The organism is Stenotrophomonas sp. C3(2023), assembly GCF_032911385.1.
Lineage (GTDB): Bacteria > Pseudomonadota > Gammaproteobacteria > Xanthomonadales > Xanthomonadaceae > Stenotrophomonas.
Map to the genome: position 1 here is coordinate 598062 of NZ_JAWJLO010000001.1, position 113537 is coordinate 711598.

Annotated in this window: 99 protein-coding genes, 1 other RNA gene and 1 pseudogene (2 of these 101 cut by a window edge); 54 read left to right on the top strand and 47 right to left on the bottom strand. The window is 67.0% G+C overall.

The features are described from left to right. The 3 genes from RZA67_RS02455 to RZA67_RS02465 form a co-directional block, all read right to left on the bottom strand. Positions 1-43, bottom strand: partial view of a TolC family outer membrane protein gene (locus RZA67_RS02455; protein WP_317210943.1) — the beginning only. The gene continues 1316 nt to the left of window position 1, outside the view; the window shows 43 of its 1359 coding nt (coding positions 1-43); the start codon lies at positions 41-43; its stop codon lies off the left edge, out of view. A 16-nt stretch (positions 44-59) separates the two neighbouring features. After that, positions 60-707: a protein-L-isoaspartate O-methyltransferase gene (locus RZA67_RS02460; RefSeq protein ID WP_317210944.1), complete on the bottom strand. Its 648-nt coding sequence runs from the start codon at positions 705-707 to the stop codon at positions 60-62. Between the two features lie 138 nt (positions 708-845). Then, on the bottom strand, positions 846-1535 hold the full coding sequence (locus RZA67_RS02465) for a TetR/AcrR family transcriptional regulator (RefSeq protein WP_317210945.1): 690 nt from the start codon (positions 1533-1535) through the stop codon (positions 846-848). A gap of 114 nt (positions 1536-1649) precedes the next feature. Between RZA67_RS02465 and RZA67_RS02470 the strand changes: the two genes are divergently transcribed. Both RZA67_RS02470 and RZA67_RS02475 read left to right on the top strand, forming a co-directional pair. After that, positions 1650-2777: an efflux RND transporter periplasmic adaptor subunit gene (locus tag RZA67_RS02470; protein WP_317210946.1), complete on the top strand. Its 1128-nt coding sequence runs from the start codon at positions 1650-1652 to the stop codon at positions 2775-2777. 5 nt (positions 2778-2782) lie between these two features. Beyond that, positions 2783-5932: an efflux RND transporter permease subunit gene (locus RZA67_RS02475; protein ID WP_317210947.1), complete on the top strand. Its 3150-nt coding sequence runs from the start codon at positions 2783-2785 to the stop codon at positions 5930-5932. Positions 5933-6060: 128 nt separating this feature from the next. Here RZA67_RS02475 and leuB read toward each other — a convergent pair whose 3' ends face one another. The 9 genes and pseudogenes from leuB to ilvC all read right to left on the bottom strand — a co-directional run. Beyond that, the gene (gene leuB / locus RZA67_RS02480) at positions 6061-7122 is read right to left on the bottom strand and encodes a 3-isopropylmalate dehydrogenase (protein WP_317210948.1); all 1062 of its coding nucleotides are present in this window, start codon (positions 7120-7122) and stop codon (positions 6061-6063) included. After that, positions 7112-7690, bottom strand: a complete 579-nt coding sequence (gene leuD, locus RZA67_RS02485) for a 3-isopropylmalate dehydratase small subunit (protein WP_317210949.1) — start codon at positions 7688-7690, stop codon at positions 7112-7114. Before leuD ends, leuB begins: the two co-directional genes overlap by 11 nt. After that, positions 7690-9108, bottom strand: a complete 1419-nt coding sequence (gene leuC, locus RZA67_RS02490; protein WP_317210950.1) for a 3-isopropylmalate dehydratase large subunit — start codon at positions 9106-9108, stop codon at positions 7690-7692. Before leuC ends, leuD begins: the two co-directional genes overlap by 1 nt. A gap of 61 nt (positions 9109-9169) precedes the next feature. Further along, positions 9170-9943, bottom strand: coding sequence for a methyltransferase domain-containing protein (locus RZA67_RS02495; RefSeq protein ID WP_317210951.1), 774 nt, complete (start codon positions 9941-9943; stop codon positions 9170-9172). Between the two features lie 11 nt (positions 9944-9954). Next, on the bottom strand, positions 9955-11520 hold the full coding sequence (locus RZA67_RS02500; RefSeq protein ID WP_317210952.1) for a 2-isopropylmalate synthase: 1566 nt from the start codon (positions 11518-11520) through the stop codon (positions 9955-9957). Next, a complete protein-coding gene (locus RZA67_RS02505) occupies positions 11517-12608 on the bottom strand; it encodes a threonine dehydratase (RefSeq protein ID WP_317210953.1) in 1092 nt (363 codons plus the stop codon). The genes RZA67_RS02500 and RZA67_RS02505 overlap by 4 nt, the downstream gene beginning before the upstream one ends. Before the next feature lie 90 nt (positions 12609-12698). Further along, complete coding sequence (locus RZA67_RS02510; RefSeq protein ID WP_317210955.1) at positions 12699-12962, bottom strand: ACT domain-containing protein; 264 nt, start codon at positions 12960-12962, stop codon at positions 12699-12701. Next, a complete protein-coding gene (ilvG, locus tag RZA67_RS02515) occupies positions 12946-14682 on the bottom strand; it encodes an acetolactate synthase 2 catalytic subunit (RefSeq protein WP_317210956.1) in 1737 nt (578 codons plus the stop codon). The genes RZA67_RS02510 and ilvG overlap by 17 nt, the downstream gene beginning before the upstream one ends. A gap of 39 nt (positions 14683-14721) precedes the next feature. Then, positions 14722-15699, bottom strand: a pseudogene (gene ilvC, locus RZA67_RS02520) (ketol-acid reductoisomerase); the annotation flags it as partial. A gap of 578 nt (positions 15700-16277) precedes the next feature. Between ilvC and ggt the strand changes: the two are divergent. After that, positions 16278-17936, top strand: a complete 1659-nt coding sequence (ggt, locus tag RZA67_RS02525) for a gamma-glutamyltransferase (RefSeq protein ID WP_317213783.1) — start codon at positions 16278-16280, stop codon at positions 17934-17936. 149 nt (positions 17937-18085) lie between these two features. On the opposite strand, the gene RZA67_RS02530 is transcribed toward ggt, so the two are convergent. Continuing rightward, positions 18086-19663, bottom strand: coding sequence for a BCCT family transporter (locus RZA67_RS02530; RefSeq protein WP_317210958.1), 1578 nt, complete (start codon positions 19661-19663; stop codon positions 18086-18088). Between the two features lie 225 nt (positions 19664-19888). Here RZA67_RS02530 and RZA67_RS02535 point away from each other — a divergent pair, with 225 nt between their 5' ends. The 4 genes from RZA67_RS02535 (at position 19889) to RZA67_RS02550 (ending at position 27054) form a co-directional block, all read left to right on the top strand. Next, complete coding sequence (locus tag RZA67_RS02535; protein WP_317210959.1) at positions 19889-20566, top strand: ion channel; 678 nt, start codon at positions 19889-19891, stop codon at positions 20564-20566. 251 nt (positions 20567-20817) lie between these two features. After that, complete coding sequence (locus RZA67_RS02540; protein WP_317210960.1) at positions 20818-23115, top strand: winged helix-turn-helix domain-containing protein; 2298 nt, start codon at positions 20818-20820, stop codon at positions 23113-23115. A gap of 124 nt (positions 23116-23239) precedes the next feature. Continuing rightward, positions 23240-24139, top strand: coding sequence for a helix-turn-helix transcriptional regulator (locus RZA67_RS02545; protein WP_317210961.1), 900 nt, complete (start codon positions 23240-23242; stop codon positions 24137-24139). Between the two features lie 47 nt (positions 24140-24186). Continuing rightward, positions 24187-27054 (top strand): TonB-dependent receptor, encoded by a 2868-nt coding sequence (locus RZA67_RS02550; RefSeq protein ID WP_317210962.1) that lies wholly within the window; start codon positions 24187-24189, stop codon positions 27052-27054. A 142-nt stretch (positions 27055-27196) separates the two neighbouring features. On the opposite strand, the gene RZA67_RS02555 is transcribed toward RZA67_RS02550, so the two are convergent. Continuing rightward, the gene (locus RZA67_RS02555) at positions 27197-28318 is read right to left on the bottom strand and encodes an HDOD domain-containing protein (RefSeq protein WP_317210963.1); all 1122 of its coding nucleotides are present in this window, start codon (positions 28316-28318) and stop codon (positions 27197-27199) included. 171 nt (positions 28319-28489) lie between these two features. Then, a complete protein-coding gene (ppa, locus tag RZA67_RS02560) occupies positions 28490-29026 on the bottom strand; it encodes an inorganic diphosphatase (RefSeq protein WP_317210964.1) in 537 nt (178 codons plus the stop codon). Between the two features lie 209 nt (positions 29027-29235). Between ppa and RZA67_RS02565 the strand changes: the two genes are divergently transcribed. Together RZA67_RS02565 and RZA67_RS02570 are read left to right on the top strand one after the other, a co-directional pair. Continuing rightward, positions 29236-29760 (top strand): hypothetical protein, encoded by a 525-nt coding sequence (locus RZA67_RS02565; protein WP_317210965.1) that lies wholly within the window; start codon positions 29236-29238, stop codon positions 29758-29760. After that, the gene (locus RZA67_RS02570) at positions 29757-30218 is read left to right on the top strand and encodes a hypothetical protein (RefSeq protein ID WP_317210966.1); all 462 of its coding nucleotides are present in this window, start codon (positions 29757-29759) and stop codon (positions 30216-30218) included. The genes RZA67_RS02565 and RZA67_RS02570 overlap by 4 nt, the downstream gene beginning before the upstream one ends. Positions 30219-30226: 8 nt before the next feature. On the opposite strand, the gene RZA67_RS02575 is transcribed toward RZA67_RS02570, so the two are convergent. Both RZA67_RS02575 and RZA67_RS02580 read right to left on the bottom strand, forming a co-directional pair. Then, positions 30227-30481 (bottom strand): DUF2789 domain-containing protein, encoded by a 255-nt coding sequence (locus tag RZA67_RS02575; RefSeq protein WP_317210968.1) that lies wholly within the window; start codon positions 30479-30481, stop codon positions 30227-30229. Positions 30482-30573: 92 nt separating this feature from the next. Further along, positions 30574-32601 carry a sodium-translocating pyrophosphatase gene (locus RZA67_RS02580; RefSeq protein ID WP_317210969.1) on the bottom strand — a complete coding sequence of 676 codons (2028 nt, stop codon included), beginning with the start codon at positions 32599-32601 and terminating at the stop codon, positions 30574-30576. A gap of 268 nt (positions 32602-32869) precedes the next feature. Between RZA67_RS02580 and RZA67_RS02585 the strand changes: the two genes are divergently transcribed. Further along, a complete protein-coding gene (locus RZA67_RS02585; protein ID WP_317210970.1) occupies positions 32870-33370 on the top strand; it encodes a hypothetical protein in 501 nt (166 codons plus the stop codon). A gap of 43 nt (positions 33371-33413) precedes the next feature. Here RZA67_RS02585 and RZA67_RS02590 read toward each other — a convergent pair whose 3' ends face one another. Then, the gene (locus tag RZA67_RS02590) at positions 33414-34670 is read right to left on the bottom strand and encodes a 6-phosphofructokinase (protein ID WP_317210971.1); all 1257 of its coding nucleotides are present in this window, start codon (positions 34668-34670) and stop codon (positions 33414-33416) included. A 135-nt stretch (positions 34671-34805) separates the two neighbouring features. On the opposite strand from RZA67_RS02590, the gene RZA67_RS02595 reads away from it, so the two are divergent. The 3 genes from RZA67_RS02595 to RZA67_RS02605 all read left to right on the top strand — a co-directional run bounded on the left by RZA67_RS02595 (position 34806) and on the right by RZA67_RS02605 (position 37667). Further along, positions 34806-35369, top strand: coding sequence for an adenylate kinase (locus RZA67_RS02595; RefSeq protein ID WP_317210972.1), 564 nt, complete (start codon positions 34806-34808; stop codon positions 35367-35369). Between the two features lie 334 nt (positions 35370-35703). Further along, entirely contained in the window at positions 35704-37068 is a 1365-nt protein-coding gene (gene mpl / locus RZA67_RS02600) for a UDP-N-acetylmuramate:L-alanyl-gamma-D-glutamyl-meso-diaminopimelate ligase (protein ID WP_317210973.1), read from the top strand. Then, on the top strand, positions 37065-37667 hold the full coding sequence (locus RZA67_RS02605; RefSeq protein ID WP_317210974.1) for an LON peptidase substrate-binding domain-containing protein: 603 nt from the start codon (positions 37065-37067) through the stop codon (positions 37665-37667). Before mpl ends, RZA67_RS02605 begins: the two co-directional genes overlap by 4 nt. Before the next feature lie 77 nt (positions 37668-37744). On the opposite strand, the gene RZA67_RS02610 is transcribed toward RZA67_RS02605, so the two are convergent. Beyond that, positions 37745-39769 carry a VTT domain-containing protein gene (locus RZA67_RS02610; RefSeq protein WP_317210975.1) on the bottom strand — a complete coding sequence of 675 codons (2025 nt, stop codon included), beginning with the start codon at positions 39767-39769 and terminating at the stop codon, positions 37745-37747. 108 nt (positions 39770-39877) lie between these two features. Between RZA67_RS02610 and RZA67_RS02615 the strand changes: the two genes are divergently transcribed. Further along, positions 39878-40525 (top strand): serine/threonine-protein kinase, encoded by a 648-nt coding sequence (locus tag RZA67_RS02615; RefSeq protein ID WP_317213784.1) that lies wholly within the window; start codon positions 39878-39880, stop codon positions 40523-40525. A 14-nt stretch (positions 40526-40539) separates the two neighbouring features. On the opposite strand, the gene RZA67_RS02620 is transcribed toward RZA67_RS02615, so the two are convergent. Continuing rightward, complete coding sequence (locus RZA67_RS02620; protein WP_317210976.1) at positions 40540-41190, bottom strand: hypothetical protein; 651 nt, start codon at positions 41188-41190, stop codon at positions 40540-40542. A 105-nt stretch (positions 41191-41295) separates the two neighbouring features. Here RZA67_RS02620 and RZA67_RS02625 point away from each other — a divergent pair, with 105 nt between their 5' ends. The 3 genes from RZA67_RS02625 (at position 41296) to RZA67_RS02635 (ending at position 47287) form a co-directional block, all read left to right on the top strand. Further along, the gene (locus tag RZA67_RS02625; RefSeq protein ID WP_317210977.1) at positions 41296-42111 is read left to right on the top strand and encodes an NAD(P)-dependent oxidoreductase; all 816 of its coding nucleotides are present in this window, start codon (positions 41296-41298) and stop codon (positions 42109-42111) included. Positions 42112-42200: 89 nt separating this feature from the next. Continuing rightward, complete coding sequence (locus RZA67_RS02630; protein ID WP_317210978.1) at positions 42201-43139, top strand: YiiG family protein; 939 nt, start codon at positions 42201-42203, stop codon at positions 43137-43139. Positions 43140-43354: 215 nt separating this feature from the next. Further along, entirely contained in the window at positions 43355-47287 is a 3933-nt protein-coding gene (locus tag RZA67_RS02635) for a hypothetical protein (RefSeq protein ID WP_317210979.1), read from the top strand. Positions 47288-47303: 16 nt separating this feature from the next. On the opposite strand, the gene RZA67_RS02640 is transcribed toward RZA67_RS02635, so the two are convergent. Further along, entirely contained in the window at positions 47304-48173 is an 870-nt protein-coding gene (locus tag RZA67_RS02640) for an ion transporter (protein ID WP_317210980.1), read from the bottom strand. Positions 48174-48236: 63 nt separating this feature from the next. Between RZA67_RS02640 and RZA67_RS02645 the strand changes: the two genes are divergently transcribed. Further along, complete coding sequence (locus tag RZA67_RS02645) at positions 48237-49460, top strand: acetylornithine transaminase (RefSeq protein ID WP_317210981.1); 1224 nt, start codon at positions 48237-48239, stop codon at positions 49458-49460. Positions 49461-49495: 35 nt separating this feature from the next. Here RZA67_RS02645 and RZA67_RS02650 read toward each other — a convergent pair whose 3' ends face one another. Further along, positions 49496-50107 carry an HAD-IA family hydrolase gene (locus RZA67_RS02650; protein ID WP_317210982.1) on the bottom strand — a complete coding sequence of 204 codons (612 nt, stop codon included), beginning with the start codon at positions 50105-50107 and terminating at the stop codon, positions 49496-49498. Positions 50108-50225: 118 nt separating this feature from the next. Between RZA67_RS02650 and azu the strand changes: the two genes are divergently transcribed. Beyond that, a complete protein-coding gene (gene azu, locus RZA67_RS02655; RefSeq protein ID WP_317213785.1) occupies positions 50226-50663 on the top strand; it encodes an azurin in 438 nt (145 codons plus the stop codon). Positions 50664-50760: 97 nt separating this feature from the next. On the opposite strand, the gene hemL is transcribed toward azu, so the two are convergent. Beyond that, entirely contained in the window at positions 50761-52050 is a 1290-nt protein-coding gene (gene hemL / locus RZA67_RS02660; RefSeq protein WP_317210983.1) for a glutamate-1-semialdehyde 2,1-aminomutase, read from the bottom strand. Then, complete coding sequence (gene thiE, locus RZA67_RS02665; RefSeq protein ID WP_317210984.1) at positions 52047-52691, bottom strand: thiamine phosphate synthase; 645 nt, start codon at positions 52689-52691, stop codon at positions 52047-52049. Before thiE ends, hemL begins: the two co-directional genes overlap by 4 nt. Before the next feature lie 35 nt (positions 52692-52726). Between thiE and RZA67_RS02670 the strand changes: the two genes are divergently transcribed. Next, on the top strand, positions 52727-52957 hold the full coding sequence (locus RZA67_RS02670) for a rubredoxin (protein WP_317210985.1): 231 nt from the start codon (positions 52727-52729) through the stop codon (positions 52955-52957). 63 nt (positions 52958-53020) lie between these two features. On the opposite strand, the gene RZA67_RS02675 is transcribed toward RZA67_RS02670, so the two are convergent. The 8 genes from RZA67_RS02675 to RZA67_RS02710 form a co-directional block, all read right to left on the bottom strand. Further along, a complete protein-coding gene (locus RZA67_RS02675; RefSeq protein ID WP_317210986.1) occupies positions 53021-53866 on the bottom strand; it encodes a SirB1 family protein in 846 nt (281 codons plus the stop codon). Positions 53867-53939: 73 nt separating this feature from the next. Then, the gene (locus tag RZA67_RS02680; RefSeq protein WP_317213786.1) at positions 53940-54386 is read right to left on the bottom strand and encodes a DUF192 domain-containing protein; all 447 of its coding nucleotides are present in this window, start codon (positions 54384-54386) and stop codon (positions 53940-53942) included. Positions 54387-54447: 61 nt separating this feature from the next. Continuing rightward, the gene (gene rpiA, locus RZA67_RS02685; protein WP_317210987.1) at positions 54448-55095 is read right to left on the bottom strand and encodes a ribose-5-phosphate isomerase RpiA; all 648 of its coding nucleotides are present in this window, start codon (positions 55093-55095) and stop codon (positions 54448-54450) included. A gap of 20 nt (positions 55096-55115) precedes the next feature. Further along, complete coding sequence (locus RZA67_RS02690) at positions 55116-55595, bottom strand: EVE domain-containing protein (protein ID WP_317210989.1); 480 nt, start codon at positions 55593-55595, stop codon at positions 55116-55118. Next, positions 55592-56194, bottom strand: coding sequence for a 5-formyltetrahydrofolate cyclo-ligase (locus tag RZA67_RS02695; protein ID WP_317210990.1), 603 nt, complete (start codon positions 56192-56194; stop codon positions 55592-55594). Before RZA67_RS02695 ends, RZA67_RS02690 begins: the two co-directional genes overlap by 4 nt. A gap of 95 nt (positions 56195-56289) precedes the next feature. Further along, positions 56290-56474, bottom strand: a non-coding RNA gene (gene ssrS, locus RZA67_RS02700) — 6S RNA. Positions 56475-56582: 108 nt separating this feature from the next. Beyond that, a complete protein-coding gene (locus RZA67_RS02705) occupies positions 56583-56879 on the bottom strand; it encodes a cell division protein ZapA (RefSeq protein WP_317210991.1) in 297 nt (98 codons plus the stop codon). Continuing rightward, on the bottom strand, positions 56876-57097 hold the full coding sequence (locus RZA67_RS02710; protein ID WP_317210992.1) for a TIGR02449 family protein: 222 nt from the start codon (positions 57095-57097) through the stop codon (positions 56876-56878). The genes RZA67_RS02705 and RZA67_RS02710 overlap by 4 nt, the downstream gene beginning before the upstream one ends. A 141-nt stretch (positions 57098-57238) precedes the next feature. On the opposite strand from RZA67_RS02710, the gene RZA67_RS02715 reads away from it, so the two are divergent. Both RZA67_RS02715 and RZA67_RS02720 read left to right on the top strand, forming a co-directional pair. Further along, a complete protein-coding gene (locus RZA67_RS02715) occupies positions 57239-57787 on the top strand; it encodes a UPF0149 family protein (RefSeq protein ID WP_317210993.1) in 549 nt (182 codons plus the stop codon). A 5-nt stretch (positions 57788-57792) separates the two neighbouring features. Beyond that, the gene (locus RZA67_RS02720; RefSeq protein ID WP_317213787.1) at positions 57793-59115 is read left to right on the top strand and encodes an aminopeptidase P N-terminal domain-containing protein; all 1323 of its coding nucleotides are present in this window, start codon (positions 57793-57795) and stop codon (positions 59113-59115) included. 41 nt (positions 59116-59156) lie between these two features. Here the strand turns inward: RZA67_RS02720 and RZA67_RS02725 are convergent, their stop codons facing one another. Then, complete coding sequence (locus tag RZA67_RS02725; protein WP_317210994.1) at positions 59157-60737, bottom strand: N-acetylmuramoyl-L-alanine amidase; 1581 nt, start codon at positions 60735-60737, stop codon at positions 59157-59159. Positions 60738-61025: 288 nt separating this feature from the next. Here RZA67_RS02725 and RZA67_RS02730 point away from each other — a divergent pair, with 288 nt between their 5' ends. The 3 genes from RZA67_RS02730 (at position 61026) to pepQ (ending at position 65207) form a co-directional block, all read left to right on the top strand. Further along, the gene (locus RZA67_RS02730; RefSeq protein WP_317210995.1) at positions 61026-63434 is read left to right on the top strand and encodes a DUF1631 domain-containing protein; all 2409 of its coding nucleotides are present in this window, start codon (positions 61026-61028) and stop codon (positions 63432-63434) included. Then, positions 63431-63796, top strand: coding sequence for a PilZ domain-containing protein (locus RZA67_RS02735; RefSeq protein WP_317210996.1), 366 nt, complete (start codon positions 63431-63433; stop codon positions 63794-63796). The genes RZA67_RS02730 and RZA67_RS02735 overlap by 4 nt, the downstream gene beginning before the upstream one ends. Before the next feature lie 73 nt (positions 63797-63869). Further along, the gene (gene pepQ, locus RZA67_RS02740; protein ID WP_317210997.1) at positions 63870-65207 is read left to right on the top strand and encodes a Xaa-Pro dipeptidase; all 1338 of its coding nucleotides are present in this window, start codon (positions 63870-63872) and stop codon (positions 65205-65207) included. Positions 65208-65598: 391 nt separating this feature from the next. Here the strand turns inward: pepQ and hemW are convergent, their stop codons facing one another. Genes hemW through rph form a run of 4 tightly spaced genes read right to left on the bottom strand, consistent with a single transcriptional unit; the run spans position 65599 to position 68585 of the window. Beyond that, positions 65599-66825, bottom strand: a complete 1227-nt coding sequence (gene hemW / locus RZA67_RS02745; RefSeq protein WP_317210999.1) for a radical SAM family heme chaperone HemW — start codon at positions 66823-66825, stop codon at positions 65599-65601. A gap of 46 nt (positions 66826-66871) precedes the next feature. After that, positions 66872-67477, bottom strand: a complete 606-nt coding sequence (locus tag RZA67_RS02750) for an XTP/dITP diphosphatase (RefSeq protein ID WP_317211000.1) — start codon at positions 67475-67477, stop codon at positions 66872-66874. Continuing rightward, positions 67477-67863, bottom strand: coding sequence for a VOC family protein (locus RZA67_RS02755; protein WP_317211001.1), 387 nt, complete (start codon positions 67861-67863; stop codon positions 67477-67479). Before RZA67_RS02755 ends, RZA67_RS02750 begins: the two co-directional genes overlap by 1 nt. Then, positions 67860-68585: a ribonuclease PH gene (rph, locus tag RZA67_RS02760; RefSeq protein WP_317211002.1), complete on the bottom strand. Its 726-nt coding sequence runs from the start codon at positions 68583-68585 to the stop codon at positions 67860-67862. The genes RZA67_RS02755 and rph overlap by 4 nt, the downstream gene beginning before the upstream one ends. A 124-nt stretch (positions 68586-68709) precedes the next feature. Here rph and RZA67_RS02765 point away from each other — a divergent pair, with 124 nt between their 5' ends. The 9 genes from RZA67_RS02765 (at position 68710) to RZA67_RS02805 (ending at position 78699) form a co-directional block, all read left to right on the top strand. Further along, positions 68710-69570: a YicC/YloC family endoribonuclease gene (locus tag RZA67_RS02765; RefSeq protein WP_317211003.1), complete on the top strand. Its 861-nt coding sequence runs from the start codon at positions 68710-68712 to the stop codon at positions 69568-69570. Continuing rightward, a complete protein-coding gene (gene gmk, locus RZA67_RS02770; protein WP_317211004.1) occupies positions 69567-70232 on the top strand; it encodes a guanylate kinase in 666 nt (221 codons plus the stop codon). The genes RZA67_RS02765 and gmk overlap by 4 nt, the downstream gene beginning before the upstream one ends. A 140-nt stretch (positions 70233-70372) precedes the next feature. Further along, positions 70373-70672 (top strand): DNA-directed RNA polymerase subunit omega, encoded by a 300-nt coding sequence (gene rpoZ / locus RZA67_RS02775; RefSeq protein ID WP_005410877.1) that lies wholly within the window; start codon positions 70373-70375, stop codon positions 70670-70672. 105 nt (positions 70673-70777) lie between these two features. After that, complete coding sequence (locus RZA67_RS02780) at positions 70778-72937, top strand: bifunctional (p)ppGpp synthetase/guanosine-3',5'-bis(diphosphate) 3'-pyrophosphohydrolase (protein WP_317211057.1); 2160 nt, start codon at positions 70778-70780, stop codon at positions 72935-72937. A 161-nt stretch (positions 72938-73098) separates the two neighbouring features. After that, positions 73099-73485, top strand: a complete 387-nt coding sequence (locus RZA67_RS02785) for a RidA family protein (protein ID WP_317211058.1) — start codon at positions 73099-73101, stop codon at positions 73483-73485. A gap of 15 nt (positions 73486-73500) precedes the next feature. Further along, a complete protein-coding gene (gene recG, locus RZA67_RS02790) occupies positions 73501-75612 on the top strand; it encodes an ATP-dependent DNA helicase RecG (protein WP_317211059.1) in 2112 nt (703 codons plus the stop codon). A gap of 223 nt (positions 75613-75835) precedes the next feature. Beyond that, positions 75836-76771 carry a nucleoside hydrolase gene (locus tag RZA67_RS02795; protein WP_317211060.1) on the top strand — a complete coding sequence of 312 codons (936 nt, stop codon included), beginning with the start codon at positions 75836-75838 and terminating at the stop codon, positions 76769-76771. Between the two features lie 121 nt (positions 76772-76892). Continuing rightward, positions 76893-77135 (top strand): type B 50S ribosomal protein L31, encoded by a 243-nt coding sequence (locus RZA67_RS02800; RefSeq protein ID WP_317211062.1) that lies wholly within the window; start codon positions 76893-76895, stop codon positions 77133-77135. 286 nt (positions 77136-77421) lie between these two features. Next, on the top strand, positions 77422-78699 hold the full coding sequence (locus tag RZA67_RS02805; RefSeq protein ID WP_317211063.1) for a citrate synthase: 1278 nt from the start codon (positions 77422-77424) through the stop codon (positions 78697-78699). Between the two features lie 65 nt (positions 78700-78764). On the opposite strand, the gene RZA67_RS02810 is transcribed toward RZA67_RS02805, so the two are convergent. Both RZA67_RS02810 and RZA67_RS02815 read right to left on the bottom strand, forming a co-directional pair. After that, positions 78765-79955, bottom strand: coding sequence for an ATP-binding protein (locus RZA67_RS02810; protein ID WP_317211064.1), 1191 nt, complete (start codon positions 79953-79955; stop codon positions 78765-78767). 140 nt (positions 79956-80095) lie between these two features. After that, positions 80096-80785 carry a winged helix-turn-helix domain-containing protein gene (locus RZA67_RS02815; protein WP_317211065.1) on the bottom strand — a complete coding sequence of 230 codons (690 nt, stop codon included), beginning with the start codon at positions 80783-80785 and terminating at the stop codon, positions 80096-80098. Between the two features lie 229 nt (positions 80786-81014). Here RZA67_RS02815 and RZA67_RS02820 point away from each other — a divergent pair, with 229 nt between their 5' ends. Continuing rightward, positions 81015-81638 (top strand): porin family protein, encoded by a 624-nt coding sequence (locus tag RZA67_RS02820; protein ID WP_317211066.1) that lies wholly within the window; start codon positions 81015-81017, stop codon positions 81636-81638. A 191-nt stretch (positions 81639-81829) separates the two neighbouring features. After that, positions 81830-83455, top strand: a complete 1626-nt coding sequence (locus RZA67_RS02825; RefSeq protein WP_317211067.1) for an asparagine synthase-related protein — start codon at positions 81830-81832, stop codon at positions 83453-83455. A 58-nt stretch (positions 83456-83513) separates the two neighbouring features. On the opposite strand, the gene RZA67_RS02830 is transcribed toward RZA67_RS02825, so the two are convergent. Together RZA67_RS02830 and RZA67_RS02835 are read right to left on the bottom strand one after the other, a co-directional pair. Further along, positions 83514-84155, bottom strand: a complete 642-nt coding sequence (locus tag RZA67_RS02830) for a hypothetical protein (protein ID WP_317211068.1) — start codon at positions 84153-84155, stop codon at positions 83514-83516. A 118-nt stretch (positions 84156-84273) separates the two neighbouring features. After that, a complete protein-coding gene (locus RZA67_RS02835; protein ID WP_317211069.1) occupies positions 84274-86694 on the bottom strand; it encodes a penicillin-binding protein 1A in 2421 nt (806 codons plus the stop codon). Between the two features lie 213 nt (positions 86695-86907). Here RZA67_RS02835 and RZA67_RS02840 point away from each other — a divergent pair, with 213 nt between their 5' ends. The 13 genes from RZA67_RS02840 to tkt all read left to right on the top strand — a co-directional run bounded on the left by RZA67_RS02840 (position 86908) and on the right by tkt (position 102753). Further along, positions 86908-87966, top strand: coding sequence for a pilus assembly protein PilM (locus RZA67_RS02840; protein ID WP_345784952.1), 1059 nt, complete (start codon positions 86908-86910; stop codon positions 87964-87966). Then, positions 87966-88793, top strand: a complete 828-nt coding sequence (locus RZA67_RS02845; protein ID WP_317211070.1) for a PilN domain-containing protein — start codon at positions 87966-87968, stop codon at positions 88791-88793. The genes RZA67_RS02840 and RZA67_RS02845 overlap by 1 nt, the downstream gene beginning before the upstream one ends. Beyond that, on the top strand, positions 88790-89488 hold the full coding sequence (locus RZA67_RS02850; RefSeq protein ID WP_317211071.1) for a type 4a pilus biogenesis protein PilO: 699 nt from the start codon (positions 88790-88792) through the stop codon (positions 89486-89488). Before RZA67_RS02845 ends, RZA67_RS02850 begins: the two co-directional genes overlap by 4 nt. Next, positions 89485-90018, top strand: a complete 534-nt coding sequence (locus RZA67_RS02855) for a pilus assembly protein PilP (protein ID WP_317211072.1) — start codon at positions 89485-89487, stop codon at positions 90016-90018. Before RZA67_RS02850 ends, RZA67_RS02855 begins: the two co-directional genes overlap by 4 nt. Positions 90019-90040: 22 nt before the next feature. Continuing rightward, positions 90041-92014 carry a type IV pilus secretin PilQ family protein gene (locus RZA67_RS02860; RefSeq protein ID WP_317211073.1) on the top strand — a complete coding sequence of 658 codons (1974 nt, stop codon included), beginning with the start codon at positions 90041-90043 and terminating at the stop codon, positions 92012-92014. 229 nt (positions 92015-92243) lie between these two features. After that, positions 92244-93215, top strand: a complete 972-nt coding sequence (locus tag RZA67_RS02865) for a MoxR family ATPase (protein WP_317211074.1) — start codon at positions 92244-92246, stop codon at positions 93213-93215. A gap of 16 nt (positions 93216-93231) precedes the next feature. After that, positions 93232-94143, top strand: a complete 912-nt coding sequence (locus tag RZA67_RS02870; RefSeq protein WP_317211075.1) for a DUF58 domain-containing protein — start codon at positions 93232-93234, stop codon at positions 94141-94143. Beyond that, positions 94140-94589 (top strand): DUF4381 family protein, encoded by a 450-nt coding sequence (locus tag RZA67_RS02875; protein WP_317211076.1) that lies wholly within the window; start codon positions 94140-94142, stop codon positions 94587-94589. The genes RZA67_RS02870 and RZA67_RS02875 overlap by 4 nt, the downstream gene beginning before the upstream one ends. Beyond that, positions 94586-95584, top strand: coding sequence for a VWA domain-containing protein (locus tag RZA67_RS02880; RefSeq protein ID WP_317211077.1), 999 nt, complete (start codon positions 94586-94588; stop codon positions 95582-95584). Before RZA67_RS02875 ends, RZA67_RS02880 begins: the two co-directional genes overlap by 4 nt. Continuing rightward, a complete protein-coding gene (locus RZA67_RS02885) occupies positions 95581-97428 on the top strand; it encodes a VWA domain-containing protein (protein WP_317211078.1) in 1848 nt (615 codons plus the stop codon). The genes RZA67_RS02880 and RZA67_RS02885 overlap by 4 nt, the downstream gene beginning before the upstream one ends. Positions 97429-97433: 5 nt before the next feature. Next, a complete protein-coding gene (locus RZA67_RS02890) occupies positions 97434-99116 on the top strand; it encodes a BatD family protein (protein ID WP_317211079.1) in 1683 nt (560 codons plus the stop codon). Between the two features lie 56 nt (positions 99117-99172). Next, the gene (locus tag RZA67_RS02895; protein WP_317211080.1) at positions 99173-100492 is read left to right on the top strand and encodes a dicarboxylate/amino acid:cation symporter; all 1320 of its coding nucleotides are present in this window, start codon (positions 99173-99175) and stop codon (positions 100490-100492) included. A gap of 263 nt (positions 100493-100755) precedes the next feature. Continuing rightward, complete coding sequence (gene tkt, locus RZA67_RS02900; protein ID WP_317211081.1) at positions 100756-102753, top strand: transketolase; 1998 nt, start codon at positions 100756-100758, stop codon at positions 102751-102753. A gap of 152 nt (positions 102754-102905) precedes the next feature. On the opposite strand, the gene RZA67_RS02905 is transcribed toward tkt, so the two are convergent. From RZA67_RS02905 to RZA67_RS02915, 3 genes are all read right to left on the bottom strand, one after another. Then, the gene (locus RZA67_RS02905; protein ID WP_317211082.1) at positions 102906-103631 is read right to left on the bottom strand and encodes an ankyrin repeat domain-containing protein; all 726 of its coding nucleotides are present in this window, start codon (positions 103629-103631) and stop codon (positions 102906-102908) included. 121 nt (positions 103632-103752) lie between these two features. Further along, the gene (locus RZA67_RS02910) at positions 103753-105732 is read right to left on the bottom strand and encodes an acetyl-CoA hydrolase/transferase C-terminal domain-containing protein (protein WP_317211083.1); all 1980 of its coding nucleotides are present in this window, start codon (positions 105730-105732) and stop codon (positions 103753-103755) included. Positions 105733-105763: 31 nt separating this feature from the next. Beyond that, positions 105764-106321 (bottom strand): flavin reductase family protein, encoded by a 558-nt coding sequence (locus RZA67_RS02915; RefSeq protein WP_317211084.1) that lies wholly within the window; start codon positions 106319-106321, stop codon positions 105764-105766. A gap of 120 nt (positions 106322-106441) precedes the next feature. Between RZA67_RS02915 and RZA67_RS02920 the strand changes: the two genes are divergently transcribed. Genes RZA67_RS02920 through RZA67_RS02930 form a run of 3 tightly spaced genes read left to right on the top strand, consistent with a single transcriptional unit; the run spans position 106442 to position 108600 of the window. Further along, complete coding sequence (locus RZA67_RS02920; protein WP_317211085.1) at positions 106442-106807, top strand: BlaI/MecI/CopY family transcriptional regulator; 366 nt, start codon at positions 106442-106444, stop codon at positions 106805-106807. Beyond that, entirely contained in the window at positions 106800-108002 is a 1203-nt protein-coding gene (locus tag RZA67_RS02925; RefSeq protein ID WP_317211086.1) for a TonB family protein, read from the top strand. Before RZA67_RS02920 ends, RZA67_RS02925 begins: the two co-directional genes overlap by 8 nt. Positions 108003-108012: 10 nt before the next feature. Then, entirely contained in the window at positions 108013-108600 is a 588-nt protein-coding gene (locus RZA67_RS02930) for a hypothetical protein (RefSeq protein ID WP_317211087.1), read from the top strand. Positions 108601-108615: 15 nt separating this feature from the next. Here RZA67_RS02930 and RZA67_RS02935 read toward each other — a convergent pair whose 3' ends face one another. The 3 genes from RZA67_RS02935 to RZA67_RS02945 form a co-directional block, all read right to left on the bottom strand. Continuing rightward, complete coding sequence (locus tag RZA67_RS02935; protein WP_317211088.1) at positions 108616-109419, bottom strand: MBL fold metallo-hydrolase; 804 nt, start codon at positions 109417-109419, stop codon at positions 108616-108618. Positions 109420-109428: 9 nt separating this feature from the next. Further along, complete coding sequence (locus RZA67_RS02940; RefSeq protein WP_317211089.1) at positions 109429-110247, bottom strand: S1/P1 nuclease; 819 nt, start codon at positions 110245-110247, stop codon at positions 109429-109431. A 125-nt stretch (positions 110248-110372) separates the two neighbouring features. Beyond that, entirely contained in the window at positions 110373-110999 is a 627-nt protein-coding gene (locus RZA67_RS02945) for an OmpW family outer membrane protein (protein ID WP_317211090.1), read from the bottom strand. Positions 111000-111193: 194 nt separating this feature from the next. On the opposite strand from RZA67_RS02945, the gene gap reads away from it, so the two are divergent. Then, positions 111194-112195 carry a type I glyceraldehyde-3-phosphate dehydrogenase gene (gap, locus tag RZA67_RS02950; protein WP_317211091.1) on the top strand — a complete coding sequence of 334 codons (1002 nt, stop codon included), beginning with the start codon at positions 111194-111196 and terminating at the stop codon, positions 112193-112195. A 213-nt stretch (positions 112196-112408) separates the two neighbouring features. After that, positions 112409-113537, top strand: partial view of an N-acetylmuramoyl-L-alanine amidase gene (locus tag RZA67_RS02955; protein WP_317211092.1) — the 5' portion only. It continues 11 nt past the right edge of the window; only the first 1129 of its 1140 coding nucleotides appear in the window; its start codon is at positions 112409-112411; its stop codon lies beyond the right edge, outside the window.

Sequence of the window (113537 nt, forward strand, 5' to 3'; positions counted from 1 at the left end):
GCAGGGCGGTGGCCAGCGCAATAGCGAGGGTTCGGCGGATCATTGCGGCTTCCTTGGACTCAGAGATGGAACTGGGGGGCCGGCGCGGCACCGCGCAGGTAGTCGATATCGGTTTCAAACAGCGATTCGCTGCTGCCGTCGGCCTGGATCAGCAGGCCTTCCATGGCCGGCGAACGGCCGTGGATGACGAACAGGCGACCACCCGGACGCAGCCATGAGGCGAACTGTGACGGCACCTGGTCAACCGCACCAGTGACAACGATCACATCGAAGCGGCGCTCGGTCTGCCAGGCCAGTGCGTCGGCCACTTCAACGCGGGCGTTGTTGCCCAGGCCGGTGCGATCCAGATTGGCGCGCGCGCTGGCGGCCAGTTCCGGGTCGATCTCCAGGCTGAGCACGTCGCGCGCCAGCGCGGCCACGCAGGCGGTGAGGAAGCCGCTGCCGGTGCCGATTTCCAGCACTTCGTCGCCCGGCTGCAGATCCAGCGCCTGCAGGGTGCGGCCTTCGATGACCGGCTTCATCATCTTCTGGCCCTGGCCCAGCGGCAGTTCAACGTCGGCGTAGGCCAGCTTGCGGTGCGCGGCCGGCACGAATTCCTCGCGCGGCAGGCGGGCCAGTACGTCGAGCACCTTGATGTCCAGCACGTCCCAGGGACGGATCTGCTGTTCAACCATCAGTTCGCGGGCGTGGGGGAAATCGAATGTCATGAGGTTCTAATCCAGCGCAGTGAGTCGGCCATTTTACCGGTGCCGGGGGCCGGCGGCGCGCCCAGAGCATGTATTTTGGGCCGCCGTGGTCGCAGTGCCGGAAGTCATCGCAACTTCCGGGCTGTTCAGGTTTGTCGCTCAGCTCCCGGGAAGCCCGGCCGCACCGCCGCGCGGGCTGTAGGCGCGCAGGAAGAAATCCACGCTGGCCGCCACGTGGGCCAGCCCTTGCTGATCATCCGGTGCCGGCGGGCGGCCACACATCAGATGCGAGTGCAGCTCCCCCTTGACCAGGTTGAGAAACTGCAGCGCGGCGGTCTGGCAATCGGCGATGTCCAGCTCGCCGCGCTGCACGCGCAGCTGCAGGAAACTGGCCAGCGCGTCGTTGGCGCGCTGGGGGCCGGCCTGCCAGAACATCGCGCGCAACCGCTCGTCGGTTTCCGGCGCCATCATCACCCGCTGCACCGCCACCGCCTCTTCGGAGGTGATCATCTGGAAGAAGGCCAGGCCGATGCCCAGCAGCTGCTCACGCACCGGCCCCTCGGGGGGAGCGACGAACAGCAGGTCCGGGAGCATCTGCTCGCACTTGCTCTTCACCGCCTCGGTGAACAATGTCTCCTTGTCGCCGAAATGGCTGTACACGGTGAGCTTGGAGACGCCGGCCCGGCTGGCGATGCTGTCCATGCTGACGCCGGTATATCCCTGCTCCACAAACAGCGCCTTGGCTGCTTCAAGAATGGCTGCGCGCTTGCCCAGATCCTTCGGGCGCCCGGGACCGGCGCTCTTGCCGGCGGACGTTGCAGCAGATTTACGGGAGAAGGGACACATCATCCGGGCAATACTAGACCAACAGGTTTGATATTTATACTATACCGCCGGGTTCACTAAATCCCGGCAGGCATACCGTGCCGTCGTCACCGTCACCCGGCAGCAGGAAGTAGACCGATGAAAAGCATGCGTTGGATGGGACATCTGTTGTGCGCGGCCATGTTGGCGGCGTGCACGGGCAAGCCGGCCGAGCCGGCGACCGCCGTGCCGGTGCTGGTGGTGCAGCCGGGCCAGCCGGTGGGGCAGGCCCCGGCCACGTACGCCGGCGAGATCCGCGCACGGCAGGAGAGCCCGCTGTCCTTCCGCGTCGGCGGCAACCTGGTCAAACGGGAGGTCGATGCGGGCCAGCGCGTACGCAAGGGCCAACTGCTGGCCGAGCTGGACGCGGCCGATTTCGCGCTGCAGGCACGCGCCTCGCAGGCGCAGCTGCAGGCCGCCGAGGCCGACCTTGTCCGCGCGCGTGACGACCTGGCCCGCTACCGGACGCTGGCCGACCAGCAGCTGGTGAGCCGCTCCACGCTGGACCAGCAGGTCGCCGCGTTCAAAGCCGCGCAGGGTCAGGCCAATGCCGCCCGCGCCAATCTCGATGTACTGCGCAACCAGGCCGACTACGCGCAGCTGCGCGCCCCCGCCGACGGCGTCATCGCCAGCCGCGAGGCCGAGGCCGGACAGGTGGTGGCCGCTGGGCAGACCATCTTCAATCTTGCCGCCGATGGCGGCCGCGAGGTGCTGATCTACCTGCCCGAGGCCACCATCGCCGATTACGCGGTGGGCCAACCGGTGCAGGTGGAACTGTGGAACCGTCCCGGCCAGCGCCTGCCCGGCACGCTGCGCGAGATCGCCGCTGCAGCTGATGCGCAGGCGCGGACCTATGCGGCGCGGGTCAGCCTGGATCCGGCCGCGCTGGCCGGGGTCGAACTGGGCCAGAGCGCCAAGGTCTACAGCACAGCCGGCCGTGCCGGCACCCTGCAGCTGCCGCTGGCGGCCATCCAGCAGGGCCCGGACGGCAGGACCAGCGTCTGGGTCGTCGACCCGGCCAACGCCACGCTGAAGGCGGTGCCGGTGACCATCGGCGCCTACGGCAGCGAAAGCGTGCCGGTGCTGTCCGGTGTCAGTGCGACCGACTGGGTGGTTGCGGCAGGCGGGCATCTGCTGCGCGATGGCCAGGCCGTGCGTGCGGTGGACCGGCATAACCGGCCCGTGCTCAAGGCGCCCGCTGCACCCGCTGCCAAGGCCGGGGAGTAAGCGCCGTGCGTCGATTCAACCTTTCCGAATGGGCGCTGTCCAACCGCCCGCTTGTGCTGTTTGCGATGCTGGCGCTGGCGCTCATCGGCGCGTGGTCTTACAAGCATCTGGGTCAGTCCGAGGACCCGCCGTTCACCTTCAAGGCGATGGTGGTGCGCACGATGTGGCCAGGCGCCACTGCCGAGCAGGTCTCGCGGCAGGTGACCGAGCCGATCGAAAAGGCGCTGATGAACACCGGCGAGTTCGAGTTCATCCGCTCCTACTCGCGTCCCGGCGAGTCGCAGGTCATCTTCATGGCCCGCGACGACATGCGCTCCAAGGACATCCCCGACCTCTGGTACCAGGTGCGCAAGCGCGTCGGTGACATCCAGGCCACGCTGCCGCGCGAGATCGTCGGTCCGTTCTTCAATGATGAGTTCGGCGACACCTTCGGCAACATCTACGCGCTGACCGGCGACGGCTTCGACTACGCCGTGATGCGCGACTATGCCGACCGCATCCAGCTGGAACTGCAGCGCGTGCCCGACGTGGGCAAGGTGGACCTGCTGGGCCTGCAGGATGAGAAGGTCTGGATCGAGATATCCAATACCCGCCTGGCCACCCTTGGCATTTCCATGCAGCAGGTCCAGCAGGCGCTTGCCGACCAGAACGCCATCACCGGCACCAGCTTCTTCGAAACCGCCACCGATCGCGTGCAGCTGCGCGTGAGCGGCCAGTTCGACAGCATCCAAGCCATTGCCGCCTTCCCGATCCGTGCCGGAGAGCGCACCGTGCGGCTGGGCGACATCGCGCAGATCAAGCGCGGGTTCGCCGATCCGTCTTCGGCAAAGATGCGTTTCCTTGGCCACGATGCGATCGGTCTTGCGGTGGCGATGAAGGACGGGGGCGACATCCTCAAGCTGGGCGCCAATCTGGATGCCGAGTTCGACCGCCTGCAGAAGACGCTGCCGGCCGGCATGCAGCTGCGCAAGGTCTCCGACCAGCCCCGCGCGGTGGACGACTCGGTCGGTGAGTTCGTACGCGTGCTGACCGAAGCGGTGATCATCGTGCTGCTGGTGAGTTTCTTCTCCCTCGGCGTGCGCACCGGCATGGTGGTGGCGGTCTCGATTCCGCTGGTGCTGGCGATGACCTTCTTCGTCATGCATTACTTCGGCATCGGCCTGCACAAGATTTCGCTCGGGGCGCTGGTGCTTGCCCTGGGCCTGCTGGTGGACGATGCGATCATTGCCGTGGAAATGATGGCCACCAAGATGGAGCAGGGGTACGACCGCCTGCGCGCGGCCAGTTTTGCCTGGGAGTCCACCGCCTTCCCGATGCTGACGGGCACCTTGATCACCGCCGCCGGTTTTCTGCCGATCGCCACCGCGGCGTCCAGCACCGGCGAATACACCCGCTCGCTGTTCCAGGTGGTGACCATCGCGCTGGTGGTGTCGTGGATCGCCGCGGTGCTGTTCATTCCCTACCTTGGCGACAAGATGCTGCCGGATCTGTTCAACCGGCAGCCGCCGAAGCCGGGCAGCGTGGCCGGACGCTGGCTGGCGTTCCGGCAGCGCTGGGCCGACCGCCAGCCGGCACTGGCCAACCTGATCGCCCCGGCGCCGCATGGCCAGGACCATGATCCCTACCAGCGGCCGTTCTACCAGCGCTTCCGGCGTTTTCTCGATGCCTGCCTGCGCCGGCGCTGGTGGGTGATTCTGGCGACGGCCGCGCTGTTCGTGTTCTCGCTGCTGATGTTCCGCTTCGTGCCGCAGCAGTTCTTCCCCGACTCCACGCGCCCGGAGCTGATGGTGGATATCGAGCTGGCCGAGGGTGCCTCGCTGACGGCCACGCAGGCCCAGGCGGAGAAGCTGGAGAAGCTGCTGGCCACGCGTACCGACCTGACCAACTATGTGGCCTATGTGGGCACCGGGTCGCCGCGCTTCTACCTGCCACTGGACCAGCAGCTGCCAGCAACCAACTTCGCCCAGTTCGTCGTGCTGGCCCAGGATATCCACGCCCGCGAGTCCACCCGGCAGTGGCTGCTGGATGAAGTGCTGCCGCAGTTCCCGGACGTGCAGATGCGCGTGACCCGTCTGGAGAATGGACCGCCGGTGGGTTACCCGGTGCAGTTCCGGGTGTCGGGTGAGCATATCGCCGAGGTGCAGCAGATTGCCCGTCAGGTGCTGGAGCAGGTGCGTGCCAATCCGCATACCGTGAACGTCAATCTGGACTGGAGCGAACCGAGCAAGGTCGTGCGGCTGGTCATCGACCAGGACCGCGCCCGCGCGCTTGGCGTCAGCAGTGCGCAGGTCAGCCAGTTCCTGGCCAGCGCGTTGGCTGGTCAGAGCGTAAGCGTCTACCGTGAAGGCAACCGCCAGATCGAGATGCTGCTGCGCGGGCAGGCCCAGGACCGCGCGCAGCTGGAACAGCTTTCCAGTCTGGCCATGCCGGTCGGCAACGGCGAGAGCATCACGCTCTCGCAGGTGGCCACGCTGGAATACGGTTTCGAGGACGGCATCATCTGGCATCGAGACCGCTTGCCGACGGTGACCGTGCGCGCTGATATCGGCGATGGCATGCAACCGCTGGACGTGGTCAAGCAGATCCAGCCCACGCTGGACGGCATCCGCAGCGCGTTGCCCAGTGGTTACCTGCTGGAGACCGGCGGCACGGTGGAGGACTCGGCCCGCGGGCAGGATTCGATCAAGGCCGGACTGCCGCTGTTCCTGGCGGTGGTGGCGACCCTGCTGATGCTGCAGCTGCGCAGCTTCTCGCGCGCCGCGATGGTGCTGGTGACCGCGCCGTTGGGCATCATCGGCGCCACGCTGTTCCTGCTGATCTTCCGCGTGCCATTCGGTTTTGTGGCGATGCTGGGCACGATCGCCCTGGCCGGCATGATCATGCGCAACTCGGTGATCCTGATCGACCAGATCCAGCAGGACATCGACGCCGGTCACGACCGTTGGCATGCGATCATCGACGCGACCGTACGCCGGTTCCGCCCGATCGTACTGACCGCGCTGGCCGCGATCCTGGCCATGATCCCGCTGTCGCGCAGTGCGTTCTATGGTTCGATGGCAATCTCGATCATGGGTGGCCTGATCATCGGCACCGTGCTGACGCTGGTGTTTCTGCCAGCCCTGTATGCCGCCTGGTTCCGGGTGAAACCGCAATAGCCCCGCAGGCAGCGACCGACGCCACAGCACAGCGCCTCTGGTAGAGCCGACCCATGGTCGGCTCACCGCGCGCAGCGCGGCAGAACCACCGCGGTCTGTCCGAACAGCAGCCGACCATGGGGTCGGCTCTACGACAGCTGGGCCAGCACCGCTTCGGTAGCCTGCGCGGTACTCACCGCCGCGCCCTGGGCGGCCAGGTCGGCGGTGAATACACCGGCGTCCAGCGTGGCATGCACGGCCGCCTCCACCGCTGCAGCTTCCGCGTCCAGCTGCAGCGAATGACGCAACAGCATCGCCGCACTGAAGATTGTCGCGTAGGGATTGGCGATGCCCTTGCCGGCGATGTCCGGTGCCGACCCGTGGATCGGCTCGTAGATGCCTACCGCGCCCGGTTCGCCCAGCGAGGCCGACGGCAGCAGGCCGAGCGAGCCTGCCAGCATCGAGGCCTCATCGGTGAGGATGTCGCCGAACATGTTCTCGGTGACGATCACATCGTACTCGCGCGGCTTGGCCAGCAGATGCATCGCCATGGAGTCGACCAGCTGGTGCTCCAACACCACGTCGGCAAACTCGTCGCGGCCGATCCGCGTGGCGACGTCGCGCCACAGCCGCGAGGTTTCCAGCACGTTGGCCTTGTCCACCGAGGTCAGCTTGCCGCGTCGCTGGCGCGCCAGGGCGAACGCGCTGCGCAGCACGCGCTCGATCTCCACCACGGTATAGCGGCACAGGTCGCTGGCGCTGTCGGCGTCGCGGGTCTTGTCACCAAAGTAGATGCCACCGGTCAGCTCGCGTACCACCACGAAGTCGACGCCGCGCAGCAGTTCGGCCTTGATCGGTGAGGCACCGAGCGCAGCCTCGTGGGTGCGCACCGGACGCAGGTTGGCGTACAGACCCAGCGCTTTGCGGATCGCCAGCAGCCCTTGTTCCGGCCGCACCCTGGCATTGGGGTCGGACCACTTTGGGCCTCCCACCGCCCCGAGCAGCACGGCGTCGGCAGCCTGGCAGGCAGCCAGGGTCGTGGCCGGCAGCGGCTCGCCGTGGCGGTCGATGGCGATGCCGCCGATGTCATGCTCGCTGAAGGTGAAGCTGTGATGGAAACGCGTGGCGACCGCCTGCAGCACGGCCACAGCGGCGGCGGCCACTTCCGGGCCGATGCCATCACCGGGCAGGACAACGATTTCAGCGTGCATGTTCACTCTCGTAATGTTCGATTTCAGAGACCCGACCCAGCAGATAGCCGAGCTGATCGACACCTTCCAGCAGACAGGTCTGCGAGAAACCATCGAGGGGGAAGGCATAGATGCGGCCGTCAGGGGTACGCAGCTCGCGCGCGGCGATATCAACGGTCAGCACATCGTCCGGGCGCTGCATCAGCACCTGCACGTCGGCTTCGTCCAGCACGATCGGCAGCAGGCCGTTCTTCAGCGCGTTGCCGCGGAAGATGTCAGCGATCTCGCTGCTGACGATGGCGCGCAGGCCCAGGTCGGTCAACGCCCATGGCGCATGTTCGCGCGAGGAACCGCAGCCGAAGTTGCGCCCGGCCAGCAGAATGCTGCGGCCGGCGTTGTGTGGCTGGTTGAAGGCAAAAGCAGGATTGGGCGTGCCGTCGGCCTGCCAGCGCCAGTCGTTGAAGGCATTGCGGCCCAGCCCGGCGCGTTCGGTGGTCGACAGAAAACGCGCCGGAATGATCTGGTCGGTGTCGATGTTGGTCTGGGGCAGCACGATGCTGGCCGAAGACAGGGTACGCAGCGCGCTCATCAGGCCACCTCCTTGGTGAACAAGGTGCGGGTGTCGGCAACGTGGCCGTTTACCGCCGCCCAGGCCGCGCTCATCGGCGAGGCCAGCAGGGTACGTGATCCCGGGCCCTGACGCCCCTCGAAGTTGCGGTTGCTGGTACTCACCGCCAGCTGCCCCGGCGCCACCAGGTCACCGTTCATGGCAATGCACATCGAACACCCCGGCTCCCGCCATTCGGCGCCGGCCGCGCGTACGATCGCATCGATGCCCTCGGCCTCGGCCTGGCGTTTGACGATCTCCGAGCCGGGGACCACCAGCATGCGTACGCGCTCGGCGACGCGGCGGCCACGCAGCACCTGCGCCACCTCGCGCATGTCGCTGAGCCGGCCGTTGGTGCACGAGCCAACAAAGACCACATCCACCGGGGTGCCCACCAGCGCCTGCCCGGCCTGCAGCTGCATGTAGTCCAGCCCCTTCTGTGCGGCTGCATCGCTGGCGGCGGGAATCGGTGCATCCACCGCTATGGCGGTGCCCGGGTGCGTTCCCCAGGTCAGGGTGGGGCGGATGTCGGCCGCATTGATGTGGACCTCGGCGTCAAAGCGCGCACCCTCGTCACTGCGCAGCTGCGTCCAGGTTTCAACCGCTGCCTCGAACGCGGCGCCCTTGGGGCCGCGCGGCGTTGCCGCGACGAAGTCGAAGGTCACCTGGTCGGGCGCAACCATGCCGGCACGCGCGCCAGCCTCGATGGACATGTTGCACAGGGTCATGCGCTGTTCCATGGTCATCGCTTCGATGGTGCTGCCACGGAACTCGATGACATGGCCGGTACCGCCGTTGACCCCGATCACCCCGATGATGTGCAGCACCACATCCTTGGCGCCCACCCCTGGGGCCAGCGGGCCGTCGACGGTGATGGCCATGGTCCTGGCCTTGCGCTGCAGCAGGCACTGGGTGGCCAGCACATGGCCAACCTCGCTGGTGCCGATGCCGAACGCCAGCGCACCAAACGCGCCGTGGGTGGAGGTGTGACTGTCACCACAGACGATGGTCATGCCGGGCTGGGTGAAGCCCTGCTCCGGTGCGATGACATGCACGATGCCACGGTTGTCCGAGGCCATGTCGAACAGCTCAATGCCGTACTCGCTGCAGTTGCGCGCCAGCATCGCCACCTGCGCCTCGGAGGCGGCGCTGGCATACGGCAGCCTGCCATCGGCATCGGCCGGCAGCGTCGGCGTGGAATGATCCATGGTGGCCTTGGTGCGATCGGGCCGGCGTGGCGCCAGACCGCGCTGACGCAGTTCGGTGAATGCCTGCGGCGAGGTGACCTCGTGGATCAGATGCAGGTCGATGTACAGCACGGCAGGAGCGCTGTCGGATTCGGGGACGACGACATGGGCGTCCCACAGTTTGTCGTACAGGGAGCGGGGCGGGGAGGTCATTGAGTGGCCTGGCGATTGAGCGGAATACGAACATCGGGAAACAACGGGGCGCGCGTCAAGCTCAGCGCACTGACGCCTGGAACCGAAGACGGACATAGTCGGCGAGCGGCAGTTCCTGCGCGTCGCGGGGGAGATCGGACAGCAGTCCGGCGGCCGCTTGACGGACCTGTTCGCGGTCCGGCTGCGACAGGTCTTCCAGCAAAGGTGCGGCAAACACCCGCAACCAGCCGGCGACGCCGGTGGGCAGCGGGGTTGGCCGCTGCACGGTCTCGATCAGCTCCACCGTGAAGCCGTGCTGGTGCAGGCGGTCGGCGTACGCCTCGGCGGTGGGAAAATACCAGGCGAAGGGACTGCTGCCATGGCCGTGCGCGGCACGGGCGGCCTGCACCGCAGCGATGATCCGCGCCACATTGCCGTGGCCGCCGAACTCACCGACGAAGCGGCCACCGGGCCTCAGCGCCCGGCGAACACCTTCCAGGACCCGGTCGGGTGCGCGCATCCAGTGCAGCGCCGCATTGCTGAACACTGCATCGAACTGCGCTGTGAAGCGTAGCGCATGGCCGTCCATCAGTTCGGCGTGGATGCCGCGCGCGCGCGCGGCGTTGACCAGTTCCGGCGAGGCATCCACGCCGGTAACATGGGCGCCGCTGAGAGCAAGTTCACTGCTGAGTACGCCATCGCCACAACCCAGATCTAGGATCCGTTCGCCGGCGCGCGGTGCCAGCAGCCGCACGGCTGCGCCGCCGAGTACCGGCACGAAGCCGGCGTCGATGGCGTAGTCCTGTGGGTTCCAGTGTTGACCAGCGTCAGGAGCGGAAACAGAGAAGGCGTGCATTGGCGGTGTCCTCAGGCAGCGGCGGTAACGGTCTGCTCGGCGGCGGCGGCCTGGCGCTGCCGCAGCAGTCGATTGGTCACATCCAGCCAGGCCAACGCGGAGGCTTCGATGATGTCGCGGCTGGTACCAGTGCCTTCGAAGACCTCGTCCTGGTGGCGCACGCTCAGATTGGCTTCACCGCGCGCATCAGCGCCGATGCCCACACTGTGGACCTGGTAGCTGTCCAACTGCAGGCTCACACCAGTGGCGGCTGACAGTGCGCCGAACAGGGCGTCGACCGGACCGTCGCCCTGCGCGGTTTCCGCCACGCGATTGCCGTCCGGGTCGGACAGCTCGACCAGTGCGTTGGCGCGGCTGCCCACATCGCTGATGGTCATCGAGGCCAGACGGTAGCCCTGCGCGGTGTCGCCGCCCTGCATCAGCACCTGCAGATCGGCGTCGGTAACCACGCGCTGCTGCTCACACAGGTTCTTGAACTGGTCGAACACCAGCTTCAGCTCTTCTTCCTCCAGCCAGAAGCCCAGCGCCCGCAGACGTGCTTCGACCGCGGCACGGCCACTGTGACGACCCAGCACCATCTGCGAGTCGGCCCAGCCCACGTCCTCAGGCCGCATGATTTCGTAGGTGCCGCGGTGCCGCAGCATGCCGTGCTGGTGGATGCCGGATTCATGCGCGAAGGCGTTCGCTCCGACGATGGCCTTGTTCCGCTGCACCGGCATGCCGACCAGGCGCTGCAGCAGCTGTGACGCCGAGACGATGCGCGGGCTGTTGATCGAGGTCTGCTGTTCGTAGAACGCCTGACGCACCTTCAGCGCCATCGCGATTTCTTCCAGCGAGCAGTTGCCCGCGCGCTCGCCGATGCCGTTGATGGTGCACTCGACCTGGCGCGCACCGCCCTCGACGGCGGCCAGCGAGTTGGCCACCGCCAGGCCCAGGTCGTTGTGGCAGTGCGCGCTGAAGACCACGTTGGCCGCACCAGGTACCTCCGCCACGCCTGCGATCACCTGCTGGAACATCGTGCGGATTTCTTCGGGGGTGGTGAAGCCCACGGTGTCGGGCAGGTTGATGGTGGTGGCACCGGCGGCGATGGCCACACGCGCCACCTCGATCAGATAGTCCAGCTCGGTACGGGTGGCATCCTCGGCGGAAAACTCGACATCGTCGATGTGCGAGCGCGCCAGCGATACGTGTCTGTGCACCGACTCCAGCACCTGCTCGCGGGTCATCCGCAGCTTGTGCTCGCGGTGCAGCGGGCTGGTGGACAGGAATACGTGCAGGCGCGGATGTGCCGCCGACTCCAGGGCCCGCGCCGAGGTCTCGATGTCGCCGGCCAGGCAGCGCGACAGCACGGCCAGGATGGGACGGCGGATCTCACGGCCGATCATGGCCATCGCTTCGCGGTCGCTCTGCGAGCTGGCCGGGAAGCCGGTTTCGATGACATCCACGCCCAGCTCGTCGAGCGCACGTGCCATCACCAGCTTCTGCTGGGGGCTCATGCTGCAGCCGGGTGACTGCTCGCCATCGCGCAGGGTGGTGTCGAAGATTCTAATTCGGGGAGATACGGGGCTGGTGTTCATGGTGTTGTTTCCTCGACGGCGGCAATGGCGGTCAGCAGAGTTGAAGGGGAAGCGGATACGGCGGCCACGGATGCTGCAGGTGCCGCAGGCCGGGGAGTGTCGGCACGTCGCCGTCGCGGCTTGCGCGGCGGGCGCGGGCGGATGTCGGTGAGCAGCCGGGCGAGTACAGCGGCATCGATGTTGCCGCCGGAAATCACCGCGAATTTGCGCCGGCTGGCAACCCGGCGGCCCGCCGCCAAGGCCAGCGCGCCAGCACCTTCGGCGATCAGGTTTTCTTCCAGCGCCAGACGCACCACGGTTTCGCGCAGCTCGGCTTCACGCACGATCACCACATCGTCCAGCAGTGCGGCGCACAGGCGGCGCGTCAGCAGGCCCGGCACCTTGACCCGTACGCCATCGGCCAGCGATGCAGCCGGCGCCAGCGGCTGGGTATCACCGCGGAGCGCACGGGCCATCGAATCGACGCCCTCGACCTGCGCGCCAATGATGCGCACGCCCTGCGATTTCAAGGCCAGCGCGACGCCCGAAGCGAGCCCGCCGCCGCCGATCGGCACGATCACCGCCTCCGGACTGTGCGCGGCCAGCTCGATGCCGACCGTGCCCTGACCAGCAATCACATCCGGGTCGTCAAACGCGGAGAGGAAACGGTAACCGTGCTGCTGCGCCAGCTCGCGCGCGAACGCGTAGGCCTCGTCGTAGCTCTCGCCGTGCTGGCGGACCGTGGCACCCCAGTGACCCACGCCAGCGATCTTGTTGGCCGGCGCACCATGCGGCATCACGGTGATCGCCGACACATTCAGCCGATAGGCCGACCAGGCCACACCCTGGGCATGGTTGCCAGCCGAAGCGCAGATCACCGGGCGGGTGTCGCCGCGTTCACGACCTGCCAACAGCGCGTTCAGCGCGCCGCGCACCTTGTACGAGCCGGTACGCTGCAGGTTCTCCAGCTTCAGCCAGGTGCCGAATCGCTCGGCATGATGGACCGGTGTTGCTGGGAGGAAACGACGCAGGCGTGCCTGCGCGGCCAGCACGTCGGCAACGGTTACGCCGCCGACGTCGCCATCCACAGCGTTGTCAGGCGAGGGCATTGGACACCTGTGGGCGGTACGGCGCCACCCATGCGCACGCGCAGCCGAGAAGACACCTCCGCGCCGGTACCCTCTGGACGGTACGGGCGCTCATGCGGCCACGCCCTGCAGGGTGTCGGCCAGCGGGGTGATATCCACCGCGATGCAGTCGTAGATTTTCTCCAGTTGCAGGCGCAGCGTTTCGGGCGGGCGCTGCCCGTCGACCACCATGTACAGGTGCCAGCGGCCCTGATCGTCTGCAGCAGGTGCGCCAGCAATCGCGCGCGGGGCAAAGCCGCGACGCTCGACCATGCCGATCACGCGCAGCAGCGCGCCTTCGGCCGGATGCAGCACCAGATCAAGCCGGTATTGCATTGGGCACCTCCTGGGAGACATGTGCAGGGTTGGCTTCCAGCATGGTGCTGTTGGCGGTGTTCGGCGGCACCAGTGGCCAGACGTTGGCGCGTGCATCGATGGCCACGTGCAGCAGCGCCGGGCCGGGTTCGGCCAGCAGCGCGGCCAGGCCGCCTTCCACATCGTCGCGGTTGTCGATACGGGTGGCGGCAATGCCAAAGACCTTGGCCAGCGCGACGAAGTCCGGGTTGTCGGACAGGTCGATCTCGCTGTAGCGCTCGGCGAAGAACAGTTCCTGCCACTGCCGGACCATGCCCAGCGAGCTGTTGTCCAGCAGCACGATCTTCACCGGCAGGCGGCAGCGGGCGATGGTGGCCAGCTCCTGCACGTTCATCATGAAGCTGCCATCGCCGGAGACCAGCACCACAGTGCGGTCCGGGCAGGCGAACTGCGCGCCCATCGCGGCCGGCAGACCGAAGCCCATTGTGCCCAGCGCACCGCTGGTCAGGTGGTTGCGCGGGTGCTGGAAGCGGCAATGCTGCGCCACCCACATCTGATGCTGGCCGACATCGCAGGCGATCACCGCATCGGCCGGTGCCAGCTCGCTCAGCCGTTTGAGCAGCGCCGGTGCGTAGATGTGCGCGCCCGGCGCATCGTACCGGTTGGCAAAGCGCTCGCGGTGCTGGCTGCAGCGCGCCCGCCAGGCCTGCTGCTGCGGCAGCGGGACCGGGAAAGCGGCCTGCAGCGCGGCGATCGCCTGAGCGACATTGCCGGGCACGGCGATGTCAGCGGCCCGCAGTTTGGAGATCTCGTAGGCGTCGGCGTCGATATGCACGACGCGTGCAAATGGCGCGAACTCGGCCAGCTTGCCGGTGGCACGGTCGTCGAAGCGGGCACCCAGCACCAGCAGCAGGTCGCACTCCTGCACGGCCATGTTGGCCGCGCGGGTGCCATGCATGCCCAGCATGCCCAGCGACTGCGGATGCGACGGTGGCAGCGCACCCAAGCCGCGCAGGGTCATCACGGTGGGGATGCCGCTGGCCTGGGCGAAATCACGCAGCGCCTGCACCGCGTTGCCCAGCGCAATGCCGCCGCCGGCATAGATCACCGGCTTTTCAGCGGCCGCCAATGCGGCGAAGGCCTCGGCCAGCGCAGCGTCGGCCGGCGCCGGGGGCGCCTCCACCGTGGCCGGTACATGGGCTGGCAGATGGCTTGCATCGGCCAGCTGCACGTCCTTGGGCATGTCGATCAGCACCGGCCCCGGACGCCCTTCGCGCGCGATCCGGAACGCAGCGGCGACCACCTGCGGCAGATCATCCACGCTGCGCACCAGCCAGCTGTGCTTGACGATCGGCAGGGTCAGACCGAACACATCCAGTTCCTGGAACGCGTCAGTACCCAGCAGCGGCGTGGCGACCTGGCCGGTGATGCAGACCATCGGCACCGAGTCGAGCATGGCGTCGGCAATGCCGGTGACCAGATTCGAGGCGCCTGGACCCGAGGTGGCGACGCAGACGCCGACGCGGCCGCTGGCACGCGCAAAGCCGTTGGCGGCCAGAGCGGCACCCTGCTCGTGGCGCACCAGGATGTGCTTGAGCGACGAGTCCACCAGCGCGTCATAGAACGGCATGATGGTGCCGCCGGGGTAGCCGAACAGCGTCTGCACGCCTTCGGCCTCCAGCGCCTGGGTCAACCAGCGCGCGCCGTTGGGCGGCGCGCTTCGTTGTTCGGGGGTGTTCATGGGCAACCTTGCGAAGCGGGGAAGAGGAGGGCCGCGCGTTTACGCGGCCTGGCCCTGCAGCCAGACCATCTTGGCGCGCAGTTCCTTGCCCACCTTCTCGATCGGATGCTCCAGATCGGCCTGCTTGAAGCGGTTGTAGTTCGGCAGCCCGGCCTCGTACTCGGCCACCCAGTTCTTGGTGAAGGTGCCGTCCTGGATGTCCTTGAGCACTTCCTTCATGCGTGCCTTGGTGCCGGCATCGATCACCCGCGGCCCGCTCACGTAGTCGCCGTATTGCGCGGTCTCGGAGATGAACTCCAGCATGCGCGAGATGCCGCCTTCGTAGAACAGGTCGACGATCAGCTTCAGTTCGTGCAGCACCTCGTAATAGGCGATCTCTGGCTGGTAACCGGCCTCGACCAGGGTTTCGAAACCGGCCTGGACCAACGCCGAGGCGCCACCGCACAGTACGGCCTGCTCGCCGAACAGATCGGTTTCGGTTTCTTCCTTGAAGGTGGTCTGGATCAGGTTCGCGCGGGCACCGCCCAGGCCACCGGCGTAGGCCAACGCATGTGCTGCCGCCTTGCCGCTGGTGTCCTGGTAGACGGCCCAGATGCAGGGCACGCCGCGGCCGATTTCATACTCGCGGCGCACCAGCGCGCCTGGGCCCTTCGGCGCGACCAGCACCACGTCCAGGTCATCGCGCGGGGTGATCATGCCGTAATGCACATTCAGGCCGTGGGCGAACAGCAGGCAGGCGCCCTGTTTCATGTTCGGCGCCAGCACGTCTTCGTAGAGCTTCTTCTGCACCATGTCCGGCGTCAGCACGGCGACCAGATCAGCATCCTTCACCGCCTCGGCCGGCGCCTTGACGGTGAAGCCATCAGCCTGCGCTTTCACTTCCGTGGGGCCGCCGGGCCGCAGGCCGACCACGACCTCGAAGCCGGATTCGCGCAGGTTCAGTGCGTGGGCGCGGCCCTGGCTGCCGTAGCCGATGACAGCGATCTTGGTCTGGGGCAGGTCGTTGGTGCTCATCGTGGTGGTTCCTTGGAAAGAGGGAAGGCGGGTGGAGGTGGTGCGCGGTGTGACGGGTTCCTGAAACGAAAAAACCCGCACCGGGGCCGGTGCGGGTTCTGATCGAGTTCCGTTGTGTGTGTTCTGCTTACACGCTGGCTCGTCCCGCACCTGTAGGCTGGCTAATAAGTACGAGCACGAGAAGCGAACGCAGCGGCGCGGCACCGGTATCGGCGGCGGCGTGGTGGTCTCGCGGTGGCGTGTGGCGTTGCAACATGGGGCCGAGGAAAACACGCCTGTTTCGACCTTGTCAACGGTTTGGGCGACATTGCCGATGGTTACCCATGAATCCACCTGGAACCCTTGCGGGACGGGCTTTGTTGCGATTGAAACGAAGGCGGTGCCGTCGTGCCAGCTGCCCGTTCGGGGCCGTAGTGCGCGCGGCCCCTTGGGGGACGTCAACATCACCCATGACCTCTGCCCGATACCACGTGAGCATCCAGGTGCGCGAAGATCGACCCGACCTCCTGCTGGAATCGACCGTGCCCTTGACCCTTGTCCGAACCCTGCTCGGCGCCGCCCTGCTGGCCAGCCTGCCGACCATGGCCGCCGCTGCCGACCGCATCACCGGCCACACGTTTGCCACCCGCTCGGAGGTCATCGCGCCGCATGCAATGGCCGCCACCTCGCAGCCGCTGGCGACCCAGATCGCGCTGGATGTGATGAAGGCAGGCGGCTCAGCGGTCGACGCGGCCATCGCAGCCAACGCTGCGCTGGGTCTGATGGAGCCGACAGGCAACGGCATCGGGGGCGACCTGTTCGCCATCGTCTGGGACCCCCGCACCGGGAGATTGCACGGCTATAACGGCTCGGGTCGCTCGCCGCGCTCGCTGACCCTGGCCGAGTTCCGCCGTCGCGGGCTCAAGGAGATTCCGGCGACCGGCCCCCTGCCGGTATCCGTGCCCGGGGCGGTGGATGGCTGGTTCGCGCTGCACGAGCGGTTTGGCCGCAAGCCGATGGCCGAGAATCTGGCGCCGGCGATCCGCTATGCGCGCGAGGGACATCCGGTGTCCGAGGTCATCGCGTATTACTGGGACCGCTCGGTGCCGCGGTTGTCGAAGCATCCCGGTTTCAGCGAGCAGTTCACCGTTGACGGCCATGCGCCGCGCAAGGGCCAGATGTGGAAGAACCCCAACCTGGCCGACACCCTGCAGCAGATCGCCGACGGCGGCCGCGACGCGTTCTACAAGGGTGACATCGCCCGCACCATCGACAGGTATTTCAAGGCCAACGGAGGGTACCTGAGCTACCAGGACATGGCCGACCATGAGGGCGAGTGGATCGAACCGGTCAGCAGCAGCTACCGCGGCTACGATGTGTGGGAGCTGCCGCCCAACAGCCAGGGCATCGCCGCGCTGCAGATTCTCAATGTGCTTGAAGGCTACGATTTCTCGAAGATTCCGTTTGGTTCGCCCGAGCACGTGCACCTGTTCGTTGAAGCCAAAAAGCTGGCGTTCGCCGACCGCGCGCGTTTCTATGCGGACATGGCATTCCAGCCGGCGCCGGTGCAGCGGCTGATCTCCAAGGAGTACGCCGCACAACGACGCGCGCTGATCTCGATGGACAGTGCGCTCAAGACGGTACAGCCGGGTACGCCGAAACAGCTGGAGGAGGGCGACACGATCTACATGACCGTGGCCGACGCCGACGGCATGATGGTCTCGCTGATCCAGTCCAATTACCGTGGCATGGGCAGCGGCATGGCGCCGCCGGGGTTGGGGTTCATCCTGCAGGACCGCGGTGAGATGTTCGTGCTGCAGGAGGGCCATCCAAATGGCTATGCACCGGGCAAACGTCCCTTCCAGACCATCATTCCCGGCTTCATCACCAAGGACGGCAAGCCATATGCCAGCTTTGGCGTCATGGGCGGGGCGATGCAGCCGCAGGGTCATGCGCAGATCGTGATGAACCTGGTGGACTTCGGCATGAATCTGCAGGAAGCGGGCGATGCGCCGCGCATCCAGCACGAAGGCTCGACCGAACCGACCGGCCAGGCCACGGCGATGACCGACGGCGGGGAAGTGAATCTGGAAACCGGCTTCGCCTACGAAACGGTGCGCGCGCTGATGCGCAAGGGGCATCGGGTGGTGTTCGCCGATGGTCCGTATGGTGGCTACCAGGCGATCATGCGCGACCCGGAAAGCGGTGTGTACTACGGCGCATCGGAAAGCCGCAAGGATGGCCAGGCGGCGGGCTACTGAGGGCGGCAACGCCCAAGCCGGTTCCGGGTGAGGCCAGGCGGGTTGGTCTCATCAAGATCAACGTCAGGATCAACCGCGTGACGACCAACGGTCGTCACCTACCGGGCCGTTGCGGTTGGGCTGGCGGGGCAATGCCCCGCCACATCCGCTCAATCCTGGTCGTGCACGCGCGCGGCTTCGCGCCGCGTTTCTTCCTGCGCTGCCGTCTCGCGTTCGATCCACGCTTCGATCATCCGCCGCGCGCGCTGTGACCGGCGATGCTGCAGCGCGTGCTCGGTGTCCAGCACCCGGTACAGCGACACCATCACCAGCACCATCAGCACCGCGAACGGCAATGCGGTGATCGTGATCATGCCCTGCAGTGCATCCAGGCCGCCGGCCACCAGCAGCGCTGCGGCGATCAACGCGATCGCCACGCCCCAGGTGATCTTGCGTGAAAGCGGGGGATCGCCGGCCTCGTCGGTGGACATGCTCGACAGCACCAGCACTGCCGAATCGGCCGAGGTGACGAAGAAGATGATCAGCAGCACCAGTGCGATGGCCGACAACACCATCGGCCAGGCCATGCTGTCAAACAGCGTGAACAGCACTGTCTCATAGCCGGCCTGCAGCGCCTGCAGCATGTCGACGTGGCCGTAGAGCTGGGACCACAACGCACTGCCGCCGAATACCGAGAACCAGACGAAGCCGAGCAGGGTAGGGGCGAGCACCACGCCCACCACGAACTCGCGGATGCTGCGGCCCCGCGACACCCGTGCGATGAACGCCCCGACGAACGGCGCCCACGAGATCCACCAGGCCCAGTAGAAGATCGTCCAGTCGGCCACCCAGGTGCTGCCCGAGAACGGCGACATGCGCAGGCTCATCGTCACCAGCTGGTTCAGGTACGAACCCAGTGTGGTGGTGAAGGTGTCGGCGATGAAACCGGTAGGTCCCAGGGCCAGCACCAGCACCAGCAGTACGCCCGCCAGGATCAGGTTGGCGTTGGACAACCACTTGATGCCGCGGTCGACACCGCTGGTGGTGGAGGCCATGTACAGCACGAAGGCGATGGCGATGATGGTCATCTGCACGCCTACGGTGGCGTTGATGCCGAACACCCGCTGCAGGCCGGCGGCGATCTGGATGGTGCCGAAGCCAAGCGTGGTGGCAACACCAATGGCGGTGGCCACCACCGCAGCGATGTTGATCGTGTGGCCCACCCAGCTGCGGTGATGACGACCGATCACCGGCTGCAGCATGTCGCTGATCAGGCCACGTCCGTTGCGGTTGTACTGGAACCACGCCATGGAGAGCCCGATCAGCGCGTAGATCGACCACGGGTGCAGGCCCCAATGGAAGAAGGCGTAGCGCATCGACGCGCGCGCGGCCTCCATGCTTTCCGGCGTCAGGCCTTCCGGCGGCTTGACCAGATGCGAGACCGGTTCGGCCGCGCCCCAGAACACCAGGCCGATGCCCATGCCGGCGGCAAACAGCATCGACAACCAGCTGGCACGCGAGAATTCGGGCTCAGCGTCTTCGCCACCGATGCGCAGGTTGGCAAAGCGGCCAAAGGCCAGGTAGGCCAGAAACACCAACGTCATGAAGACGACCAGCAGGTACATCCACCCGGCGCCGCGGATGACCTCGCCCAGCGCGGCCTGTACGACATCGTTGAAGGGGCCGGGCGCCAGGCCCGCCAGCAGCACCAGTGCGGCGACCAGCGCGATGGAAATTCGAAACACCATGAAGGAGCTTCTCCGATCAATGGTAATGAGGGAGCGAGCAGAGGCTTGCAATGAATGACGCTGCAGGACGCGGCAGGGCCGACCGTGCAGACGACTGCGGTGAACAGGACCATACGCCGCGCGTGCATGATACTGAATGCGCCGTCACGGCCGCGTTATGTAGCGCCGCTGCGCCCGCAGCTGCAACCCGGCTATGCTCGCCTCATCATCCGTGCTGGATCCTTCATGGCGGTGTCGTTGAAACTGCGGTGGTTGGCCGTTGCCCGCCGGCATCCGTCGGCGTGGCTGCTGGCGGCCCAGCTGCTGGGGGTGGTGCTTTATCCCACGCTCGACCAGACCGTGGCCGGCCAGACCGCGCTGGGCGCATTCGGCATTGCGGTGCTCGGGCTCGCCTTGTGGGTGGTGCAGCGCAGCCCGCTGGGCATCTGGCTGGCATTGGCGCTTGCCGTGCCAGCGGTGATGTTCTCCTCGGCTGCGGTTCTGCTCGGCCAGCCCGGCCTGGGCACCACTGCACAGCTGCTGGAGAGCCTGCTGTACTTCTACACCGCCGGGGCGTTGATCGCCTACATGCTGGATGACCACAAAGTCACCCGGGATGAGCTGTTCGCCGCCGGTGCCACGTTCACGCTGCTGGCGTGGGGCTTCGCTTACGCATTCTCGGTGTGTCAGCGCTGGTATCCGGGCAGCTTCATCGCTCACGACGCGGGAGAGTTGCGCACCTGGATGGAGCTGCTTTATCTCAGCTTCAGCTTGCTCTCCGGTGTGGGCCTCAGCGACGTCGCGCCGGTGCGCCCCGAGGCACGCGCATTGGTAATGCTGGCGCAGTTTTCAGGTGTGATGTACGTCGCGCTGGTGGTCTCGCGACTGGTCGGCCTCACCATGCTGCAACGTCGTGATAACTGAACGCTGGCTAAAAAAAACGCGCTCGGAGAGCGCGAATTTTGCAGCTTTTTATCTGAATGCGTCGGCGAGAGAGAGCCTGATGTCGTCCGCGGAAGCTCGCAGTTAACTTGTATAGGCTAGTATTCGCGCGCTTCATTTTTTTTGCGGTATAGGTCCATGCTGTTTGCAGAATCTGGCCAGTCGCAGAAAGGGCACCGTCGGCACCCCCGATTCGGCCCTGAACGATGGTGCTCACCCCTTCCACGTGCCGCATGAACACCAGCGCGCCTGCCAACGCCGACGCTGATGTCCTGCGGGTCGGCCAGTGCACGGTCACCATGTCCTCGCGAGAGGTGCAGGTGCCGGGGGTGCGCCGTGTCCGTCGTCTGACGCCCAAGGCGGTTGGCGTGCTCCGCCTGCTGGTGGCACACCAGGGGCGGGTGGTTACGCGTGAGGAACTGTTTGCCGAGGTATGGCCGGACACTGCGCCGACCAACGACGTGCTTACCCAGGCGGTCACCCAGCTGCGCAAGGCGTTTGCCCAGGACGGCGAGCCCGGCAACGGCTACATCGAGACCATCGCCAAGACCGGCTATCGGTTGCTGGTGCCGGTCACGGCCGCGGAACCATCGCCGGTCGCGGCCGACCCGGACACGGCCCTCACGGGGGGGGAGGCAACGCCATCCGTGGCGGACCCGGTGACGGTGCCGCCACGTCATCACGGCCGCTGGCGGCACATCCGGCGATTTGTCTATCTCGGCATCGGCCTGTGCATGCTGGTCGCGCTGTTGGTGATGGCCGCGGTTCTGGTACAGCGGCAGGCGCCCCGCTCGGCGCTGGATGCGGCAGTGGACGATGGACGGGTGGTCGGCAGCCCGCAGCGTCCGTACCGCTTGATCACCGCGACCGGCGGTTTCGAGACTTACCCCAGCCTGTCACCCGACGGCTCACAGGTCGCCTACGAGGGCAGCGACGCCGATGGCGAGGGCGGCGTGATCAAGGTGCAGACCTCGGGCAACGCGCCCTCGCGCAACCTGATCGAGCCGGTCGCCGGCGCGCTGGATCGCTTCCCCACCTGGTCGCCGGATGGGCGCGAAATCGCCTTCGCGCGCTTCCATCATGATGGCGGCTGCCAGGTGCTGATCGCGGCGGCAACCGGCGGCAATCTGCGCCAGGCCGCCCGTTGCGATGGCACCGAGCTGCTCAGTTTCGACTGGACGCCGGACGGGCGCGGCCTGGTGTTTGGCAGCATGGTGGGGCGCTATGCGCACCGCGGCATTCGCGTGCTGGACCTGGCCAGTGGCAACTGGCGGGTACCGGCCTACAACGTGGGCGGCGATGATTTCGATTACGCCCCGCGCTTTTCGCCCGATGGGCGCTGGCTGGTGTTTGTGCGTAACCCGCAGCTGGGCGATCTGTGGATGATGCCGGCCGAGGGAGGGCCGCTGCAGCCGCTGACGGACGACGCGGCGGAGATCCGCGGCTGGGCCTGGCGCGGCGACGGACGTGCCATCGTGTTCGGGCGGCGCGTGGACAGTGAGGTACGGCTCTATCAGCTGGAGATCCAGAGTCGCCAGATACGCGATCTCGGGCTGGATGACGCGCAATGGCCGAGCATCGCCCGCCGCACTGACAGTCTGGCGTTTGTGCGGCGAAAGGCACAGTTCGGCCTGTTCGAAGTGCCACTGGCAGCCCCGGAGCAGGCAAAACGCCTGTTCGCGTCCGGAGGGCGTGACAGCCAGCCGGTCATCGCGCCGGATGGCCAGCACTTCGTGTTTGCCTCGGACCGCTCAGGCAGCTACGCACTGTGGTGGGCCGACCTGCGCCGGCCGGACTCGCTGAGGCTGGTGCAGGGGCTTCGGCCGGATGCGCGGCAGGCGCCGGACTGGTCGGCCGACAGCCGCCAGCTGCTGGTGGTGGGCCGTGATGATCACGGCGTGGCGCGGGTCTACGAGATTTCTCCGCGCGACGAGCAGGCCAGCGCGCTGGCGGTACCGGTCAGCCGGCCGATCCAGGCGCTGTACACCGACAACCCGCAGCATCTGCTTCTGGTCGAACGTGATGACCAGCTGCAGACCCGGCTGGCCTTGTACGACCGCAGTGAACGACCATGGAGACTGCTGGGCAGTGTGAAGGGGGTCTCGCAGGCCCGCTTCGACCGCCACGGCCGACGCGTGCTGTTCAGCCGTTTCGGGGCCAGCGGGCTGTGGTCGATCGACAGCGCGCTGGCGCCGTCCAGCCTGCGTCAGGTCAGTGCCGAAGCCCCTGGACGCTGGCGCTACCGTAACTGGAGCAGTGACGCAGGCGGAAAGGTGGTCTATCTGGACAGCACGTTCGCCTGCGCGTCACGGCTGTCGACCCTGGAGTCGCGGCGCGACACGGCCGCACGGTGCCTTGACGTGGATCGGCTGCCCACCGGCAATGGCTTCAGCATCAGCCCGGACGGCGCGGCCGTCTACGCGTCCCTGGCGGTGTCCGACGGCGCGGGCATTGGTCTGATGGCCCTGCCCGCCGCCCCTCCGTCACTGTTTTCGGTGATGGGTAACGTACTGATCCAGAAAGAAAAATAGATTTCGTATTTTTTTCGCCACGATCTCGTGGCGAATTCGTGGCGTTCTCGTCGGATCGTCCTGACCGCGACTGCACTCATTTGGCAAAACAGAACCCCTGTCTTGGCAAATCCCCGGTGCACCCATGCGTCAGCTCTCTCTGGCCGATCGCGGCCAAACGCTCTCCCTGGACAAGTCGGTCGATGACCTGCCCCCCACCTGTCTGGGCGTGGCCCGGCTGGGCAGCCTGCAGACGGCGGGCACCAGCTTCACCGTCTGGATCCAGGTGCGCGGCAGCGCGTGGGTCGAAGCCAAGGAAGGCCGGTTCCGCCTGCGCCAGGGTCAGTGGATCGCATTCGAGAAGGAATCCCGCCCGCTGGTGCAGGCCGGGCGCAATGGCCTTTGCATCGGTTTGAGTCTGAATGCGGACGCCATGCGGATGCTGACCGAGCTGGCAGACTGTGGTCTGTACGCCGGTCGCGGCGACATCAGCCGCGGCGATGCGCGCGTTGCCCTGCGGCTCTGGCGCGACGCCCTGCAGAGTGAACTGCCGGCCCACGGCCTGCGTCCGCTGCTGCTGCACCTGGCGACCCTGCAGCGCAGCCTGGCCACGCACGTGCAGCGCTGCCCTGGCCGCTCCCGCAGCCGCAAGCGCCAGGTATTTGGTCGCATGCAGCGTGCCCGTCTCTATCTGGAGGGCAACAGCCACCGCGTGGTGCGCATCGGCGAACTGGCCGAACTGACCAACTTCTCCAGCTGGTATCTCTCCAAGACGTTCCAGAGCCTGTATGAAGAAAGCCCGCAGTCGCTTTCTGCGCGCCTGCGGCTGGAACGGGCAGCCGACCTGTTGCGCGACACCGACATGATGGTCGGTGAAGTCGCTGCGGCCAGCGGTTTCGACAACTGCTGCAGCTTCGCACGGGCCTTCCGGGCACGGTACGGAACCTCCGCCTCACGCTTCCGTGAGGGCATCGCGAAGCTCCCGCCACAGTCGGCAAAGTCACTGGCTGGCTGGCGCAAACCCAGCGCGGCAACACAATCGTAACGTTCTTGGGCGTTTTAACACGCCACTAACGTACCTTGGAGAGATTGATGAACGTTCGTACTCCCGCAGTGCGGCTCGGCCTGCTGCCGGCCGGCATTGCGCTGGCGCTGGCGCCGACCTTCGCTTCCGCTCAGGAAGCGCAGGGCGCGACCGACCTGGACCGCATTGAAGTCACCGGCTCGCGCATCCGCGGCGCCTCGATGGAAACCCAGCAGCCGATCCTGACCCTGAGCCGCGAAGGCCTGGAAAAGCAGGGCTTCACCTCGGTTGCCGATGTGCTGCAGAACCTGACCTCGGCAGGTTCGCCGGCGATCTCGCGCGCTGACGCGCTGTCCTCCGGCGAGAACGTGGGCGGTTACTACGTCGACCTGCGCAACCTGGGCGCCAGCCGTACCCTGGTGCTGATGAACGGCAAGCGCCTGGGCGCCACCACCAGCGGCCTGCAGGATCTGAGCCAGATCCCGATGTCGGCCGTCGAGCGCATCGAAGTGCTCAAGGACGGCGCGTCGGCCATCTACGGTTCGGACGCGATCGCCGGCGTGGTCAACGTGATCACCCGCAAGCGCTTCGACGGCGCTGAAGCCAGCGTCACCTATGGCCAGTACGGCCAGGGCGACGGTGACACCAGCACCTACTCGTTCACCATGGGTTCGGAAGGCGAGCGCGGTGGCGTGACCCTGTCGGCCGAATACTCCAAGCAGGATCCGGTCTGGGCGAAGAACCGTTGGTTCAGCCGCGACGGCGCCCTGGGCCCGAACTCGACTGCCGACGACTGGAGCCCGATCAGCCAGAACGGCACCTGGTGCGACCCGCGCGTGTGGGGCACCTGCCTCGGCCGCCCGCAGGGCCAGCCGCAGCCGGAATGGATGACCCTCAATCCGGGCGGTGATCCGACCAACCCGGCCGATTACCATGTGCTGACCCCGGCCGAGTACGCCAACGCCAACCAGCAGATGATGGTGCAGACCGGCATCGAGCGTAAGTCCGTCTACATCAACGGCAACTACGACTTCACCGACAGCATCACCTTCAACGCTGACCTGCTGTACAACCAGCGCACCACCGATCAGCAGATCGCCGGTTACCCGTACCAGTCGCAGTCGTTTGACACCCCGCTGTCCGGCGACAGCGCCTTCAGCCCGCTGCCGGGCACCGACGTCGAGTTCCGTCGTCGTCTGTGGGAAGTGCCGCGCACCACCCGCAACGACCTCAAGACCCTGCGTTTTGCGCCGACCATCAGCGGTTACTTCGACTTCGCCGGCAAGACCTGGGACTGGGACGTCGGCGCGCTGTGGAATCGCAATGAGCTGACCAAGAGCGGCCATGGCGACATGAGCCTGATCGCCTCCCAGCAGGCGCTGGGCAGCTCGTTCATCAACGCAGACGGCGTCGCCCAGTGCGGTACCGCTGCCGCACCGGTGCCGCTGACCGCCTGCCGTCCGTGGAACCCGCTGCTGCCGTATGGCGTGGCAGGCGAAGGCTCGCTGGCCAACCCGGACCTGCAGAACTTCCTGTTCCCGATCTACACCGACACCGGCGTCACCAAGACCACCTCGTTCACCGCCAACCTGTCCGGTTCGCTGATGGACCTGCCGGCTGGTGAGCTGGGCATCGCGGTGGGCTACGAGCACCGCAAGGAGCAGGGCTCCTTCGTGCCGGATGCCTTCCGCCAGTCGGGCCAGAGCACCGGCCTGCCGTCGACCACCACCTCCGGTGAGTACAGCCTCAACGAAGCGTACCTGGAGCTGAATGTTCCGATCCTGGCCGACATGGCGTTCGCCAAGGAACTGACCTTCAATGCTGCAACCCGCTATTCGGACTACAGCAACTTCGGCGACACCCTGAACTCCAAGTTCGGCCTGGTGTGGCGTCCGATCGACGAACTGCTGGTTCGTGCGACCTACGCCGAAGGCTTCCGCGCCCCGACCATCAGCGACATGTACGGTGGCGAGGACGGCAGCTTCGAGCGTTACACCGATCCTTGCTCGGTCCGTGTCGCTGGCAGCGTTGCCGGCAATGCCGCCTGCACCGCCGCCGGCGTGCCGGCCGACTACCTGCAGATCGGCTCGGGTGGCGTTCCGTGCAGCACCTGGCCGTGCGCTACCCCGGACCAGTTCATCTCCGGTTCCAACCCGAACCTGAAGCCGGAAACCTCGACCAGCAAGACCGCCGGTATCGTCTGGAGCCCGCGCTGGGTCCAGGGTCTGGACATCTCGCTGGACTGGTACCGCTACGAGATCAAGGACATGATCATCGCCGACAGCGTTGATCGCATCCTGCGTGACTGCTACGTGCTGGGCAATTCCGCCCGTTGCGCCGGCATCACCCGTGCGGCTGACGGCCACATCAGCGCCCTGCGCTACGGCACCGCCAACCTGGGTCAGATGATGACCGAAGGTTACGATCTGGGCGTCAAGTACCGTCTGCCGGAACTGGCTATCGGTCAGTTCAGCATCGACTGGCAGACCAGCTACCTGTCCAAGTACGACGAGCAGGCGCAGAACTCGGCCGGCCAGAACATCACCGACGGTCGCGTCAGCGAAGCCGGTCTGTTCCGCGTGCGTTCGAACGTGGGCGTGAACTGGGAGCGTGGTGACTTCGCGGTCAGCTACACCGCCCGCTACTACTCGGGCATGCGCGAAAGCTGCATCGACCTGGGCTCGCAGTGGTGCGACCTGCCGGATCACAACTCCAACGGTGAGTCCGATCCGCTGCGCAAGACCGGTTCGAACACCTTCCACGACGTCCAGGTCAGCTGGAAGGCACCGTGGGATGCGACCATCGCCCTGGGCGCGAACAATGTGTTCGACCATCGCGGCCCGCTGATGTACAGCGCACCGAACTCGAGCTTCGGCTACTACGGTGGCTTCGACATCGGTCGCTTCCTGTACATGAAGTACACCCAGCGCTTCTGATCCATTCAAGCGCAGCGACATGAAAAGGGCGGGCCGCAAGGCCCGCCCTTTTTCTTTCTTTGCGCCGGATGTCAGACCTGCGGGTGGAGCCGACCCCGCAGTCGGCCCGCGCGCGCAGCGCGGCCGGCCGCCGCGACCTGCCTCAGGCTTCGGCCTGGGTCACACCCATCAACTCGTTGGCGTAGTCGCGCCACTGCGGCAGCTTCGACAACACGCCTGCACGCTGCAGGTACGCCTCGTCGATGGGATCGCCGTTGACCAGTGCCAGTGCCACGTGGACCGCGCCGGTCACCCAGAAACTGCGGGTGGCCGAGCGTTGTGGCTGCAGGTGGAAGCCGACCGCTTCGATGATCGGCATCGGCAGCCCCCACAGTCCCAGCAGCCACGCGCCCGCGGCGGCATGACCGGGTCGGGCGTCATCTGCGTCTGCGGCGGCGTTGCGCTCGTTGCGCACGCCAGGCAGCAACAGGCCGATGTCGGCCAGCAGGGCGGCCGTGGCGCCCAGCTCCGCACTGCTGGCCGGCAGCAGGCGCGCGGCCAGACGCGAGGCGAGCAGAGCGCGGGCCTGCAGCGCATTGCGTTCTGAGGCTGGCAGCGTGGGCGCCGAGAAGACTTCCGATGCCAGCACCAGGTCGCGCAGTGTGGCCAGCCCCAGCCGGGTGACCGCCGTACGCAGATCGGCAATGATCCGCCCACTGCTGTAGAAAGCGGAGTTGGACAGCTGCAGCACCTTGGCCGCGATGGCCGGGTCGGCCGCCACCAGACGCTCGACGTCCGCACTGTCGGTATCGTCGTCGTCCTCCAGCGCCTGGGTCAGACTCAGATAGAGATGCGGCGGTGAAGGCAGTTTTTCGATGCGGCCGATGGCATCGCGCAGCACCGGGCTGTCCAGCAGTTCCCGCAGCTCTTCCAGACTGGTCAGGGCTTCGAGCAGCACTTCCGGCGCCAGCGGCAGCGGCAGGAAGCGGTGGGCGACCCCTATCAGGCGCGCGGGCGGCGGCCGCGTGCCCTGCTGTGCCTGGATCAAGGCGATGCGGATCGTCTCTGGACGCAGGGTGCGCACCTGACCGAGCAGGGTGGTTGCATCGAGGTCGGGAAGATGCGGGCTCACGATGACCGCATCGATCGGCGAACCGGCGACGATCGACATCGCCCCGTGCCCGTCCGGACTCAGCAGCGTCTGCCAGTCCTCGCCGAGATCAGCAATGAATTCACCAAGCTCAGCCGGCAGGCTGGCCTGGTCCCCAACTAGCAGAATACGCACGACACGCTCCCCTGGTAGACGGCGGCGATAGCCGCGGTCAATGTGAAGAGGGCAATTTACTCGAAATGAGCCGAGCGTGACGCGTCTTGCACTGATTTGCGGCAATCCGGCACCGCAATTGTGATGGCCATCGCGCAGGCATGCCCGCGCGATGGCCTTCGGCAGCCTCGATCAGGCCTTGCCGTCGAGGAAGCGCTGGTGAGCGTCAATCAGGATCTGCTTGGCTTCGGCGGCGCCGCCCCAGCCATCCAGCTTGACCCACTTGCCCTTTTCCAGGTCCTTGTAATGCTCGAAGAAGTGGCCGATCCGCTCCAGCCAGTGGCTGGATACCTGGCCGATGTCTTCAACATGCGCGTAGCCGCTGAAGATCTTGGCGACCGGAACCGCGAGGATCTTCTCGTCGCTGCCGGCCTCATCGCTCATCTTCAGCACGCCCACCGGACGGCAGCGCACCACCGAGCCGGGCACCAGGGGAAGCGGGAGCACGACCAGCACGTCGGCCGGATCGCCATCGCCGCACAGGGTGCTGGGCACATAGCCGTAGTTGCACGGGTAGCGCATCGGGGTCGACAGGATGCGGTCGACGAAGATGGCGCCGGTGTCCTTGTCCACTTCGTACTTGACCGGTTCCGAGTCCTTCGGGATCTCGATGATGACGTTGATTTCTTCCGGCGGGTTCTTGCCGGGGGATACGAGTTCCAGACCCATTGCTGTGCTCCGACTTGGGGGGCGTAAAAATGCATTTTATGCCTTTGCCGTCGGTTGTGCAGCGGGTGAGCCGACGACGCGGCAAACCTCCCGACAGCCGTCTCAGTCGCTGGCCGATGGCGGCCCGATGTCGGGCCGGCGATGCTTGCAACGCATCTCTAGGAGTACTCCAGATGTCTGTCCCGGCCGTCGTATCCTCCCGCCGTGTCATGCCTGTCGGCGCGCTGCGCGCCAAGGCGCGGCGTCTGTTGCTGGGCCTGTCGGTGATGGCCGTCAGTGCCCCGGCAGCGCTGGCGGACGTATCCATCCCCGCACCGCATTTCGTCGACCTCGTCGATTTTCCAACGAACGAGGCCAACTGGGACCGGTTCCACGCGCTGGAGGACCACCTGGGGGCCGCCTTCTTCAAGCTGTGTGCGATCCAGGTCTGCGCCTCCGGGCGGGTGCTGTGGCCCATGCAGTTGCGCTGCTCGGTGCGTACGCGGCGCAGCGAGGTGGCAGCCTGCGTGTGGGTGGTAGCGGGCAGCGACCTCCAGGTCCGTGCGGTCGGCAGCATCAAGGCGGATGTTGTGGTATGGCGGTGCACGCTGCCCATCGTCACCGGGGTGGAAGTGGAGAGCTTCCACCGCACGCTCGACGTGGATGCCCCGTTGCAGGTGATCCTGCCAGGCGCATCCGTGAGCCTGAAGCAGTCACTGCTCGATTGCCTGTCGCGACCGGGGACCCCCTCATGACGCCATGGCTTCTGCATGCGGTGCTGCTGATCAACGTCGCCGGCGTGGAGGAGGTGGCGCACGTCGATGCGCGGGACCATCCCGTGCCGGGCGCGGGCCGGGAGGCGTTCGAGCGGATGGAGCGGGCGCTGGTGCAGGGGTTTGACGACATCTGCGGCGACACGTTCTGCGAAGGAGAGTACGCCAACCTGCGCGCGCTGCAGCTGCGCTGTGCGGTCCGCCGCCACGACGGCAGGGTTGCCCAGTGCCTGTGGAGCTTTGCCGGCAGCCATGCGCGGGTCGGCGGACAGAACCCGGTACCAGTGGTGCAGGCGCAGACCTATGCATGCGAACTACCCGTGGGCGAGTACACCACCTGGGCCTGGATGCAGCAGAACCTGGTCGGACGCGATGCGCTGGATACCGTGTTGCCGGCCAGTGGTCGCAGCAGCTACGACGCACTGACCGACTGCCTCTGAGCGTGCAGTCAGGGCGTGGCCGCCTTGACGGCAACCTCGTGCAGCGCCTCGTTCAACTGATCGACGATGGTCGTCCACGCCGCGTCCTGCTGCAGCGACTCGGACAGGAACTGACGCTGACTGTCGCTCCAGAACGGCGCCTTGGTGATCTGCACGTCGGCTTCCAGCTGGTGCGTTCGGATGAAGGTGGCAATGGCTTCATCGCTGGCATCCAGGCCCAGCTGCTCGAACAGGTTCGTCATGCGCGGTTCGGTGGTGATCATTGATGTCGTCCTCGGCGATAGGGGATGACGACATCATGCATGTCGAGCCCGCGCACTGCACGTGATGACAGGGTAGTGACGGGCCATGCCCGTCACAACAATGGCACCAGCAGCAAAGCCACGATGTTGATGATCTTGATCAGCGGATTTATCGCCGGGCCGGCAGTGTCCTTGTAGGGATCGCCCACGGTGTCGCCGGTCACCGCGGCCTTGTGCGCTTCACTGCCTTTGCCACCAAAATGGCCATCCTCGATGTACTTCTTTGCGTTGTCCCAGGCGCCGCCGCCGGTGGTCATCGAGATGGCCACGAACAGGCCGGTGACAATCGTGCCGATCAGCAGGCCGCCCAAGGCGCGCGGTCCCAGCAGCAGGCCGACGATGACCGGCACCACCACCGGCAGCAACGAGGGCAGGATCATCTCGCGGATCGCCGAGCGGGTCAGCATGTCCACGGCACGGTCGTACTGCGGCTTGCCCGTGCCCTGCATGATGCCGGCGATCTCACGGAACTGGCGGCGTACTTCCTCCACCACCGCACCCGCCGCGCGGCCGACCGCTTCCATCGCCATCGCGCCGAACAGGTAGGGGATCAGCCCGCCGATCAGCAGACCAATGATCACTTCATGGTTGGACAGGTCGAAGCGGAACTCCACGCCAGGGTAGGCCGCCTGCAGGTTGTGGGTGTAGTCGGCAAACAGCACCAGTGCCGCCAGGGCGGCCGAACCAATCGCATAGCCCTTGGTCACCGCCTTGGTGGTGTTGCCGACCGCGTCGAGCGGGTCGGTGATGTCGCGGATCGACGACGGCAGCTCGGCCATTTCGGCGATGCCGCCGGCGTTGTCGGTGATCGGCCCGTAGGCATCAAGCGCCACGATCATGCCGGCCATCGACAACATGGCGGTGGCGGCGATGGCGATACCGTACAGCCCTCCAAGCGCGTGGGCACCCCAGATCGCTGCGCAGACGGCCACCACCGGCAGCGCGGTGGACTTCATCGAAACGCCGAGCCCGGCAATGATGTTGGTACCGTGGCCGGTGGTCGACGCCTGGGCCACGTGCTGCACGGGCCGGTACTGGGTGCCGGTGTAGTACTCGGTGATCCACACGATCAGACCGGTCAGTACCAGCCCGATCAGGGCACATCCGTAGAGTGCATACGGCCCATGTACGTTGTCGTCCATCAGGGCGGTGGTCACCGGGAAGAAGGCGATGGCAGCCAGCACGGCCGAAACCAGCACGCCCTTGTACAGCGCGCCCATGATCGAGCCGCCCGGTTTCACCTTGACGAACAGCGCCCCGATGATCGAGGCGATGATCGAGACACCGCCCAGCACCAGCGGATACAGCACGGCATTGGTGCCGGCCTCGGCCAGCATCAGGCTGCCGAGCAGCATGGTGGCGATCACGGTGACGGCATAGGTCTCGAACAGGTCAGCCGCCATGCCCGCGCAGTCGCCGACATTGTCACCGACATTGTCGGCGATGACCGCCGGGTTGCGCGGGTCGTCTTCGGGGATGCCTGCTTCCACTTTGCCCACCAGGTCGGCGCCGACGTCCGCACCCTTGGTGAAGATGCCGCCACCGAGCCGGGCGAAAATGGAGATCAGCGAGGAGCCGAATGCCAGTCCAACCAAGGCGTGCAGCGCCTGGTCCACCGGCAGGCCCAGCCGCAGCAGCAGGCCGTAGTAGCCGGCCACGCCGAGCAGGCCCAGACCGACCACCAGCATGCCGGTGATCGCGCCGCCGCGGAAGGCCACATCCATTGCTGCACTCAGACCGTTGCGCGCGGCCTCGGCGGTGCGCACATTGGCGCGCACCGAGACATTCATGCCGATGTAGCCGGCAAGGCCGGACAACACGGCACCGAGGGCGAAGCCCACGGCCGTGTACCAGCCCAGGAAAACGCCGACCAGCACGAACAGCACGACCCCGGCGATGCCGATGGTCAGGTATTGACGGTTGAGGTAGGCGCGCGCGCCTTCCTGGATCGCGGTGGCGATGGCCAGCATGCGTGGGTTGCCGCTGGGCTGGCGCAGGATCCAGCGGACGGACACGATGCCGTAGGCAATCGCAACAACGGCGCAGGCCAGCGCCAGTAGAAGGCCATGACGTTCCAGCATGAATCCCCTCCCGGGTTGGATGGTAGGCATCCAGCGGTGGTGAACTCACCACGAGGGGGACGACGGGCCAACGCAATGAACCAGCCCGTGCCGACCGGAGCGGTCGTCCAACGTATGGCGGTGTTCAGCAATCCCTGGTGGCGCCAGTATGGTCACGCCGCGCGCTGAAGGGCAAGCCGGCGTGGCGGACACCGTGACATCCCGCGCCTTGTCACCCCGTTAAGCCACGTTCTGCAAGCCTGCGCACAGTCCCGTTGGAGAATGTCGCATGCGCTTGCCCCTGTTGCTGCTGGCCACCCTGCTGCCGGTGGCTGCCCACGCTGCTGAGACCCCGGAACTGCAGCGTGCGGTCGGTGCGCCGCAGGCGGTAGGTGCGGTGCACACGCTGCGCCAGATTCCCGAAGCGTGCGCCCGGCTGGAAGGTGCGTTCACCGGCCAGGCGGAGCAGCCTTATCGTTTTGCAGCGGTGCGTACCAGCGAACAGTGCCAACCGCGTGCGCGCTTCGTCGACCCAGCCAAGACCCAGCCCGATGCGGCCAAGGGTTGGAAGCTCAACGACGTGATCCGCGTACCAAACGCGGCCTGCCCGACCCAGCAGGCCGTGGTGCGGGTCTGGCGCCTGCCAGCGGCCAGCGCAGCCGAGCGCGATGGACAAGGCCAGTCACGCATCTATCTGGAGGATGCCAAGCGCCAGGCGGCCGCCGGTACCATCGCGGCCATTCCGATGTTCGCCGCACAGCTGCAGATGGAAGGCGCTGCCTGCCGGTGAGTCGGCGCCCCGCTGGGACCGGGCGTGCCCGGCCCCAGGACACTCAGGCTTCGTATGCCGGCAGCCTGCGCTTGACCGCCACGTTCTTCAGCGTCACATAGCGCGGCAACCCGTCGGGGCCATACGGCAGCGGCGCCTCGCCTTTGATCAGCGGCCGCAGATAGGCGCGTGCCTTGGCGGTGATGCCAAAGCCATCGCGACGGATGAAGCCGGCCGGCATCTTCTTCTCGTGGTTGGCGATCTTCTGCAGGGGCGCGGCTTCGATTTTCCAGCGGTAGGGTGCGTCACTGCTGCGCACGATGACCGGCATCACCCCGTTCTGCCCGGCCAGTGCCATGCGCACCGCCGCTTTGCCCACGGCCTGTGCCTGTTCCCAGTCGGTGCGGCTGGCCAGGTGGCGGGCCGAGCGTTGCAGGTAGTCGGGCAGGGTCCAATGCACCTTCAGGCCGAGTACGTCCTTGACCCGCCCGGCCAGGTGCGCGGCCACGCCGCCGAGTTGGGTGTGCCCAAACGAGTCGGTACCCCCGCCGGCGTCGGCAACAAAGCGTCCGTCGGCATCGGCGATGCCCTCGGAGGCCACCACCACGCAGTAACCGACCTGGTCCACCACCGCCTGCACCTTGGCCAGGAAGGTCGCCTCGTCGTAGGCGCGCTCGGGCAGCAGGATGATGTGCGGTGCCTGCTCCGGGCCTTCGCCGGCCAGACCGGCGGCAGCGGCCAGCCAACCGGCATGGCGGCCCATAGCCTCGTAGATGAACACCCGCGTGGAGGTATCGGCCATCGCCGCAACATCCAGTGCGGCTTCGCGCACCGACACGGCGGTGTACTTGGCTGCCGAGCCAAAGCCCGGGCAGGTGTCGGTCACCGCCAGATCGTTGTCGATGGTCTTGGGCACGCCGACGCAGGTCAGGTCATAGCCCGAGGCGCGGGCAAGCTGGGACACTTTCAGGGCGGTGTCGGCCGAGTCATTGCCGCCGTTGTAAAGGAACCAGCGCACGTCGTGCGCCTGCAGCACCTCCAGCAGGCGCTGGTAGCGGGCCTGGTCGGCGTCGAGCGACTTGAGCTTGAAGCGGCACGAGCCAAATGCACCGCCCGGCGTGTGTGCCAGCGCGCGGATCGCGGCGATCGACTCCTTGCGCGTGTCGATCAGATCTTCGCGCAGCGCGCCGAGGATGCCGTTGCGCGCGGCCAGCACGGTGACACCGCGCGCACGCGCTTCCTGGATCACCGCCGAGGCGGTCGCATTGATGACGGCAGTGACGCCGCCGGACTGGGCGTAGAGCAGGGTGCCTTGGCGCATGGAGACTCCGGTTCTGGGGAGGGACATTGCAGGGACATTACCCGTATGCGGTAAAGTGGGGGTATTGCGGTGCAGCGATACCGAACAGTCCGGACGCGGCATCTTTCGAATTTTCAACAAGTTGGAGTCAGGTTGATGCGATTGGTTCTGTTGGGACCGCCCGGTTCGGGCAAGGGGACACAGGCAACCCGCCTGAAGGACAAGCTCGATATCGCCCATATTTCCACTGGCGACATGCTGCGCGCCGAAATCGCCGCCGGTTCCGAGCTGGGCAAGCAGGCACGCTCGGTGATGGATGCCGGCAACCTGGTGTCCGATGAGATCCTGCTGGGCATGCTCGAGTCGCGTCTGGCCCAGGCCGATGTGTCCAAGGGCTTCATCCTCGACGGCTACCCGCGCAACGTCGCCCAGGCCAACGCACTGGGTGAACTGCTGGCCCGCATCGGTCAGCCGCTGGACGCGGTGGTACAGCTGGATGTGCCGACCGAGCTGCTGGTCGAGCGCATCGCAGGTCGTGCCAAAGAACAGGGCCGTGCCGACGACAATCCCGAGTCGGTCCGCCAGCGCCTGCAGGTATATAACGAGCAGACCGCCCCGGTGGTGGATTTCTACGCCGGTCGCGGCACCCTGGCTCGCGTGGACGGCGTGGGTGAGCTGGATGAGGTGGAAGCGCGCATCCATCAGGCGATCAAGCCCTGATATCGATGCAGTGCAGGGTGCTCTGCGCCGCAGGGTACCCGGCGCACGAAACGAAACAGGCCTGATCCTTGCGGACCAGGCCTGTTTGTTTGTAGGCGCCAGCAGTAGGGCTTGCTCAGGGCCCCGCAGCATGAGCTCCCATGGGGATGGCCTCTTGGGGAGTAGGACCGGTTGGGGACTGCGGCTGGCGGCACCGATTGTCCTCGCGATCATTATTTGACGCTATCGGGATATCCCCGACAGCATCCCAAGCTTTTCTCACATAGGCGCTAGGAGTTATCTGACATGCAGTCTGTGCCGTGTCGTCAGCGCCTGGATCGGTGACAATCAGGGCATGAGCAGCGTACATATTCTTGGAATTGCCGGCACCTTCATGGGCGGCGTGGCCGCGCTGGCGCGCGAGCAGGGGGCTGCGGTCAGCGGCAGCGACCAGGCGATCTATCCGCCGATGTCGACGCAACTGGAACAGCTGGGCATCCAGCTCGACCAGGGCTACCACGCCGACAGCGTGCCTTCCGCGGTGAACGAGGTGGTGATCGGCAACGCGCTGTCGCGGGGGAATCCCGCCGTCGAAGCCGTGCTTGATGCCGGCCAGCGCTATGTTTCCGGCGCGCAGTGGCTGGCCGAGCGTGTTCTGCCCGGGCGCGACACCCTGGCCGTGGCCGGCACCCATGGCAAGACCACCACCACCACCATCCTGACCTGGCTGCTGGAAGCCGCGGGCCGTGCACCGGGTTTCCTGATCGGCGGCGTGGCCGAGGATTTCGGCGTCTCGGCGCGTCTTGGGCAGGGCCGCGAGTTTGTCGTCGAGGCCGATGAGTACGACACCGCGTTCTTCGACAAGCGCAGCAAGTTCGTGCATTACCGGCCGCTGGTGGCCATCCTCAACAATCTTGAATACGACCACGCCGACATCTTCCCGGATGTGGAAGCGATCGAGCGTCAGTTCCACCATCTGGTGCGCACCGTGCCGGCGCGTGGCCGGCTGATCGTCAATGGCGAAGACGCGCACCTGGCCAAGGTGCTGCAGATGGGGTGCTGGACGCCGGTGGAGCGATTCGGCTTTGATGCGACGCTGGAGTGGCACGCCGAACTGCTCAGTGCCGACGGCAGTGCCTTCGTGGTGCACCACAGAGGCCAGCGTGTCGGTGAGGTGCGCTGGGCATTGCTGGGCCGGCACAACGTGCTCAACGGTCTGGCCGCGCTGGCGGCCGCGCATGCAGTTGGCGTGGCGCTGCCGGACGTACTGCCGGCGCTGGCGCGCTTCCGCAGCGTCAAACGACGCCTGGAACTGATCGGCGAAGCTGCCGGCATCACCGTCTACGACGACTTCGCCCACCATCCCACCGCTATTGCGACCACACTCGAAGGACTGCGGGCCAGGGTTGGTGCCGCGCGCATCGTGGTGGCGATGGAGCCACGCAGTAATTCGATGCGCCTGGGCGCGCATGCGCAGGCACTCGCACCCTCGCTGGCGCTGGCCGACGAGGTAGTGTTCCTGCACCGCCCCGAGCTGGCCTGGGATGCTGCCGCAGTGATCGGCGCGGTGCGGGGCCAGGCGCATGCCGTGGCCGACACCGATGCACTGCTCGCGCAGCTGCAGGCCAGCACGCGCGCAGGTGACCATGTGGTGTTCATGTCCAACGGCGGCTTCGATGGCGCGCCGCGGCGGTTCCACCGCCAGTTGCAGGGCGCATGAGCACGGCAGGCGACGGCGGGCTGGACGTGGCGGCGCTGCCGTTGTTTCCGCTGCACACCGTGCTGCTGCCCGGTGCCGTGCTCGGCCTGCGGGTGTTCGAGCGACGCTATCTGGACCTGCTGCGCGAGTGCGGCCGCAACGGCGGCACGTTCGGCGTCTGCCTGATCCTGCAGGGAGAAGAAACCGGGGCGCCAGCCGTGCCGGCAGCCTACGGCGTGGAAGCGCGCGTCGAGGATTTCGACCTCGGCGCTGACGGCGTACTGCAGCTGCAGCTGCGCGGCGGCCGGCGCTTCCATGTCGAACACACCCGCGTGCGTGACAACGGGCTGGTGGTCGCGCAGGTGCAGTGGTGCACCGACGATGCCGATGACGAGCTGCGGCCTGAGCATTCGCTGCTGGCTACGCTGCTTACCCACATCATCGAACAGGCCGGTCCAGCGTACGAACCGGGCAGCCCGATCCTGCTTGACCAGGCGGGCTGGGTCGGCTGGCAGCTGGCCCAGCTGCTGCCGTTGGAAGACCGGCAGCGTCTGCAGCTGCTGCAGGTGGACGACGTCCATCAGCGTCTGGATCGGCTGCTGGGCTGGATACCCACGTAGCGCCGGGCTCTGCCCGGCGGGTCTCACCGCAGCAACCCCACCGCGCTGGCGCGCGGTGAGCCGACCATGGGTCGGCTCTACCCTCCGGCGGCGTCGGCCTGCGGTACGTCGCTGGTGCGGATGCGCAGCACCGGCAGGCCGCTCTGCGGATGCATGTCCTGCGCCTCGGGCAGGCTGCCCTGCAGCGCGCCACGCACGGCCTGCAGGGCCGGATCGACGCCGCGCAGCGGGTGCCACATGCCGATCCACTTGAAGTGGCGGGTGTGGCGCAGGGTCTGCGCGCTGCCCAGCCACAGCGGCTGGTCGCCGGGCTGCAGGACGTGGCCCGCCGGCCACAGGCGCAGCACGAACAGTTCGTCCTCGCGTTCGCCGTCGCGCACCATCAACAAGCTTTCAACCTGGGTGTCCAACGTGGCCGGCAGGACCGGCAACTCACGCGGGGCCGTGTTCTTTTCAAGCATCTGGAGTGCCTCTTCCCAGCCTGCCTGCTCCTGCGCGCGCCAGCCCTGGGCCTCCAGCTTGGCCTGCAAGGGGGCCAACGGGCCGGCCACCTGCACATCCAGCGGCCAACGCTGGTCGTCGTCGAACTCGTTACGGCGCGGCGGCATCTGCTGCCAACCCTGCTGCCACCACAACTGCGCGTCCATCGCCACCGGCGCCGGCTGGGCCGGCTCGAAGCGGTCCAGCTTGACCGGGATGTTGCGCGGGGCGTACCACAGCGCGGCGACGGCGAAGGTGCCGTAGAACAGCCAGGCGGCTGGCTTGACCCAGAACGACCGGTTGAAACGGCGACGGTAGGCGATGCCCAGCACCAGCAGCCAGAAGGTGCCGAACAACATGCCGCCGACCACATCGCTGAGCCAGTGTGCGCCCAGGTACAGGCGCGCGAAGCCGATCAGGCTCACCACCACGCCGGAGACAAGGTACGGCCACACGCGGGTGCGACCGGGCAGTTCGCGGGCGATCAGCACCGCGAAGAAGCCGAAGGTGATGGTGGCCATCGTCACCGACACCGAGGGGAAGCCGAAGCCACTGCTGGCATGCGGCGGTCGCACCACGTCCACCGTGGTGCCCAGCAGTTTGGTCAGCGCCAGGCCGAAGGCCAGCGCGGCCAGCCAGTGCGCCGCGGCCATCCAGCGCCGGCGCCAGAGCAGATAACCCATGCCGGCGGCCGTGGCCGGCAGCAGCACCTGCCAGGCACCGAGCGATGCCAGTGCGGCCATCGGGTGGTCGGCGAGCGGGTTGCGCAGCGCCAGCATGGTCTGATGCACCCACAGGTCAACGCTCAGCGGCTCGCCATGGGCGACCACCACCATCAGCAGCACGAACCAAGCCCAACCCAGCAACAGCAGCATCAGCGCAAGCATGGCCAGTGGCACCGATTCGCGGCGCTGCGGATCGAACACCGACACCGAATAGCGCCCCAGCCTGGGATGGCGCTGCGACCAGGCCAGCAGCCGCGCCAGCCAGTTGTCCATGCGCGAGGCCGACCACTGGTAGCTGTAGAGCACGATCGCCCAGACCAGGCCGAGGATGACACCGAGCAGACCAACCACCACCACCAACCGGCCGGCCACCGCTGCCACCGCATCGTAGGCCTCACCCAATACCCAGCCGGGAATCAGGAACAGCACCGCCCAGGACAGACAGGCCATGCCGCTGGCCTGGACGTAACGGCTGACCGGCATCTTCATCATGCCGGCGATGGCCGGCACGAACGGCCGGATGGCACCGACGTAGCGCGCCACCAGAATGCTCTTGAACGCGTTGCGGCGGAACATCAGCTCGCCGCGCTCGAGCAGCTGCGGATAGCGGCTGAACGGCCATATCCCGCGCAGACGGTCGCCCCAGCGTCGGCCGATCCAGTAGCTGATGCCGTCACCCGCGAAAGCGCCCAGCGCCGCGCAGGCCACGGCGTAGGGACCGGATATCTGGCCCAGGCCGATGAACACGCCGACGGCGAACAGCAACGGCAGGGCGGGCACCAGCGCGCCGAGCACAATGACCGCGTCGCAGAAGGCGATCAGGAAAATGACCGCACCGGCGAGCACGGGATGAGCCGCAATCCACGCCAGGGTGGCGTCAATCCAAGAAGAGTCCATCGCCCGATTATAGGGGCGCACCGCCGATGCGTTGTCAGCCGTTACAAGCCATTACAGTCCGGTGGCCAGCGCGGCGATGGCCTAGAATGGGCCATGGCATCTCCTCATATGCAGCCGCATACGGCGCTCAAGTCCGACAGCTTTGGCCGCATCCTGCTGGTCGAGGGGCCGCAGGGACGCTTTGTACGCCGCGACCTGGGGGCAACGCCCTGGTGGCTGCGGGTCCCTGCATGGTGGTTGGCGCGGCGCGAAGCACGGGCGCTGCGGCACCTGCGGGGCATGGCCGATGTGCCACAACTGCTTGCCTGGGACGGCCACTGGCTGGATCGCAGCTTCATGGCGGGCGACGCGATGTACCAGCGGCCACCGCACGGTGACCTGGCCTGGTTCCGCTCGGCCCGGCGCCTGCTGCAGCAGCTTCATCGACGGGGCGTGGCGCACAACGACCTGGCCAAGGAGGCCAACTGGCTGGTCACCGAGGACGGCCGGCCCGCGTTGATCGACTTCCAGCTTGCGGTGATCGGGCATCCGCGCTCGCGCTGGATGCGCCTGCTGGCCCGCGAGGATCTGCGCCACCTGCTCAAGCACAAGCGGATGTACTGCCGCACGTCATTGACGCCGGTGGAGAAGCGCGTGCTCAAGCGCACCTCGTGGGTGCGCGAGCTGTGGTTTGCCACGGGCAAGCCGGTCTACCGCTTCGTCACCCGGCGCATCCTGCACTGGGAGGACAACGAGGGGCAGGGCCCCAAGCCCTGAAACCGGCGGTCAGGTCACGGCGCGATGGCCTGGCGGTCACGGAAGACGCGCTTGTCGTCGAAATCGTAGGCCACCTGCAACTGCCCCACATCCGCGCATGCATGACACTGGCGCAGCGGCGTGCGGTACAGCAGGCGCACACCGCTCTGCTCCAACGCCGCCGTGCCGGCTGCCTGCGCGGGGGCAAACGGCATCGCGCCCGGGTGTGACTGCAGTACCGCCTGCGCCACCGGATCCTGCGCTCCGTTGTCCTGGGTGGGAATGGCGTCCACATCGATGCGTCGCCCTGCGCTGTCCACCAGCAGCGTGCCCTGGTTGGTGTTGGCGCGGAACGGGTAGGTCACGGTGGCCACACCGATGCCGTCGTGTTCGTGCCAGGCGCTCACGTAGGCCAACTCGCCATTGACCGACAGCTCACCAGCCGCGGCAATGGCAGCGGGGCTGGCGCCGCCCCCGCGCATCGCATCCTGCAGACACTGGACGCTGGGCTGGCCCTGTCGGCAGGCGTTGATGTCGCCATCCCAGGTGATCCGCTTGTCCCAGCGGATGGATGCGACGGGTGCGGCTGTCGCGGCGTCGGCCGTGGCATGGGGCGGTGCGGACGGCGCGGGTTGACATGCAGCCAGCAGCATCAGCGAGTACAGCGGCAGCATACGATGGGTCATGGCGAGCGTCTCGATGCAGTAGACCGGAGTGCCAGCGGAGCACGCCGCCGGTAAAGCCTGTGTGGTGGCGGCATAATGCAGCCACATCGTCTTCTGGAGCGTGCCATGACCAGCCTGCAGGGGAAAACCCTTTTCATCACCGGTGCTTCCCGCGGCATTGGTCTGGCCATCGCCCTGCGTGCGGCCCGGGACGGCGCCAACATCGCCATCGCGGCCAAGTCAGCCGTGCCCAATCCCAGACTGCCGGGCACCATCCACTCGGCTGCCGAGGCGGTACATGCCGCAGGCGGCCAGGCACTGGCGGTCAAATGCGACATCCGCGACGAGGACCAGGTGCGCGCGGCCGTGGCAGCAACCGTGGACACCTTTGGCGGCATCGACATCCTGGTCAACAATGCCAGCGCGATCTGGTTGCGCGGCACGCTGGACACGCCGATGAAGCGTTTCGACCTGATGCAGCAGGTCAACGCCAGAGGCAGTTTCCTGTGCGCGCAGGCCTGTCTGCCGCACCTGCTGCAGGCGCCCAATCCGCATGTTTTGACCCTGGCGCCACCGCCCAGCCTGGACCCGAAATGGTGGGGCCCGCATACCGGGTACACGCTGGCGAAGATGGGCATGAGCCTGGTCACGCTGGGGCTGGCCGCCGAGTTCGGCCCAAAGGGCGTGGCAGTCAACGCGTTGTGGCCGCGCACGATCATCGCCACCGATGCGATCAACATGATTCCCGGCGTCGATGCGGCCGGTTGTCGCAGGCCGCAGGTGGTGGCCGACGCCGCGCACGCCGTGCTCGTGCGTGCCGCCGATGGTTTCCACGGCCATTTCCTGATCGATGAAGACGTGTTGGCGCAGGCCGGCGTCAAGGATCTGTCCGCCTATGCGGTGGATCCAACGCAGCCGCTGTTGCCGGATCTGTTTCTGTAGCGAACGGCCGGCACAGGGGGCTTTCGTACACGCCGCGTTGCATCGGTTTTGTTAGCCTGCGCGCCCTTTCGACCTGCATGGAGTGCAGAATGCATCACCTCCCCCGTTATCTCCCCCTCGTTGCCATCGCGCTGGGCGCGCTGCTGGCCGGTTGTTCCAAGCAGGGGGCAGCCCCGCACGACCAACAGGAAATTTCCAGGATCAATGCCTACGTCAACTGCTTCAACGGCGTAGGCCAGCCGGTCCAGGAGGCCATGGAAAGCTATGTGTCCTGGATCGACGATGTCGATGCGGGCCCGACCGGCAAGGAGACCCTGGTGCGTGGACCGCGCATGATTCCCACCCATCGTGTCGAGATGTGCGGCGAGCCGATGACGGCCGCGCTGGAGCAGGGCCCGGCCGATGCGGAACTGGATCCGGTCGCGCGCAGGTTCCAGCAGGCGTTTCTCGCAGTCAACGAGAAGATCGAAGAAGCCAGCCGCTACTACGAGCGCGAGGACTACAAGCGTGACGGAGGCGAAGGCATGAAAACGCTGCATGCCCCGTTCATGCAGGCCTACAAGGCGTTCCACGCCGCCAGTGGCGAGCTCTCCGATGCGCTCGATGTGAAGGAAGACCAGCGCCGTGATGCGCAGATCGCGCAGGTCGAAAAGGACGAAGGTCGCAGCGTGAATTTCTATCAGCTGAGCCTGTTGGGCGAGGGTAAGAAGCTGGTGACCCTGCTCAACGAAGACCAGCCTGACGTAGCCGCGTCCGAAGCGCAGCTGAAGGTCTATCAGGATCTGCTGGACCAGGCGCAGAAGGAGAAGGTGGGTGAGGGTGACGCACCGTGGGGCCATGTGCAGCGCTCGGCCGACGGCCTCGTGCGCCAGGCCGGTCGCCGCATCGAGCGGGTCAAGGCCAACAAGCCGCTGACCCGCAGCGAGCAGATGCTGCTGGCAAACGGCACGGCGCCGGAGGGCAGCCAGGCAAAACTGCTGGATGCATACAACGATCTGGTGGACATGAGCAACCGTCGCTCACGCTGACGCACACGGAGCTGGCGGCGCTTGCAGCTGCCGCCGGCTTTGCGCGCAGCGCGGTGGACCCGCGCCTTGACCTGTGTCGGGTTTGACGGTTCTGCCAGCGACGCCCGGTCGCTAACATCGATCCTGCTCAGACAGGCGATTGCACGCGCTGCATGATGCGGCCGATTGCTCGCCCAGACCCGCTGAGCTTCCCTGTCACGTCAGGAGGACGATGCATGAGTGATCGATTCAACGCCGCACCGACGCCGGGTCCCTCCCGGCCCCGCAATCCGGTGGGACGAGCCCTTTCGGCCAGCAGTAGTGACGAGTTTGATAACGAGTCGGGCTCGCCCGAGCTGGAAACCGCACGCGAACATGTGAGAACACTTGAGGCAACCTGGAATGGGCATGTCGTCCGGGTGATCGCGCTGCAGCAGCTGGAGAATGCGCTTAGCGAGCTGTCTGTCCGCCAGCTGGAGCAGTTCTGGGAACAGCCGGGCCACCTCTCGTCGGCGGCCGTGCAGGCGCTGATAGATGCCGAGCCCGATCCGGTGCGCCGACAGAACATCATTAACCGCAACACACGTCTGCAGCAGACGCGACCGTTTACAGCGCAGGCAGAGCATGTGCCTGCTGTGCCCGAACCGACGCCGGCACCAAGACCGTCACCTGCATCCTTTGCTACAACGTCTCCTGCCTCGGCGACGGTGGGAACGTCGACCGCCGGTTCCCCGACGTCTGTCTATCCCGCGCAGGTCGCACAGCCTCTCGCGGCCGACGAGGAGATGTTACCGCCCTATGAATTCGAGCTTGTTTCAACGGATGGCTCGGAAAGCTCGGCGAGCTTCGCAACCCAGTTGGGTAGCGACGAAGATGCGGAAATGGCCATCGACGGGGAGTGGGCTACGCTGAGCGACCGCAGTCAGCCGCTCGAACAGCGGGTCCAGTCGCTTTACAGGATGACCTCGCATCTGCATGCACTATCTGTTGAAGGACGTTTTGGCTGGCTCAACTCGGGGTCCGCCGAGAGAGTGATGCGTGTGGGGCTGGACCTGTTGGAGCAGCCGGCATCGGGCACGGCGATGCATGCCAGCGCTCCGGCTACTGCGCTCGGCGAGCTGCTTGATCTCGTTGCCCGAGACGGAGCGGCATACGGGCAGGACTCGGGCCTGATCCAGCGGCTGCGGGCGGCCGCAGCGCAACCGGCTGCGGCTGCCGTAGGGCTGGGCGTTGCGGTGGAAGTCCTGGTCGATCCGAGTATGGACCGGCAGCTGCCCACGCTTTCGGCCGCCCAGCAGCAGATGCGCGAAGCGGCACGGCGCACGGTGGGCGTGCGGGCAGAGATCACGCTGCTGGGGCAGACGCTGCGCGACGCAGGGCAACCCCTGGAACGGCGCATCGATGCGATGTCCCGTATCGGTGGGGCCCTCCCCAACCTGGTGGATCAGGATTTTGCCGACTACGCCAACCGTGAATTCGATGCCGACATGGCATCGGCTATCGCGGCGGTTCAGCAGGCCGTGGACGCGGCGGATCAGAACCTGGATCTGGCGTCAGCCGCTGCCTCGGCGCTGGCGCGCCTGGGCGAGCAGTACGCGCTGGCAACGTGTGCCCATCCAGCGCTGACGCCGCAGCAGCAGGCAGCACTGGAGGCTTTGGCGCAGACCGAGGCGGGACGGCGTGTGGGGCTTGCCGCTGACTTTGACCGCAGCGCGACAGATGCGGACAGCGCAGCGGCGTTCCAGCAGGCGCGTGCGGATGCCTCCATGTGGTTGCAGACCCTGCTGAACCAGCAGGCAGCGCCGGGTGTTCCGCCCACTGCAGAGCCAGGACCGCAGGTCCAGCAGATGGAGTCGCAGCTGCAGACGTTGCATGACACGCGGGTTCCGTACAATCAGCGGGTTGCTGCCGCTGCCGCAGCGCTGGACCTGGTCGCGCAGCAGCAGCCTGCAGAAGCCGCGGTATTGCTGCGCGGACAGGGGCGTGAGCTGCTGCTCGGACTGATCGACATGGCCGAAGCGACCGGCACGGAGGATGCCTACGCCCAGCTTGCACAGGGCCTGCGACTGGTGGTGGATGCAGAAGGATTCTCTGCCCGGGATGCCGCCCTGGTACTTGTCGGCGATCGCGACGATGACAGCCCATCCTTGACAGAACTCGAGGATGCACTGGTACGTCGACTGATCCGTCTAAGTGCCGAGCCTGCCGCACGCCAGGCCGGCTGCGCCGTGCTGGTCGAGACGCTTGTCACCCAAGCGGGGCCGGCGCTCGATGAGGACGACCGCGATGCAGTGGCCGACGCCTGGCAGCAGGCGCAAGGACGTGCGCATCAGGAGGGGCGACGTCCGGAGCAGGCGGTGCCGACGCCGCGGGGCCATACACCTGAGCAGGCGGCGGTGATACTGGCAAGGATGTGCCAGCCTGCTGACGAGGTGGCTCGTCCGGCACGGGTGGCGGCTGTCGCACGGATGCTGGTGGCCTGCCAATCCATGCCGCCCAGGGCGCAGGCCCGGGTCCTGCTGGATCCGGATGCGGCCGCCGGTCTTGTCCGTTTGGCGGTGAGCGAGTCGCTGCGGCCGCCTGCGGGCAGCCAACAGCGCAGCAACGGTGCGGCCTTTGGTGCACTGGTGAGCGAGTCGTTGCGGCGCGCGTTGACACAGGCAGACGACGCCCAGGTGGTGGCAGCGATGGTTGGCAGGGGCGCAGGTTTCTCTACGCTGCAGGAGCTGGCACCTGGTCGCGGTCATCGAAACCTGCAGCCGCTGGCCGCGCTGATCTTTGAGGACGTTGTCGGCCAGCGCCATCCGGAGCTTCTGGTGGTCCCTGTCCGTGACGAGCGAGGCAGAGCGATGCCGCTACGGGAACTGCTTGCCCGCGAACCCAACGTCGGCAGGTACCCGCACCCCGACGGGCCGGCGGAGTTGCCGCCGAACCTCCACTCGGACGGCCGCTTGCAGCAGCTGAGCGCACTCATACAGCGCAATGCAGAACCACAACGGCGGCAGCAGCAACGCGTGCAGGCGGCACGGGAAACCGCGAACAGGCAGGCAAACGCACGCGCGCAACAGGCGCGTGCGGAGCGGGAGCACGTGGTTGTCACCGCGCAGGCCCGCCTGGACCAGTTCCGCGCGACCAATCAGGCGTACCACAACAGAACCCAAGAGCAGTACCAGGCAGACAGGGATCACTCGGCGCAGATCAGGGCCGCTGGCCGCGACGAGCGGGACGCTCAGCGCCGCGCAGTACGCGAGCAATGGGCCGCTGCGGCAGGTGCTTTCAGCTTGTACGCCGGTGCGATGGCCAACTACCAGGTGCGGCTACGGAGCGTGGAGCAGGCCGATGTCCGGCACCGGATGCTGCAGGCTCCGCAGAGCGTGCCGGCTGCTGGCCTGCCCGCGCCGGCCGTGCCTGCATTGCCAGATCGTCCGTTGCATCCGCTGGCGTCGTCGTCGCCGCCAGCGTTGGCAGGCGCGGGCGATGCTGCCGCGATCGCTGCACGCGGGCCCGGCACGCTGCGGGTGCCCCATGGCAGCACAATGAGAGGCAACATCGTCACGGTTCCCGCCGGGCTTGAAGAGCACGGGCATGTCGATCAGGGCAGGCTTGAGCTGCGCCTGCTCGACAGCGCAAACCTGCCGGCACTGGTGCTGCCCGCACGGCCGGAGCCACGCGTGATGGTGGATGCCATCACCGGGGAACCCGTTCCGTCGCCCGCAGGGCAGGCGCGCAGCCTGACCCGGTGGACACCTCCGCCGTCGACATTCTCGGCCAGGGACGTTCAGCAGCTGGCCTCCGGCGTGGCCGTCAGACTCAACCAAGGGCGGCCGGAAGAGATGCATCTGCTGGCCGACCGACGCATCGTCGAGTCGATGACCTTCCATGGCAACAGCGGTGGACGGCTGGAAATCCACCACGCGCCGCCACGTGCCGCCGTACGTGATTTCCCGGCCCAGCCCCCTGCGCATCGCGAGAGGGACCGAGTAGCGGCCAGCGTACCCAGTTCACCGGCGCAGCAGCGCATCCACCCCGCTGCCGGGCGCGTGGGCAGCGCTCCGCCCGGAGAGCGGCTGGCCGAGCGCAACCGTCACCAGCGCCTGCGGGAGGCGGCGGCGGCGGCGACACAGGCACGCGGGCCTGAACCAGCCCACCGGCGCGGCATGCAACGGTGAGCGTCCGCTAGCGCGTTCAGTCCGCTGCGGCGATGCTCAGTGCGTTGCCGCAGCGGCTGCAGTAGCGCGCATCCGCCACATGGGTCTGCAGCCCGCAACGGCTGCAGTCCTGGCTGGGCTGCCCCTGCTGCCCGGCTTCGCGCATGCTGTTGGCCAGTTCGGCAGTGTAGATGCCGGTGGGGACGGCGATGATGCTGTAACCGATCAGGATGAGCACCGAGGTGACAAACCGACCCAGCGCCGTCTGCGGCACGATGTCGCCGAAGCCGACCGTCGCCATGGTCACCACCGCCCAGTACATGCTGCTGGGGATGTTGCTGAAGCCGTGGGCAGGGCCTTCCAGCAGGTACATCAGCGCCCCGGCGATGATGGTGATGGTGATCACCGTGAACAGGAAGACCAGCACCTTGCGTCGGCTGCGCCACAGCGCATGCATCAGCACGCCGCTTTCCTCGATGTAGCGGGTCAGCTTGAGGATGCGGAACACCCGCAGGATGCGCAGCGCACGCACCACCAGCAGGCTCTGCGCACCGGGAACCAGCAATGAGAGATAGGTTGGCAGGATGGACAGCAGGTCGATCACGCCCCAGATGCTGAACGCATAACGCAGAGGGCGTCTGACCACCATCAGGCGCGCCACGTACTCGGCGGTGAACAGCACGGTGAACGCCCATTCCACGCCGTACATCCAGTGTGACCAGCGCGCGTGCAGGTGCTGCACGCTGTCGAGCATCACCACCAGCACGCTGGCGATGATCGCCGCCACCAGCAGCAGATCGAAGTTGCGCGAGGGCGGCGTGTCATGCCGGTAGATGATGTCGAACCAGTGGCGGCGCCAGCCGGTGTCGGCGGCAGGGCTCAGCGGGGGGTCGGAAAGGGGACGCATGGTCGCATTGTGCCGCAGGGGCGGCGGGGCGAGAATGGGACCTTTCCCAAGCCGCAGACCGCCATGACCGCCGCCGACCCGCTGATTTCTCTGTCGCACTATTACCTGCCGGTGTACAAGCCGCGCCAGCTGGTGTTGGAGCGTGGCCAGGGCGCGCGCGTCTGGGACAGCCAGGGCCGCGAGTTCATCGACCTGGCCGCCGGCATCGCGGTGTGCGGACTGGGGCATAACGACCCCGATCTGAAGGCGGCGCTGCTGGAGCAGGCCGACAAGCTCTGGCACACCAGCAATGTGTTCTACAGCGCGCCGCCGCTGCACCTGGCCGAGGAGCTGGTGCAGGCCTCGCGCTTCGCCGAGCGGGTGTTCCTGTGCAACTCCGGTGCCGAGGCCAATGAGGTGGCCATCAAGCTGGTGCGCAAATGGGCGTCCAGCCAGGGTCGCAGCGCGGACCGCCGGGTCATCGTGACCTTCCGCGGCAGCTTCCACGGGCGCACGCTGGGCACGGTCACCGCGACCGCCCAGCCCAAGTACCAGGAAGGCTACGAACCCCTGCCGCAGGGCTTCCGCTACGTTGACTTCAACGACGAGGTGCAGCTGGAGACTGCCATGGCCGCCGGCGACGTGGCCGCCGTGATGCTCGAGCCGGTACAGGGCGAGGGCGGGGTGATGCCGGCCAAGCCGGGCTTCCTGCAGCGTGTGCGCGAACTGTGTGACCAGCACCAGGCGTTGCTGGTGCTGGATGAGATCCAGACCGGCATGGGCCGTACCGGTACGCTGTTTGCCCACTGGCAGGACAACGTCACCCCGGACATCGTCACCCTGGCCAAGGCGCTGGGCGGCGGTTTCCCGATCGGCGCGATGCTGGCCGGCCCAAAGGTGGCCGAGGCGATGCAGTTCGGGGCGCACGGCACCACCTTCGGCGGCAATCCGCTGGCTGCTGCGGTCGCCCGCGTTGCGCTGCGCAAGCTGGCCTCGGATGCGATCGGTCACAACGTCGGCCGGCAGTCGCAGGCGTTGCAGGCAGGGCTGCAGCAGATCGACGCCGAGTTCAATGTCTTCAGCCAGGTGCGCGGGCGTGGTCTGATGCTTGGCGCAGTGCTCAATGCCGACCATGCCGGTCAGGCCGGAGTGATGCTGGACCATGCCGCCGCGCAGGGTCTGCTGATCCTGCAGGCAGGGCCGGACGTGCTGCGCTTCGTGCCGGCACTGAACATCACCGATCAAGAGCTCGCCGAGGGTCTTACGCGGCTGCGTGCTGCCATCCAGTCGTACCTGGCTGGGCGCTGATCACACCGTGCCGGGCAGCGCCCGGCATCTGGCCATCACCACGCGTAGCGTTTGAGGACCTTGCCGAGGCTGCGGCCATCATGCACGGTTTCGGCATGCACGCCGGCCTGCCGCGCGCCGCGCACATGGGTGAAAAGATCGTCTACGAACAAGGTCTGGGAAGGTGTGCCCTGCAGCAGCTGCAGGGCCTGCAGGAATATTCTCGGCTCAGGCTTGCGGATACCCAGACGGCCGCTGCACAGGATGCGGCCGGCCAGTCGCGGCCACAGATCCGGCAGGTGATGGGCGATCACCTGCTCGATCAGCGCGCCGTTGTTGCTCAGCACCGCCAACGCCACCCGCTCCGGCAACGCCTGCAGCCGCTGCAGCACCGAATGCTGCGGGGTGCTGGCCCGTGTTCTGGCCTCCACCCACTGCGCGGCATCGATGCGGCACCCGACCGCGCGTGAGAGCGATGCCAGGTAGCCGGCCGTGTCCAGTGCCCCCTCGCTGTAGGCGCGGTCCAGTCCGTGGCTGGAGGCCAGCGCCTGCACACCCGATGGCGACAGGCACATGTTCGCTGCCAGATGCTGCACGTAGCGCGAGCGCTGCACGTGCAGCAGCACCCCGTCGGCATCGAGCAGCAGCAATGAAATGTTTGGCGCCATGTCCGCCAGCATGCCGCATGCAGCCGCCGGGGTGCGACAGCCGGTCGCAGCCGGGTGGCCGGTGCGCTTCCTACAATGGGGGCATCAATGAGAGGAGTGCGGACGCGTGCGCAAGGCAATGTGGACAGTGGGACTGGCAGGCGTGCTGATGGCGCCGGCGGCCATGGCGAAGGTCTGCGCGGTGAGCATCGACAGCACCGACCAGATGACCTTCAGCCGCAGCAGCATTGCCGTGGCGGCCGATTGCACCGAGGTCGAGCTGACCCTGCGCCACACCGGCCGCATGGCCGCCACCGCGATGGGCCACAACTGGGTGCTGACCCGCACGGCCGACTACCAGCCGGTGGCGATGCTGGGCATGCGCGGCACGCTGGCTGACAGTTACCTGCCGAAGAACGATACGCGCGTGCTCGCGCATACCCCGGTGATCGGGGGGGGCGAGAGCACCAAGGTGCGGTTCTCCACGCGCGGGCTGCAGAAGGGGGGAGCGTACACCTACTTCTGTTCGTTCCCCGGCCACTTCGCCATGATGAAAGGCCGCTTCACCTTCGGCTGAGCTGCAGCATGTGACGACCAACGGTCGTCACCCACCTGGATCACGAGGGCTCTGCCTGCCGCGGTAGGTGACGACCGTTGGTCGTCACTGCTTCCCCTCAGCCCTTCACCGCCTTGAACGCTACACGCGCCGCCGCCAGCGTCGCCTCGATCACCGCATCATCGTGCGCGCTGGAGATGAAGCCGGCCTCGTACGCCGACGGCGCCAGGAACACGCCCTGTTCCAGCATCGCGTGGAAAAAGCGGTTGAACGCCGGAATGTCGCACGCCGTCGCCTGCGCGTAGGTTTCCACCTTCCGGTCGGTGAAGAACAGACCGAACATCGCACCGACCTGGGTGGTGGTCACCGCCACCCCGGCCTCGGCAGCCGCGCTTTCCAATCCTGCGCACAGGCGTGCCGCGCGTGCCGACAGGTCAGCGTGGAAACCCGGCGCCTGCACCAGTTCCAGCATGGCCAGGCCAGCGGCCATCGCCACGGGATTGCCGCTGAGCGTACCGGCCTGGTAGATCGGCCCGGCCGGAGCGATCTGCTGCATCAGGTCGCGCCGCCCGCCATAGGCACCTACCGGCATGCCGCCGCCGATGATCTTGCCGAAGGTGGTCAGATCCGGGGTGATGCCGTACTGCGCCTGTGCGCCGCCCAGCGCCACGCGGAAACCGGTCATCACCTCGTCGAAGATCAGCACGGCACCGTGCGCGGTGCACAGCGCACGCAGATGCTGCAGATACCCGTCGCGCGGCGGGATGCAGTTGGCATTGCCGACCACCGGCTCGATGATCAGGCCGGCGATGTCCTCGCCCTGTTCCTCGAACAGCGCAGAGGCCGCTTCGAAATCGTTGTAGGGCAGGGTGAGGGTAAGCTCGCTCAGTCCCGCCGGAACGCCGGGGGAGGTCGGCACGCCCAGGGTCAGCATGCCGCTGCCGGCCTTGACCAGGAACGAGTCGCCATGGCCGTGGTAACAGCCTTCAAACTTGACGATACGGTTGCGTCCGGTGGCGCCGCGTGCCAGGCGGATGGCCGACAGCGTGGCCTCGGTGCCCGAGTTGACCATCCGCACCATCTCGCACGAGGGGACCAGCCGGGTGATGGTCTCGGCCATGGCGACCTCGGCGGCGCAGGGCGCACCAAAGGAGAGGCCGTTGTCGATGGCCTTCTTGACCGCCTGGCGCACGGCACTGTGGTTGTGACCGACGATCATCGGACCCCACGAGCCGACGTAGTCGATGTAGCGGTTGCCATCGACGTCGAACAGGTAGGCACCGTCGGCCCGCTCGACGAAGAACGGTTCGCCGCCGACCGACTTGAAGGCGCGTACCGGCGAGTTGACGCCGCCGGGCAGCAGCTGCTGGGCGCGTGAGAACAGGGCGTGGGACTGATCGTGGTTCATGAGGCTTCCTGGTGGGGCCGGAACGGGGCGAGAAAGGCGCGCAGGGCGGCAACCGGGTCGGCGGCGGCATAGATGCCACTGACCACGGCGACCAGGTCGGCGCCGGCATCGATGACGGGTTCGACATTGTCCGGGCTCAGGCCGCCGATGGCCACCCGCGGCACGCCCAGTGCGGCGCTTTGCCGCAGCAGGTCGGGATGGGCGCGGCTGGAGGTGACCTTGGTGGTGGTCGGAAAGAACGCCCCGAACGCCACGTAGCTGGCGCCGTCGGCGACGGCACGTTCGGCATTGGCCAGCTGGTCATAACAGGACGCACCGATGATGGCCTGCGGCCCCAGCAGTGCGCGCGCGCTGGGGACATCGCCGTCGGTACCGCCGAGATGAACGCCGGCCGCGCCGATGGCATGCGCCAGCGCAGCGTCGTCATTGACGATCAGCGGTACCTCGTGCACGGCACACAGTGCGAGCAGCGCTTCGGCCTGTTCCCGGCGCAGGCTGTCGCTGGCGCGCTTGTTGCGGTACTGCAGCCAGGTCGCACCGGCGGCCAGCAGCGGCGCGGTGCGCGCCAGCAGCTGCGCGGTATCGGGTTCGTCGGGGGTAATCAGGTACACGCCACGTGGGCGCTGGGCAACTGAGAGCATGGCGGTCTACCAGTGGAAGCGGCCAGGGTGGGACAATGGCCGGGAGAAGCAATGATGGTGATTATCCGATGAGCAATACCGACGCGACTACATTCAAGCGCTGGATGTGCCTGATATGTGGCTTCATCTATGACGAGGCCGAAGGCCTTCCCGAGGAAGGCATCGCTGCGGGCACGCGCTGGGCGGACATCAGCGACGACTGGACCTGCCCGGACTGCGGCATGGGCAAGGATGATTTCGAGATGATCGAGATCGACGACGCGTAACGCGCCGTTGCATGGTGCCGCAGCTGCCGGCGATGCCGGTCAGCCCGGTGCGCGGTACGCAGGTCAATGCAGGCGCACGCGTGGGCCACCCAGATCCACCAGTTTTTCGCGCAGCTGCTGCGCATCGTCGGCGTCCGGGTTGCGGGTGAGGTAACGGCCGAGGTCACGGCGCGCGCCGCTGAGGTAATCCAGCGCGAGGTAGGCCAGCCCGCGGTCGCGCAGTGCATCGTCCTGCTCGGGTGCCAGCTTCAGCAGCCGGTCCGCACTGCGCGCGGCCCGGTCCCATTGCTGGGCCTGCGCATACACGCCATGCAGGTTGCGCAGCATGCGCATCAGGATGGCGCGGCTGGGCGCCGGGTCCAGAATCTGCGCCAGCACCTGGTCATCGGGCAGCTGCCCGCCGAGGTGAGGGCTGGCCCGTTCGCGCAGTTCATCCACGCCCAGCGGACGGCCGCCGTTGAACGGGTCCATGACCAGCACGCCGTCATCGACCGGCAGACGCACCAGGAAATGTCCGGGGAACGAAACGCCATCCAGCGCAATGCCAAGCCGGCGGGCAACCTCGATCTGTACCAGCGCCAGCGAAATGGGGTTGCCGAGGCGCCGCTCGAAGACCTGGTTGAGGTAGCTGTTGCGCGGGTCGTAATACTCGTCGTGGTCGCCGCTGTAGCCCAGCTCGTCGAACAGGTGGCGGTTGACGGCGGCCATCTTCAGCGGGGTCGCGTCGATGGTGTCGACCTCGGCGCGCAGATGCTCGACATGGGCCTGCACCGTAGCGTCGTACTGCTGCGGATCCAGCCCGGGATACTCGTCGCGGGCGATCAGCAGCGCGGTCGACAGCAGCGGCAGCGACTCATCATCGAGTTCGGCCAGGGTCTCCCACTCGGGCAATGTGATCCGGTCCTGCATGGCTACAGACTGGAGGCAAAGCGCGGCGGTTTCAAGCCGCGCGGCGTGAACACCGCGTGCGCGACGAGGGCCTTCACTCCAGCGGGATGCCTGGGCCGAACTTCAGCTCGGTGCCGTCCTTGAGATTGATTTTCTCGGCCTGGCCGGCGTTGAGCTCCAGCACGTAGCGAGCAGGCGCGCTGCTGGGATACGGCGGACAGCGATCGCCCGCCGAGCACGGCGGCACGTCGCGCTGCTGGCTGACCAGACGGCGGGCATCGTCGAAGTACAGGATGTCCAGCGCCAGGCGGGTATTCTTCATCCAGTACGCCTGCATTTCCTGACGATCGTGGATGAACAGCATGCCGTGGTCGGCGGGCATGCTGTCGCGGAACATCAGGCCGCGCGCCCGGGTGGCGTCATCCTGGGCCAGTTCCACCTTGTAGCGGTTGCCGTCCAGTTCCACCCAGTGGCGGGCCGGGTCGCTGGCACAGCCGGCCAGGGCCAGCAGCGGCAGCACCAGCAGGGCAAGTGAACGCATCTTCATGGGTTTTCCTTTGCGCAGGGCAGGAAGGCCGGCTGCGGGCGCCGGCCAGCAGAGGTCAGAGCACACGCGGCGGCTCGCCGCCAACGATCACCACATCGGCACGGCGGCGGGCGAACAGGCCGACGCACACCACGCCCGGCAGCTGGTTGAGCTCGCGCTCCAGCTTTTCCGGGTCGGTGATCTGCAGGTGGTGGATGTCCAGGATCTGGTTGCCATTATCGGTGATCACACCTTCGCGCCAGGCCGGCTGGCCGCCGGTCATGTCGCGGATCTGCCGGGCCACCAGGCTGCGGGCCATCGGGATGACTTCCACCGGCAGCGGGAACTGGCCCAGCACCGGTACCTGCTTGCTCGGGTCGACGATGCAGATGAAGCGCTCGCTGGCTTCGGCGATGATCTTCTCGCGCGTCAGCGCGGCACCGCCGCCCTTGATCAGGCACTTGCCCGGATCGCATTCGTCAGCGCCATCGACGTACAGCGACAGGGTGCCGGTATGGTTGAGCTCGAACACCTCGATGCCGTGCTGCTTGAGTCGCGCGGTGCTCTGCTCGGAGCTGGAGACCGCACCCTTGATGCGGTGCTGGATGCGCGCCAGCGCATCGATGAAGTAGGCAACGGTGGAACCGGTGCCGACGCCGACGATCATGCCATCTTCAACATACTCGATGGCTTTCTCGGCGGCCAGGCGCTTGGCTTCGGACATGATGGGGTCTCAGGCGGGGATCAGGATTGTTTTTCCAGCGACAGCAGCAGCTTCCACTGCGCGGCGGTAACCGGGAACACCGAAAGACGGTTGCCGTTGGCGGTGAGCGGAAAGCCCTCGCCCAGTTCGTCGCGGTGCTGCTTGATTTCCTCCAGCGCGATGACCTTGGCCAGCTTGCGCTCGAAGGCGACGTCCACCAGCATCCAGCGCGGGTTCTCGCGCGTGCTTTTCGGGTCGTGATAGTCCGAGTCCGGGTCGAACTGGGTGTCGTCCGGATAGGCCGTGCTGGCGACGCGGGCGATGCCCACGATTCCCGGCACCTTGGTGTTGGAGTGGTAGAACAGGATGCCGTCGCCGACCTGCATGCCATCGCGCATGAAATTGCGCGCCTGGTAGTTGCGTACACCGTTCCACGGCTCAGTACCGACCCGTTGCAGGTCATCGATGGAAAAAGCGTCCGGTTCGGACTTCATCAGCCAATAGCGCTTGCGGGCGGTCATGCGTTCACCGGGGAAGGAAAGAGCGTGCTCGCATCAGTGCAGATGGCGTCGACCAGCACGTCCCAGCCGGCCAGCGGCACGGCCGGGACCTGCTGCACCGCGAAGGCGGCGCCCACCAGCCACGGCGGCGCGGGGCGCCCGTGACGGAATGCGAAGCTGCGATCATACCAGCCGCCCCCCATGCCCAAGCGTCCGCCGGTGGCATCGAAGCCCACCAGCGGCGTGACCACCAGTGCCATCTGCTCCGGCGGCAGCGCATCGGCACTGTCCATGTCCGGCTCGGGAATGCCGAAGCGGTTCTGGCGCAGACCCTGGCCGGGCTGCCACGGCGCGAAGCGCAGACTGTCGCCATGCAGCATCGGCAGGCAGTACTGCACCGTGGCTGGCAGCTGCAGCTGCCAACGGTGCAGGGCGATCTCACCATCGCTGGCCCAGTACCCGGCAACATGCCCGCGTGTCGGCGCGAAGGGCAGGGCGAGCAGGTTGTCGGCCAGTGCCTCGGCCGCGGCGATGCGCGCCGGTGCGGGCAGGGCACGTCGGCGCTCGCGCAGGGTGGTGCGCAGCTGCGTACGGAGCGGGTCGATCGGAGTGTCGGTCATGGCAAGCCCGGGCGGAAAACCCGGCTATTGTGCCGTGCCTCGGCGCGCGAAAAAACGAAGGCGGCGTCCGGGGACGCCGCCTTCGTGGAATGATTGCATTCTCCGCAATGACGATGCATGCGAAACGACCTTGAACCCGAGGTTCAAGTGGGTACGCTGGGGAACCATCGGGCTTCCCGCTGCAAGGCGGACTTGCACTCCCGGTTCCGTCGCGCACCCGGTGTCGTTATTAAGGGACAAGGCGAATGTTTGCACACGCCGTCGTACACCGCAGAGAACGCAGGGTCATTATAGCCCTGTCGAGCGCCGCGACCAGCCCTTGAGGTGACCATTCGTCGGCAACATTGCATCCCAATTCAGCATGAAAACGATGGCGTCGTGCAATTGCTCAGGTACCGTCAATCGCACGGTCCAGCCGTCGGTTGAGGTCGGCCAGCGTCTGCTGCAGCGCGGCTGCCTGTCGCGCCTGCTCATCGCGCAGCAGCTGCAGCTCATGGGCCAGGTTGAGCGCGGCCAGTACGGCGACCCGGTCCACTGCGGCCATGCGGTTGCTGCCGCGGATCTCGCGCATCTTTGCGTCGAGCACGCGCGAGGCGGCCATCAGGCTGTCGCGCTCGTCGCTGCCCACGCCCACCGTGTATTCGCGGTCCAGAATGCGGACACTGACCGGTTCGTTCTGGCTCATGTGTGCTGCTCCAGCGATTTGAGCCGGGTGATCATCGCCTCCACCCGCGAGCGCGCCTGCTCGTTCTTGGCCAGCAGGGTCGAGCGCTCACCGATCAGCTGCTCCTGCTGCTGGCGCAGGCTGCGGTTCTCCTCGGTCAGGCGCTGGTTGCGCTCGAGCAGGGCTTCCACCCTGGCGGCGAAGGCCTGTAACGGGTCCAGGGTGGGTATCGGGTCCATGCGGGCAAGAGTGTCAAGGCCGCAGGTGGCGGTCAAGCACCGGTGCGGGTAGCTGCCGGACGCGGTCGCACGCTCTAGACTAGGGCACTGGCGACGCGGGGCGCATGCCCGGCGTCGCATCCACTTACAACGAGCACCACGATGACCGAACTCCCCTCTGTTGACGACGTTTCCCGCGCCAGCCAGGCCCTGGGCCTGGGTGCCACCGCCGCCGAACTGCATGGTGGTCTGTGCGGCTGGCTGGCTGCCGGTGGCGCGCCGGGCAAGGACTGGCCCGCGCGCGTGCTGGCCGACGATGCGCTGCCGCCGCTGGCCGATGACAACGTGCTGGCCGAGCTGCTGGAGGTCACGGTCAAGCAGCTGGAAGACCGTGATTTTGGTTTCGAACTGCTGCTGACCGATGGCGCCGACGTCCAGGCTCAGGCCGATGCGCTGTTCAGCTGGGCGCGCTCGTTCCTGGGCGGCTTCGGTCTGGGCGCCGGTGGGCGCCGGCCGACCCTGACCGAAGAGGGCGAAGAGGCGCTGAAGGACATGGCCAGCCTGGCCAGTGCCTCCAGCGAAGACTTCGACAGTGACGGTGAGGACGATGAAGAAGCGCTGGCCGAGATCGAAGAGTTCATCCGCGTGGCCGTGCTGCTGCTGCACGGCGACTGCGTGATGGCTGCACGCCACCGCCAGCGCCTGAACTGATGGACATCCAGCAGCGCACCGGCATTACGGCCGGCGAATATGCGGACCGGCGACGCCAGTTGATGGAGGCTGCCGGTGATGACGCGATCCTGGTGCTGCCGGCGGCCTCGGAGAAGGTGCGCAGCCTGGATACCCATTATCCGTACCGGCAGGACTCGGATTTCTGGTATCTGACCGGTTTTGCCGAGCCTGAAGCCGTGCTGGTGCTGATTCCCGGCCGGCGCCATGGCGAGGCGATTCTGTTCTGCCGTGAGCGTGACCCCGACCGGGAGGCCTGGGACGGGGCGCGTGCCGGCCAGGAGGGCGCCGTGCGCGACCACGGCATGGACGACGCTTACCCGATCACTGATCTGGACGATATTCTGCCCGGCCTGCTGGAAGGACGCTCGCGGGTCTATTACCACTTTGGGCGCGACGCCGAGTTCGATCTGAAGCTGATCGGCTGGGTCAACCGTGTGCGCGCGCAGGTGCGCCATGGCGCACAGCCGCCGCACGAGTTCCTCGAGCTGGGCCATCTGTTGCACGAGCAGCGCCTGTTCAAATCGCCGGCGGAAATCGCACTGATGGAGACCGCAGCGCGCATCAGCATGCAGGCGCATCGCGCGGCGATGCGTGCTGCAAAGCCGGGCCTGCATGAGTACGAGCTGCAGGCCGAGCTGGAGCGTGTGTTCCGCGCCAACGATGGGTGCGCTGCGTACGCCAGCATCGTCGGTGCCGGTCGAAACGGTTGCATCCTGCATTACCGTGACAACAACGCCCGCTCGCACGACGGTGAACTGGTACTCATCGATGCCGGTGCCGAGTACCGCGGCTACGCCAGCGACATCACCCGCACGTTCCCGGTCGGCGGCCGCTTCAGCGCTGCCCAGCGTGCCCTGCACGATCTGGTCGGCGCCGCGCAGGCTGCCGCGTTGGCACAGGCGCGCCCGGGTGTGCCTTACGAGGCCGGGCATCTGGCTGCGGTGCAGACGCTGACCGAGGGCCTGCTGCAGCTTGGCCTGCTCAAGGGCAGCGTGGAGCAGAACATCGCCGAGCGGCACTACCAGCGGTTCTACCGGCACAAGACCGGGCATTGGCTGGGACTGGATGTGCACGACGTCGGTGATTACCGCGTCGCCGGCGAGTCACGGCTGCTGGAGCCGGGCATGGTGTTCACCATCGAACCGGGTCTGTACATCAATGCCGACGACACGACGGTGGACGCGCGCTGGCGCGGCATCGGCATCCGTACCGAGGACGACGTGCTGATCACCGGCGACGGCCATCGCGTGCTGACCGCGGGCCTGGCGCGCAGCGCTGAGGAGATCGAAGCGGAAATGGCAGGCTGACGCAGAGGCCGGCGCCGACCGGGCACCGGCTCTGCTGCTTTTCAGCGTCTGCGGGCAAGGCCCCGCCACGGGCCGGGACCTTCGGCGCCGCCAGGCATGCACTTCACTTTGTGGTGATACAACGGCGCCGACCCTCCCGAGAAGTCCATCAGTTTTGTTTCCACGTCGAGCACCAGCGGTTCCTTGAGGTCCGGGATCGGACAGGAGATATCCAGCGTGACTGGCCCGTCCTTGGGACCACCGCCATTGAAGCCGCGGCAAGGCGCGTTGGCAGGGCAGTTCTTGATCGAGGAAATCACCTGGATCATCGACAAGGGAATACCTTCATACTCGACCTTGATCTGCTGGTGTTCGCCGTAGAGTGCTTCGACGTCAGGAATATGCAGGATCTTCATCTTTTTGCAGCCCATGCCCTGCGTATACAGGTACCAGCCCTTGGCGATGCCTGCAGTCGCCCCTTCCTGGAACACGGCATCCTGCAGCGCGCGGGCGTCGTCAGGGTTGGTGTGGAAACCAAGTTCGACGATGACCGAGGGCATGTCTGCGAGCTTGTTCTCGCCGAGGTCCATTCTTGGTGTTGGATTTGCGGGAACTATCCAATCCTTGTAAGCACTTCTGATATGGATGTATTCGTCCATGTAGCACAGGATGTTGCGGGCAAGGTTTTCATCTCTGCTCCTGCCAGCGTGATACAAAACCCCTGTTCCTCTGGTGCGCGTGTCGATGTGCGCGTTGGTGTGCAGGTGAATCGTCGTATCGGCTTTGACTTCATTGGCATATAGAGGCCTGCTGCGGATGTCTTCATTGCGCTCCCTGAGGGGGCTTGCTGATCCAGGAAGCGAATGCCATATGTCAGGTCTGTTAGGGAGCGCTCTTTTCAGCCAATAGCGTGTTGCCAGTCGCCACCATGGCTGGCCACTGGGCGTGTGGATGTCTGTGCTGTGGCCTCGAGGTTCGAAGACCTGTGCGCGGTAAGAATCGCGAAGCATCTTTTCCAGCCTGCGCGAGTATTCAGTGGTTATCTCATCTTCAAGAATTCCGTTGCTCGGATCGCGCTGTGCACGCCAGTCCTTGAAGTTGTAATGGTAGTACCATCCATGTCCGCCAAACACTGCGACACTTGAGTTCGCTGACGAGGATGAGCGGAGGCTTGCCCTGGCGTAGTCCTCAGGAAAGTAGTAGCTCAAGGGGCGGCCTTCCACCAGAGTGTCCCAGCCATTGAGTTCGATTGCCGGTGCGGCGGTCGAGACGATGGCGCTGCCGACATAGGACACGATGTCCTCGAACGCTGCTCCCGTCCCGTCGGCAAGATAGTCCTTGGACAGCAGCAGGGTCATTTTCTTTTCGATCGGATCAATCTTGACCTTGATCGGCCCATGCATCTTCTGGCCATCGATCAGAGGCATCGTCTCCACGATCCGCTGCGCTTCATTGCTGAGTATTTCCTCCAGCATGGCCCAGCCTGCATCGGTGGTGGGTGTTGCGCTGATCACGGGGGCTGTCGCGGTGGATGACGACCGGGATGATCCGGCCATGGCCGGAGCCATGCAGGCCAGGCAAACCAGGAGCAAGGCGGGTAGCAGGCGACGGCACCGGCAGCGGCGCGCGGTTCGATTCGACATGGGGTGGACTATCTCGATATGCCTTGATGGCGGGTGCCGCGCACGCTATGCAGCATGGAGGTGCCTGTGTATGGGGAATCCTGCAGATGTCGCACCGCAAAGGAAGAATCAATCAGGTCGGCCTCAAGGATGAGGCGACGTCTCTAAAGAACCAGAATAGAAGTGTCGCCTGGGCTCCGGCCCTCATCGCAGCGCCAGGTCAGAACGCCGCTGATGCGGCGCAGCTGGCGCTGATGGCGTCAACAGGCTAGATTCGCCGCCATACAGGGGAACTGGACGTCCACCCACATGCCTGCCTTGGCCCCACCGCTGCCCGGCGACAGCGCCCGCTTTGCCAGCGTGCCGGCGCCACCGCGTGTCCGCCAGCTGCTCACCCGCCTCCACGGTCTGGTGCAGCAGTCGCTGGCAGGTCCGCTGACGCTGACCGTGGTCGAGCTGGAGCGCGAGCTGCTGCGGCAGGCCGAGACGGCGCGCAACAGCCAGGTGCAGGCCGATCTGCTGGCCCAGGCACGGCAGCTGCATCCATTCGCTGACAGCTTTGGTGCGCGTTTTCTTGACCTGCATGCCGACGCGCTGGGCCACGTGGTGGACCCGCCGCTGTCTGTCCCTGCCGCCGAGGTGGCAGCGCCGCGACCGCCACCGCCCACGCTGACCCTGGTGGCTGACACCGATATCGACCGTGACATCGTGCTGGCCGAGATCATCCGCCGCGAGTCGCTGCGCTCCAGTAACAGCCTGCAGCTGCTTGGCCAACGGCTGGCCGTGCTGGGCGCCCGGCCGGCCCTGGAGCTGGAGGAGAATCCTTTCGGCCCGGTGCAGCTGTGCGCCATCGTGCGCCGCATCGGCGAACAGGCCGGGCTGGAGCTGGCCGCGCAGCTGGCGTTGTTCGCCAGCTTCCAGCGCCAGGTGCTGGAGCGCCTCGGCGAGCTGATCGAGCGGGCCAACGTGCTGCTCGACCACGAGGGTGTACTGCCAGGGCTGGTGTACACGCCCTACCTGGCCCGCGAGGCCACGACGCGGCGGATCGTCACCCAGCCGGGGCGCGCACCTGCAGCGCGCCGTGCGGTGGCGGCGCCGGTGATGCAATGGAATGGTGGCGCGCCCGCCTCCTGGGCCGCGCTGATGCATGAAGCGCTGGCCCCGCCAGCCCAGGCGGTGGTGGAAGGCCCGGCAACGTTGTCTGCGTCGTTGCCGCCGCCCCTGCCGTCGCCGGATCTGACCGCGCCGGCGATGACGGCGCTGCACCAGCTGCTTGCGCAGGCGCGCGTACCGGCAGGGGCAGGGCAGACCGCGACCCTGTCCGCGCGGGCGGGCGCCGCGGCGCCGGGCGCGGGTTTCCCCACCCCGAACGTGGTGCAGGCCGCCGCGCCGCCTGCCGCGCAGGCGGTGGCCAGTGCGCGCGTGGATGCGATCCTGGCGCAGCTGCAGGCCCGTGTCGCCCACGGTGCCGTGCCGCGCAGCATCAGCGACGTGCAGGACGCCGTGCTGGCCCAGCTGCGTGCCGAGCAGGGCGCGCAGGCTGCGCTGACGGTCAAGGACAACGACACACTGGACCTGCTCAGCCTGCTGTTCGAGCAGATCCAGCAGCAGATGCGCACGCACGCGCCCGAGCAGGATCTGGTCGGGCGGCTGCAGGTACCACTGGCGCGTGCTGCGCTGGCCGATCCGGGCTTCTTCGTGCGCGACCAGCATCCGGCGCGCGAGCTGCTCAACGCTGTCGCCGAAGCTGGAGCGGCCTGGCTTGAGGCCGACGACCTTGATCCGCAGCTGATGCAGAAACTCGGCCGCACCGTCGATACGGTGGTGGCCAACTTCAGCGATGATCCGCAGGTCTTTGCCAGCGCCCACGAGGAGGTACAGCAGCATTTCCGCGCCGCGGCGCACAAGGCCGAGCTGGCCGAGCGCCGCCATGTGGAAGCGGCGCGCGGCCGCGAGCGGTTGGAGGTGGCGCGGCAGCTGGCCAGCGATCAGATCGCCCGGTGCTGCGCGCGGACGCCGCCGCCGCGCTTCGTGCAGACGCTGCTGCGCCAGGCATGGGCCGACGTCCTCACCCTGACCCAGCTGCGCCACGGCAATGACGCGCCGGAGTGGGAGCAGCGGCTGGCAGAAACCTGCCGTATCGCCGAGGTCACCGCGATGCCGACGGGGCAGGGCCATGCGGCAGACGCCGCGCTTGCCGGGCAGATCAACGCTGCCCTGCTGCAGATCGGCTATCACGCTGATGAGGCGCAGGCGATTTCGCGACGGCTCTCGACACCGGGCGGCGAGGACGACGGCAGCTCGCGCACGGAGTTGACGGCGCGGCTGAAGGCACGCGCCCGCCTGGGCGAACAGACCGAGGCGCCGGGCCCGCGTCAGCCGGCTCCGCTGGCGCGCAGCGCTGTCGAGGAGGACTGCTACCGGCAGCTGCGCAGCCTGCCGTTCGGCAGCTGGTTCGAGTTCACCACCAACCAGCAGGGCGACCAGCACCGACAACGCCTTTCCTGGTACAGCCAAGTCACCGATCACGCCCTGTTCGTCAATGCGCGCGGGCAGAAGGTGGCCGAGTACACATTGGACACGCTGGCCCGCTTGATGGCGCAAGGGCAGTCACGAGTGGTCACCGAGGACAAGGGGCGGCTGATCGACCGCGCCTGGCAGGCGACCCTGCGCACCTTGCGCACACTGGCCGGCGATGACGCGGGAGAACGCGCATGACCAGCAGCGACCAGAGCCCGGCCGACACGCGTCGCGCACCCCGCCGCAGCGTTGCCGAGCTGGTGCCGGTCACTGACCTGATGAGCGGGCAGGTGGTTGGTCGTCTCGGCAACATCTCCGAAACCGGCATGCTGCTGCTGGCGTCCATGCCGCTGCGCGAGGACGCGCTGTACCAGCTGCAGTTTCCGCTGCCGATGGCGGGCGGCGTGCAGCAGGTCATCGACATCGGCGCCCATCTGCTGTGGAGTGAGCCCGCACATGTGCCAGGGCAGGCGTGGAGCGGGTTGCGCTTTCTCACCGTCAGCCGCGCACACCGCCACGCGCTGCGCGCATGGATCGAGCAGGATACTTCGGCAGAGTGAGCGCCGGTTCCAGCACAGCAGGGCGGCGCCGCTTGCGGCACAATCAACAGCTGTTTTCCTGCGAGCCTGCCTGATGACCCAGCACGACCCTGCCACCCTGTATGCCGCCCACCTGGCCACGCTGAGCCAGCGTGCCGAGCAGGCGTTGGCCCGCGGTGGTTTCGACCACCTGGTGGTGCCCAGCGGCCGTCTGCATTACCAGGTCTTCGACGATCGTGATTACCCGTACGCGGTGAACCCGCAGTTCAAGGCGTGGCTGCCACTGACCCGCGTGCCCGACAGCTGGCTGGTGTTCACCCCCGGCAAGCGGCCGCAGGTGATCTTCCATCAGCCGTTCGATTACTGGCACGTGGTGCCGGATGCGCCCAGCGGGTGGTGGGTAGAGCATTTCGACATCCACATCATCCGCACGCCGCAGGAGGCGCTGGCGCTGCTGCCCGGTAACCGTGCCCGCTGTGCAGTGCTTGGCGAACCGCAGAGCACGCTCGGCGACTGGGTGCCGAACAACCCGGCGCCGGTGCTGGACTATCTGGACTACCACCGCGCGTTCAAGACGCCGTATGAGATCGCCTTGATGCGTCAGGCGCAGGTACTGGGCGTGCGCGGCCACCGCGCGGCCGAGGCCGCGTTCCGCAATGGTGCGGACGAGTTCACCATCCACATGGCGTACTGCCAGGCGGTGGGACAGGACGCCACCGAGCTGCCCTACGGCAACATCGTGGCGCTCAACGAACATGCCGCGGTGCTGCATTACACCGAACTGGGCCGTCGCGCGCCGCAGCCGCTGCGCAGCTTCCTGATCGATGCCGGCGCCAGCGCGCACGGCTATGCCAGCGACATCACCCGTACCTACGCTGCCGCCGGCCACGACGAGTTCGCGGCGATGATCGAAGCCGTGGACCAGGCGCAGCAGAAGATGTGCGCGGCGGTACGCGCCGGCTTCGATTACAGGCAGCTGCACATCGATGCGCATCTGTCGTTGATGGGCGTATTGAAGGACTTCGGTGTCATCAAGGTGTCGCCACAGACGGCACTGGAGACCGGCGTGAGCGCGGCGTTCTTCCCGCACGGCATCGGTCACTCGATCGGCCTGCAGGTGCACGATGTGGCCGGCTTCGCGGCCAGCGATGCCGGCGGCCGCATCGAGCGCCCGGCCGGTCATCCCTATCTGCGCCTGACCCGGCCGCTGGAGCGCGACATGGTGGTGACCATCGAGCCGGGCGTGTACTTCATCGACATGCTGCTGGACGAAGTGAAGAAGGCGGGCCATGGCGATGCGATTGCCTGGGACCGGGTGGACTTCTTCCGGCCTTACGGCGGCATCCGCATCGAAGACGAGGTGCTGTGCACCGATGGCGAAGCGGACAACCTGACCCGCCCGGTGTTTGCGGCAGCGGCGGCGAACGCCTGAGCCGCTCGAAGTCCGAGGCACGTAGCGCGGGGCTCTGCCCCGCTCCCATGGCAACCGCCAGATCAACAGCGTGACGACCAACGGTCGTCACCTACCAACAGCGGAGCGGCCCGCCGCGTGTCCGTTGCGCAGGCCCCCGGTAGGTGACGACCGTTGGTCGTCACGCCGTTGCCCGCACCCCCGCGGTACGCCCGAACGGCACGGCCACGCCGCCGCGTGTCCGTTGCGCGGGCCCCCGGTAGGGGACGACCGTTGGTCGTCACGCCGTTGCCCGCACCCCCGCGGTACGTCCGAACGGCACGGCTGCGCCGCTGGAGCGTGACGACCAACGGTCGTCACCTACCGAAGGGGAAGGCCAAGGTCACCCGCCGCACCCCCGCAACAATCCCCCCTACAGGAACAGCTCTACCACGTCATTGGTGAACCGCCGTCCCAGTTCGGTCGGCACCCACAGCTCACCCTCGCGGGCCAGCCAGCCGCGCTGCTGCGCCGTTGCCAACGGCGCGGCAATCGCTTCAGCCGCCAGCCCGGTGCGCGAACTGAAATCGCGCAGGCTGAAGCCTTCGTGCAACCGCAGCAGATTGAGCATGTATTCAAACGGCAGCCGCTCGGCGCTGATTACCTCATCACCGCCGATCGACGCCGCAGTGCCGGCCGTGTCCATGAACGTCTGCGGGTGCTTGTGCTTCCAGCGCCGCAGCACCTGCTGGCCGGCACCCGAGGAAATCTTGCCGTGCGCTCCCGCGCCGATGCCGAGGTAGTCGCCAAAGCGCCAGTAGTTGAGATTGTGCGCGCTCTGCCGGCCCGGCCGTGCATACGCGCTGACTTCGTACTGCGCGTAACCGTGCTCGGCCAGCAGCGCCTGGCAGCGCTCCTGCATGTCCCAGGCATGGTCTTCGTCCGGGATGCCCTGCGGCGGCCGGGCGTGAAAGACCGTGTTGGGCTCCAGCGTCAGCTGATAATGCGAGAGGTGTGCCGGCTGCAAGGCGAACGCACGTTCCAGGTCATGCTCGGCGCTGGCCAGCGTCTGCTCGGGCAGCGCGTACATCAGGTCGATGTTGAAGTTGTCATAGCCTGCGTCCTGGGCCATCTTCACCGCACGCTCGGCCTGGCCGCTGTCGTGGATGCGGCCAAGGCGCTTGAGCGCTTCATCGTCGAAGCTCTGGATGCCGAAGCTCAGCCGGTTCACGCCGGCCCGACGGTACAGATCGAAGCGACCGTGTTCGGCCGTACCGGGGTTGGTCTCCAGTGTGATCTCGGCATTCGGCGCAAAGCGCAGGCGCGCCGAGGCCTGCTGCAGAAAGCGGTCGATCGCTTCGGGCGGAAACAGGCTGGGCGTGCCGCCACCGAAAAACACGCTGTGCACCACACGGCCCCAGACCAGTGGCAGGTCCTGGTCGAGGTCGGCCACCAGCGCGTCGATGTAGGCCTCGAACGGCAGCGCGCCCTTGGCCTGGTGCGAATTGAAATCGCAGTACGGGCACTTGCGTACGCACCACGGCAGGTGCACGTACAGCGACAACGGCGGCGGCACCAGCACCGGGGCCGGGTCGTGTGCGTGGTCGCCGGTGCAGGCTTCGCCGGGTGGGTGGGTGCAGTGCGTGTGGGAGGACGACATGGGTTTCATCGCGGGTGCCGGCAGCAGGTCGGTCGTGCAGTGGGGCTCAGGCGGAGAGCAGGCGCGCGCCCAGCTGCTGCTTGAGCTGCTGCAGCGCCCGTGCGCGGTGGCTGATGCGGTTCTTCTGCGCAGCGTCCATCTCGGCAGCGGTCAGGTTGTGCTGTGGGTCCAGGAACACCGGGTTGTATCCGAAGCCATTGCTGCCGCGCGCCTCGCGCAGAATCACCCCTTCCCAGGAACCCTCGCAGATCAGCGGCTGCGGGTCGTGGGCGTGACGCAGCAGGACGATCACCGCATGGAAGCGTGCGCTGCGCTGGTCGTCGGGTACCTCGGCCAAGGCCTGCAGCAGCTTGGCATTGTTGGCTGCATCGTCGGTCGGGCTGCCCGCGTAGCGGGCGCTGTACAGACCCGGCGCGCCGTCCAGTGCGTCAACGATCAGACCCGAGTCGTCAGCCAGTGCGGGCAGACCGGTCGCCCGGCAGGCGGCGCGTGCCTTGAGCAGCGCGTTCTCGACGAAGGTCAGGCCGGTCTCGTCCACATCACCCAGGCCCAGCTCGGCCGCCGAGCGGATCTGCAGCGGCAGGTCGGCCAGCATGGCCTGCATCTCCTTGAGCTTGCCCGCATTGTGGCTGGCCAGTACGAGGGTAGTCATCAGCGTGGCTCCAGCAGGTCCCAGGTGTTGCCGTACAAATCGCGGAACACCGCGACCGTGGCGTAGGATTCGTGGCGCGGTGCTTCCAGGAACTCCACGCCTGCTGCCAGCATCGCCGCATGGTCGCGCCGGAAATCGTCGGTGTGGAGGAAGAAGCCGACCCGGCCACCGGTCTGGTTGCCGATGCGGCTGCGCTGGTCCTCGTTGCTGGCACGGGCCAGCAGCAGTGCGGCCGCGCTGCCGTCGGTCGGCCCGACCACCACCCAGCGCCTGTTGCCCTGGTCGATGTCCTCGAGCAGGGCGAAGCCAAGCTTGCCGGTGTACCAGGCGATGGCCTCGTCGTACTCGGCCACCAGCAGGGTGGTCAGGGCAATGCGGCGGCTCATGCCGACAGCGCCGCCTGCTGGGCAGCCAGCAGTTCGCTCACACCCTTCTCAGCCAGGCCGAGCAGGGCATCGAGCTCGTCACGGCGGAACGCATGGCCTTCGGCCGTGCCCTGCAGCTCAATGAAGCCGCCACCGTCGTTCATCACCACATTCATGTCGGTGTCGCAGTCGCTGTCCTCGGCGTAATCCAGATCCAGCACTGGCGTGCCGCGGTAGACACCCACCGACACCGCCGCCACGGCGCCGAGCACCGGGTTGCGCTTGATGTCGCCACGCTTCATCAGCACGTTCACCGCGTCCACCAGGGCGACGTAGGCACCGGTGATGGCCGCCGTGCGGGTGCCGCCGTCGGCCTGCAGCACATCGCAGTCCAGCGTGATGGTGCGCTCGCCCAACGCGTTGCGGTCCACGCAGGCACGCAGGCTGCGACCGATCAGGCGCTGGATCTCCAGCGTGCGGCCGCCCTGCTTGCCGCGCGCCGCTTCGCGGTCGCTGCGGGTGTGGGTGGCGCGCGGCAGCATGCCGTACTCGGCGGTCACCCAGCCTTCGCCCTTGCCGCGCAGGAAGCCCGGCACGCGGTTTTCAACGCTGGCGGTGCACAGCACGCGGGTCTCGCCAAAGCACACCAGCACCGAGCCCTCGGCATGGCGGGTGAAGCCGCGTTGGATGACGACCGGACGCAACTGGTCAGGCTGGCGGCCGCTGGGACGGGAATCGGACATGCTGGGGGTTCCGTGAAGACAGGGGGGAACGCCGCCATGCCCGCACCCATGGCGGGGGCGGGCAGGGAGGCTGGAATAGGGCGGCTAGGGTAACATTCCCGCTTTGCGAGCATCGGAAACCCTCATGATTCGAAGCATGACCGCCTATGCCGGCGGCGAGCGCGCCACCCCGTGGGGCACGCTGGGCTGCGAGCTGCGCTCGGTGAATCACCGCTTCCTGGAGGTGGGCACGCGCCTGCCGGAAGAGCTGCGCGCGCTGGAGCCGCAGCTGCGCGAGCGCATCGCTGCCCGGCTGAGCCGCGGCAAGCTGGACCTGGTGATGCGCCTGCGCGCGCCGGAGTCGGCCGCCAGCCTGCAGGTTAACGAAGCGCTGCTGGGTCAGCTGGGCCAGCTGGCGCACCGGCTCACTTCCGACTTTCCCAACCTGCAGGTGAGCTTCACCGAGTTGCTGCAGCTGCCTGGTGTGACCCAGGGTGAGGCCGCCGATGCTGCCGCCCTGCAGGCCGAAGCGCTGGCGCTGTTGGAGCAGGTGCTGGACGGGTTCATCGCCGCGCGTGAACGTGAGGGCGACAAGCTGGCCACCGCCATCAGTGAACGTGTGGAGTCCATCGCACGCATTGCCGGTGAGGTCCGCACCCTGATCCCGGCCATTCGCGAGGGCCAGCGGGTCAAGCTGGCCGCGCGCCTGGCCGACCTGCCGCACCCGGTCGATCCCGGCCGCGCCGAGCAGGAGCTGGTGATGTGGCTGCAGAAGCTGGACGTGGATGAGGAACTGGACCGGCTGGGCAGCCACATCGTGGAGATCCGCCGGGTGCTCACCCAGCGCGAGCCGGTCGGGCGCCGCCTCGACTTCCTGCTGCAGGAGTTCAACCGCGAAGCCAACACCCTGGGCTCCAAATCGGTGGACAGCCGCACCTCCAATGCCGCCGTCGAGCTGAAGGTACTGATCGACCAGATCCGCGAACAGGTACAGAACATCGAATGAGCATCCAGCCCACGCCGAACGGCAAGCCCGCGCGCGGTACGCTGTACATCGTTGCCGCCCCCTCGGGCGCCGGCAAGAGCAGCATCGTCAATGCCACGCTGGCGCGCGATCCGCAGATCGCGCTGTCCATTTCCTTCACCTCGCGGGCGATGCGTCCGGGCGAGGTCAACGGTCAGCACTATCACTTCGTCAGTGCCGGCGAGTTCGAGCGGATGATCGCCGCGGGCGACTTCTTCGAGCACGCCTGGGTGCACGGCGACTGGAAAGGCACCGCCCGTCAGTCGGTGGAACCGCAGCTGGCCGCCGGCCAGGACGTGCTGCTGGAGATCGACTGGCAGGGCGCCCAGCAGGTACGCCAACTGGTGCCGGGCACGGTGACGGTGTTCATCCTGCCGCCCTCGCGGCAGGCGCTGCAGGACCGCATGCGCAAGCGTGGCCAGGACAGCGAGGCGGTGATCGCCCAGCGGCTGGGCGCGGCGCGTGAGGAGATGCTGCACTTCAACGATTTCGACTACGTCATCGTCAATGAAGTGTTCGACACCGCCGTCGATGAGCTGTGCGCCATCTTCACCGCCAGCCGCCTGCGCCGCGAGGCGCAGAAGGTCCGCCATGCCGGCCTGATCCAGGCGCTGCTCAGCCCCGAACCCGGGGAGAGCGACTGACCGGACGGGTCCGGGTCTGCAACTGGTTGATTCATAAAGGCTGGGGGCAGGGCTGGCTTGATTTTGTCCAGCCCCTGCCGCTACACTCCATCCCCTTTCCCTCATTCGACTGAGCGGCCGACCGGTCGCCGGGAGCCCGTATGGCCCGCATCACCGTAGAAGATTGCCTGGAAGTCGTTAACAACCGTTTCGAGCTGGTCATGATGGCGTCCAAGCGCGCCCGTCAGCTTGCCAACGGCGTGCAGGCCACGCTGGACAACAGCGAAACCGAAGACAAGCCGACCGTGCTGGCGCTGCGCGAGATCGCCGCCCGCAAGATCGACAACGCGCTGATCGACGAAGTCGAGAAGGCCGAGCGTGAGCGTGCCGAGCGCGAAGCGCTGGAGTGGGCCGCCGCGGAAGTGGTGGCCGATGAAGACATGTCGAAGAACGACGACTGATTGACTCAGTCAATCGTCTAGTACATGCCTGAAAGAGCCCGCCTTGCGCGGGCTCTTTCGCATTCAGGGTTTGCTGTTATTCGCCTGCTGGAATAGTCTGCGGCCATGAACCCAGGCCCCACTGCCAAGGTCGCCGCGCCGCCCGCCGCGGTTGTACCCGATTACGTCCTGCAACTTGAACGCGCGGCAAGCTATCTGCCGCCCGACCAGGTGCCGCTGCTGCGGCGCGCATGGGAGGTGGGTGCCTCGGCGCACGCCGGGCAGACACGCAAGTCCGGCGAACCGTACATCACCCACCCGGTGGCCGTGGCGCAGGTGCTGGCCGAGCTCGGCCTGGATGTCGAGGCGCTGATCGCCGCGATCCTGCACGACACCATTGAAGACACCCCGCTGACCCGCGAAGCCCTGGCGGCCGAGTTCGGCGAAGCGGTTGCCGAGCTGGTCGATGGCGTGACCAAGCTGGACAAGCTGAAGTTCCGCGACCGCCAGGAAGCGGCGGCCGAGAGCTTCCGCAAGATGCTGCTGGCGATGTCGCGCGACCTGCGCGTGATCATGATCAAGCTGGCCGACCGCCTGCACAACATGCGCACCCTCGGCGCGCAGAGCCGCGAGGCGCGCGGCCGCATCGCCCGCGAAACGCTGGAGATCTATGCGCCCATCGCCCAGCGCCTGGGCATGAGCCTGGTCAAGAGCGAGCTGCAGAACCTGGGCTTCAAGGCGCTGTACCCGTGGCGCCACGCGATCATTGAAAAGCACATCCGCAGCCAGCCGGTGGTGCGCCGCGAGGCGATGGCGCAGGTGGAGGTGCAGCTGAGCCAGCGCCTGGCCAAGGAAGGGCTGGAGCACCGGCTGGTGAGCCGGATCAAGACCCCTTGGAGCATCTACAACAAGATGCGCGAGGAGAACAAAAGCTTCGACCAGGTCATGGACGTGTTCGGCTTCCGGCTGGTGGTGCGCAGCGTGCCCAACAGCTACCACGCGCTGGGCTCGGTGCACGCCACGTTCAAACCGCTGGATGGCCGCTTCCGCGATTTCATCGCCATTCCCAAGGCCAACGGCTACCAGTCACTGCACACCGTGCTGTTCGGTCCGTACGGCTCGCCGATCGAGGTGCAGATCCGCACCGAGGAAATGGACCTGATTGCCGAGCGCGGCGTGGCCGCGCACTGGACCTACAAGTTCGGTGGTGACTCGCCCAACAGCGCGCAGAGCCGCGCTCACGCCTGGATCGTCGAGCTGATCGACTCGCAGCGCGCCGCCGGCTCGTCGCTGGAGTTCCTGGACAACGTCAAGGTCGACCTGTTCCCCGACGAGGTCTACCTGTTCACGCCCAAGGGCAAGATCCTGGCGTTGCCGCGCAATGCCACCGCCTTGGACTTCGCCTACGCGGTGCACACCGATGTCGGCAACACCGCCGTGGCATCGCGCGTGGACAAGAAGCTGGTGCCCTTGCGGACCAAGCTGGTGTCCGGCCAGTCGGTGGAGATCATCACCGCGCGCTCGGCCACGCCCAAGCCGCAGTGGCTGGAATTCGTGGTCACCAGCAAGGCGCGTACCGCCATCCGTCACCAGCTCAAGCAGCTTGAGCACGAGGACGCGGTGCAGCTGGGTCATCGCATGCTGGACCGCGCGCTGGAGGCCATGGATTCGTCGCTGGAGCGGCTGCCCAAGGGCCGCCTCGACGCCTTCCTGGCCGAACACCGCTTCCCGCGCCTCGAGGCCCTGCTGGCCGAAGTGGCGCTGGGCAACTGGATGCCGACCCAGGCCGCGCAGGCGCTGATGGCCTACGCCGAACTGCGTGGCGGCGCCGGCGGACGGCATTCGCAGGAGAAGATCCTGATCAACGGCAGCGAGCGCGGCGTGGTCACCTTCGCCAACTGCTGCCAGCCGATTCCGGGCGATGACATCATGGGCTACCACACCGCCGGCAAGGGCATCGTGGTGCATCGCATGGACTGTCCGAACCTGGCCGAGCTGCGCAAGTCGCCCGAGCGCTGGGTGCTGATCGGCTGGGATACCACGGTGTCCGGTGACTACGACACCTCGCTGATCGTCGAGGTGGAAAACGGCACCGGGGTGCTGGCGCAGCTGGCCGCCGCCATCGCGCAGAGCCAGTCCAACATTGAACGGGTGGATTATCTGGACCGCGATTTCAATGCCGCGGTGCTGGCGTTCAATGTACAGGTGCGCGACCGCAATCATCTGGCCGAAGTCATGCGTCGTCTGCGCCGCCTGTCGGTGGTGCAGTCGGTACGCCGGCAGTAGGCGACGCGGCGCCCGGTAGGTGACGACCGTTGGTCGTCACAGCCTGCTCCGGTAGGTGACGACCGTTGGTCGTCACGCTTTCCCCGGCAGCGGGGCAGAGCCCCGCTCTACGCGGTCCGGTACAATCAGCGCTCTGTTTTTTCGACTCACCGGAGTGCCGCATGTCCCGCAAGATCATCAACACCGCCAAGGCCCCGGCCGCCATCGGCCCGTACTCGCAGGCCGTGCAGGCCGGCAACACCGTCTACTTCTCCGGCCAGATTCCGCTGGACCCGGCCACCGGCGAGATCGTCGGTGCCGGTGACGTGGAAGCCCAGGCCCGTCGCGCCTTCGACAACCTCAAGGCGGTGGCCGAAGAAGCCGGCGGCTCGCTCGACCAGATCGTGCGCCTGGGCCTGTACCTGACCGACCTGGGCGAGTTCGCCAAGGTCAACGCGGTCATGCAGGACTATTTCCAGGCACCGTTCCCGGCGCGCTCCACCATCGAAGTGTCCGGCCTGCCCAAGGGCGCCAACTTCGAAGTCGACGCGGTGATGGTCATCGGCTGATCGGCTGATCGGCTGATGGCGCGCAAGGCGCTTGCAACCCCTGCGCTGGCACCGGCCGGCGAGGCCACGCTGGCGATGCTCGCCGGCGTCGGTCCGGCCGTGGCCGGCAAACTGCAGGCGCGTGGTCTGGCCACTCTGCAGGACCTGTGGCTGCACCTGCCGCTGCGGTATGAAGACCGCACCCGTGTCTGCCTGATTGAAGACCTGCGCACGGGCGTGCCCGCGCAGGTGGAAGGACGTGTGGTAGCGGTCGAGCGCGCCATGCGCAGGCGCCCGATGCTGAAGGTCGCCATCGAGGATGAAGGGCGCGGCACGCTGGTGCTGCGCTTTTTCCAGTTCCGCCAGCAGCAGCTGGGACAGTTCGCGGTGGGCAACCGGCTGCGGTGTTTCGGCACGCCCAAGCCGGGGCAGGTGGGGCTGGAAATCGTCCACCCCAGTTACCACGTGCTGGGCCGGCATGACGATCCGCCGCTGGGGGACAGTCTCGACCCGGTATATCCGGCCGTGGAAGGTGTCGGCCCGGCGACGATGCGCAAGCTGATCGGGCAGGCGCTTGACCGGCTGCCGGACGAGGCCTCGCTGGAACTGCTCCCGCCGGGCTGGCTCGACGGGTTGTCGCTGCCTTCGCTGCGCAGTGCACTGCTTACCGTGCATCGCCCGCCGGTGGATGCCGACCTGGCGGCGCTGGCGGCTGGCACCCACACCGCGCAGCGCCGACTTGCGCTGGAAGAGCTGCTGGCCCATCACCTCAGTCTGCGCCGCCAGCGCATCGCGCTGCAGGCGCACCACGCACCGCCACTGGCCGGTGCGGGCCGGCTGGCCAAGGCCCTGCTCAAGCAGCTGCCGTTCGCGCTCACCGGCGCGCAGCAGCGCGTGTTCGCACAGATCCGCCAGGACCTGGCCCGGCCCAGCCCGATGCTGCGGCTGGTGCAGGGCGATGTGGGTTCGGGCAAGACCGTGGTGGCCGCGCTGGCGGCGATGCTGGCGGTGGAGCAGGGCAAGCAGGTGGCGCTGGCGGCGCCAACCGAGCTGCTCGCCGAACAGCATCTGTTGAACCTGCGCAACTGGCTGCAGCCGCTGGGCGTGGAGGTGGCATGGCTGGCTGGCAAGGTCACCGGCAAGGCGCGTGCGAGCGTGCTCGAGGCGGTGGCCAACGGACAGGCGCAGGTAGTGGTCGGCACCCACGCGCTCATGCAGGAAGCGGTGGTCTTTCATGATCTTGCCCTGGCCATCGTCGACGAGCAGCACCGCTTCGGTGTGCATCAGCGCCTGGCGCTGCGCGACAAGGGCGCGGGCGCGCACAGCGTGCCGCACCAGCTGGTGATGACTGCCACACCGATTCCGCGCACGCTGGCGATGTCCGAGTACGCTGACCTGGATGTGTCCGCCATCGACGAACTGCCTCCCGGGCGCACGCCAGTGCAGACCGTGGCACTCAACGCTGACCGGCGTCCCGAGCTGATCGAGCGCATCGCGCTGGCCTGCGCGGAGGGGCGGCAGGTGTACTGGGTGTGCACGTTGATCGAGGAAAGCGAGGAGCTCGACGCCACGCCCGCGCAGGCCACCTATGAGTCGCTGCAGGCGCTGCTGCCGGGTGTACGGGTCGGTCTGGTGCATGGCCGGATGAAAGCGGCCGAGAAGCAGGCCACGATGGTGGCGTTCAAGGCCGGCGACATCGATCTTCTGGTGGCGACCACGGTGATCGAAGTGGGCGTGGACGTACCCAATGCTTCGCTGATGGTGATCGAGAATGCCGAGCGGCTGGGACTGGCGCAGCTGCACCAGCTGCGGGGACGGGTGGGGCGTGGCTCGGCGGTTTCGCGCTGCGTGCTGCTGTACCAGGGCCCGCTCTCTGCCATGGCGCGGCAGCGCCTGCAGACCATGCGCGAAACCAACGACGGCTTTCTCATTGCCGAGAAGGACCTGGAACTGCGTGGCCCCGGCGAGTTGCTCGGGACGCGCCAGACCGGTCTGGCCGGTTTCCGCATTGCCGATCTGGCCCGCGACGCGGGCCTGCTGCCGGGCGTACACGCGCTGGCCGACCGCTTGCTTGAGCAGCAGCCGGCGCTGGCTGACCGGCTGGTCGAACGCTGGATCGGCACCGCCGTGCGGTACGCCTCGGCGTAGCGCCGGGCTCTGCCCGGCGGCTCTTCGAACAGATCGCGGCGGTCTTGCCGCGCCTCGCGCTCGCCCGGTGCTATGCCGGTCGGGTCGCGATCAAGCCTCGCTTCGCGCTCGCCGGGCAGAGCCCGGCGCTACGAGTCAGAGCCGGCGATACGGCGTCGGTGGCCGGTCTTGCAACGCTGCGCGTCCCGGTCCACACTTCGTTGCCGCTCCGTAGACGGCAACCATGACCCAGAAGATTCCGCTGTTGATCGACACCGACCCCGGTGTGGACGATGCCTTGGCCCTGTTGATGGCCTTCGCCGATCAACGCCACGAGGTGGTCGCGCTGACCATCGCGGCCGGCAATGTCGGCCTGGAGTACACCGTACGCAATGGCCTGAAGCTGTGCGAAGTCGCCGGCCGCGACGACGTGCCGGTGTTCGCCGGCAGCCCCGATCCGCTGTTGCATCCGTCGGTCGATGCCGCGCATGTGCATGGCCGCGATGGGTACGGTGACGTGGATCTGCCGCTGCCCAGGCGTCAGGCCGAGGCCGAGCACGCGGCACTGGCGATCCTGCGGCTGTCCCACCAGTACAACGGCGAGCTGATGCTGGTGATGCTGGGCCCGCTGACCAATCTGGCGCTGGCGCTGAAACTCGATCCGACCCTGCCGCAGCGTATCGGGCGCATTGTGGTGATGGGCGGAGCGGTGACCTGCCACGGCAACATCACCCCCGCAGCCGAGTTCAATATCGCTTTCGATCCGGAAGCGGCCCACGTAGTGTTCACCGCGTTCCCGCATTTGAAGGTCTCGGACTGGGAAGCGACCGTAGCTCACGGGCTGCCGCTGCCGCAGGCCGAACAATGGCTGCAGGCCGACGATGCGCGTGCCCGGTTCTATGAGCTCATTTCGCGCAAGACCCGGGCGCTGTCCGAGGACAGCAGGGGTGACCGCTGGTTCACCGCCGACGCGTTGGCGATGGCCTGGGCGCTGAACCCCGATGGCGCGCTGCGGGTCGAGGCGCGGCCGTTGTCGATCGAACTGAACGGCACGTTCAGCCGCGGTGCTACCGTAGTGGACTGGAACCGCCAGACCGGGCGGCCAGACAACTGTGAGTTGCTGATGGAGTACGACCAGCAGCGCTTCGAGGCACTGGTCCGGCAGGCATTGGGCGCCTGACCCGTGCAGCCCCGGCGCCGCAGAAGCGCGGCGGTTCGGGGCCGGACGGGGCAGACTTGCCCCGGGCCGATGGCCGCGCTTATAATGCCGCTCTTAACTAGCCCACCAAGGTGTGCCGCCCATGAAGGCCGATATCCATCCTGATTACCGCGACGTCGTCTTCCATGACGTCACCTCCGACTTCAAGTTCCTGACCCGCTCGACCATGTCCACCAAGGACAGCATCAAGTGGGAAGACGGCAACGAGTACCCGCTCGTGAAGGTCGAAATCTCCTCCGCTTCGCACCCGTTCTACACGGGCAAGCACAAGGTGATCGACACCTCCGGCCGTATCGACAAGTTCCAGAAGCGTTACGCTCGCTGAGACCTGCCGGACCGAGCTTGAAGCAGCGGCCGCGCATTGCGCGGCCGTTTGCTTTTGGGGAGCGGGCGGCAATGCGGCGCTGGAACGCTGCGTTCGTGCCGCGTATGGACGCCTGCAACGGCAGCACATGCCGCGTCCCGGGTGCAGGCCGTCTACGACTTCCGTCTACCCCCTGCAAAATGCTGCTGTGCGATAATGCTCCGATCCCCGGCACAGGCCGAGGACGTCATTCACGTGCCTGACCAATGCGCTTGGGCAGGCGCCTTCCCATGAAGGAGCGCAAACAGTGTCCGATCTTGCTCAGGTCACGCTCAACGCCGGCGACACGTCGGTTGTTCTGCCGGTCATCAAACCCACTCTCGGCAACGACTGCGTCGACATTTCGAAGCTGACCAAGGAAACGGGGTACTTCACCTACGATTCCGGCTTCACCGCTACCGCCAGCTGCAAGTCCGCCATCACCTACATCGACGGCGACAACGGCGTGCTGCTGTACCGCGGTTACCCGATCGAGCAGCTCTCGGAAAAGTCGAGCTACGTCGAAGTGGCTTACCTGCTGATCAATGGCGAACGCCCGAGCGCCGAGCAGCTTGAGGCCTTCAATGCCGAACTGGCCGCCGAGGCCGATGTTGATGCGTCGATCAACACCCTGATCGGCAGCTTCGCCAAGGATGCCCACCCGATGGCGATCCTGGCGGCCTCCATCGCCCAGCTGTCTGCTCAGTACCACGCCTCGCTGGACCTTTCCGACGCCGACCAGCGTCGCCAGGCTGCCGTGCGCCTGATCGCCAAGGTTCCGACCCTGTCGGCGCTGATCTACCGCCACGGCAAGGGCCTGCCGGCCAACAAGCCGGATACCTCGCTGGACTACGTCAGCCGCTTCCTGAAGCAGACCTTCGAGTCGGCCGATGGCCAGTACGAACTGAACCAGGACGTGGTCAAGGCGCTGGACCTGCTGTTCATCCTGCACGCCGATCACGAGCAGAACGCCTCGACCTCGACCGTACGCCTGGTCGGTTCGACCGGTGCCAATCCGTACGCGTCGGTGGCCGCTGGCGTCACCGCGCTGTGGGGTCCGGCCCACGGCGGTGCCAACGAAGCCGTGTTGAAGATGCTTGAAGAGATCGGCAGCGCGGACAACGTCGAGTCGGCTGTGCTCAAGGCCAAGGACAAGACCTCCGGCTTCCGCCTGATGGGCTTCGGCCACCGCGTCTACAAGAACTTCGACCCGCGCGCCAAGGTCATCGGTGAGATGACCAGCAAGGTACTGCAGCAGCTGGGCGTACAGGATCCGCTGCTGGACGTTGCGGTGAAGCTGGAACAGGCGGCGCTGCAGGACGATTACTTCGTCGCCCGCAAGCTGTACCCGAACGTCGATTTCTACAGCGGCATCATCTACAAGGCGCTGCAGATCCCGACCGAGATGTTCACGGTGATGTTCGCCCTGGGCCGCACGTCCGGCTGGGTGGCGCACTGGCTGGAACAGCAGGTCGACCCGGAGATGAAGATCGGCCGTCCGCGCCAGGTCTACACCGGTCACGACGTGCGCGACTACCAGGGCTGATCGCTCCGGCGGACGCAGCTTGAAGAACGCCCCGCATCGCGGGGCGTTTGCGTGTCCGGTATCGTTCAGGTCGCCAGGTCGGCCTGATGGATCAGCAGTTCCAGGCGGGCCCCGCCAAGCGGCGACTGCAGCGCTTCCAGGCTGCCACCATGGCGTTCAGCAATGGCTCTGGCCATGGCAAGGCCCAAGCCGAAGCCCCCCGCATTCCGGCCCAGCCGGACATACGGTTCAAACACCCGCTGACGATCCTCTACCGCGATTCCTTCGCCATCGTCGTCGATCCGGAAGCGTATCGCCTCGTCGACCCGATCGATGGTGATCTCGATGCGGCTCCTGGCATGCGTACAGGCATTTCCGACAAGGTTGCGAAGTGCCAGCTCCAATGCGGCGGCATTGGCATTGATGGGGGGCAATGGCGCGTGGTGCAGGCTGAAGGCAATATCGGCGCGGCCTTCGATGACGTGCAGCACCGCACGCATCAGGCTTTCAACATCCACCTGATCCCGCTCCACGATGGGCATGCGGCCGAAACGCATGTATTCAACGCCGGCATTGGTCAGCGCCTCCAGCGTCTCCAGATCGGCGCGCAGATCCTGGACCAGCGCGTGCGTTGCAGGGTCGAGGTCGTCCTGCTCTTCCAGATAGCCGGTAGTGAAGCGCAGCCGTGCCAGCGGCGTACGCATCTCGTGGGCAACCGCCTGGCTCATCAAACGCTGTCCGTCGAGCAGGGCCTGCATCTGCGCCGAGAGTTCGTGCAATGCCAGGCCGAGCGGGCGCATCAATCGCGTGCGCATGCGTGGCACATCCTGATTGAACTCGTTGGCATGCATGCCGCGAACCGTTGCATCAAGCAGGTCGACATCATGGCCCAACCACCGGATGAGCAGAAAGATGGGGGCGGCAATGGCACCTGTCAGCACGAGCAGCAGTTCGACGATATCGCCCGCATCGAACAGATCGATATCCTCCTCGAGGTCCGCGCCGGCCTCGGTCTCGCCCACGCGCAGAACCATATCGGTGCCTGTCAGCTGCCCGTAGCTGGTTCTGTCATCGTCGGTAAGCACCACGCGGCCCTTGGAAAGCGCCCGCTGCTGGTCGGCGTCGAGCATCCCCCCAATGGCCTGCCTGGAATACAGGGCGAGGGAGCGCTGGACCTGCAGCTGCAGTGCGCTGAGGGCGGCTGGGCGCGAGGCGGGCGGGATGGCCAGCAGCTGCTGCTGGATCAGGGCGTGGGTTGCCCGGCTCTGCAGGATCATCGCCCGGTGCTGCTGCGCTGCGCTGATCCGGTCCCAGATGAACATGCCGGCCACCAGCAGCAGTGTCTGGCCGACAGCCAGCACAATGCAGTAGCGCAGGTAGAGAGCGAAGGCTGTTCCTGTTCGCCAGGAACGCCTGCTCATTGCCACGTGCCGGGGCTGAACAGATAGCCGCGGCCACGCACCGTTCTGATGCGCAGAGGTTCCTGTTCGTTGTCGCCCAGCTTGCGTCGCAGGCGCGACACACGGGCATCGATGGACCGATCCATACCATCAAAGTCGATACCACGCAGCGCTTTGAAAAGCTGTTCACGATTTACGACCTGCCCGGCATTGCGCGCCAGCATCAACAGCAGATCGAACTCGGCAGTGGTCAGCTGTACCGGCTGATCGTCCAGCTCGACCATCCGTCCTTCAGGATTGATGCGCAGTGTGCCGAAGGCGATGGTTGTGGAAGCAGTCGCCGGGCTCTGGCGGCGGCGCAGATGTGCACGCAGCCGCGCAAGCAGCACCCGGGGCTCGACGGGCTTGGGGATGTAGTCGTCGGCCCCCAGCTCCAGCCCGAGCACATGGCTGATGTCGTCACCGCGAGCGCTGAAGATCAGCAGCAGGCCCTCGTAGCGGCTGCGCATCTCGCGGCACAGGTCCATCCCGTCCATGTCCGGCAGCTGCAGGTCGAGAAGAACCACATCAGGGGTGCTTTCCGCCAGCCGTTGCAGTGCCTGCGCGCCGTCAGAGGCGCAGACAATGGTGAAATGATGGGCGAGCAGGTACCGCGAGATCATCTGTGCAAGCCGGACATCATCTTCCACAAGCAGGAGTTTTGGCATTGACCAACCGAGGGGTGAGCGAAGAGGAAAATGCTATGAGGCGGCCTTGCGGAACGATATGGGGATTTCTGCAAGAAGCAGATCAGAGGTGAGCCGACGACGTCCAGCGTTGCGGTTACATTCGCTTACTGATGGCAGCGTTGCGTTACAGATCCACTGCAGGCGCACTGAGGAGAGGGCCGGCGCACCGAAGCACACTAGGGACTCCAACCAAACGGAGTTTCACCTCATGAAGTACTTCATTACCTTTACCGCTGCTCTGACTCTGGCTGCTGCTGCCCCGCTGGCCTCGGCCGCCGATCTGGACCGTGAGGGGGTCTACGGCGTCGTCGGTATCGGCAAAAGCGACATCTTTGCACCCGCAAAGAACGGCCAGGGGACACGCAAGCAGAAGTTGAAGGATGGGCGTTTCGCCTACACGCTGGGCGCCGGTTACCGCTTGAACAACAACCTGGCACTGGAGGCGGATTTCAGCAGTCAACTGGGCGGACGAAAGTCCTCGAAGAAGAACGCAGGGCGAGCCAAGGACATGATGACCGGACGCGCGCTGTCGGTCTCCGCGTTGGGCATCCTGCCGCTGGGTGAATCGGTTGAACTGTACGGGCGCGCCGGTCTCGGCTACCTGCAGGGCAAGTACAGCCCGGCCGCAGGCAGTGACGCGCGTCGGACGCGCAGCACCGCTTTGGCACCTGTCTACGGAGTCGGCGCGAACTTCCATGTAAGCAAAAACAGTTTCCTGCGTACCGAATGGACCACCATGAAGACCCGCAGCGGCAACAAGGCAGCGCAGGCTGCCGGTGGCAACCGGCTGCACAATCGTCAGATCAACATTGCCTATGGCTACAACTTCTGAGTCGCGCTGGCTGAGGCCTCTGCGCCACTGAGGCCGGCCCGAGGAGCAGGCGGATGAGTTACCTGCGAGGCATCTGGTACATGCAGCCGCAAGGACTGCGAGCATGTCCTTCAACGTTGTCCCGGGCGGGAAGCCCGCTGCAGCCGTCACGCGTCCAGTGGGCCTGGCACGACCCGGATCACGATCTGGGCATGGTGCACATCAGCAACGATACGGCGGGCCATTGCGATGGTCCCGCCGTGTCGAAGTGTGGTCGCTACGTTCTGGCGCTGGAGGGCGAATGCTGGATGCTGGCCTCCAGCGGCAGCAACGCGTGGCGGGTGCTGAGCGCTGCGGAGTTGATCGAGGCGATCGTCCTGCGTGGGCTGGCCGCGGTGCTCTCGATGCTGGACGGGAGCTTCGCCCTGGCGCTGTGGGACCGCCCGAACCGGCAGCTCTCGCTGGCCCGCGACCGGTTCGGGCAGCGCAACCTCTACTACGGCTGGAGAACCGAGGGACTGGTGTTCGGCAGCAGTCTGGGAGCGCTGGAACGCACGACACCGTCGCAGCTGGATCTGCAGAGCATCAGCATCTATCTGGCACGTGGCTGTGTGCCCGCGCCATATTGCCTGCTGCAGGACACGTTCAAGCTTGCGGCAGGTGCCTGGTTTGCGGTCGGACATGCACAGCTGCGTGCAGGTGCGAGCGGACATGTGCCCGGCATACAGCAGCGGTCGTACTGTTCTGCACCAGGCATGTGCGGGCGCGCCGGGCAGCCGCCGGCAGGGGGGCAGACGGCGGCGCTGCGTCGCATCGACCTGATGCTGCACGGTCTGCTCGAAGCGAACCGAAAGCGACGGCCATTGACATCATTGCTGACCGGTGGCTCCGCTGCGGCACTTCTGGCAGCGGTTGCCCAGGTGCAGTCGGGTGTCCAGCTGCATGCCTCATCCCTCATCCTGGGCAAAAAGGCGGACGACGTGTGCCACTGGAACCGGGCGGTGGCGCGCCAGCTTGGGCTCGCCCACGAAGAGTTTTACTGCGGAGGCGGCACCCTGCTCGATGGGGTGCTGCGTCTGCTGGCCGGCTGTGATGAACCCTGCGCGGATGCCGGGACGCTGCAGCATGCACTGGCCCATTGCTGGGCTGCGGGTGGAGACACCACCATTGCACTGAGCGCAGCGGGCGCCGATCGGGTGTGGTCAGCGGATCAAACTGCGCTGCTGCCGGGCTGGGCGTCGGCTGCGCGGCGCGTCTGTCACCGGGCATGGCGGAGAATCCATGAAGGGCGTCAGCCACCGCAGCCCGGGCCCGTGCTGCTGGCGGCCATCCCGACAGACCACCAGCGACGCGATGCGGCCACTGCCGCCTCGGCCCGTGACCCTCTGTGTGCCGGTTTCACGATGGACCTCGGCGACGGGGTACTGCCGGTCATCGCCGCTGGGGGCAGGCAGCGCTGCGCACAGGCCCTGCTGCCATGGCTGCAGCGCGACCTGGTCGAACAGGCGGGGCAGCTCTCCTTGCGGCCGCGCGATCATCACCAGATCCGGCCCCAGGCGCTGCAGCAACTGCTTGCGCGGTATCTTCCGCATGCACTCGCTCTGGCACCGATCCGGACCCGCACCACACCGCTGGCCTGTTGGCTGCGCGGGCCGCTGCGCGACTGGGCGCATGCGCTGCTGGCCTCTGCGTCAGATGAACTGCGGGGGCTGGATGATCGGATGTACCGGGCGCAATGGGATGCCGTCCTGGCGGGCGCTGACGATTGCACGCTGGTGTGGCGGTGGCTGCTGATGCTCCACTGGCATCAACGGCAGGGTGTGCACCGGGCCGGTTGAGAGAGCGCCAGCGCGTGCCCGCCTGCCGCTGGCACTGACGCCCCTGCCGGCTGCGCGCTCAGGTTCCCAGCAGCGTGCCGTCCTGCTCGGCCAGAAGCTGGCGCAACTGGGAAAGGGTCGCACGGCGTTGCGGTCTGTCATCAACGATGGACAGTGGTGACTGGCGCAGGGCGTCGTAGGGCAGTACCAGCAGCTCGAAGGCCAGCTCGTCGGCACTGAAGGTCCACAGCGGGACGTCGAGGCTGTGCTCGCGGTCCATCCGCAGCCGACGCGTGTGCGCCTGTGCGGGAATCCCGTGGTCGTCCAGATGGCGCTGCACCGCATCGGCATCATCACTGTGCAGATACAGTTGCACCGGGCTGCGTGCATCAGCCGTGCCGTCCAGTACCGGGCCGGCAAGGCGGGGGGCAAAAGCGTGCAGGAACTCCATTGCCTCCACCGCGCTCTGCCGCCGTTGGCGCAGCGCCGCAACATGGGCAGCGCCGGCGAACAGACGCTGATGCTCGCGCAGTGCCTGCTCGATCTCAGTGTTGCGCGGCAGCGATGCATCGTCGTGGATGCCAAGCCTCTCGGCGGCCTTGCGCTTGGCCTGCTGGTAGTCGTGCAGGCCGCTGTCGGCCATCAACCGCGCCGCTTCGTGGGCCACCCGCAGCCGGCGCTGACGGGTGGAGTGGCTGGCATGCGGGCTGGAACGGTGCATGCGATGACTCCAGTGAGGCCAGCCGACAGCCTATCCCAGGCCACCGTTCACGACCATCACCGCGCCTGCACTGCGGTGGATGCGTGGCTGGCGCGGTCAGCCCGCGCCAACCGGCAGATCAGAAGATATCGAACGCGGCCGCGTCGGCCTGCGGCGTGTTGTACAGGTCCACGTCGTAGTCCTGCAGGCGGTCGAGGTCTTCTTCCTTGACCCATTCGGTCGCGCCATTGAGGCTGGTCTGCACCATGCCGGCCGGCGGCTCGTTCAGCGCGATGGGCGCATCCTTCAGCGCGACCTTCATGTACTCGATCCAGATCGGCAGCGCGGCGCGGCCACCGTATTCGCGGTAGCCCAGCGAACGGAAGTCGTCGCGCCCCACCCACACCGTGGTGGCCAGCGGGCCACCGAAGCCGGAGAACCATGCGTCGCGGTGGTCGTTGGTCGAGCCGGTCTTGCCGCCCACGTCCTCACGGCCGAGAACCTTGGCGGCAGTGCCGGTACCGCGCTGGACCACGTCGCGCATCATCGACACCAGCTGGTAGGCCGTGCGCGCATCGATGGCGCGCGGCGCGGTACGGGCATCGGGGTTCGGCGGCGTGGCCGGCTGATCGGCGCTGGGCTCGGCGGCAGCGGCACTGGCCGGCGGTGCGACCGCACCGAAGTTGAACCCATCCACGACCTGGTTGGCCGGTTCACCGTGGCTGGTGCCGGCGCAGTCGCGGCAGGCCATGGCCGGGTTTTCCTTGAACACCACATTGCCGTCGCGGTCGGTGACCTGGTCGATCAGCCAGCTGTCCACGCGCGAGCCGCCGTTGGCGAACACCGCGTAGCCGCGTGCCACTGACAGCGGGGTCAGCGAGGCGGTGCCCAGCGACATCGACAGGTTCGGCGGCAGTTCGGCCTCGGCAAAGCCGAACTGGCTGATGTACTTGCGCGCATAATCCACGCCCATGCCGTCCAGCAGGCGCACCGAAACCAGGTTGCGCGACTGTACCAGTGCCTCGCGCAGACGCATCGGCCCGCGGAAGCCGCCGCCGTCGTTCTGGGGTGCCCAGGTCTTGCCGCGACGGTCGCGGAACACCACCGGCGCGTCGAGCACGATCGAGGCCGGGTTGTAGCCCTTGTCGAACGCTGCCGCATAGATGAACGGCTTGAAGCTTGAACCCGGCTGGCGCCGTGCCTGGGTGGCACGGTTGAACTTGTTGCCGGAGAAACTGAAGCCACCGACCAGGGCGCGCAGCGCGCCGCTGTTGGCGTCCATCGAGACCAGCGCGGACTGGCCGCGCGGAATCTGATCCAGCAGCCACTGGCCTTCCTTCTCGCCCACCCGCACGCGCACCACGTCGCCGCGCTTGAGCAGGGTCGCCGGGCTCTTGTTGGTCCAGCGCGAGGCGGCGGTCGGCAGCACCACTTCATTGCGGTTGGCCAGCACGACGGTCGCGCTGCCATCAGCAGCGGTGGAGGCCACGATGGCCGGCAGCAGGCCGGCCTGGGCAGGAATGCCGGCCAGGTGAGTGGCCAGGGCGGCAGCATCGTCATCCGCGCCCAGCGTCACTTCCTTCTCCACGCCATGCCAGCCGTGGCGGTGGTCATAGAGCAGCAGGCCGTCGCGCACGGCGGTGTTGGCTGCGGTCTGCAGCGTGGCATCGATGGTGGTGGTTACGTGATAGCCCTTGTTGACCACATCGCCACCGAAGCGGGCGATCATTTCCTGACGGACCAGCTCGGCCACGTACGGGGCTTCCACCTGCACCGGCGGCTCGTGCGCGGTGGCATGCATCTCCACAGCCTTGGCCGCATCGGCCTCGGCCTGGGAGATGAAGCGCAGGTCGGCCATGCGCTGCAGAACGTAATTGTCACGACGCTGGCGGGCGCGCTCGGGGTTGGAGAGCGGGTTGCCGGAGGAGGGGAATTTGGGGATGCCGGCCAGCGAGGCCATCTCGTCCAGGTCCAGCTGATCCAGCGACTTGCCGTAGTAGAACTGGGCTGCTGCAGCCACGCCGTAGGCGCGGTTGCCGAAGAAGCTCTTGTTCAGATACAGCTCGAAGATCTCGTCCTTGGTCAGCTCGGACTCGATCTTCCGCGCCAGCAGGATCTCGGCCAGCTTGCGCGTGTAGCTGTACTCCGAGCTCAGGAAGAACTGCCGGGCTACCTGCTGGGTGATCGTCGAACCGCCCGGCACGCGCTTGTCGCGGGTGGTGGCCAGCAGCCACACCGCGCGGGCGATGCCCTTGTAGTCAACGCCGCCATGCTCGTAGAAGCGGGCATCCTCGGTGGCCAGGAAGGCCTGCTTCAGCCGCTCGGGCACCTGGTCCATGCTGACCGGGCTGCGCCGGGTCTCGCCGAACACCGCCATCAGCTGTCCATCGGCTGCGTAGACGTACATCGGCTCCTGCATCTCCACGTCCTTGAGGGACTGGACATCGGGCAGCCGGGAGGAGATGGCGTAGTAAAGGCCGCCGGCCGCGGCCGCGCCAATCAACGCCAGGACCAGGGTCAGGATCAGGGTCCAGCGCAGCCAGCGGCGAAAACGTGTCATCTGGGACAGATTCCGTTTGCAGATTTCGTGGCCGCAGAGTATAGATTACGCAGGGGATGGGCTGGGGCCCTTCCTGGGGAGTGCAAGGGGAAGCCGCGTCGTCGGGTGACATTCTGTGAAGGTGTCTTCACGGCATGCGGTTGCTGATTGCTAAGAAAATGTTCAATGCTTGCGCACTTTTGTGCCCAAGTGCCCGTCGGCAGGGGAAAAACCGTGGGGCTCATCCCGAAAAGCCAGACGCCGCTCATCGGCGTCGATATCAGCTCGACTGCGGTCAAGCTGTTGCAGCTGTCACGCAGCGGCAACCGCTTCCGTGTGGAACATTACGCCGTGGAACCCCTGCCGCCGAATGCGGTGGTGGAAAAGAACATCGTCGAGGTCGAGGCCGTCGGCGAAGCGATCCGGCGTGCGGTGAACCGCTCCGGGACCAAGGCCCGCCAGGCGGCGGCCGCCGTGGCCGGCTCGGCGGTGATCACCAAGGTGATCCCGATGCCGGCCGAGCTGGACGAGAACGAGCTGGAAGCCCAGATCGAGCTTGAGGCGGTCAACTACATTCCGTATCCCATTGAAGAAGTTAACCTGGACTTCGAGGTGCTTGGCCCGATCGCCAACAACCCCGAAATGGTCCAGGTGCTGCTGGCCGCCTCGCGTTCGGAAAACGTCGAATTGCGTCAGTCCGCGCTGGAACTGGGCGGGCTTGCCGCCAAGGTGATGGACGTGGAGGCCTTCGCGGTCGAAAACGCCTTTGCCCTGGTTGCCAGCGAGCTGCCGGTATCCAGCGACGGCGTGGTGGCGCTGCTGGACATCGGCGCGACCATGACCACGCTGAACGTTCTGCGCGGGGGGCGCAGCCTGTACAGCCGTGAGCAGGTGTTCGGCGGCAAGCAGTTGACCGACGAGATCATGCGCCGCTACGGGTTGAGCTACGAGGAAGCCGGACTGGCCAAGCGCCAGGGCGGCCTGCCGGAAAGCTACGAGCTGGAAGTGCTCGAGCCGTTCAAGGAAGCCTCGGTCCAGCAGATCAGCCGCCTGCTGCAGTTCTTCTATGCGGGCAGCGAGTTCAACCGCGTCGACCACATCGTGCTCGCCGGCGGCTGCGCCGCGCTGGCAGGCCTGCCCGAGCTGGTGGAAGAGCAGCTGGGGGTGCCCACCGTGGTGGCCAACCCGCTGGCGCAGATGACCCTGGGCCCGAAGGTGCAGGCCCACGCGCTGGCCCAGGATGCGCCGGCGCTGATGATCGCCACCGGTCTGGCGTTGAGGAGCTTTGACTGATGGCCCGCATCAATCTTCTGCCCTGGCGCGCCGAGCGCCGTCGGCAGCGCCAGCGCGAGTTCTACGGCATGCTGGGGCTGGCCGCCGTCGGTGGTCTGCTGCTGTCGCTGATGGTGTGGTTCTACTACGACCGCCAGGTCAGTGGGCAGACCGACCGCAACACTTTCCTGCAGACCGAGATCAAGAAGGTCAAGGAACAGAACAAGGAGATCGACCGTCTCGACGCCCAGAAGGAACGTCTGCTGGCGCGCAAGAAGGTCATCGAGGAACTGCAGGCCAAGCGCTCGCAGATGGTCCACCTCTTCGACGCGCTGGTGCGCACCATTCCCGATGGCGTGGTGCTCACCGCGCTCAAGCAGGAGGGCGACGTGCTCACGCTGGAGGGGCGCACTCAGTCCAACGCGCGGGTTTCGGCCTACATGCGCAACCTGGAGACCTCCGGCTGGATGACCAACCCGGAGCTGTCGATCATCGAAGCGCGCACGCCGGACAAGGAAGGCCGCACCGGTCCGCTGGCCGACATCAAGGCGCTGCCGTACGTGTTCGTGGTCAAGGTCAAGCTGCCAGCGCAGAGCGAGGACGCGGTGAATGTCGGTCTCGACGACCCGGCTGCGGCACCGGTCAGTGCCGATGCGGCCGACCTGGCGCCCGGCATCGCGCCGCCAGCTGACGGGCCCGCAACGGATGCTGCGGCGCCGGCTGTCCCGGCTGCGCCGCCCGTACCGGCCACACCGACCGCGCCTGCAGTGGAGGGCAGCCGCCTGGCACCGCCGCCACCGGTGGAACCCGGCAAGGCACCGTCCAGCGTGCAGAAGGGGGCCGCATGAGCCAGAAGAAATTCAACATCAACGAACTCGACTTCAACGACATCGGCAACTGGCCGCAGAAGGCCAAGGTGGTGTTCTGCCTGCTGGTCGCGCTGCTGATCATGGGGCTGGCCTGGTTCGTGGCCATCAGTGGCAAGCGCGAAGAACTGGGCAAGCTTGAGCGCAAGGAAGTGGAGCTGCGCGCGGAGTTCGAAAAGGAACAGGGCCGTGCGGTGAACCTGGAGCCGCTCAAGCAGCAGCTGGCCCAGATGGAGCAGGTACTGCAGCAGATGCTGCGCCAGCTGCCGAGCAAGACCGAAATGCCCGACCTGATCATCGACATCTCGCAGACCGCGCTGGCCAGCGGCCTGGTCAACGAGCTGTTCGAGCCGGCGTCGGAGCAGGTACGCGAGTTCTATGCCGAAAAGCCGATCAAGCTGCGCATGGTCGGCAGCTATCACCAGTTCGGCGCCTTCGTCAGCGGCGTGGCCTCGTTGCCGCGCGTGGTCATCCTGACCATGCACGACATCAACCTCAAACCGAAGGACCCCAAGACCGGCATCACCGCCTCCACCCGCAGTGGCGCGCTGGAGCTGTCCGGCACGGTCAAGACCTACCGCTACCTGGATGAAGTGGAGATGGAACAGCAGGAAGCGGCTGCCGCCGAAGCGGCCGCCGAAGCCGCCAAGACCCGCAGGAAGGGAGGCCGGAAATGAGGCCTGGCATGATCGGGCGCGGTGCGGCGATGTTGCTGCTGGTACTGCTGGCCGGGTGCGGCCGCAGCGTCACCAGCACGCCGGGCGATGCACCCAACCTGGAAAAGTGGGCCGCCGATGTCCGCGCGCGCCCAGCGCCCGCTCTCGAACCGCTGCCGGTGATGCAGCAGTTCGAGACCTTCGAGTACTCGGCCCAGGGCATGCGCGATCCGTTCACCGATGCGTGGACCAACCCGCAGGGCAACAACGGCCTGCGTCCGGACCCGAACCGGCGCAAGGAGCCGCTGGAAGCCTTCCCGCTGGACAGCCTGGACATGGTCGGCACCATCGGCACCGGGGCAGGCACCGTGGCGCTGGTGATGGCGCCGGACAAGGTGACCTACCGCGTGCGCCCGGGTGTCTACCTGGGCCAGAGCGATGGCCGGGTGACCGGGGTCCGCGAGGACCGCATCGAGCTGATTGAACTGGTGCCGGATGGTGCGGGGGGCTGGCTGGAACGTCCGGCCTCGCTCGCACTTGAAGATCAATGAATGATTATTGGGGAATAGCACGATGACCTTTCACAATGCCCAGGGGCCGCGTTCCATCCGGCGCAACGCCCTGAACCGCATCAGCGCGCTGGGAGTCGCGCTGCTGCTGGCCTGTGGCCCGGTGGCGGCGGCACAGCCGGCGACGACGGCTGCTGCACCGGCGGCGGCAGCGACGGCAGCGCCGACCGCGCCGACCGCACTGGCGGTTTCCAAGATCGACTTCAAGCGCGGCGACGATGGCGCGGGCAAGCTGATCCTGCAGTTCGACGGCCAGGGCGCAAACCCGGACCTGCGCAACCAGGCCGGCAGCGTGGTCATCGACGTGGGCAATGCACGCCTGCCCGAGCAGCTGCAGAAGCCGTTGAACGTGGTGGACTTCGCCACCCCGGTACAGCGCATCGACGCCAAGCCCTACGGCGGTGGCACGCAGCTGGTGCTCAGCACCCGCGGCCAGTACGCATCGCTGGCCTACCAGAGCGGCAATGAGTATGTGGTGGAAATCACCCCGAGCCAGGGCGTGCCGGCTACCGGCGCGGTCAGCGCCGCGGCGGTGACCCAAGCGGCCACGGCGCTGGCCCAGCGCGGTTACAGCGGCCGCCCGGTGACCTTCAACTTCCAGGACGTGCCGGTGCGCACCGTGCTGCAGCTGATCGCCGAGGAGTCCAACCTCAACGTGGTGGCCTCCGACAGCGTGCAGGGCAACGTGACCCTGCGCCTGGTGAACGTGCCGTGGGACCAGGCGCTGGACATCGTGCTGCGCGCCAAGGGGCTGGACAAGCGCCGCGACGGCAGCGTGATCTGGGTCGGCCCGCAGGCCGAGCTGGCCAAGTTCGAGCAGGAGAAGGAAGACGCGCGCATCGCCATCGAGAACCGCGAGGACCTGATCACCGACTACATCCAGATCAACTACCACAGCGCGTCGGCGATCTTCAAAGCCCTGACCGAAGCGCGTGGCATCGGCGGTTCCAGCAGCGGCAGTGGCGGCCAGGGTTCGGCTTCGCAGGAAGACAGTGGCTTCCTCAGCGGGCGTGGCCGCATCGTCGCTGACGAGCGCACCAACATGCTGATGATCAGCGACATCCCGAAGAAGGTCGAGCGGATGCGCGAGCTGATCTCGAAGATCGACCGGCCGGTCGACCAGGTTCTGATCGAAAGCCGCATCGTCATCGCCACCGATACGTTCGCCCGCGAGCTGGGGGCCAAGTTCGGCATTTCCGGCAGCCGTGACAATGTGTTCTTCGGCAGCAATGTCAACGACAACAACACCAACATCAACGACCAGGCAGCACGCGACCTGGAATACCAGCGCGCCTATAACACCTGGGTGGCCAACGGGCAGACCGGTGCGGCACCGATCCGCACGCCCAACACCATCACCCGCGGGCTGATGTGGAACCTGCCGGCGGCCGTGGTCGGCAACAGCCCCGGTTCGCTGGCCTTGTCGATCCTCAATGCCGGCTACCTGCTGGACGTGGAGCTGTCGGCCATGCAGGAAGAGGCGCGTGGCGAGGTGATCTCCAACCCGCGCGTGGTGACCACCAACCAGCGCGAGGCGCTGATCAAGCAGGGCAAGGAAATCGGCTATGTGACCATTTCCTCCGGCGGCACCGGTGGCAGCCAGGCCAACGTGCAGTTCAAGGAAGTCGTGCTGGAGCTCAAGGTCACCCCGACCATCACCAACGACAACCGCGTGTTCCTCAACATGCAGGTCAAGAAGGACGAGGTCGACCAGTGGATCGAGCTTGATGGCTACGGCACGGTGCCGTCGATCAACCGTCGCGAGGTCAACACCGCGGTGCTGGTGGAGGATGGCCAGACGGTGGTGATCGGTGGCGTTTACGAGTTCAGTGATCGCAGCAGCATCCGCAAGGTGCCCTTCCTGGGTGATGTGCCGTTCCTGGGCAACCTGTTCAAGCAGCGCGGCCGCGGCAAGGACAAGGCGGAGCTGCTGGTCTTCGTGACCCCGAAGGTGCTGCGCGTGGCCAAGGGCAACTGAGGGCTCCAGGCAGGTGACGACCGTTGGTCGTCACACGCTTGCCGTTGCGCTCACCGCTGCCGCCGCCGACGCGGCAGCCCGCGCCGGTTGTCCGCCATTAACCCAATCTTGATGCCTTCAACGGCGCAGGCTGCGATGATGGGGAACCGTGCCTGCTGCCGTTGGTCCAAGCGTCATGATGCCTACCGATACCGCTGTTCCGCCGTTGCCTTCCGTTGGTGATGCGTCCATGTCCCGCCTGCATGCGGCCTTCGGTGCGCTGCGCGAGGGGCTGTGCAGCGAGATCGTCGGGCAGGACGCGCTGGTCGAGCGCCTGTTGATCGCGCTGCTCGCCGACGGCCATCTGCTGGTGGAAGGCGCGCCCGGGCTGGCCAAGACCACGGCGATCCGCGCGCTGGCTGCGCGGCTGGAAGCCGACTTCTCACGCGTACAGTTCACACCTGACCTGCTGCCGGCCGACCTGACCGGTACCGAGATCTGGCGCCCGCAGGAGGGTCGGTTCGAGTTCGTGCCGGGCCCGATCTTCCATCCGATCCTGCTGGCCGATGAAATCAACCGGGCGCCGGCCAAGGTGCAGTCGGCGCTGCTGGAAGCCATGGGCGAACGGCAGGTCACCGTGGGTCGTCACACCTATCCGCTGCCGCCCCTGTTCCTGGTGATGGCCACCCAGAACCCGATCGAACAGGAGGGCACGTTCCCGCTGCCCGAAGCGCAGCTGGATCGTTTCCTGATGTACGTGCGCATCGGTTATCCCGACACGGATGCCGAAGCGCAGATCCTGCGTCTGGCCCGCGAGCGCGCGCGTGGCGCGTTGCAGGCACCGCCGGTTTCCCCGGCGAAGATGCCGCTGCAGGATGTGCATGACGCGCGCGCGGCGGTGCTCGACCTGCATATGGCACCGGCGCTGGAGCGCTATCTCGTGGAACTGGTGCTGGCCAGTCGCGAACCGGCCCGCTACGACGCGGCCCTGGCGCGACGTATCGCCTGGGGTGCCAGTCCACGCGGCTCCATCGCGCTGGAACGTTGCGCGCGCGCGCGTGCATGGCTGACGGGCCGAGACTTCGTCACCCCGGATGACGTCCGTGCCGTGGCCGTGGACGTGCTGGCGCACCGTGTGCTGCCCAGCTACGAAGCCACTGCCGAAGGCTGGGATGGCACCCGGCTGGTGCAGGAACTGCTGGCCCGCGTGCCGGCGCCCTGAGCAACGGCGGTTGGCCATGCAGGTTGAAGCCCTTTCTCCCGACAACGGCCGCGTACCGACGTTGGCCGAGCTGGTCGCACTACGCGGGGCGGCCATGCGGCCGCCGGCGCCGCGGCATGGGCGGGTCGGCAGCAGCGGCCAGGCACCCGCGGCCCTGCGCGGCCGCGGCATGGAATATGCCGAGTCGCGTGAGTATGTGCCCGGCGATGATGCGCGCCACATCGACTGGCGTCTCACCGCGCGCAGCGGTCGTGCCCATACCAAGCTGTTCCAGGCCGAGCGCGAACGGGTCACGCTGATCGTGGCCGATACCGATCCGGCCCTTTATTTCGGCACGCGCTGCCGGTTCAAGTCGGTGCAGGCCGCGCGGGTCGGTGCCGTGGCGGCATGGTCGGCACTGCGCCGTGGCGACCGTGTTGCAGCGCTGCGCGGCAGCGATGCCGAAGCGCCGGTGCCGCCGGCAGGCGGTACCCGGGGCGTGCTGCGGGTACTGGACGCACTGTGCCGCTGGTACCGGCAGCCGCCACCGGACGATGCGGGTCTTGAGCGCGCGCTGCAGCAGACCACGCGGGTGCTTCGCCCCGGTGCGCGCCTGCTGGTGCTGGCCGACCCGCAGCGCGCGCTGGCGCTGCCGACCGCGCGCTGGGCTGCGTTGGCACAGCACCATGAGGTCGACCTGCTGCTGCTGGTCGATCCGCTTGAACTGGAGCCGCCGGCAGCGCGCCTGCCGTTCTTCGCGCAGGGCCAGCGCGTGCAGCTGGACCTGCAGCGAGCGACGGTCCGTGCGCAGTGGCAGGCGCATTTCGTCGCACCGCTGCAGCAGCTGCAGCAGCAGCTGGGGGCGCAGCGGCTGGCCGTTCATGTGGTCGCCACCGATGCGCACAGCGCGGCCTGGCTGCAGCCGGGCCTGCAGGAGCCGCGCCGATGAGCGCCAGCCTGCCACTGCGCGATGTGCACCTGCCGCCGCCACCCTCGCTCTGGCCGCCCGCGCCAGGCTGGTGGCTGCTGGCCGCTGTGCTTCTGCTGCTGGCCGCCATTCCGCTCTGGCGCGCGTGGCGGCGGCGTCGTCGGCGTGCCGCATGGGCGCGCGTCTTCCAGCAGGAACTGAGCACGGCCGGTGACGACCTCGCCCGCCTGACCATCGCCGTCACGCTGCTGCGCCGCGCGTTGCGCGAGCGGCGGCCGGACAGCGCGCAGCTGCGCGATGCGGCGTGGCTGCAGGCCGTGGACCCCACCGGCCAGTTGTCTCCGGCGCAGCAGGCGCTGCTCGGCGACGGCGCATACCGGCGGCAGGTCGATGCCGCCCAGGTGCAGGCGTTGCTGAGCTGGATACAGCGGCGATTCGTCGACCTGCTGCAGGAGCGCCAGCCATGACCGTAGCCGGTTGGACGCTGCCGGAGATGGCGCTGGCCTGGCCATGGGCGCTGCTCGCCTTGCCGCTGCCGCTGCTGATGTACCTGTGGCCGCGCCACAGCGCAGCCAGTGCCGCGCTGCGCGTGCCGTGGCCGGCACAGCTGCTGCGCCAGCTCGACGAAGGCGCCGGCAGTGGTCCGCGCTGGGTCAAGCAGCTGCTGCTGTGGCTGGCGTGGGCCGCGTTGTGCGTCGCACTGGCGCGGCCGCAGTGGCTGGGCGATGCGGTCAGCCCGCCGGTGCAGGCGCGGCAGCTGATGTTGGCGCTGGATGTGTCCGGCAGCATGAACGAGCCGGACATGGTGCTGGGCGATCGCGCGGTGCCGCGGCTGGTCGCGGCCAAGGCCGTGCTGGCCGACTTTCTTGACCGCCGCGCGGGCGACCATGTGGGTCTGCTGGTGTTCGGTGACCGCGCCTACGCGTTGACCCCGCTGACCGCCGACCTGGCCAGCGTGCGCGAACAGTTGAACGATGCGGTGGTCGGTCTGGCCGGGCGCGAGACCGCCATCGGCGATGCGATCGCGCTGGCGGTCAAACGCCTGCGTGACCAGCCGGAAGGACAGCGCGTGCTGATCCTGCTCACCGACGGGGTCAGCAATGCGGGCGTGCTGACTCCGCTGCGGGCGGCCGAACTGGCCGCAGCCGAGCAGGTGCGGGTCTACACCGTCGCCTTCGGCGGCGATGGGCGGATGAAGATGTTCGGCTACAGCGTAGGCCAGGGCCGCGATCCGGTCGATGAGGCGACGCTGCGGCAGATCGCGCAGACCACGGGTGGACGGTTCTTCCGCGCACGTGACACCGGCCGGCTGGCGGGCATCTACGCCCAGCTGGACGAGCTGGAGCCGGTGCAGCAGCCTGGGCCTGCGCTTCGGCCACGGCAGGAGGCCTACATCTGGCCACTGCTGCTGGCGCTTCTGCTCGGTCTGTCTGCGGGCCTGTGGCCGGAGCGGCGCCGATGAGCGCGGACCTGCTGCCGTGGCTGCACTGGGCACGACCGTTCTGGCTGTGGGCGCTGCTGGCTGTGCCACTGATCATGCTGTGGGCGTGGTCGCGCGGACGCCGCAGCGTGGACTGGCAGGGCCAGGTCGACGCCCACCTGCTGCCGCATCTGCTTGAGGCAGGGGTTTCCCGGCGCGCGCGCTGGCCGTGGGCAGTGGTACTGGGCTGGGTGCTGGCCGTGCTGGCGCTGGCCGGTCCCGGCTGGGAGCGGCAGGCGCAGCCGCTGCTGCAGCCGCAGGCGCCGCTGGTGGTGGCGTTGGATCTGTCGCGCCGCACCACCGCCGCCGACCTGCCGCCGAGCCGGTTGCTGCAGGCGCGCGCCAAACTCGCACGGCTGCTGCAGCAACGCGAAGGCGGCCAGCTGGCGCTGCTGGTCTACGCCGACGATGCCTATACCGTTGCCCCGTTGACCGATGACGTGGCCAATGTTGCGCTGTATCTGGATGCGCTGTCGCCGGAGGTCATGCCGGCCGACGGACAGCGCGCCGACCGCGCGTTGGATCAGGCCATCCGCTTGCTGCAGCGCAGTGGCGCGCGCAGTGGGCGCATCCTGCTGATCACCGACCGCGCCGACCGTGAGGCGATCGATGCGGCCACGCAGGCGCTCAGCCAGGGCATGCGGGTCTCGGTTCTGGGGTTGGGGACAGCGGCCGGCGCCGCCTACCGCGACGGCCAGGGCGGCGTCGCCAGCGCCGCACTGGACGAGCCCAGCCTGCGCCAGCTGGCGCAGGCTGGTGGCGGCCGCTATCAACGTCTGCGTGCGGACGATGCCGACCTGGCTGCACTTGACGTACTGCGTGCCGACGGACCGCCCCTGCCGACGGGGCAGGGCGGTGGCACGCAGTGGCGCGACCAGGGCTATTGGCTGCTGCCGCCGTTGATGCTGCTGGCGCTGTTCGCCTTCCGCCGGCGTAGTGCCGGTGTGCTCGTCCTGGCCCTGCTGGTGGGCATGCCGCTGCAACAGGCCCGCGCGGCAGCGCCGGCAGATGTGCGGGGTGCCGCGCAGGGCACGCTGTGGCAGCGCGCCGACCAGCGCCAGCAACAGCAGATGGAACAGGGCGTGCAGGCCTACCGCGCCGGGGACTACCGCAGTGCGCAGCGTTTCTTCTCGGGCATCGACAACAGCGAAGGCTGGTACAACCTGGGCAACACGCGTGCGCGCCAGGGTGATCTGGAGGGCGCCATCGCCGCCTACGACCGTGCGCTGGCGCTGCAGCCCGGCATGGCCGATGCCGAGGCCAACCGACGTGTGGTCGATGCCGCACGGAGGCGCAAAGCGGACGCCCAGCAGCCCGGCAACCAGGGGCAGCAGGGCGACAAGCAGCGCCGCGGTGAGCAGGGCCGCACGGGCGAAAACGAGCAGCGCAACGCGCAGACCCAGCAGGGCCAGACCGGTCCGGGGCAACAGCAGAGCGGGCAGAACGGAGCGCAGGGCACGCGCGGGTCCGGCGACCCGACGGCCGCGCAGGACGGTCATGACGCCGCAGGCCGCGCGCCGCCTGCGGGTGAGCGTGATCGTGCGGCATCGACGCAGCCGGGCGGTGCGGCAGCCGACCCCGAGCAGCAGCAGCGTGCCGATGCGCAGCAGCGCGAGCGCATGCAGCAGGCCATGCAGAACGCGCCGCAGGCCGGTGCCGATGAGGACGGGCAGGCGGTGCGCAGCAACGGCCGCACGCCGCAGCAGCGCGAACAGCAGCAGGCCCTCGAAGCGTGGATGCGGCGCGTACCCGACGAACCGGGTGAACTGCTGCGGGCCAAGTTCGAACTGGAAGCCGAACGCAGGAAACGAGAACGAGAGTGGTGACCCCGATGAGCCCTGCCGCCCCCCATCGCCGATGCGTCATCCACGCACTGTTGTGTCTGCTGCTGTGTCTGCCGATGCTTGTCCAGGCGCAGACCCGCGCCTGGCTGGACCGGTCGCAGGTGGGGCTGGGCGAGACGGTCACGCTGAACATCGAAACCGACAGCGCTGCATCGCCGGACCTTTCGCCGCTGCAGGCCGACTTCGAGGTGGGCAGCCAGTCGCGCAGCCAGCAGACGCGCTGGAGCGGTGGGCGCACCCAGCGCAGCACGCTGTTCGGCTTTGCGTTGACCCCGCGTCGCAGTGGCAGCCTGACCGTGCCGGCACTTTCGCTTGGCAGCGCCCGCACCGCGCCGCTGCCGCTGCAGGTCGATGCGGTTGCCGGCCGTAGCGACAGCGATGCACGCGCCTTCATCGAGGTGGTCGTCGATGATGCCAGCCCCTACGTGCAGCAGAGCGTGGGCGTGGTGGTGCAGCTGTATTACGCCGCCCAGCTGGCCGCCGGTGAGCTGGTGTTCGATGCGCCCGACGGTGCCTCGCTGCAGGTGGTCGGCCAGGACCGCAGCGATGTGCAGGAGATCAACGGGCGTCGCTACAACCGGGTGCAGCGCCACTACCTGCTGGTACCCGAACGCAGCGGCGCCTTGACCCTGCCAGCAGCGCGCTTCAGCGGCCGTACCGCAGGCGGCTTTTTCCAGGACATGTTCGGCACCGATCCCGGCGATGGCCGCATCAGCGCCGCCAGCAGCACCCAGGTGCTGCAGGTGCAGCCGCAACCTGCCGACGCGCCGCTGCCGTGGCTGCCATTGCATCAGCTCAGCCTGCGCTACACCCAGGTGCCGCGGCAGGCCCAGGCCGGGCAGGCCGCCACGGTGGAGGTGGAGGCCAGGGTGCGCGGCGCGACCCGCTCGCAGTTCCCGGCGCTGCCCGTGCCCGATGCCGTCGACGGCGCCCAGCTGTTTGCCGAGCCCGCGCAGTACGAGGAGAGCTTCGATGGCGCCACGCCCGTGCTGCGGGTGACGCGCCGCTATGCCGTGGTGCCGCGCGCCGGTGGCACGCTGCAGCTGCCTGGCCTGCAGATGGCATGGTGGGACGTGGGCGCCGGGCAGGCCCGCCAGGCCAGCCTGCCGCCCCTGCCGTTGCAGGTGGCCGCCGCTGCCGACGGTCAGGGTGCCGGGACGGTACAGGCCATCGACACGCAGTCGGCGCTGCCCGATGACGCGACCGGCGTCGCGCCAGCGAGCGGCACGGCGACAACGGACAGGCCGTGGCTGGCCGCAGTGGGAGCGCTGCTGCTGCTCTGGCTGCTGACGCTGGTCTGGGGCTGGCGTCGGGGACGTCGCGCGGCCCTGCCGTCGGCTACGTCGGCCGTGGCCGGACCGGCACGCTCATCGCCGTCCACTGACGCAACCACCTTGCGGCGGCTGCTCGATACCGGTGACCTCGGGGAAGTGGCCGACCACCTGTGCGCCATGGCCGGTGTGACGCGGCTGGAGCAGGTGATCGAAAAACTGGGTGATCCGCGTCAGCGCCAGGCGCTTATGGATCTGCAACGGGCGCGCTGGGCCGGTCAGGGCGATCTGCCTGCGGTACGACGGGCGCTCAGACAGGCCTTCCATGACCGACCGCACTGGTCGACACGCAGCGAACCTGCCCAGACTGCACTGCCGCCCTTGTACCCACCCGGTTGAATCCGGGCGCGGGGCGGCCTTTGCTACAGTACTTTCATTTTCGAGGATTCCGCCCGATGACAGCAGACCGCCCCGCCAAGAAGAAGATGCCCTTGCACTGGAAAATGGGCATCGGCTTCGCCATAGGCCTGGTGTTGGGTCTGCTGGTGCACGCCCTCGGCGCGCAGATGCCCGCGTTGATGGATGCGGCGCGGCTGGTGATGAACTACGTCACCACGCCGGCGTCGGGTCTGTTCCTCAATCTGATCTTCATGCTGATCGTCCCGCTGATCTTCTCGGCGCTGGTGATGGGCGTGTCGGAAATGGGCGACGTGCGCGCGCTGGGGCGGATCGGCTGGAAGACGCTGGCCTACACCGTGGTGTTGTCCAGCGTCGCGGTCGGCATCGGTCTGGTGCTGGTCAACCTGCTCAAGCCCGGCGTGGGTGTCGACCCGGCGCTGGCCAACCAGCTGCTGACCGAGAACATGGAGCGCAGCCGGGAGATCGTCGCCAACATCCATGGCTCGCCCAAGGGCGTGGACATGCTGCTGTCGATCGTGCCGAGCAACGTGGTCGAAGCGGCGTCCAGCAACGGCGCCATCCTGTCGCTGATGTTCTTCGCGCTGATGTTCGGCATCGGCATGGTGCTCACCGACGATGAAAAGGTCGCACCGCTGCGCCGTGCCATCGAAGGCATCTTCGAAGTCTCGATGACCCTGATCAACCTGGTCATCCGTCTGGCGCCGTACGCGGTGGCCTGCTTCATGTTCAACCTGGCCGCACTGTTCGGCTTCGAACTGCTGATCCGCCTGGGCGCCTATGTAGGCGTGGTGGTGCTGGCGCTGGCCCTGCACATGGTGGTCAGCTACGGCGTGGCGGTGTGGCTGTCGGGACGTTCGCCGCTGGCGTTCTTCCGTGAGACCCAGGAAGCCACGGTGATGGCCTTCTCCACCGCATCGAGCAATGCGACCCTGCCCACCGCGCTGCGCGTGGCCGATCAGATGGGCCTGCCGCAGCGCGTATCGCGCTTCGTGCTTACCGTGGGCGCCACCGCCAACCAGAACGGCACGGCGTTGTTCGAAGGCGTCACGGTGATCTTCCTGGCCCAGTTCTTCGGCGTCGATCTGTCCATCGGCCAGCAGATGATGGTGATGGCGGTCTGCATCCTGGGCGGTATCGGCACGGCCGGCGTGCCATCGGGCTCGCTGCCGGTGGTGGCGATGATCTGTGCGATGGTCGGCGTCAATCCGCTCGGGATCGGCCTGATCCTTGGCGTGAATCACTTCCTGGACATGTGCCGCACCGCACTGAACGTGACCGGCGACCTGGCACTGACCACGCTGGTTGCCAAAGGCGAAACCGAAGAGGCTCCCGTGGTGCCGCCGGTCAGCCGCTGAACCGCGTACGACGGCAATACCTGCAGAGCCCCGTAGCGCCGGGCTCTGCCCGGCGAGCGCGCAGCGCGGCTGGCAGCCAGTGACGACCAACGGTCGTCCCCTGCCGCAGAGGCAGCGCTCGCTCGTCGCCTGGGTGATGATGGCTCATTCACGTCACGCTGCTGCAATGGGCGCTGGGATCGGCCAGTCATGCGCCGCTCTGTCCCATATGGGACAATGACCCGCCCGCACGTCCGCGGCCGCCTCCCGATTCCGACAGAACCATGACGCAGCCCACCCGCCGCCAGTTGGCCAACGCCATCCGCTTCCTTGCCGCTGATGCGGTCGAAACCGCAAAGTCCGGCCATCCCGGCATGCCCATGGGCATGGCCGATATCGCCGAAGTGCTCTGGAACGACTATCTCCGCCATAACCCGAACAACCCGAAGTGGTTCAACCGTGACCGTTTCGTGCTGTCCAACGGGCATGGCTCGATGCTGCAGTACGCGCTGCTGCACCTGAGCGGCTACGACCTGCCGATCGAGCAGCTCAAGCAGTTCCGCCAGCTCGGCAGCAAGACCGCCGGCCACCCGGAGCACCATGAAACTCCCGGCGTGGAAACCACCACCGGTCCGCTGGGTCAGGGTCTGGCCAACGCTGTCGGTTTCGCCCTGGCGGAGAAGCTGCTCGCCCAGCGCTTCAATCGCCCGGAGCTGGAAATCGTCGACCATCGCACCTGGGTGTTCCTGGGCGATGGCTGCCTGATGGAAGGCGTGTCGCACGAAGCCGCCTCGCTGGCCGGCACCTGGGGTCTGGGCAAGCTGGTCTGCTTCTGGGATGACAACCACATCTCCATCGATGGCAACACCCAGGGCTGGTTCACCGACAACACGGCGGCGCGTTTCGAAGCCTACGGCTGGAACGTGGTGCGCGACGTGGACGGTCACGATCCGGAGAGCATCAAGGCCGGTATCGAAGCCGCGCTGGCCCAGGACAGCAAGCCGACCCTGATCTGCTGCCGCACCACGATCGGCTTTGGCTCGCCGGCCAAGGCGGGCAAGGAATCCAGCCACGGCGCCCCGCTGGGCAAGGACGAGCTGGAAGCCACCCGCAAGGCGCTGGACTGGAACTACGGCCCGTTCGAGATTCCCGAAGAAATCTACGCCGGCTGGCGTGCCGGCGGTACCGGCACCCTGCGCCAGGCCGAGTGGGAACAGCAGTTCGACAAGTACGCCCGCCAGTACCCGGCTGAAGCCGACGAACTCACCCGCCGTTCGCATGGCGAACTGCCGGCCGATTTCATCGCCCAGGCCGATGCCTACATCGCCAAAGTGGCCGCCGAAGGCCCGACGATCGCCTCGCGCAAAGCCTCGCAGCTGGCCATCGAAGCGTTTGCCCCGCTGCTGCCGGAAATGGTGGGTGGCTCGGCCGACCTGGCCCATTCCAATCTCACCCTGTGGAAGGCCAGCAAGTCGGTTGCCACCGATGATGCCAATGCCAACTACGTGTACTACGGTGTGCGCGAGTTCGGCATGAGCGCCATTGCCAACGGTCTGGCGCTGCATGGCGGTTTCCTGCCGTTCGACGCGACCTTCCTGGTGTTCAGCGACTATGCCCGCAACGCCGTTCGCATGAGCGCGCTGATTCCGGCCCACGCCATCCATGTGTATACGCATGACTCGATCGGTCTGGGCGAGGACGGCCCGACCCATCAGCCGGTTGAACATCTGGCTTCGCTGCGTTACATCCCCAACAACGATGTGTGGCGCCCCTGCGATGCGGTCGAGTCGGCGGTCAGCTGGAAGGCGGCGATCACCCGTCAGGATGGCCCGAGCTGCCTGGTCTTCAGCCGCCAGAATCTGCCGCATCAGCCGCGCAGCGCCGAGCAGATCGCCCAGATCGAGCGCGGTGGCTACGTGCTGGCCGATGCCGCCGGCACCCCGGATGTGATCCTGATCGCCACCGGCTCGGAAGTCGGCCTGGCGGTGGAAGCCAAGGCCGAGCTGGATGCCGCCGGTCTGAAGACCCGCGTGGTGTCCATGCCGTCCACCGACGTCTTCCTGCGTCAGGATGCCGCCTATCGTGAATCGGTGCTGCCCAATGCCGTGCGCAGGCGCGTGGCCATTGAAGCCGGCGTCACCGGTTTCTGGCGCCAGTTCGTCGGTCTGGACGGCGCGGTGATTGGTATCGACACCTTTGGCGCCTCGGCGCCGGCCGATGCGCTGTACAAGCACTTCGGCATCACCACCGCGCACGTGGTGGAGGCAGCCAAGGCGCTGTAACGCAACAGAAAAAGGCCGGCGCAAGCCGGCCTTTTTCGTTCAGGACGCCGCGCGGTGCCCGCTGCTTGCCGGTCGGTCCGACGCACCACCACCGCGCTGCGCGCTCGCCGGGCTGAGCCCGGTGCGGCCAGGACAGGGGTGATCGCATCCGTTCACTGGCAGCTGGCGCGGCCGGTCTTGTGGTTGATCGCACCGTGGGCGATCAGCAGGTCCGCCATTTCCTTGAAGCCGTGTTCGCAGGCGCCGCTGAGCGGGCTCTCGTCCAGTTTCGGTTTTTCGTTCACCGCCACCACGTTCACGTCCGGGTGGAACTGCAGCATGTACTTCACCGTGTCCACGCGCCCATCCACTGCCGCCACCATGAACAACGTCTCCTGATCGCTTTCACGGGCGTCGAAGTCGGTCTCGTCCTTGAGCAGGCCATGCAGGTACTTCACGACCTCCACATTGGGGCCCATCACGGCGGACTTCAGTGCGTTGTAGACATCGGCGCGGTCGGTCGCGCGGATGTCCGCGCCGTGCTCGACCAGGTAGCGCACGATGTCTTCATAGCCGATGAACGCCGCCCAGCCCAATGCGGTCTGGCCCAGTGACGCCTCGTCCTTGGCTTCCAGATTCTGGCCAGCGTCGACCATCGCCTTCACCTTTTCCAGGTTGCCCTGCTTGACCGCATCGAACCAGGCCGCGTCCGGTCCCTGCGATGGCGCCTCGTAGAAATTGCGATGGGCCAGCAGCGTCGGGTTGGAGATGGTCTGCATCTGCGCCAGCGGGTACCGGAACTGCGAAAGGTCGGCACGGGGAACCGACGTGGCGGAGGGCGTGGTAGCGGCGGTGCAGCTGGCCAGGGCCAGCACGCACAGCGGCAACAGGGAGTGCATCAGACGCATGTCCGGATCTCGCGGTAACGGAAACCGGTCACTCTCGCACCTCGCCTGCCACGCTTAAACCCTTGATGTGAGACAGATATTTCCGGGCTGTGGGCGGCGCTGACGCCCGTTTTCAGGACCGGTCAGATGGTGCTGCCGGTGCGCCCGTGCACGTGAGCGCCAAGCGCAGCAGCCGGGCATTGAGCCATGCGCTGACGCCTGCGCGTGTCTGCAGCCCCATCCTCTGCAGGTACAGGGCGTGCCCTGCTGATCTGCGCTGCCAAAGCGCCGCCCATACTGTCCGCAGCGTCTGCGCGCGCGTGGCGGTGTTGGCCTTGAGCCACCCCAGCGCCTTGGCCAGTGCTTGCTCCTCAGCGCTGAAATCGCTGCCCAGCGGATAATCGGGCAGGGTGCCGTCGGCACGGAACGGCGCCAGCGCGTCTGCGAGTGCCTGCGGGGTGTTGCGCTGCTGACGCGCCGCGTCCAGGCCGACGGCGCTGCGCAGCTTGCGTGCGGCACTGGCCTGCTCCTGCAAGGTGGTCTGGAAGCGGCCCTCGGTGATGGCCAGCATGGCCCGCACGCAGTCCTCGTCGGTCAGCCCGCGCAGGTCGGCAAGGCCGTACTCGTTGAGGTGAATGTCACGCAGGTGACGCGGAATGGTGACGTGGCCGTAGTTCCAGCGCACGTTGGACACGCGCTGGCCGCCTTCATCGCGCGCGGCGCGGAACATCAGCACGCTGCGCCCTTCGGGCAGCGCATGGGCCATGGCGACGAAGTTGTACTGGCCGCCCACACCGGAGACCACGCGACCATCTTCCAGCGCATCGGAGACTGCGGCTCCCAGCGCGGTGGTCATCATGCAGGAGTTGAAGAAGCGTGCGTGGCGGCGCTGCAGAGCCTGCAGTGCCGGGTCGTTGCCGTAAAGCTGGTTGATCTCGCTGATACGGCGCATGTCGATCGCACGGCACTGGTCCGGCGGCAGGTCGCGCAGCCATTGGTAGAACTGCGGTGAACCGAGGTAGAAGGCACCGTGCAGATACTCACCTTCGGCGTCGAGCGTGGCATGGTCCGTGGTGCTGGCCGTGCCATCGTGCAGGCGCTGCATCAGCGCCCGGTCATCGTGCACCCTGCGCTTGATCACGCCGCACTCGACCAGCACGCGGAAGCCTTCGTTGAGCATTTCGCTGCAGCCGTACAGGCCGTGCTCGAAGGGATCCAGGCCACCGATTTCCTGCACCAGCGGATGGTCGGCCAGCTGCGGGTCCAGCGCATGAAGCACGCGCCGGTAGCGCGCATTGTCGGTGTGGCGAAGGACCAGCGCATGGCTCAGTGCGTCGGCCAGCGCGCCGATGCCGATCTGCAGCGTACCGCCGTCGCGCACCAGCGTGCTGGCATACAGACCGATGGCATGGTCGGCGTCGGTCACCGGCTGCCGGGGCAGTGCGAACAGCGCCGGATACGGACCCGGTGGCGTCACCACCAGGTCGAAGAAGTCCTCGTCCACCGCCGCAGTGCCGCCCAGCCAGGGCAGCTGTGGGTCGATCTCGGCGATCAGCAGCGGCCGCGGCAGGCCGCGTGCGGCGATCGCATCAAGGGTGTCCTGGGTGATGTCGTTGTTGCATGACAACGACAACCGGGTGCTGCCCTCGCGGCGCGCGACCTTCTGCACGATGGCGTGCGGCGCGCGCTGCGCCACAGCGTCGGCTGCATGGGTGTAGTTGAGGCTGGTATAACTGCTCTGCGCCTGCCGTGAGCCCAGCAGGGCGCCGGACTGCATGTAGAACTCCTCGACCTGCACATGCGCGGGCAGACGGTCGCCGCGCATTGCATCGGCGTAGGCCAGGCGCGGGAAATCGGCGCCGAAATGGCGTTGTGCAAACGGGCCCAGAAAGCGGGCTTCCAGGCCGTCGCCGTGTGCCTGGGGCGGGTTGAGTGACAGGGCGGTGTACAGCTGCAGCGGACGCTCGGCATCGTTCTCGATACGCGCGTACAGCGCGTTCAACAGACGGTGCGGCTTGCCCAGCGCCAGCGGCGCGGCCACGCGCAGCGGGCCTTCCACACGGGCCAGCAGCCAGTCCACTGCTGCTTCCAGGTCGCTCGACTGCTCACGCATGTGCGGTGTTTCCGTTGCCGATGAACATCGATTACAGCATGTCCGGCTTGAACCGGCCGCGACGCGATACTTCCGCACCAGAGACCATGAACTTTCCGTCGCCGCGGTAGTGCACGGTGCGCGGCAGCCGGGGGCGCCGGGCGACGTGCGCGTGCACGATCTCCCAGATGAAAAGGTTGTCCCGTCCGATCCGGCTGCCGTCGTGCAGCCGGCACTCGAAGCTTGAGTGGCATTGACCCACCAGCGGTGCCTGCACCTGGCGGGCCGGCACGGCATCAAGCTCGAACCGCGCGAACTTGTCGACCTCGCGACCGCTGCAGTTGCCGATGTCCACCAGCGTGTCGAGCAGCTCCACGCCAGGCACGTTGATCACACATTGCCCGCTGCGGCGCGCCAGCGCGAAGCTGTGGTTCTCGTTCCAGATGTAGGTGGCCAGCAGCGAGGGCGAAAACCCCATCACCATGTGCCAGCCCAGCGTCATCAGGTTGCGCTGCCCCTTCCACGCTGTGCTGACCAGCACGATGGGACCGGGTTCAAGCAGGCGACGGGCCTGTTCGACCGGAAAGTCATGCTTGCGCAGTGCTTTCATGCGGGGCTCCACACGGGTTTCGGTCATGCTCGCGCGCAGGCGCTGAATGTCCGGTCCACAGGGCTTGACACTTTGGACGATTACGCATGTAATCAAACCGTCCGATTACGGGTGTAAACGATGATCCAGATCAGCGAAGCCGAGGCGGTTGTGATGGAAGTGCTGTGGGAGCAGGCGCCGCGCACGGCCGAGGAGGTGGTCCAGGCGTTGGCGGGCCGCAACTGGGCCGAGCCGACGATCAAGACCCTGCTCAACCGGCTGCTGACCAAGGGCGCGATCAGTGCCCGACGCGAAGGCCGCCGGTACCTGTACCACCCGCTGCTGCAGCGCCAGGCGTGGGTGGAGGCGCAGAGCCAGGACTTTCTCGGCCGCGTGTTCGACGGTCGTGTTGCCCCGCTGGTGGCCCACTTCAGCCAGCGCGGCCAGCTCAGCGCCCAGGATATTGCCGAACTGCGGCAGCTGATCCAGGAGCTTGGCGATGAGTGAGCTGCTCGCGTTGTTGCTGCGCGCCAGCCTCTGGCTGCTGGTGGCGATGCTGCTGGTCGCGCTGCTGCGCCCATTGCTGCTCCGGCTGGGTGGCGCGGTTGTGACCTATCGCAGCTGGTGTCTGCTGCCCATCGTGCTGCTCGCCGTTGCGCTGCCAGCGCCGCAGCTGGCTGAAATGGTCACGGTGCCGGCGCTGCTCATGCCCGGTATCGGCCACGGTTCATCGGCGGCCTCAGCTGGCGCGCAGGCGGGCTGGAGCTACGCGGTGCTTGCCGTATGGGCCGCCGGCGTAATGCTCACCGCCGCGCGCGGCTGGCGTGCGCAGCAGCGCTTCGTGCGTGCGCTGGGGCCCTTGGTCAAGCGCCAGGATGGCAGCTGGCAGGCCAGTGCCGATCCGGGTCTGCCCGCGTTGGTCGGGCTGTGGCGGCCCCGCATCGTGGTCGGGCCGGATTTCGACCTGCGCTTCAGCCCGGCCGAGCAGGACATGGTGCTGCAGCATGAGCGCCACCATCGTCGGCAGGGGGATCACTGGGCCAATGGCGGGCTGTTGCTGCTGCGCTGCCTGTTCTGGTTCCACCCGCTGATGCCCTGGGCAGCACGCCGGTTCCTGCAGGACCAGGAACTGGCCTGCGATGCCCGCACTCTGGACCCTCATCCGGCCCTGCGCCGTCTCTATGCCACTGCGCTGCTCAAAGCGCAGCTGGCCCGCCCGGTCGCGCCGATGGCTTGCCATTGGCGCTGCCAACCCCTGCTGAAGGAGCGTATCGCGATGTTGAAGCAGTCAGAAAGGAAGCCGCTGCCACGCATGACCGGCAAGCTGTTGGTGGTGACACTGTGCGCGATTGTGGGTACCGCAGCATGGGCCAGCCAGAGCGCTGCACCGCCTGCTGCCGGCTCCCAGCAGGTGCAGGTGCGCAAGATGTCCGCTCCGGCTTACCCGAGCGCTGCATTCGAGCAGGGGCAGACCGGTGTGGTCACCGTGCAGGTGGACGTGGATGCGCAGGGCCAGGTGCGCGACGTACGTGTGGTCAGCGCCACCAACCCCGGCATATTCGAGGAAGCCACGCTGGCCGCCGCACGGCAGTGGACGTTCGAGCCGGCGATGAAGGATGGCAGGCCGGTGGCCGCAGCGGTACGGGTTCCGGTCACGTTCGCGCTCGACGATGACAGTGGCACGCGCATCAGCGTTGATTGAGGAGACCGGCATGCGATTTCCACCGTCCGTAGGCGCGGGCCTCACCGCGCTGGCCGGCCTCGCGCTGGCCGGCTGTGCGGCACATGACCGGCTCACCCTGGTCGACACACGTTCGGAAAACGTCGCGCACCAGCGATTGGCGGTCATACCGCCGGCCGCTGGCAGCGTGGCACAGGTGCAGCCGTACACGCTGGCTGCCGGCGAAGGCTACCGGATGCCTCGCCTGCATCATGCCCCCGAACCGGTGCTCGGTGCGGCCGATCCGCGCACCGAGCTGGCGCCCACTACCGTCTGCCTGCAGGTGGTGGTCGATGCCGAGGGCGTGGTACAGCGCAGCCTGCCGCTGACTGACCGGACCGAGTGCGATGCCGGCAACAGCGAGGAGAACGCGGCCCTGCTGCAGGCAGCGCAGGCGGCGGTGGCGCAATGGAAGTTCGAGCCCGCTGCGCTGTGTCACTATCCTGCCGGGCAGGTGCCGCAGGATCGCGGCGACTGCCGCAGCGCCGAGCGTATCGAACCGGTACCGGTGAGCCTGCTGTATGCCTTCACCTTCGAGATCGTGCGCGGTCGCACGACGGTGCGCACACAGGGGCGCTGAGGCAGCTGTGGCGCCTCAGCGGGCGCCGCCCTGGATGTTGGCTTTCACCGAGGGCTGCATCAGCCTGGGCTCGGCCAGCGTGGCATCGCGTTCCTGGCGCATGGCCACGAACGCGGCCTCGCTGATGCCCTGGCGTACGTGGATGTTGTGCGCGCGCTGTGCACCGATGCTGGTCTCATTGGCGATCGGGCGGCCGCCGGGGCCATAGTCATGGCAGACAAATACGCGGGTGTCATCGGGCAGTGCCAGCAGCCGCTGGATCGATCGATACAACTGGGCGGCATCGCCGCCGGGGAAGTCACAGCGTGCCGTGCCACCATCGGGCATGAACAGCGAGTCACCCGGGAACAGCGCATCGCCGATCAGATAGGCCACGCTGTCACTGGTGTGGCCCGGTACGGCGATCACCTGCGCTACCACCTCGCCGAGAGCAAAGCGGCTGTCGTGGTCCAGCAGCTGGTCGAAGTCCTCGCCTTCGGCGGGAAGGCTGACGTCATAACGGGGGGCAAAGGTGGCCTGCACCGCGCGGATGCCGCTGCCGATGGCCAGCTGCGCCTGCGGAAAGTGCTGCTTGAGCCTGCGCCCTGCCGACACATGGTCGGCATGGGCGTGGGTCTCCAGCAGCCAGCGCACCGTCAGCCCGTGCTGCTGCACATGGGCCAGCAACGGCTCCAGCGGCGTCTCTTCAATCGCCCCGGTGTCCGGGTCCAGATCCAGCACGGGGTCGATCACCGCCGCCTCACCCGTGGCCGGATCGTGCACGACGTAGCTGAAGGTGTGGCTTGCGGAATGGAAGAACGACTGGACCTGGACCGGCATGGTGCCTCCTCAGCGGCGACCGATCACGCCGTTGAGCAGGTGGGCCAGGCGCTCGCCGGCAAGACGCAGCTCGCGCTCGGCCACCGGACGATAGTGTTCGGTGTATTCCGCGCCGAGCTTACGCGAGGCCGGGTATACGCCAGGTGCAACCGCGATGCGGCAGCTGGCCTCGGCCCACGCCGGCGCATCGTTGCGCAGATTGACCCGCGATGCGACGCGCGGACGGGGCAGCGCCTGCAGCACCTGCAGGTAGCCATCGTCGTCCAGGCGGCGGGTATTGAGCAGGCCGCTGTCCCACAGCGAGTGCAGGTTGGTGCCCCGGTTGCCGAACTGCAGCTGGAAATCGTTGCCGCCCTTGTCATGTCCGTAACCGGCGTGCATCGGCTGGTGCAGGTCGCCGACCAGATGCACCACGAACTTCAGCGCCTGCGCGCGCTCGGCGTCGCTGCGCGAACGGTCGCCCAGGATCGCGGTCTGTGCCTGCAGGGCCTCGACCACGCAGTTGCCGTCCGGGCAATGCTTGGCGGCCACATAGTGGCAATCGTCCTCGGCGATGTTGACGTAGTGCCAGCCCGCAGAGCGGCGGCCGAGGTCACGGTCGGTAGCGCGAAGCTGGTCTGCCCACGGGGCAACGCCGGACAGGGTGGGGTCGGCCTCGCCGGCCAGCAGGCGGGCGACTTCGGCACGGGCGGTGTCATTGAGACGTGTTTCAGCCACCCGGCCGACCAGCCGGTGGCCTTGGGCGCCCCAGGCATGGGCGGTGGAGGGAAGGGCGAACAGGGCGGGCGCCAGCGCGGCGGCCAGCAGGAAGGGGTGCAGAAGTTTCATGCGGCTATTCTATCCGCAGGCCCTCCCGCGGTCGCCGCTGGGCCTGCCGCCGCACGGCGAGACGGCCACGGCCGTCACCTGGCCGGCGCATGGGCTGCGGCGCTCGACCGCAGCCCCGTGTGGGCTCAGAACTTGAAGACGTACGCCACACCGTAAGCCAGCGGATCGATGTTGACCTTGCCCAGCTTCTGGCCATCGAGCTTTACCGTGCTGTCGATGTCGATCCAGCGCACGTCGACGCGCAGGGCACCGTTGTCGCTGACCTTGAAATCCAGGCCGGCATGGGCGGCCAGGCCCCAGCTGTCTTCCAGCTTGAGCTTGCTGCCGGCCAGCGCGCCACCGGTGTGCTCACTGAAGAAGGTTGTGTAGTTCAGGCCCAGCCCGACGAACGGCGAAACCTGGCCCTGGCTGTTGAAGTGGTACTGCAGGCTCACCACCGGCGGCAGATGCTTGGTGCTGCCCACGCGGCCCAGGCCGGCGATGTTGATGTCGTGCTTGAAGGGCAGGGCGGCCAGCACTTCGATGCCGAAGTTGTCGGCGATGAAGTATTCACCGGTGATGGTGGGCTTGATGTCGTTGCCCACGTCGACCTTCAGCCCGCCGGCGAGCGTACCGTTGCTGGACCTGGGGGCGACCTGGTGGGCACCGGCGGCCACCGTCCAGTCACCCTTGGACTGGGCCATCGCCGGCGCGGCGGCGAGGGAGAGGGCGGCAGCCAGGCCGGTCAGAAGCAGGGGGGAGGCGGTGCGCATGGTGCGGTCTCGTTGCGGGGTGGAATGGGGCCAGTCTCCGCCGTGGCTGCGCGCAACGCCTTGATCCGGATCAAATCCCGCGCAGGCATGCGGGGAAAGGCCTGGGCTGACCCGCGGTGGTCAACCACGGCCTGCTAGAATGATCGGCCCTATCCATCCCGCCGCACCACGCGCGGCTGCAGGAGTTCGTCAACATGGCAATCAAGGTTGGTATCAACGGTTTCGGTCGCATCGGCCGCAACGTGCTGCGCTCGGCGGTGCTGAACTTTGGCGACGACATCGAGATCGTGGCCATCAACGATCTGCTGGAGCCCGACTACCTGGCCTACATGCTGAAGTACGACTCGGTGCACGGCCGCTTCAAGGCCGACGTGGCCGTGGAAGGCGGCAACCTGCTGGTCAACGGCAGGAAAGTGCGCCTGACCCAGGAGCGTGACCCGGCGAACCTGAAGTGGGACGAGGTGGGCGTGGACGTGGTGATCGAGTCCACCGGCCTGTTCCTGACCAAGGAAACCGCGCAGAAGCACCTCGATGCCGGCGCGAAGAAGGTCATCCTCTCGGCGCCGTCCAAGGATGACACGCCGATGTTCGTCTACGGCGTCAACCACGCGACCTATGCCGGCCAGGCCATCATTTCCAACGCTTCGTGCACCACCAACTGCCTGGCCCCGCTGGCCAAGGTGATCAATGACAAGTGGGGCATCAAGCGTGGCCTGATGACCACCGTGCACGCGGCCACCGCCACCCAGAAGACCGTCGATGGTCCGTCCAACAAGGACTGGCGCGGTGGCCGTGGCATCCTGGAAAACATCATTCCGTCCTCCACCGGCGCGGCCAAGGCCGTGGGCGTGGTGATTCCGGAGCTCAACAAGAAGCTGACCGGCATGAGCTTCCGCGTGCCGACCTCGGACGTGTCGGTGGTCGACCTGACCGTCGAACTGGAGAAGGAAGCGACCTACGCCGAGATCTGCGCCGAAGTGAAGGCGCAGAGCGAAGGCGCGTTGAAGGGGGTGCTTGGCTACACCGAAGACAAGGTGGTGGCCACCGATTTCCGCGGTGAAACCCACACCTCGGTGTTCGACGCCGAAGCCGGTATCGCGCTGGACGGCACCTTCGTCAAGCTGGTGAGCTGGTACGACAACGAGTGGGGCTACTCGAACAAGTGCCTGGAAATGGCCAAGGTCGTCGCGGGCTGATTGCAGCGCGTCCGGCAGGACCTGTACAGACCCCGGCTTCGGCCGGGGCTTGTCGTTAATGGCCTGGCAGGCCGACGGCAGCTCGGCCAACGCCGCGACGTCCAGCACGTTCAGTTCGGCAGGCCGTTGCGCTTCGGTGATCGCGGGGCCGACACCGCGTCGCTGCGGGACAGGGGCCTGCATCCTGCTCCTGACCCGGAACGGAGAAAGAGCATGAACGCACGCTGGAGCAACGTTGTACTTGCCTGCGCGATGCTGCCCATGGCCGCGGGTGCGATGACCCCGCCCTCGGCGGACAACGCACTGGCGCAGCGGCTGCACGCGCAGATGGAGGCACAGGCACCTGCTGCAGCCACCCGCTCGACTGCTGTACGACAGACGACGCCTGGCCATTGGGTGGTCGAGCTGGGCGCCGCATTTCTGGAGGCGCCCGGCGACGGTCGGCAGGTGCCGGCCAGTCTGGATGAGCGGCTGCAGGCCTTGCGCACGGAGTTGATGACCCGCAACGGCAAGGTCGCGGTGGACGATGTGCAGTTTGTTTTCGGCGGGCGCAGCCTCGAGGCGTGGTACAGCGCAGCTGAGGACAGCCAAGGCCGGCGCGTCGATCGTGCGCAGGGCGGCGATGGCGTTCTGGTCGCCGCCGGGCATGGTCACTACTACCATCAGGGGTTTGCGGACTGGCGGCTGCAGCGGCCCTGGGCGCATGGCATGGTCGAAGATCTGGTCACCCCGCGGTTTGCGGCGCGTCTGGCCGACGGCCTCGCCGCGGCTGCGGTGAAGGTGCACCGCGCGCGCAGCACTGCGGACGCGCTGCATCCCGAGGCAGCAAAACCATGGTGGACGATGGCCGCCCGGTACCACATCCACGCCTGGATGCCGCAGCGTGAAGACATCTGGCAGAGCTGGGAGGACCGCACCGCTGCTCTGGCGCACTACAACGATGACATCCGCAGCCGTCCGCTGCTGGCCAACGCGCTCGGCGTACAGGCGCTGATCCACCTGCACACCAATGCCGCAGCCAGCCCGCAGGCACGGGGCATGATCGGTTTCTACCAACCAGGGCGTGAGGCAGACCGGCATTTCGGACACGTTCTGCTGTGCGCCGTGCGCGAGGCACTGCGTGCCGATCCGATCTACGCCGATTACCGCGTTGACGTGCAGCCCAGATCGGGCAACTACGGTGAAAACCGTCTGGCACAGGCACCCTCCCTTCTTGTCGAACTCGGCTTCCACACCAATGCGGAGGATGCCGCAGCCCTGCAGGATGCAGCCTTCCAGCAGCACGTCGCCGACGGCCTGCAGCAGGGCTATCTGCAGTGGCACCGGCTGGGGGACCAGGCCC

Excerpts from the sequence above, each read along its gene's own strand:
- RZA67_RS02460 (WP_317210944.1), bottom strand. The coding sequence starts at position 707 with ATGACATTCGATTTCCCCCACGCCCGCGAACTGATGGTTGAACAGCAG.
- RZA67_RS02465 (WP_317210945.1), bottom strand. The coding sequence starts at position 1,535 with ATGATGTGTCCCTTCTCCCGTAAATCTGCTGCAACGTCCGCCGGCAAG.
- RZA67_RS02470 (WP_317210946.1), top strand. The coding sequence starts at position 1,650 with ATGAAAAGCATGCGTTGGATGGGACATCTGTTGTGCGCGGCCATGTTG.
- leuB (WP_317210948.1), bottom strand. The coding sequence starts at position 7,122 with ATGCACGCTGAAATCGTTGTCCTGCCCGGTGATGGCATCGGCCCGGAA.
- leuD (WP_317210949.1), bottom strand. The coding sequence starts at position 7,690 with ATGAGCGCGCTGCGTACCCTGTCTTCGGCCAGCATCGTGCTGCCCCAG.
- leuC (WP_317210950.1), bottom strand. The coding sequence starts at position 9,108 with ATGACCTCCCCGCCCCGCTCCCTGTACGACAAACTGTGGGACGCCCAT.
- RZA67_RS02495 (WP_317210951.1), bottom strand. The coding sequence starts at position 9,943 with ATGCACGCCTTCTCTGTTTCCGCTCCTGACGCTGGTCAACACTGGAAC.
- RZA67_RS02500 (WP_317210952.1), bottom strand. The coding sequence starts at position 11,520 with ATGAACACCAGCCCCGTATCTCCCCGAATTAGAATCTTCGACACCACC.
- RZA67_RS02505 (WP_317210953.1), bottom strand. The coding sequence starts at position 12,608 with ATGCCCTCGCCTGACAACGCTGTGGATGGCGACGTCGGCGGCGTAACC.
- RZA67_RS02510 (WP_317210955.1), bottom strand. The coding sequence starts at position 12,962 with ATGCAATACCGGCTTGATCTGGTGCTGCATCCGGCCGAAGGCGCGCTG.
- ilvG (WP_317210956.1), bottom strand. The coding sequence starts at position 14,682 with ATGAACACCCCCGAACAACGAAGCGCGCCGCCCAACGGCGCGCGCTGG.
- ggt (WP_317213783.1), top strand. The coding sequence starts at position 16,278 with ATGGCCGCCGCTGCCGACCGCATCACCGGCCACACGTTTGCCACCCGC.
- RZA67_RS02530 (WP_317210958.1), bottom strand. The coding sequence starts at position 19,663 with ATGGTGTTTCGAATTTCCATCGCGCTGGTCGCCGCACTGGTGCTGCTG.
- RZA67_RS02535 (WP_317210959.1), top strand. The coding sequence starts at position 19,889 with ATGGCGGTGTCGTTGAAACTGCGGTGGTTGGCCGTTGCCCGCCGGCAT.
- RZA67_RS02540 (WP_317210960.1), top strand. The coding sequence starts at position 20,818 with ATGAACACCAGCGCGCCTGCCAACGCCGACGCTGATGTCCTGCGGGTC.
- RZA67_RS02545 (WP_317210961.1), top strand. The coding sequence starts at position 23,240 with ATGCGTCAGCTCTCTCTGGCCGATCGCGGCCAAACGCTCTCCCTGGAC.
- RZA67_RS02550 (WP_317210962.1), top strand. The coding sequence starts at position 24,187 with ATGAACGTTCGTACTCCCGCAGTGCGGCTCGGCCTGCTGCCGGCCGGC.
- ppa (WP_317210964.1), bottom strand. The coding sequence starts at position 29,026 with ATGGGTCTGGAACTCGTATCCCCCGGCAAGAACCCGCCGGAAGAAATC.
- RZA67_RS02565 (WP_317210965.1), top strand. The coding sequence starts at position 29,236 with ATGCCTGTCGGCGCGCTGCGCGCCAAGGCGCGGCGTCTGTTGCTGGGC.
- RZA67_RS02570 (WP_317210966.1), top strand. The coding sequence starts at position 29,757 with ATGACGCCATGGCTTCTGCATGCGGTGCTGCTGATCAACGTCGCCGGC.
- RZA67_RS02575 (WP_317210968.1), bottom strand. The coding sequence starts at position 30,481 with ATGATCACCACCGAACCGCGCATGACGAACCTGTTCGAGCAGCTGGGC.
- RZA67_RS02580 (WP_317210969.1), bottom strand. The coding sequence starts at position 32,601 with ATGCTGGAACGTCATGGCCTTCTACTGGCGCTGGCCTGCGCCGTTGTT.
- RZA67_RS02585 (WP_317210970.1), top strand. The coding sequence starts at position 32,870 with ATGCGCTTGCCCCTGTTGCTGCTGGCCACCCTGCTGCCGGTGGCTGCC.
- RZA67_RS02590 (WP_317210971.1), bottom strand. The coding sequence starts at position 34,670 with ATGCGCCAAGGCACCCTGCTCTACGCCCAGTCCGGCGGCGTCACTGCC.
- RZA67_RS02595 (WP_317210972.1), top strand. The coding sequence starts at position 34,806 with ATGCGATTGGTTCTGTTGGGACCGCCCGGTTCGGGCAAGGGGACACAG.
- mpl (WP_317210973.1), top strand. The coding sequence starts at position 35,704 with ATGAGCAGCGTACATATTCTTGGAATTGCCGGCACCTTCATGGGCGGC.
- RZA67_RS02605 (WP_317210974.1), top strand. The coding sequence starts at position 37,065 with ATGAGCACGGCAGGCGACGGCGGGCTGGACGTGGCGGCGCTGCCGTTG.
- RZA67_RS02610 (WP_317210975.1), bottom strand. The coding sequence starts at position 39,769 with ATGGACTCTTCTTGGATTGACGCCACCCTGGCGTGGATTGCGGCTCAT.
- RZA67_RS02615 (WP_317213784.1), top strand. The coding sequence starts at position 39,878 with ATGCAGCCGCATACGGCGCTCAAGTCCGACAGCTTTGGCCGCATCCTG.
- RZA67_RS02620 (WP_317210976.1), bottom strand. The coding sequence starts at position 41,190 with ATGACCCATCGTATGCTGCCGCTGTACTCGCTGATGCTGCTGGCTGCA.
- RZA67_RS02625 (WP_317210977.1), top strand. The coding sequence starts at position 41,296 with ATGACCAGCCTGCAGGGGAAAACCCTTTTCATCACCGGTGCTTCCCGC.
- RZA67_RS02630 (WP_317210978.1), top strand. The coding sequence starts at position 42,201 with ATGCATCACCTCCCCCGTTATCTCCCCCTCGTTGCCATCGCGCTGGGC.
- RZA67_RS02635 (WP_317210979.1), top strand. The coding sequence starts at position 43,355 with ATGAGTGATCGATTCAACGCCGCACCGACGCCGGGTCCCTCCCGGCCC.
- RZA67_RS02640 (WP_317210980.1), bottom strand. The coding sequence starts at position 48,173 with ATGCGTCCCCTTTCCGACCCCCCGCTGAGCCCTGCCGCCGACACCGGC.
- RZA67_RS02645 (WP_317210981.1), top strand. The coding sequence starts at position 48,237 with ATGACCGCCGCCGACCCGCTGATTTCTCTGTCGCACTATTACCTGCCG.
- RZA67_RS02650 (WP_317210982.1), bottom strand. The coding sequence starts at position 50,107 with ATGGCGCCAAACATTTCATTGCTGCTGCTCGATGCCGACGGGGTGCTG.
- azu (WP_317213785.1), top strand. The coding sequence starts at position 50,226 with ATGTGGACAGTGGGACTGGCAGGCGTGCTGATGGCGCCGGCGGCCATG.
- hemL (WP_317210983.1), bottom strand. The coding sequence starts at position 52,050 with ATGAACCACGATCAGTCCCACGCCCTGTTCTCACGCGCCCAGCAGCTG.
- thiE (WP_317210984.1), bottom strand. The coding sequence starts at position 52,691 with ATGCTCTCAGTTGCCCAGCGCCCACGTGGCGTGTACCTGATTACCCCC.
- RZA67_RS02670 (WP_317210985.1), top strand. The coding sequence starts at position 52,727 with ATGGCCGGGAGAAGCAATGATGGTGATTATCCGATGAGCAATACCGAC.
- RZA67_RS02675 (WP_317210986.1), bottom strand. The coding sequence starts at position 53,866 with ATGCAGGACCGGATCACATTGCCCGAGTGGGAGACCCTGGCCGAACTC.
- RZA67_RS02680 (WP_317213786.1), bottom strand. The coding sequence starts at position 54,386 with ATGCGTTCACTTGCCCTGCTGGTGCTGCCGCTGCTGGCCCTGGCCGGC.
- rpiA (WP_317210987.1), bottom strand. The coding sequence starts at position 55,095 with ATGTCCGAAGCCAAGCGCCTGGCCGCCGAGAAAGCCATCGAGTATGTT.
- RZA67_RS02690 (WP_317210989.1), bottom strand. The coding sequence starts at position 55,595 with ATGACCGCCCGCAAGCGCTATTGGCTGATGAAGTCCGAACCGGACGCT.
- RZA67_RS02695 (WP_317210990.1), bottom strand. The coding sequence starts at position 56,194 with ATGACCGACACTCCGATCGACCCGCTCCGTACGCAGCTGCGCACCACC.
- RZA67_RS02705 (WP_317210991.1), bottom strand. The coding sequence starts at position 56,879 with ATGAGCCAGAACGAACCGGTCAGTGTCCGCATTCTGGACCGCGAATAC.
- RZA67_RS02710 (WP_317210992.1), bottom strand. The coding sequence starts at position 57,097 with ATGGACCCGATACCCACCCTGGACCCGTTACAGGCCTTCGCCGCCAGG.
- RZA67_RS02715 (WP_317210993.1), top strand. The coding sequence starts at position 57,239 with ATGACCGAACTCCCCTCTGTTGACGACGTTTCCCGCGCCAGCCAGGCC.
- RZA67_RS02725 (WP_317210994.1), bottom strand. The coding sequence starts at position 60,737 with ATGTCGAATCGAACCGCGCGCCGCTGCCGGTGCCGTCGCCTGCTACCC.
- RZA67_RS02730 (WP_317210995.1), top strand. The coding sequence starts at position 61,026 with ATGCCTGCCTTGGCCCCACCGCTGCCCGGCGACAGCGCCCGCTTTGCC.
- RZA67_RS02735 (WP_317210996.1), top strand. The coding sequence starts at position 63,431 with ATGACCAGCAGCGACCAGAGCCCGGCCGACACGCGTCGCGCACCCCGC.
- pepQ (WP_317210997.1), top strand. The coding sequence starts at position 63,870 with ATGACCCAGCACGACCCTGCCACCCTGTATGCCGCCCACCTGGCCACG.
- hemW (WP_317210999.1), bottom strand. The coding sequence starts at position 66,825 with ATGTCGTCCTCCCACACGCACTGCACCCACCCACCCGGCGAAGCCTGC.
- RZA67_RS02750 (WP_317211000.1), bottom strand. The coding sequence starts at position 67,477 with ATGACTACCCTCGTACTGGCCAGCCACAATGCGGGCAAGCTCAAGGAG.
- RZA67_RS02755 (WP_317211001.1), bottom strand. The coding sequence starts at position 67,863 with ATGAGCCGCCGCATTGCCCTGACCACCCTGCTGGTGGCCGAGTACGAC.
- rph (WP_317211002.1), bottom strand. The coding sequence starts at position 68,585 with ATGTCCGATTCCCGTCCCAGCGGCCGCCAGCCTGACCAGTTGCGTCCG.
- RZA67_RS02765 (WP_317211003.1), top strand. The coding sequence starts at position 68,710 with ATGATTCGAAGCATGACCGCCTATGCCGGCGGCGAGCGCGCCACCCCG.
- gmk (WP_317211004.1), top strand. The coding sequence starts at position 69,567 with ATGAGCATCCAGCCCACGCCGAACGGCAAGCCCGCGCGCGGTACGCTG.
- rpoZ (WP_005410877.1), top strand. The coding sequence starts at position 70,373 with ATGGCCCGCATCACCGTAGAAGATTGCCTGGAAGTCGTTAACAACCGT.
- RZA67_RS02780 (WP_317211057.1), top strand. The coding sequence starts at position 70,778 with ATGAACCCAGGCCCCACTGCCAAGGTCGCCGCGCCGCCCGCCGCGGTT.
- RZA67_RS02785 (WP_317211058.1), top strand. The coding sequence starts at position 73,099 with ATGTCCCGCAAGATCATCAACACCGCCAAGGCCCCGGCCGCCATCGGC.
- recG (WP_317211059.1), top strand. The coding sequence starts at position 73,501 with ATGGCGCGCAAGGCGCTTGCAACCCCTGCGCTGGCACCGGCCGGCGAG.
- RZA67_RS02795 (WP_317211060.1), top strand. The coding sequence starts at position 75,836 with ATGACCCAGAAGATTCCGCTGTTGATCGACACCGACCCCGGTGTGGAC.
- RZA67_RS02800 (WP_317211062.1), top strand. The coding sequence starts at position 76,893 with ATGAAGGCCGATATCCATCCTGATTACCGCGACGTCGTCTTCCATGAC.
- RZA67_RS02810 (WP_317211064.1), bottom strand. The coding sequence starts at position 79,955 with ATGATCCTGCAGAGCCGGGCAACCCACGCCCTGATCCAGCAGCAGCTG.
- RZA67_RS02815 (WP_317211065.1), bottom strand. The coding sequence starts at position 80,785 with ATGCCAAAACTCCTGCTTGTGGAAGATGATGTCCGGCTTGCACAGATG.
- RZA67_RS02820 (WP_317211066.1), top strand. The coding sequence starts at position 81,015 with ATGAAGTACTTCATTACCTTTACCGCTGCTCTGACTCTGGCTGCTGCT.
- RZA67_RS02825 (WP_317211067.1), top strand. The coding sequence starts at position 81,830 with ATGGTGCACATCAGCAACGATACGGCGGGCCATTGCGATGGTCCCGCC.
- RZA67_RS02830 (WP_317211068.1), bottom strand. The coding sequence starts at position 84,155 with ATGCACCGTTCCAGCCCGCATGCCAGCCACTCCACCCGTCAGCGCCGG.
- RZA67_RS02835 (WP_317211069.1), bottom strand. The coding sequence starts at position 86,694 with ATGACACGTTTTCGCCGCTGGCTGCGCTGGACCCTGATCCTGACCCTG.
- RZA67_RS02845 (WP_317211070.1), top strand. The coding sequence starts at position 87,966 with ATGGCCCGCATCAATCTTCTGCCCTGGCGCGCCGAGCGCCGTCGGCAG.
- RZA67_RS02850 (WP_317211071.1), top strand. The coding sequence starts at position 88,790 with ATGAGCCAGAAGAAATTCAACATCAACGAACTCGACTTCAACGACATC.
- RZA67_RS02855 (WP_317211072.1), top strand. The coding sequence starts at position 89,485 with ATGAGGCCTGGCATGATCGGGCGCGGTGCGGCGATGTTGCTGCTGGTA.
- RZA67_RS02860 (WP_317211073.1), top strand. The coding sequence starts at position 90,041 with ATGACCTTTCACAATGCCCAGGGGCCGCGTTCCATCCGGCGCAACGCC.
- RZA67_RS02865 (WP_317211074.1), top strand. The coding sequence starts at position 92,244 with ATGTCCCGCCTGCATGCGGCCTTCGGTGCGCTGCGCGAGGGGCTGTGC.
- RZA67_RS02870 (WP_317211075.1), top strand. The coding sequence starts at position 93,232 with ATGCAGGTTGAAGCCCTTTCTCCCGACAACGGCCGCGTACCGACGTTG.
- RZA67_RS02875 (WP_317211076.1), top strand. The coding sequence starts at position 94,140 with ATGAGCGCCAGCCTGCCACTGCGCGATGTGCACCTGCCGCCGCCACCC.
- RZA67_RS02880 (WP_317211077.1), top strand. The coding sequence starts at position 94,586 with ATGACCGTAGCCGGTTGGACGCTGCCGGAGATGGCGCTGGCCTGGCCA.
- RZA67_RS02885 (WP_317211078.1), top strand. The coding sequence starts at position 95,581 with ATGAGCGCGGACCTGCTGCCGTGGCTGCACTGGGCACGACCGTTCTGG.
- RZA67_RS02890 (WP_317211079.1), top strand. The coding sequence starts at position 97,434 with ATGAGCCCTGCCGCCCCCCATCGCCGATGCGTCATCCACGCACTGTTG.
- RZA67_RS02895 (WP_317211080.1), top strand. The coding sequence starts at position 99,173 with ATGACAGCAGACCGCCCCGCCAAGAAGAAGATGCCCTTGCACTGGAAA.
- tkt (WP_317211081.1), top strand. The coding sequence starts at position 100,756 with ATGACGCAGCCCACCCGCCGCCAGTTGGCCAACGCCATCCGCTTCCTT.
- RZA67_RS02905 (WP_317211082.1), bottom strand. The coding sequence starts at position 103,631 with ATGCACTCCCTGTTGCCGCTGTGCGTGCTGGCCCTGGCCAGCTGCACC.
- RZA67_RS02910 (WP_317211083.1), bottom strand. The coding sequence starts at position 105,732 with ATGCGTGAGCAGTCGAGCGACCTGGAAGCAGCAGTGGACTGGCTGCTG.
- RZA67_RS02915 (WP_317211084.1), bottom strand. The coding sequence starts at position 106,321 with ATGAAAGCACTGCGCAAGCATGACTTTCCGGTCGAACAGGCCCGTCGC.
- RZA67_RS02920 (WP_317211085.1), top strand. The coding sequence starts at position 106,442 with ATGATCCAGATCAGCGAAGCCGAGGCGGTTGTGATGGAAGTGCTGTGG.
- RZA67_RS02925 (WP_317211086.1), top strand. The coding sequence starts at position 106,800 with ATGAGTGAGCTGCTCGCGTTGTTGCTGCGCGCCAGCCTCTGGCTGCTG.
- RZA67_RS02930 (WP_317211087.1), top strand. The coding sequence starts at position 108,013 with ATGCGATTTCCACCGTCCGTAGGCGCGGGCCTCACCGCGCTGGCCGGC.
- RZA67_RS02935 (WP_317211088.1), bottom strand. The coding sequence starts at position 109,419 with ATGCCGGTCCAGGTCCAGTCGTTCTTCCATTCCGCAAGCCACACCTTC.
- RZA67_RS02940 (WP_317211089.1), bottom strand. The coding sequence starts at position 110,247 with ATGAAACTTCTGCACCCCTTCCTGCTGGCCGCCGCGCTGGCGCCCGCC.
- RZA67_RS02945 (WP_317211090.1), bottom strand. The coding sequence starts at position 110,999 with ATGCGCACCGCCTCCCCCCTGCTTCTGACCGGCCTGGCTGCCGCCCTC.
- gap (WP_317211091.1), top strand. The coding sequence starts at position 111,194 with ATGGCAATCAAGGTTGGTATCAACGGTTTCGGTCGCATCGGCCGCAAC.